We start from the raw sequence: 114044 nt of genomic DNA on the forward strand, positions 1-114044 counted from the left end.
GGCGGTACGCGGCGGTGCGGGCCACCTACCGGCAGACCATCGCCTCACTCGCCCGGGCCACGGAGATCGCCGGGTACACCCCGGCCGGGCACGCCCGGCGGGTCGCCGTGCTCAGCCGCGCGGTGGGCCGGGAGATGGGCCTCGCCGAACCGGAGCTGACCGTGCTGGAGTACGCGGCGCTGATGCACGACATCGGCCAGCTGAGCCTGGTCGACCCCGTGCCGGGTGGTGCGACGGCCGGGCTCCCGGCGGCCGAACAGCGCCGGATCGCCTTGCTCGGCGGCGCGGTCGTACGGCGGACCGGCGTGGACGGCGAGGTCGCCGTGGTGGTGGAGCGGCAGGCGGATCCGTACTGTGAACAGCCGGTGGGGGCGCGGATCGTACGGGCCGTGAACGCATACGAGGAGAAGACCCGGGAAGCAGGGCCGTCGGGGCCGCTCAGGGCCCTGGAGGAACTGCGGCTGGGGACGGCCCGGGACTATCACCCGGAGGTGGTGGAAACGCTCGCGAGGGTACTGTCGAGAGACTGTCTGACCCTGCCCGAGGTGGGGTAACCCATGGGTAATGAGCGGCCCTCCATCCGGTCGTGGTTGGATGCGAGGGAGAGGGTGTACCGGGGGCGACGGCCAGCCCACTCCGACGGAACTGGCAGGCGGGAACCGTAACTGGCAGGCGGGAATCGTGAGGATCTTCGGCAAGGGACGGCATCGGCCCTCCGCCTCTTGGCGGCAGGCCACCGATCGTGCGTTCACGCTGATCGGCGACGGTCGGTACGAGGACGCGGGCGCGCTGTTGACACGTGCCGCGGACCTGGAGCCGTGGCTGTCCGAGTCCTGGTTCAATCTCGCGCTGCTGCACAAGTTCCGGCACGACTGGGAGCAGGCGCGGGCGGCGGGTCTCCGGGCCGTCGCGCTGCTCGACCGGGAGACCGGGGCGCCCGACTGGTGGAACGTGGGCATCGCCGCGACCGCCCTCCAGGACTGGCCGCTGGCCCGCCGGGCCTGGCAGGCCTACGGGCTGCGGGTGCCCGGTGGCGCGTCCCGGCCGAGGCCGGGAGGTGCCGGGGACACCGGCGAACCGGTGGGCATGGACCTCGGCAGCGCGGCCGTGCGGCTCTCGCCGGAGGGTGAGGCCGAGGTCGTGTGGGGGCGGCGGCTCGACCCCGCCCGGATCGAGGTGCTGTCCATCCCACTGCCGTCGTCCGGGCGGCGCTGGGGCGAGGTCGTCCTGCACGACGGGGTGCCGCACGGCGAGCGGACCACGGCCGTGGGGCACGCGTATCCGGTGTTCGACGAGATCGAGTTGTGGGCGCCGTCGCCCGTGCCGACCTGGGTGGTGCTGCTGGAGGCGGCGACCGAGGCGGACCGGGACGCGCTGGAGCGGCTCGCGGCGGACGCGGGGTTCGCGGCGGAGGACTGGTCGTCGTCGGTGCGGTTGCTGTGCCGGCTGTGCTCGGAGTCGCGGATGCCGTCGGACGAGGGTGACGGGGAGCATCTCGATCCGCACGATCACAGCGAGCCGGGGCATCCCGGGCCGCTGGGGCATGTGACGGACGGGCAGTTGTGGGCGCCGGAGCGGGAGTGCGGGGTGGCCGCGCCGGCCTCGCTGGTCCGGGGGTTGCTGGACGGGTGGGTGGCCGACAGTCCGGATTCCCGGGACTGGCGGGATCTGGAAGAGGTCTGCTAGGGGGCGTGCGGTTGGTTCTCGGCCGCGGGTTCGTGGTGGTCGCTCGCGCAGTTCCCCGCGCCCCTGACGGGGCGCTCCTCACGGGGCGCCCCCCTGAACGGCGCGATCCCCGTACCCTGTATCAGCATCACAACCCCCTGTTTTTCTAGGAAGGCGTACGTCTGTCATGGCCCAGCAGGACACCGATCAGCAGCACGTGGGCGTGCTCCCCGTCGACGACGAGGGGTTCGTCGTCGACACGGAGGACTGCGAGGAGCGCGAGCAGGCGTACCGGGAGCGCGGCACGTCGCTGCCGATCACCGTGGTCGGGAACCCGGTGCTGCACAAGGAGTGCAAGGACGTCACCGAGTTCGGCGACGAGCTGGCGAAGCTGGTGGACGACATGTTCGCCAGCCAGCGCACGGCGGAGGGCGTGGGCCTCGCCGCGAACCAGGTCGGCGTGGATCTGAAGGTGTTCGTGTACGACTGCCCGGACGACGAGGGCAAGCGGCACACCGGCGTGATCTGCAACCCCAAGCTGGTCGAACTGCCCGCCGAGGCACGCCGGTTGGACGACAGCAACGAGGGCTGTCTGTCGGTGCCGACCGCGTACATGCCGCTCGCCCGCCCCGACTACGCCGAGGTCACCGGGCAGGACGAGAAGGGCAACCCGATCAAGGTGCGCGGCACCGGCTACTTCGCGCGCTGCCTGCAGCACGAGACCGATCACCTGTACGGCTACCTGTACATCGACCGGCTCTCCAAGCGTGACCGCAAGGACGCGCTGCGGCAGATGGCGGAGAACGAGCCCCGCTACCCCGTGGTCGCCAACGACTGAGCCGGAGGCCGGGGGCGGCCCCGCCCCGGTGCTCAGGCCGCCGCCTCCGGGCCACGGAAAGTCCGGCGGTAGGTCTGCGGGGTCGTGCCGAGCGACCGTACGAACTGATGGCGCAGGGCGGCGGCGGTGCCGAAGCCGGTGCGCCAGGCGATCGCGTCCACCGTCTCGTCCGTCGCCTCCAGCAACCGCTGGGCCAGCAGCACCCGTTGACGCAGGATCCAGCGGTACGGCGTGGTCCCGGTCTCCTGCTGGAAGCGGCGGGCGAACGTCCGCGGGGACATGTGCGCCCGGGCGGCGAGCTGCTCGACGGTGACCTCCTCGTCGAGGTGCTGCTCCATCCACACGAGCACCTCCCCGACCGTGTCGCACTGCGAACGGGGCAGCGGGCGCTCGATGTACTGGGCCTGGCCGCCGTCGCGGTGCGGCGGGACCACCATCCGCCGGGCGATCTTGTTGGCGACCTCCGGGCCCTGCTCCTTGCGGACGATGTGCAGACAGGCGTCGATACCGGCCGCCGTACCCGCCGAGGTGATCACCGGGTCCGCGTCCACGTACAGCACGTCCGGCTCGACCATCGCCCGCGGATACTGCCGGGCCAGCTCCTCGGCGTGCCGCCAGTGCACCGCGCACGGCCGCCCGTCCAGCAGTCCGGCCGCGCCGAGCACGAACACGCCCGAGCAGACGCTCAGCACCCGGGCGCCCCGGTCGGCGGCCCGGCGCAGCGCGTCCAGCAGCTCGGCCGGGTAGATCCGGTGCACAAAGCTGTCGCCCGCCGGTACGACCACCAGGTCGGCCTCTTCGAGCCGGTCCAGGCCGTAGGACGTGGAGACGGTGAACCCGGCGTGCGTCCGCAGGGTCGGGCCCTCCGCCGACGCGACCGCGAAGTCGTACACCGGCAGGCCCTCGTCGCTGCGGTCGAGTCCGAAGACCTCGCAGACGACGCCCAGTTCGAAGGGATGCACGCCTTCCATGAGGATGGCGGCCACGTTTTTCAGCATGCTGCCAGTGTGCCTCGGAAGTGGCAGTAATTCGAGGGGGTGCGGCAGTCCTGCCACTGTTTGTCAGGAGTGTTCGGCGCGACAGTGGTGTCCATGGATACGACACAGCTGCAAGGACTCATCGGAACACTGGCCGTCCTCGGACTGCTCGCCCTGGTCGTACTGCCCGCGATCATCGGCGTCGTGCACGACTGGCGCGTCGACCGGCAGATCGAGAGGGCCACGAAGGAGCGGCGGGCCTCGCACCGCATCGCCCGCGCCGTCTGATCGCATACCTGTACGACAGTGATCGGCCCTCTGTGTAGCCTCTCCTCGACCCAAGGGGAGGATCATGAGACACAGAACGCGCCCCGCACACGGCCGGACCCTGGCCGTGGCGGGCGGGGCGGCGGCGCTGGTGCTGCTGGCGGCGGCGGGTGCCCACGCCGAGGGCAAGGGGGACGTCCGCGTCACCAGGACGGTCGTCAACGGCGGCAAGAACGTCATCATCGGGACGTCGAAGACCATCAGGTACCCGGTCGCCGTCACCGTCAAGGACGACTCGGGTGCCAAGAAGATCACAGATCTCAGCACGTTCAACCGGTCCAACGGCTACGGCTTCACGACCTGGGACGGCGACTCCAGCTGCAAGAAGCAGAGCTCGACGACCTCGGTCTGCACGGGAACGATGACGGTCGACCCGGGCTGGATCGCCGACAGCGACGACATCGACTCCAACCGCGTCGCCGGAGTCTGGCAGGTCAACGCCACGGTCAAGGCGAACGACGGCGACTACTGGATTTCCGACAACATCGCCCGATACAAGGTCAAGCGCGCCTCGGTCCTCACCACGGTGATCGCGCCCGAGAAGGTCGCCAAGGGCACGAAGGTCACCGTCGGAGGCAAGCTGACCCGGGCCAACTGGGAGACCCGCAAGTACGGCGGGTTCACCGGGCAGTCGGTCCAGCTGCGGTTCAAGAAGAAGGGCGCCGCCCGCTACACCACCGTCAGGACGGTGAAGACGGGCAGCGCCGGGAAGCTCGGCGCCAAGGCGACCGTCACGGCGGCCGGCAGCTGGCGCTGGTACTTCCCCGGCACGACGACGACCGCGAGGGTCACGTCGGCCGGGGACGCCGTCACCTTGAAGTAGCGCGGCTCAGAAGTCCTCGTCCAGGTCGACGGTGCCCTCCACCGCGACCTGGTACGCGGACGGCCGCCGCTCGAAGAAGTTGGTCAGCTCCTGGACGCCCTGCAGCTCCATGAAGGAGAACGGGTTCTCCGAGCCGTAGACCGGGGCGAAGCCGAGGCGGGTGAGGCGCTGGTCGGCCACACACTCCAGGTACTGCCGCATCGACTCGGTGTTCATGCCCGGCAGACCCTCACCGCACAGATCGCGGCCGAACTGCAGCTCGGCCTCGACGGCCTCCTTGAGCATGTCCGTGACCTGCTGCTGGAGCAGCTCGTCGAACAGCTCCGGCTCCTCCTTGCGGACGGTGTCGACCACCTCGAAGGCGAACGACATGTGCATCGTCTCGTCGCGGAACACCCAGTTGGTGCCCGTCGCCAGGCCGTGCAGCAGACCCCGGCTGCGGAACCAGTAGACGTACGCGAAGGCGCCGTAGAAGAACAGGCCCTCGATGCAGGCGGCGAAGCAGATCAGGTTGAGCAGGAAGCGACGGCGGTCCGCCTGGGTCTCCAGACGGTCCAGCTTCTCCACCGAGTCCATCCACTTGAAGCAGAACTCCGCCTTCTCGCGGATGGAGGGGATGCTCTCCACCGCCGCGAAGGCCGCCGCCCGGTCCTCCGGATCGGGGAGATAGGTGTCCAGCAGCGTCAGATAGAACTGGACGTGGACGGCCTCCTCGAAGAGCTGGCGGCTCAGATAGAGCCGTGCCTCGGGGGAGTTGATGTGCTTGTAGAGGGTCAGCACGAGGTTGTTCGCCACGATCGAGTCGCCCGTCGCGAAGAATGCGACCAGCCGGCCGATCATGTGCTGCTCGCCCTCGGAGAGCTTCGCCAGGTCGGCGACGTCCGAGTGGAGGTCGACCTCCTCGACGGTCCAGGTGTTCTTGATGGCGTCCCGGTAGCGCTCGTAGAAGTCCGGGTAGCGCATGGGGCGGAGAGTCAGCTCGAAGCCGGGGTCGAGCAGGTTCTGATCAGTCATCACAGTCGGCGCGAAGCGCCGTCCTCCAGAGGTGGTGGTCGGGTGGCGGGTGGGAATTACTGGCAGGCCTCGCACGACTCGGGGTTTTCCAGGGAGCAGGCGACGGCATCCGGGTCGGCCGCCTGCTGTACGGGGATGGTCTTCTCGGGCTGCTGCGCCTGGGTCTGGCCCTGGGCGGCGCGGGCGATCCGGGTCGCCGGGCGCGAGCGCAGGTAGTACGTGGTCTTCAGGCCCGACTTCCAGGCGTAGGCGTACATCGAGGAGAGCTTGCCGATGGTCGGCGTCTCCAGGAAGAGGTTCAGCGACTGCGACTGGTCCAGATACGGGGTGCGGGCGGCGGCCATGTCGATCAGACCGCGCTGCGGGATCTCCCAGGCCGTGCGGTACAGATCGCGGACGTCCTGCGGCACCCAGGTGAAGCCCTGGACCGAGCCGTTGGACTCGCGCAGCGCCTCCCGGGTCTGCGCGTCCCACACACCGAGCTTCTTCAACTCGGCCACCAGGTACGAGTTGACCTGGAGGAACTCACCGGACAGTGTCTCGCGCTTGAACAGGTTGGACACCTGCGGCTCGATGCACTCGTACACACCGGCGATCGAGGCGATGGTGGCCGTCGGCGCGATGGCGAGGAGCAGGGAGTTCCGCAGGCCCGTGGCCGCGACGCGCTCGCGCAGGGACGCCCAGCGCTCCGGCCAGGTCGGCTCGACGCCGTAGTGGTCGGGGTGCAGCACACCACGGGCCGTACGGGTCTTCTCCCAGGCCGGCAGCGGGCCGTTGCGCTCGGCGAGGTCGGCCGAGGCCTCGTACGCGGCGAGCATGATCCGCTCGGCGATCCGCGTGGACAGCGCCTTCGCCTCGGGGGAGTCGAACGGCAGGCGCAGCTGGAAGAAGACGTCCTGCAGACCCATCGCGCCGAGGCCGACCGGCCGCCACCTGGCGTTGGAGCGGCCCGCCTGCTCGGTCGGGTAGAAGTTGATGTCGACGACGCGGTCGAGGAAGGTGACGGCGGTGCGGACGGTCTCGTCCAGCCGCTCCCAGTCCAGGTCGCCCGTCGCCGGGTCGACGAACGCGCCCAGGTTCACCGAGCCCAGGTTGCAGACGGCGGTCTCCCCGTCGTCCGTGACCTCCAGGATCTCCGTGCAGAGGTTGGAGGAGTGGACGACATGGCCCGGCTCGGCCGTCTGGTTGGCCGTGCGGTTGGCCGCGTCCTTGAAGGTCATCCAGCCGTTGCCGGTCTGCGCGAGGGTGCGCATCATGCGGCCGTACAGATCACGGGCCGGGATGGTCTTCCGCGCCAGGCCGGCCGCCTCCGCCTTGCGGTAGGCCGCCTCGAACTCCTCGCCCCACAGGTCGACCAGCTCGGGCACATCGGCCGGGGAGAACAGCGACCACTTCTCGTCGGCGTTCACCCGGCGCATGAACTCGTCCGGGATCCAGTGCGCCAGGTTCAGGTTGTGCGTACGCCGGGCGTCCTCACCGGTGTTGTCGCGCAGCTCCAGGAACTCCTCGATGTCGGAGTGCCAGGTTTCCAGGTAGACCGCGGCCGCGCCCTTGCGCCGGCCGCCCTGGTTCACGGCGGCGACCGAGGCGTCCAGCGTCTTGAGGAACGGCACGATGCCGTTGGAGTGCCCGTTGGTGCCCCGGATCAGCGAACCGCGCGAGCGGATGCGGGAGTACGACAGACCGATGCCGCCGGCGTGCTTCGAGAGGCGGGCCACCTGGTGGTAGCGGTCGTAGATGGAGTCCAGCTCGTCGAGCGGGGAGTCGAGGAGGTAGCAGGACGACATCTGGGGGTGGCGGGTACCGGAGTTGAAGAGCGTGGGGGACGAGGGGAGGTAGTCGAGGCGGCTCATCAGCCGGTAGAGCGCGGCGACCTCGTCCAGGGCCCGCGGGGTGTCGTTCTCGGCGAGGCCGGCGGCTACCCGCAGCATGAAGTGCTGGGGCGTCTCGATGACCTTGCGGGTGATCGGGTGCCGGAGCAGATAGCGGCTGTGCAGCGTGCGCAGGCCGAAGTAGCCGAAGCGGTCGTCGCCCGCCCGGTCGATCATGGCGTCGAGTCGCCCGGCGTGCACGCGCGTGAACTCCGCCGTGCGGTCGGCGACCAGGCCCTCCCGGTGGCCCACCGCGACGGACTCGGTGAACGTCGTGACGCCCTGCGAGGCGGCCTCGGCGCGGATGCCGACGGCAAGCAGCCGGGCGGCCAGCTTCGAGTAGGCGGGGTCCTCGGAGATGAGGCCCGCGGCCGCCTCCGTGGCCAGCTCGCGCAGCTCCGACTCGTCGGCCCGAGCCGACCGGCCGCGCAGGGCGGCGGCGGCGACCCGGCCGGGGTCGGCGTCGGGGAGGTCGGCGGTCAGCTCGGTCAGGGTCCGCAGCAACGCGGTACCGGGACCGTCGGTCTCCGTCGCCGGAGTGGCGGAAGCCAGGTCGGCTGAAACCGGGTCGGCTGGCGCGATGGTCACGTGGGGCTCTCCCTCGCTCGGCAAGGGGCCTTGCGGAGGGCAGGCGGCTGCACACGAGCGCACGGGGGCGTCGCGTCCACCGGCCCATTCCACGAGGCCCGGACGTCAGGCACCCGGACCGGACGGCCGGGCGCGCTGTCGGCAGGTGTTCGGACTGAACATGCGTGCGCGAATGGAGACGTACACACGCGAGTACACCGTTGCGGGACAGTTCCGGATTCGCACCGGATTCCCCTGCGGCGACAGCGAGCATGAGCATACATCTAGTGCCGGGTCGCGGTGTCACCCCCACATGTTGTGTCGCTGTCGACTTCGCAGGGTGTCAGAGCGTCAACTCATAGGTGATCAGAGTGAGGTCGAGGAGGTCGGGAAGGGGGTTCCAGTCGCGCTCCGGTGTGCGGGTGAAGCCCAGGCGTTCGTAGATGCGGTGGGCCGCGTGCATGCTCCGCTGGGTCGACAGCACGAGGCGGGCGCAGCCCTCCACGGTCCGGGCGCGCTCCACACAGGCGCGCACGAGGGCCTCGCCGACACCCCGCCCGCGTGCTTCGGCGGCGACCGCGAGCATCCGTATCTCGGCCTCTCCCGGACGGGCGATGTCGGCCATGGGGCCGCCCGCCGGGACGAAGGTCACACCGCCGAGCACCCGGTCGTCCGCGAGGGCCACCAGGACGTCGGCCGCGGCGGCCCGCTTCGCCACGTCCCGCAGCTCACCGAGGTACGCGTCGCTCTCCCCGAAGTCCAGCAGTCCGTCGCCGAGGTAGGCCTGTGCGGTGATCTCGCCGAGGGTGGTGTACTCGTCGGCGAGCGCCCGCCTGATCGTGATGTCCATGCGTCGCAGTTTGCACGAGCGGGGGATCTGCGCGGCTCGGGTTTTCCACAGGGGGCGTCGTTCGTGTGACGATCGGACTGGGTTCTGATCCGAGGCCGGACCCGGGCCCGGACCGGGAGGGGTCGGGCTGGGGCGGGTCGGGATGGCTCAGGTCGCCGCTGGCCACCGCGGCAGCGTCGCCACGAAGTCCTTGCTGAAGTCGCGGGTGCCCGGGCCGAGGGCGACCCGGCCGGTGGCGCGGAGGCGGGCGGTCAGGGCGGGGGACTCGGAGTAGTAGACGCGCCGGGCGGCGGACGGGACGAACACGGTCTGCCCGCGCGTGAGTTCGCTTCCGCATTCCACGACGACCGCCCCGTCGGCCGCCTCGACGAACGCCTCGTCGCCGCAGACCCCCACGGCCAGCGGATCGTGCAGCGGACAGGTGCCGTCGCCGCCGTGGCGGGTGTAGGCCTCCATGTAGGTGCGCATCAGCCGGGCGGCGAGGGCCGTACCCGGGCCCGCGGCCTCCAGCGCGGCGAGGTCGGCGGGGCGGAACAGCCAGCGGTGCGAGGCGTCCAGGTCGACCATGGTGAACGGGATGCCCGAGGAGAGCACCACCTCGGCGGCGTCCGGGTCCGCCCAGATGTTGAACTCGGCGACGGGCGTGAAGTTGCCCGGGACCTGGGCGGCGCCGCCCATGAACACGAACCTGCGGACACGGCGGGCGAAGCCGGGGTCCTCCAGGAGGGCGATCGCCACGTTCGTGAGGGGGCCGGTGGCGCAAACGGTCAGCTCGCCCTCGTGTTCCCGGGAGAGCCGGAGCAGGGCCTGCGCGGAGGACTCCGTGAGGTGCGGGGCGGTCGAGTCGGGGAGGGTCTCGTGGCCGAGGCCTGCCGGGCCGTGGAAGGCGGAGGCCTCTCGGTAGGGGAGGCGGGAGAGGGGGCGGCCGGCGCCCCGGTGGACCGGGACGTCGGTGTCCATGCGGAGGGCTCTGGACAGGGCGCGGGCGTTGGCGTACGTCGCCTCGGCGGGGAGGTTGCCGCCGACGGATGTGTACGCCTTGAGGTCCCACAGGCCGGTTCCCAGGAGGTACTGGAGGGCTACGGCGTCGTCTATACCGGGGTCGCTGTCGAGGACGATCGGTGCGCGAGCGGTCACGGATTCAGCGTAGCCGGGTGTTTTTCGCCCCCGCCGCCCCTACCCGTCCCATCCCCAGGGGCTGCGCCCCTTCGACCCCCTTCTTTTCGCGCTCCGCGCGGGGGTGGGTGGGGACGTGCGGGTTCGGTGGGGCTTCTCGCGTAGTTCCCCGCGCCCCTGAAAGAGGCCCGCGGCCCTTTCGGGGCGAAAAGCAGGGGGCGCAGCCCCTGCTTTTCAGTGGCGCGGGGAACTGTGCGACCAGCCCCCACCCACCCGCACCCGACAACACACCCCGGCGGCGAAAGGCGGAGCCTAGTGGCTCGTCCCCGCTGTTGCCGGAGGCAGTTCCACCTGGACGCCCGCGTCGCCCGCGTCGGCCGTGTAGTCCTCGGGGCTGGTCTCGTCGATGCCGTCGGGGGCCTTGGCGGCGCGCAGGACGACGGTGAGGACGACGGTGACCACGACGTTGAGGACGAAGGCCGTCAGGCCGATGTAGCCGATCTCGCCGATGCCCGGGATCTCGGCGGAGGAGCCGCCGAAGTGCTTCTGGGTCGGCGAGGCCACCCCGTACGCGGCGATCGTCCCGTACAGCATGCCGACCGCCCAGCCGGCGAGAAGCGCCCAGCGGTGGCACCAGCGGGTGAACAGGCCGCCTACCAGGGCCGGGAAGGTCTGGAGGATCCAGATGCCGCCCAGCAGTTGGAAGTTGATGGCGACCGTCTTGTCCATGGTGAGGACGAAGGCCAGCGCGCCCACCTTCACCAGCAGGGACACCAGCTTGGAGACCTTGGTCTCCTGCGCGGGCGTGGCGTCAGGCCTGATGAAGTCCTTGTAGATGTTGCGGGTGAAGAGGTTCGCCGCCGCGATGGACATGATCGCCGCGGGCACCAGCGCGCCGATGCCGATGGCCGCGAAGGCGACGCCCGCGAACCAGTCCGGGAACATCGTCTCGAACAGCTGAGGGATCGCCAACTGGCCGTTCTGCACCTGGATCCCGGCCGCGATCGCCATGAAGCCCAGCAGCGCCAGCAGGCCCAGCATGAGGGAGTACAGCGGGAGGATCGTGGTGTTGCGGCGGATGACCTCGCGGCTCTTCGACGACAGCGTCGCCGTGATCGAGTGCGGGTACATGAAGAGCGCCAGCGCCGAGCCGAGGGCCAGCGTCGCGTACGTCCACTGGTTGGCGTCACCGGGGACGAGGGAGCCGCGCGGCTTGTCCGTCGCCGGGTTGGTCTGGCTGTACGCCTCGCCCGCCTTGGCGAAGATGTCGTCGAAACCGCCGAGCTTGATCGGGATGTAGATGATCGCCACCGCGATGACGATGTAGATCAGGGTGTCCTTCACGAACGCGATCAGCGCGGGGGCCCGGAGGCCGGAGGAGTAGGTGTAGGCCGCCAGGACACCGAAGGCGATCAGCAGCGGCAGGTCCTTGATGAACCAGTTGGTGTCCTCACCGCCGCCCACGCCCATCACGTCCAGCACGGCCTGGATGCCGACCAGTTGGAGGGCGATGTAGGGCATCGTCGCCAGGATGCCGGTCAGGGCGACCGCCAGCGACAGGCCCTTGGAGCCGAACCGGCCGCGGACGAAGTCCGAGGTCGTCACATAGCCGTGCTTGTGGGAGACCGACCACAGACGGGGCAGGAAGGTGAAGATCAGCGGGTAGACCAGGATCGTGTACGGCACCGCGAAGAAGCCGGCCGCGCCCGCCGCGTAGATCGCCGCCGGTACGGCCACGAAGGTGTACGCCGTGTAGAGGTCGCCGCCGAGCAGGAACCAGGTGACCCAGGTGCCGAACGACCGGCCGCCCAGGCCCCATTCGTCGAGGCTGTGCTCGTTCTCGGCCTTGCGCCAGCGTGCCGCGAGGAAGCCCATGACCGTGACGGCCAGGAAGAAGAAGATGAAGACGGCGAGTGCCACGCCGTTCACGCCGTCCTTCACTTCGTGACACCCCCGCCCTGTGTCTCGGACCCCTGCGTCCCGGCCCCCTGCGTCTCGGACCTGCGGGCGCGCTGGTCGCGCTGCCACAGGACGTACGCGGTGGCGGTCAGCGCCGTGGAGAGGAGCACCCAGGCCATCTGGTACCAGTAGAAGAAGGGGATGCCGATGAACGCCGGGTCCGTCTTGGCGTACGAGCCGACCCAGAGCATCGCCACGAACGGGGCGATCAGACACAGGGCGATGACCACCCTGACAGGTGTCACCGCCGGTCTCATGGGTGGTGACACTTCAGGTGTTTCTGACATGTCCCTGTTCCGTCCCCTCGCTGATCACCTGGTCGACGCGCAGGAATGTAAGGGACGCGATCCGCCGCACGGAACCCCCTGTCCGGATATCGGATGCGGAGGTTCTGTGTTCGAGACGACGACGGTGCGGACGTTCGCGGTACGCACAGCGGGGCCTCCCGTGTCCATGCGGCGACGCAAGGACCGTAGAACAGGCGCGGCGGTCGCGCTACACCGCGTGCACCACCTGTTACTCGCCCCGCTCGCCCCGGGAGGGACCCGACCGGCTCAGTCCTGGGGGCGCTTGAGGCGGGCCACGAACTTGTAGCGGTCGCCCCGGTAGACGGACCGCACCCATTCCACCGGCTGTCCGTCCATGTCCAGCGAGTGGCGGGAGAGCATCAGCATCGGCAGACCCACGTCCGTGCCCAGCAGACCGGCCTCGCGCGGGGTGGCCAGCGAGGTCTCGATGGTCTCCTCGGCCTCGGCGAGCCGGACGTCGTACACCTCGGCGAGCGCGGTGTAGAGGGAGGTGTACTTGACCAGGGACCTGCGCAGGGCCGGGAAGCGCTTGGCGCTCAGATGGGTCGTCTCGATGGCCATCGGCTCGCCGTTGGCCATCCGGAGGCGCTCGATCCGCAGTACGCGGCCGCCGGCGGTGATGTCGAGCTGTCCGGCGAGGGTGTCGTCGGCCGTGATGTACCCGATGTCCAGCAGCTGCGAGGTGGGTTCGAGACCCTGGGCGCGCATGTCCTCGGTGTACGAGGTGAGTTGCAGTGCCTGGGAGACCTTGGGCTTGGCGACGAACGTGCCCTTGCCCTGGATGCGCTCCAGCCGCCCCTCGACCACCAGCTCCTGGAGCGCCTGGCGCACGGTGGTGCGCGAGGTGTCGAACTCGGAGGCCAGGGTGCGCTCGGGCGGCACGGGCGTGCCGGGCGGCAGCGTCTCGGTCATGTCGAGCAGGTGCTTCTTCAGGCGGTAGTACTTGGGCACGCGTGCGGTACGGACGGTCGCCCCGTTCTCGTTCTCCGCACTGCTGACGTCGGTGCTCATGCTCCGCCTTCCCGGCTCCTCGTGGCGTGATCCCTCTGTATACCTTCGCAGGCTCCGCTGGTCTAGTCCACGGAGGGGTCTCCGCTGGTCTACTCCACGAGGCCGCAGTGGTCTACCCGAAGAGTGTGGCTCAAGCGCGCGGTTTTCGCTGGCTTATTACATAAAGGTTCTTGCATATGTAGGTCGCATAACGGCTGGTGGGAGCCGGTTCGCACCCTCTTGACACACCGAATGGTCTGAGCCAAGCTCCGCCTACTGGTCTACACCATTGGTCCAGGTCCTGGCCCCAGGGGCGGTACGTCTGTCACCGCGGGGAGCAGGGGGGTTTGTGGCATCCCTGAGCAATGGCATCCCTGAGGAGGGTGGCGTGAAGAGGAAGCTGACGATCGCGGTCTGTATCGCGGGCATGATGGTCTCCGTCGCGGCGTGCGGTGGCGGTGGCGGGAGCAAGAGCTCGGACACGGGGGCCGACACCAAGGAGCTGACGGTCTGGCTCACGGTCGACGCGCAGAACAACTGGCCGGAACTGGTCAAGGCCGCCGACAAGGCGATCGAGAAGAAGCACCCCGGTATCACCATCACGCACGAGTACTACGGCTGGCCCGACAAGAACGCCAAGCTCGACGCCGTCCTCGCCACCGACAAGGCCCCCGACGTGGTCGAGATGGGCAACACGGAGATGCTCGCCTACATGGTGAAGGGCGCCTTCGCCCCCCTCGACGCGGCGAAGTTCGACAACGCCGACGCCTGGCTGGACGGCCTCAAGGCCTCCGTCACCTACGAGGGCAAGACCTACGGCGTCCCGTACTACGCCGGTGGCCGCGTCGCCAACTGGCGCAAGGACGTCTTCGCCGACGCGGGCGTCAAGTCCGCGCCGAAGACCTACGCCGAACTGACCGCCGCTCTCGACAAGGTCCAGAAGGAGCAGGGCGACAAGTTCAGCGCCTGGTACCAGCCCACCCGCGACTGGTACGCGGCCATGTCCTTCGTCTACGACGCCGGCGGCTCCATAGCCGTGGAGTCCGGCGGCACGTGGAAGGCCAACCTCTCCTCGCCCGAGTCCGTCAAGGGGCTCACCGAGTTCAAGAACGTCGTCGACAAGTACATGCACGGCGACAAGACGAAGGACGAGTCCGACCGGTACATCGTCTACGGCCAGGGCAAGTCCGGCATGATCTTCGCCCCCGCCTGGGAGGGCGCGACCGCCGCGGCCAAGGAGAACGACAAGACCGGCAAGCTCGCCGGCAACGTCGAGAACTTCGTGCTCCCCGGCCCGTCCGGCAAGAACATGCCCGTCTTCCTCGGCGGCAGCGACCTCGCCGTCCCGGTGAAGTCCGACGCGCAGACCGTCGCCGCCGAGTGGATCAACGCCTTCACCGGGCCCTCGGGCCAGAAGGGTCTGATCGAGAAGGGCAACCTGCCCAACAACAAGACCGACCTCGCCACCCTGAAGGACGACCCGGCGACGGCCGTTCCCGCCACGGCGGCCGAGTCCAACTGGTTCGTGCCGATGGCGCCCGGCTGGGGCCAGGTCGAGAAGGCGCAGATCCTCCAGACGATGCTGCAGTCCATCGGCACCGGGAAGCAGTCGGTGGAGGAGGCCGCGAAGACGGCGGACGCCGAGATCGACAAGGTCATCAACAACGAGTGACGGTGACCCACCGGTCGGGCCCGGCCGTGACGGCCGGGCCCACCCGGGTGCCGTCGCCGTGGTCGGCCGGTGGGTGATTGACGAAAGTTGCCGCGATGGGGTGTCGGGTTCGGTGCCGGTGCGTCGTGGCTGGTCGCGCAGTTCCCCGCGTCCCTTCGGGGGCGCTGCTGCCGGCCCCTCCTTCAGCTGCTTAGGAGTGCGCGATGAGTGCCGCAGACACGACTGCCCCCGCGAAGGTGCCGCCCGCGCGGCCGGCGCCGCCGCCGAACCCGCCGGTGGCTACCGCGAGTTCGGCCAAACGTCCGGCAGGCGGGGCCGCCGTCCCCTGGGCGCTGCTGGCTCCCTGCCTCGTGATCCTCGCCGTCGTCCTCGGCTATCCGCTGGTCCGTCTCGTCACGCTCTCCTTCCAGGAGTTCGGGCAGTCCCAGCTGTGGGGGTTCAAGCCCGCCGAGTCGGTCGGCTTCGACAACTTCGCCAAGGTGCTGGGCGACGGCGAGTTCTGGACGGTCGTCGTCCGGACCATCGTCTTCGCCGTCGCCTGCGTCGTCTTCACGATGGTCATCGGCATGGCGATCGCCCTGCTGCTCCAACGGGTCTCCGGCTGGGTGAAGACGCTCGTCAACATCGCGCTCGTGGCGAGCTGGGGCATGCCGATCATCGTGGCCACCACCGTCTTCAAGTGGCTCTTCGACTCCGACTACGGCATCTTCAACGCACTGCTCAGCAAGCTCCCCGGCGTCGACATGATCGGCCACAACTGGTTCGCCAGCGGCCCCGAGGGCCTGGCCGTCATCACGCTCCTGGTGGTGTGGGGCGCGGTGCCGTTCGTCGTGATCACCCTCAGCGCCGGACTCACCCAGGTCCCCAAGGAACTGGAGGAGGCCGCCCGCCTCGACGGAGCCGGCGCGTGGGGTGTCTTCCGCTACGTCACCCTGCCCATCCTCAAGCCGATCATCGTGATGCTCACGACCCTCTCCGTCATCTGGGACATGGGCGTCTTCCCGCAGGTGTTCGTGATGCGCAACGGCCACCCCGAGGCCGAGTTCCAGCTGCTCACCACCTACTCGTACGACAAGGCGTTCGTGGTCAACGACTACGCGCAGGGCTCGGCGATCGCCCTGCTCACCGTGTTGCTGCTGCTCGGTGTGATCGGCGTCTACATGCGTCAGATGCTGAAGATCGGAGAGGTCGAATGAGTTGCGCCACCGCCTCGGGCCCCCGCAAGTCCAAGCTCGGCTGGAACCTCCTCGGTCTGTTCGTCTTCGTCACGGCCGGCTTCCCCGTCTACTGGATGCTCAACACGGCGTTCAAACCGGCGAAGGACGCCATCGACCCGGACCCGAGCCTGCTGCCGACCTCGATCACCTTCTCCAACTTCGGCCGGGCGCTGGACATCGCCGACTTCTGGGGTCCGGTCGGCCGCAGCCTCATCGTGTCCCTGACCGTGGTCGTGATCGGCATCGTCGTCGGCATGCTGGCCGCCCTCGCCATCTCCCGCTTCGCCTTCCGCGGCCGCAAGGTGGTCATCGTCGGCATCCTGGCGGTGCAGATGGTCCCGCTGGTCGCGATGATCATCCCGGTCTTCCTGCTGCTGAACGACCTCGGCCAGTACGACCGCCTCAGCGGCCTGATCCTCACCTATCTGACGTTCATCCTCCCGTTCACGGTGTGGACCCTGCGCGGCTTCATCGTCAACATCCCGCGCGAACTGGAGGAGGCGGCCATGGTCGACGGCTGCTCCCGCACCACCGCCTTCATCCGTGTGGTCTTCCCGCTGCTCGCGCCGGGCATGGTGGCGACCTCCGTCTACGGCTTCATCCAGGCGTGGAACGAATACCTGTACGCCCTGATGCTGATGAGCCAGCAGAACCAGACCGCGACCGTCTGGCTGGGCAACTTCACCACCAAACACGGCACCGAATACGCCCCGATGATGGCCGGCTCCACCCTGATGGCCGTGCCGATCGTGGTCCTCTTCCTCCTCGTCCAGCGCAAGATGGCCGCGGGCCTCACCGCGGGCGCCGTGAAGGGATAAGCAACCCTGATGTCACCGACGACATTCGCCACCGGCTCGCCCGGTTCCCCTTCCGGTTCCGGGCGGGACGGCCTCGCGCGGGACGCGCTGACGGTCCTGCAGCCCGGCTTCACCGGAACCACCGCCCCCGACTGGCTGCTCCGTCGCCTCGGCGAGGGCCTCGCCTCCGTCGGCCTCTTCGGCCGCAACATCGTCTCGCCCGGACAACTGGCCGCCCTCACCGCACAGTTGCGGGCCGAGCACGAGGACGTCCTGGTCGCGATCGACGAGGAGGGCGGTGACGTCACCCGCCTGGAGGTCCGCACCGGCTCCTCCTTCCCGGGCAACCACGCCCTGGGCGCGGTCGACGACGTGGACCTGACCAGGGAGGTCGCCCACGCCCTGGGCCGCCGCCTCGCGGAGTGCGGCGTCAACCTCAACTGGGCCCCGTCGGCCGACGTGAACGCCAACCCGTCCAACCCGGTCATCGGGGTCCGCTCCTTCGGCGCCGATCCCGCCCTGGTCGCCCGGCACACCGCGGCCTATGTCGCCGGCCTCCAGGCCGCGGGCGTCGCCGCCTGCACCAAGCACTTCCCGGGCCACGGCGACACCGCCGTCGACTCCCATCACTCCCTGCCCCGCATCGACGCGGACCGCGCGCTCGTGGACGTTCGCGACCTGGCCCCCTTCCGGGCCGCCATCGCCGCCGGCTCGCACGCGATCATGAGCGCCCACATCCTGGTCCCGGCCCTGGACCCCGACCTCCCGGCGACGTTGTCCCGCGGCGTCCTCACGGACCTGCTCCGCGGCGAGCTGGGCTACGACGGCCTCATCGTCACCGACGGCATGGAGATGCAGGCCATCGCCGGCACCTACGGCATCGAACACGGCAGCGTCCTCGCGCTCGCCGCCGGTGCCGACGCCATCTGCGTCGGCGGCGGCCTCGCCGACGAGGACACCGTCCTGCGGCTCCGCGACGCCCTCGTCACCGCCGTCCGCACCGGCGACCTCCCGGAGGAACGCCTGGCGGACGCGGCGCGGCGGGTCCGGGAACTGGCGAAGTGGACGCGGTCGGCGGCCGGGGGAGCGCCCGCCGGTGCCGGGGAGACCGGCGGTGCTGGAGACGTCGACGGTGGCGTCGGCCTGGTGGCCGCCCGCCGCGCCCTGACGGCCACCTTCGCCGTGCCCTACGAGCCGCCCACCCAGCCCCTCTACGTCGCGGCCTTCACCCCGGTGGCGAACATCGCCGTCGGCGACGAGACCCCCTGGGGCGTCGGCGCGGAGCTGGCCCGTCTCCTCCCCGGCACCGAGACCGGCACCTTCGCCGGCGACAGCGCCGGTGCCTCCGCCCTGGCGGTCGCCGGGACCCGCCGTATCGTCGCCGTCGTCCGCGACGAACACCGCCACCCCTGGATGACCACCGCCCTGGACACCCTCCTCGGCATCCGCCCCGACACGATCGTCGTGGAGATGGGCATCCCCCAGTCCCCGCCCCGAGGCCCCCTCCACATCGCGACCCACGGCGCGGCCAGGGTCTGCGGCAGGGCGGCGGCGGAGGTCATCGCTGGGGTGCGGTAGAGGCCGCCCCGAACACACGCAGGCGCCACAGCCCTCCCTCGGGCTGTGGCGCCTGCGTGTGTTCGAACGACAGGTCCTAGATCCCCTGCCAGTCCGGCTTGTTCCCGAAGGTGTGCCGGAAGTAGTCCGCCAGCTTCAGCTTCGACGCGGCCCCCTCGTCCACCACGACCGTCGCGTGGGGGTGGAGCTGCAGTGCCGACGCCGGGCACACCGCCGCCACCGGCCCCTCCACGGTCGCGGCGACGGCGTCCGCCTTGCCCTCGCCGGTGGCGAGCAGGACCAGGTGGCGGGCCTCCAGGATGGTGCCGATGCCCTGGGTGATGACGTGGTGCGGCACCTGCTCGATGTCGCCGTCGAAGAACCGCGCGTTGTCGATCCGGGTCTGCTCGGTCAGCGTCTTGATCCGCGTCCGGGAGGCGAGCGACGAGCACGGTTCGTTGAACCCGATGTGCCCGTCGGTCCCTATGCCGAGCAGCTGCAGATCCACACCCCCCGCCTCGGCCAGCGCCCTGTCGTACGCCTGGCACGCCCCCGCGACGTCCTCCGCAGTCCCGTCGGGCCCCATGAACGCGTCCAGGCCGAGCCCCAAGGGCTCCAGCACCTCACGGCGCAGCACCGAGCGGTACGACTCGGGGTGCTCGGCGGGCAGCCCCACGTACTCGTCGAGCTGGGCGACCCGCGCCCGTGAGGCGTCCACGGCACCGGAGCGCACCTTCCGCGCCAGCGCGGTGTAGATGGGCAGCGGGGTCGACCCCGTGGCCACCCCGAGGAGGGCGTCGGGCCTGCCCCGGAGCAGCTGGGCCATCGCCTCGGCTATGAGCTCGCCACCCGCCTCGGCATCCGGAACGATGACAACTTCCACGCTGTGCCTGCCGATCTGGAAAGTAAGGACTCAAGAAGACTCGACCGGAACCCGCAGGGTCAAGGACTTCCCATGTGGTGTAGACCAATCTAGCAGGGGTGGCCCTTTCTCCCCAGGGGGTGAGCAGGCGTTCCGGCCCACCGCGGGGCCGAGTCGGGCTACCCTGCGAGTGAACCGTCCGTGGATGGCGGACAGGGGAACAACAACAAACATCCGCCAACGCATGGACACACGCAGTGGTCTAGTCAACAATGCGTGGTGGAGCATGTGATCGATCAGTGGCCCCGCCGCCGGAGATCACACGCGACGACAAGCCTCCGCCCTCCCCGCACAGGAAGGCGGACCGAGGACCCGGCGCTCTCTGCCCTGACTGCTCCGGATCCTCATCCTTCGGCCGACCGGGACCGCACACCCCACGGCCGATGTTGCTCCGGGCTGCGGTGCCGGGAGGGCTGAGGGTCCCTCTCAGGCGCCGCGGCCCGCGGGTGTTTCCGGGGCCCGGCGGATCGGTTCCCCGGCCCCGCGCCCGCCGCCTCGGGCGCCCGTACCGGCCATGCCCACCACTGTTTCCGGTCATGTTCGTACCGCCAGGTACGCTCGCACCTGTGCCCTCCATGAACGAACTCGTCCGCCAGCACACCGCTCTCAGCGACTCCGACCTGGAGTGGCTGCATCTGCTGGTGTCGGAGTGGCAGCTGCTGTCCGACCTCTCCTTCGCCGACCTGGTCCTGTGGGTCCCCACCCGCGACGGCACCCGCTATGTCTCCGTGGCCCAGATGCGCCCCAACACCGGCCCCACCTCGTACCAGGACGACATGGTCGGCCACCTGGTCCCGCGCGGCCGTCGCCCCCTGCTGGACGCCGCGCACGACGAGGGCCGCATCGTCCGCGAGGGCGACCCGGAGTGGCGTGAGGAGGTCCCCGTACGGGTCGAGTCCATCCCCGTGCGCAGGGAGGGACGCGTCCTCGGTGTCATCGCGCGCAACACCAATCTGCTGACCGTGCGCACCCCGAGCCGGCTGGAACTGACCTACCTCCAGAGCGCCTCCGACCTGGCCCAGATGATCGCCGCGGGCGCCTTCCCGTTCCCCGACCAGCAGGTTGACATGGATGCCTCGCCCCGCGTCGGCGACGGGCTGATCAGGCTCGACGCCGACGGCATCGTCCAGTACGCCTCCCCGAACGCCCTCTCCGCGTACCACCGACTCGGCCTCGCCGCCGACCTCGTGGGCTGCCATCTCGGCCGTACGACCGCCGAACTCGCCCCCTCCCGGGGCCCGGTGGACGAGGCGCTGGCCAAGGTGGCGAGCGGGTGGGCGCCGCGCGAGTTCGAGATCGAGTCCAGCGACGGGGTGATCCAGTTCCGTGCGATCCCCCTCAAGCCCAAGGGCCCGCGCATCGGTTCGCTCGTCCTGCTGCGGGACGTGACGGAACTGCGGCGCCGCGAGCGCGAGTTGATCACCAAGGACGCGACCATCCGGGAGATCCACCACCGGGTGAAGAACAACCTCCAGACCGTCGCCGCCCTGTTGCGTCTCCAGGCCCGGCGCATCGAGTCCGAGCGCGGCCGGGAGGCGCTCGAAGAGGCCGTACGACGGGTCGGATCGATCGCGATCGTGCATGAGACGCTGTCCCAGAATCTGGACGAGCGGGTGGAGTTCGACGAGATCGCCGACCGGGTGCTCGCCATGGTCGCCGAGATCTCACCGGGCAAGGTGACCGGCCGGCGCACCGGACGCTTCGGCATCCTGGACGCGGAGGTCGCGACCCCGCTCTCCATGGTCCTCACCGAGATCCTGCAGAACGCCCTCGAACACGGGTTCCGCGAGGGCGACACCGGCACCGTCGAGGTCTCGGCCGTGCGCGGCGGCACCACCAAGGAGACCCGTCTCCTCGTCACCGTGCAGGACGACGGCGTGGGCCTGCCCGAGGGCTTCGACCCGCACCGCTCCGGCAACCTCGGTCTGCAGATCGTACGGACGCTGGTGGAGGGGGAGTTGGGCGGCACCTTCGACATGGTCCCGGCTCCGGAGCGGGGCACCCAGGTCATCCTGGACCTCCCGGTGCGCGCCCAGAAGTAGCCGCGCCACGGCGGCCGTAGCACCCGCCGGCCCATGTTCGTCGTACCGGAGACAGCACCGAGCCCCGGACCATCATGTGGTCCGGGGCTCGGGCTCGTGGCTGGTTAAGCGCACCGGGGGCACTGCGCGCTGCGGCTCGGGGGCGGGAGAAGCGCACTCGCTGTGCGCGCCGCCAAGCTCAGGCTATTGCTGGGTGGGATGTCAGGCGGATGCCTGACGGGCCCGGTTGCGGGCGGCGCGGCGCTTCATGGCGCGGCGCTCGTCCTCGCTGAGACCACCCCAGACGCCGGAGTCCTGGCCGGACTCAAGCGCCCACTGCAGACACTGCTCGATAACCGGGCAGCGACGGCAGACAGCCTTGGCTTCCTCGATCTGCAGCAGCGCAGGACCGGTGTTGCCGATGGGGAAGAAGAGCTCGGGGTCTTCCTCGCGGCAAACGGCGTTGTGACGCCAGTCCATGGCTGCTACCTCTCCTTGGTATTACATGCTCGTTGCTTGTGAATGTGAACGCTTTCACGAATCCCTCAACAAGTGAAGGGCCGATCACCAGACGGACTGGTGTGGTCCTGTGGATTGAGGAGGGGTTCTGGCGCTTGCTTGAGCCGGTGTTGCGGGCTGTCCCGAGCGCCACGTAGAGACTCGCAAACCTCAGCGGCGGATACAACCCCTTCCGGAAAGTTTTTTTTGATTCCTCGGTGTCGACTGTGTCACAGCCGTACTTCCATGGGGTGGACCCTGGCCTAAACGTTCGAGTGGAAGGACTTTTGCCCGTTCCGCTCACACAATCACACGCAGTGCCCGGCGTACGCCTGTGAACGTCACGCTCGTACGCAGTCCGAGGTGGTCGCCGTCCATCTGGAGGGGGAGGGGGACCTTCGAATGCAAGGTGAAGTCGGTCAGATCGTGCAGGGTGGTGGCGTGCTTGCCCTGGGGTCCGCGCTCGGGGGACGAAGTGAGCAACTGTGTGCCATATCGGGCGAGTGCGGGCGTCGACATGCGGCTGAGGCCGAGCACATCGAGGCCTTTATCGAACGAGGCCTTAGGCGACGCGTACACCGGGCGATTACCCAGAAACGTCCACGGGGACGTGTTGCAGACTATGGACAGCACAAGATCGGAAATCGGTTCCTCGCCGGCCCGCTCCAAAGAGATCGTGCCGAGTCTGCGATGGGGCTCTTCCAGAAACTGCCGGAAAGCCTGACGCAGGTAAAGAGCGTGTGTGGATTTCCGTCCGCGTTCCCGCTGTTGCTCGACGCGGCCGATCACCCCCGCGTCGAATCCGAGGCCGGCGCAGAACGTGAACCAGCGGGACGGCACCGCCTCGTCCTCCGTGCCCGGGGTGCCCGAGGCCATGCCCAGGCCGACCGTGCGCTCCCGGCTCTCGCGTAGGGCGTCGAGCAGGACGCCGGTCGCCTCCACGGCGTCGTTGGGCAGCCCCAGGGCGCGTGCGAAGACATTGGTGGAGCCACCGGGGACCACGGCGAGACGGGGGAGGCGGTCGGGGTCCGGGCCGTGGTGCAGCAGGCCGTTGACGACCTCGTTGACCGTGCCGTCGCCGCCGAGGGCCACGACCAGTTCGATGTCGCCCTTGCCCTCCGCGGCCTGCCGGGCGAGGTCCCGCGCGTGGCCTCTGTACTCGGTGGTGACGGCCTCCAGCTTCATCTCGCTGGCGAGGGCGTGGATCAGCACATCGCGCGTCCGTGCGCTTGTGGTGGTTGCCGCCGGATTGACCACGAGAAGTGCACGCATGGGTTGCAGCGTACCTACTGGGTGGTACCCGGCCCATACCGAGGTGCGGATCAAGGGGGAGATCAGGTAGTGACGATGAGCACGTGGGGCGTGAGCAGCCGGGGAGTGCGGGCGCGTGAGGGCGGTGCACGGCCGCGCACAGGGGCCGGAGCGCGCCACGGGCCGAGGGCTACCCTTCAGGGGTGAGCCCAGAGCAGACCCCCACCCCGGACACCTCCGACGCCGAGCCCCGCCCCGGGCGGCTGACCGCCGCGGCCGCGCTGGCCGCGCTGGAGGGGGTGGCCCTGCTGGTGGGCGGCGGGGCCATGCTCGTCCTCGGCCTCACCGGCGACCCGGACGACCTCAGCACCGGCGTCACCGGCGGCATCACCCTCGTCGCGCTGGCCCTGCTGCCGCTGATCGCCGCGCGCGGACTGCTGCTGCGGCGCGGCTGGAGCCGGGGGCCCGCCGTCATCACCCAGGTCATGGCGCTGCCGGTGGCCTACAACCTGCTGCGCGCCGACAGCGTGGCGATCCCGGCGGGCATCGTGCTGGCCGTGGTCGCCGTCACGGCGCTGGTCCTGCTGCTCAGTCCCACGACGACCCGGGCCCTCGGAATCCAGGGGCCGGGCCGGGCGGAGGAGACCAAGGGGTAGCCGTGCCGGAGCGGTCACCCGCACCGACCGTCGGCCTCCCCTTCGCCCACTTCTCGCCCGTTCCTCGCCCGCTCCCTGCCCACTTCTTGCCTACTCCTCGACGAGGAGCTTCTCCCGCAGCTGCGCCAGGGTCCTCGCCAGCAGCCGGGAGACGTGCATCTGGGAGATGCCGACCTCCTGGGCGATCTGTGACTGGGTCATGTTGCCGAAGAAGCGCAGCAGCAGGATCCGCTTCTCGCGGGGCGGCAGGTCCTCCAGCAGCGGCTTGAGGGACTCCCGGTACTCGACGCCCTCCAGTGCCTCGTCCTCGGCACCGAGGGTGTCCGCGACGGCGGGGGACTCGTCGTCGGTGTCGGGGACGTCCAGGGACAGCGTGGAGTACGCGTTGGCCGACTCCAGGCCCTCCAGGACCTCCTCCTCCGAGATGGCCAGCTTCTCGGCCAGCTCGTGCACCGTCGGGGAGCGGCCGTGCTGCTGGGACAGCTCGGCCGTGGCCGTGGTCAGCGCCAGCCGCAGCTCCTGCAGCCTGCGCGGCACCCGCACCGCCCAGCCCTTGTCGCGGAAGTGCCGCTTGATCTCGCCGACGACCGTCGGGGTCGCGTACGTGGAGAACTCCACGCCGCGGTCCGGGTCGAAGCGGTCCACCGACTTGATCAGACCGATGGTGGCGACCTGGGTCAGGTCGTCCAGCGGCTCACCGCGGTTGCGGAACCGGCGTGCGAGGTGCTCCACGAGCGGCAGATGCATCCGGACCAGCCGGTTGCGCAGCTCCGCGTACTCCGTGCTGCCCTCCGGCAGGGCCCGCAGCTCCACGAACAGGGCGCGCGCCCCGCTGCGGTCCTGAGGGTCGTGCCGTGTGCTGCGCACGCTCTGCGCGTGCTGCGCGCCCGCCTCGTCGTGTCGCTCGTGCTCGCTCATAGTCCCGCCCGCCGTCACCGTTCCCCCAGCTCCCGACTGTGCTCCAGCGGGGGAGGCCCCAGTCCGCCCTCGTGAGGACGTGGTGCTCCGGAGGGTGCCCTCCGGATCCCGTCGCCCGTCGGACGGCGCGCCGGGTTCCTCGTCGTCGGCCGGTGCCGCCCATCGAGACGCCCCGGCCGCCGAGGACTCGTCCTCCGGGTGCGGCCGGGCCTGCTCGGGGATGCCGTCGACGCCGTCCGTCAGATGCGCCGGTCCACTCGGACCGCCGTCGTCCTCCGCGGGAAGTCCCCGTGTGCCGCGCTCTTCGTCCCGCACCGGCCCGTCCCCGTTCCTCACGCCGGCCCGGGTCCCGCGCCGCGCTGTTTGTAGAGGCTGATCGAAACGGTTTTGTCGTCGGCCACCGCGGAGGAGACCTTGCCCGCCAGGGCCGACAGCACGGTCCAGGCGAAGGTGTCACGCGCGGGGGCGTGGCCGTCCGTGGTGGGGGCCGAGACCGTGACCTCCAGAGAATCGTCGACCAGACGGAAGACACAGCTGAGCACCGAGCCGGGCACGGCCTGCTGAAGCAGGATCGCGCAGGCCTCGTCGACCGCGATGCGCAGGTCCTCGATCTCGTCGAGGGTGAAGTCCAAACGGGCCGCGAGGCCGGCCGTCGCCGTACGCAGCACCGACAGGTAGGCACCCGCGGCCGGCAGCCGGACTTCCACGAAGTCCTGGGTCCCGGGCTCGCCTGCGATCTGGGACACCCTCACCTCCAAGGTGGTACAAGCTCTTTCGGGGGCCCAGGGGTCGCCCCCCGGGGTAACGCGCTACGTGGTTCAGCGGTGACGCTATCGCGCTACCGAGCGCCGTGTCCTCGGGGTCCTGGGGACCCCACCCCATGCTGTCACTCATAGTAAGCCTATGAATACGCTCGGTGGCTAGAGGTTTGCGGGCCTCAAATAGGAAGAGCGCGCGCCGGATTGACGTACCCAGGCGTCGGACTGCCGAACCTTGTCACACGAGTACCTCGACGTATCGCGGGGTGACATGGTTCCGTCGTGCGACGCCTCGGTCACGGGTGCCATACGCGTACGAATTCCGCCGGACCGGGTCCGTCGTACGAGGTCCGTCATACGAGTACATGGTCGACGAAGCACCAGCGCCAGGTCTCGCCCGCTTCGAACGTACGCATGATGGGATGGCCGCTCTCCTTGTGGTGCTCGGTCGCGTGCCGCATGGGCGAGGAGTCGCAGCAGCCCACGTGCCCGCACTCCAGGCACATCCGGAGCTGCACCGGATGGCTCCCGGCGGCCAGGCACTCCGGGCAGGTGTCGGTCAGCGGATCGGGCGCGGGGTGCGGCAGCGCGTCCGCGTGCGTGCACTGTTTCATGATTGCCAGGTTACGACGGGCGCGCGGAACCCCGCGCGGAAACGAAGGCGGCGGAAGCGATGCACTTTTTGCCCTTGCTGTTGCTGGTCGCAGGGAGCGCGACGGTCGCCGGTGCCGCCCGGCGTACGCCGGTGCCCGCCCCGCTGCTGCTGGTCGCCGTGGGGCTCGTGGTGTCGTATCTGCCCGGAGTGCCGCACTACGAGCTGGACCCCGAGATCGTCCTGCCGCTGATCCTGCCCCCGCTGCTGTACACGGCCGCCAGTGACAGTTCCTACCTCGATCTGCGGGCCCAACTGCGGCCCGTGGCGCTGCTGTCGGTCGGCTATGTGCTCTTCGCGACCCTGGTGGTCGGCTGGGCCGCCTATCTGATCGTGCCGGGGATGCCGCTGACCGCCGCCCTGGTGCTCGGCGCGGTGGTGGCGCCGCCGGACGCGGTCGCGGCCACCGCGGTGGCCCGGAGGGTGGGGCTGCCGTCACGGATCACCACGATCCTCCAGGGCGAGTCCCTGGTGAACGACGCGACCGCGATCACCGCCTACCGGGTCGCCCTCGCGGCCACCATCGGCGAGGGCGCGAGCTGGACCGGCGGGGTCGTCGAGTTCCTGGTGGCGGCGGTCGGCGGTGTCCTCGTGGGTCTGCTGCTGATGGTGCCGATCCACTGGCTGCGCACCCACCTGAAGGAAGCGCTGCTGCAGAACACCCTCTCCCTGCTGATCCCGTTCGTGGCCTACGGGCTCGCCGAGTGGGTGCACGCCTCCGGGGTGCTCGCCGTGGTCGTCGTCGGCCTGTACCTCGGCTACCGCAACTGGCAGGTCGACTTCGCCACCCGCCTCCAGGAGGAGGCCGTCTGGAAGATGGTCGCCTTCCTGCTGGAGTCGGCCGTGTTCGCCCTCATCGGGCTCCAGCTGCCGGTCGTTCTCGAAGGCCTAGGCGAGTACGAGGGGGTCAGCGCCACCTGGTACGCCGTGGCCGTCTTCCTCGTCGTGGTCGCGACCCGGTTCGTGTGGGTCTATCCGGCGACCTTCCTGCCCCGGATCATGTCGCGACGCATCCGGGAACGGGAGGACAACCCCACCTGGAAGGCGCCCTTCGTCATCTCCTGGGCCGGAATGCGCGGAGTCGTCTCGCTGGCCATCGCCTTCTCGATCCCGCTCACCGTGCACGGCGGGGACGACTTCCCCGCGCGGAACCTGATCCTCTTCCTGACCTTCACCACGGTCATCGGGACCCTCGTCATCCAAGGGCTGACCCTGCCGCCCCTGATCCGGGTCCTGAAGCTGCCCGGACGCGACCAGCAGGCCGAGACCCTCGCCGAGGCCAACGCCCAGGCCCAGGCGTCCCGGGTCGCCGAGGCCCGCCTCGACGAACTCCTCGCGAACGAGAGCAACGAACTGCCCCCGCCGCTCGTCGACCGCCTCCGCACGGTCCTGGAACGGCGCCGCAACGCCGTCTGGGAGCGGCTCGGCGCGGTCAACCCGGTGACCGGCGAGAGCGTCGACGACACCTACAGCAGACTCTCCCGGGAGATGATCGGCGCCGAACGAGCGGTCTTCGTGAGGCTGCGGGACGCCCGGTACATCGACGACGAGATGCTCCGCACGCTGCTGCGCCGGCTGGACCTGGAGGAGGCGGCGGTCTACCGGGAGGCGTCCTAGGCCGTGGGCACGGCCTAGGACGTGTCCGCAAAGTCCCGTCGTCCGTCCGGAGGGCGGGTCCCGCGGCGTCTGGTGCGTGCGCTCGGCGTGCCGGGCGGAAGTCCTCGTACTGGATGTACTCGGGTTTTCGCCCGGTGCGGTGGTGGGGGTCCCTCCCGCTCGGGCGCAGCCGGGAGTGGGGGAGCGTGCCAGGCGTCGCGGGGCAGGCGGGACTTTGCGGACACGCCCTAGGACGGTACCGGTCGGTTCCCGGGTGTCCGCTCCGGGAACGGGCGGCCCGTGATCACGGCGGCGACCGTCGTCCCGCGTGGGAAGGCGCCCTCCGCTGCCAGGGTGGTGAGTCCGTAGAGCGACTTGGCGACATAGAGACGTTCCACGGGCAGGTCGTGGCGGGTCTCGAAGTCGTCGGCGAAGACGTCCAGTTCGGGAGCGGTACGGGCGTAGCCGCCGAAGTGGAAGCGGTCGTCGAGCCGCCAGTCGCCGCGCGGTCCGCCGAACGCCCTGTTCTGGAGCGCGCGTATCTCCTCTTCGAGGAAGCCGCCCTTGAGAACCGGAATCCCGAGGGCGTACTGGTCGGGGGCGAGGCCGGCGGCCAGACCGGCGAGGGTGCCGCCGGTGCCGCAGGCGAGGGCCACGACATCGGCCCGCCCGCGCAACTCCACGCCGAGTTCCTGACAGCCGCGCACGGCGAGGGAGTTGCTGCCGCCCTCGGGGACGACGTATGCGTCACCGGCGTCGGCGGCGCGGAGGACGGCGGCCAGCGTGGCCGGGTCGGACTTGTGGCGATACGTCGATCTGTCGATGAAGCGCAGCCGCATGCCGTCCGCCGCGCAGCGGGCCAGGGAGGGGTTGAGGGGACGGTCGGCCAGCTCCTGACCGCGCACCACACCGATGGTGGGCAGCCCCAGGAGACGGCCCGCGGCGGCGGTCGCGCGCAGATGGTTCGAGTAGGCACCGCCGAAGGTGAGCAGGGGCCGGCCGGCCGCCGCACGCAGATTCGGGGCCAGCTTGCGCCACTTGTTGCCGACGATCCCCGGGTGGATCAGATCGTCCCGCTTGAGGAGCAGCCGGACACCCTGGCGGGCGAAGCGCTCGTCCACGATCTCCTGGAGCGGGGACGGAAGCCTCGGCCGCAGGGCGGTCGTGGGGTCGGGGGCGGAGGGCTGGCCGGTCACCTGCCCATTGTCGGACACGTGACCGGCCGGCGTCGGGACCGGGCGGCTATTTCAGGCGGTCCCGTACGCGGTTTCGCATCGAGGACATGGTGAAGCCCCGGGGGTCGACCTTGCCGGGCTGCCATTCGAGATGGCCGATGACGGACCGCTGGTTCCAGCCGTGGTGGCGGCAGACCGCGGCGGACACCCGTTCGATGGCGTCGAGCTGGGCCTTCGGCCACGGGTCCTGGCCGTCGCCGAGGTTCTCGCACTCGAAGCCGTAGAAGTGGCGGTTGCCGTCGGTGTTGGACTCGTTGTCCGGCGGGAGCCCCTTCTCGGCGATCACGGCCCGCAGGACGTCGTCGTCGCCGAGCCCGGCGTGGTTGGCGCGGCCGTAGCCGACGAGGTGGACCCGGCCGTCCTTGGTGATGACACCGTGGCACAACGGGCCGGGCAGACCCGAGTACCCGTCACGGCAGATGCGTACGGTGCGTTCGCTGCCGGAGGTGACGGTGTGGTGGATCATCACCCCGTGCACGGGCCCCCACGGGCCCACGTGATTGCGGTTGTGATGCTCCCAGTCGCCGACCTCGACGACCCGGACGCCCTCGTTCCTGAGGACGGTGAGAAACCTGCCCGCGGACATGGGTGGGGCCATGACCGACTCCTTCGTGCCGTGCGACGGCCGCTGGTCGTGGCCGCCTCGTACGCAGGCTTGTACCCCTGACTCCCCACAGGAGCCAGTCGGCGCTGGGCCGTACGAGTCGATCCGGTCAAGATTCGACGAGAGGCACAAGTGCGCGGCGGAATACGGCGGGTGGGTACGCATGGTCGACAAAGTCCCCTGATATGCCCAGTCTTCTAAGATCCATTCCCGCTCTTTCGGGTAATAGCATCGGCACGCTCCGTGATGCAAGGCTGGATCGCGAGATCGGTGACCGCGATATCAGTGCACACCCGGAGGGGAAATCCGTATGTCGGTAGGCGAAGAGGTTCGCTCTCAGCAGGACAGGCCGCAGCAGAGTCTCGGTACGGCCGCTGCCCGGAACCTGGCCACCACCACGAAGTCCACGCCCCAGATGCAGGAGATCAGCTCGCGCTGGCTGCTGCGCACCCTGCCCTGGGTGAATGTGCAGGGCGGCACGTACCGGGTCAACAGGCGGCTCACCTACGCGGTCGGCGACGGCCGCGTCACCTTTGTGAAGACGGGCGACCGGGTCGCCGTCATCCCCGCGGAGCTGGGCGAACTGCCGGCCCTGCGGACTTACGAGGACATCGACGTGCTGGGCGAGCTGGCGCAGCGGTGCGAGCAGCGGGAGTTCGCGCCCGGTGCCGTGCTGGCCGAATTCGGCAGCCAGGCGGACGAGGTGTTCCTGCTCGCCCACGGCAAGGTCGAGAAGATCGGCACCGGCCCCTACGGCGACGACGCGGTCCTCGGCGTGCTGGCCGACGGGGCCTATTTCGGCGAGCAGGCGCTCCTCGATTCCGAGGCCATCTGGGAGTACACGGCCCGCGCGGTCACCGCGTGCACGGTGCTCGTCCTGCCGCGCCAGGCCGTCGAACAGCTCGCGGAGCGCGCCGAGACCCTGAGGGAGCACCTCCAGGAGCAGCGCGCGATCCCGTCGCAGCGCACCAACAAGTACGGCGAGAAGGAGATCGACCTCGCCGCCGGCCACAGCGGCGAGCCGGACATCCCGCACACCTTCGTCGACTACGAGGCCGCGCCGCGCGAGTACGAACTCAGCGTGGCCCAGACCGTCCTGCGCATCCACACGCGCGTGGCCGACCTCTACAACCAGCCGATGAACCAGACCGAGCAGCAGATCAGGCTCACGGTCGAGGCGTTGAAGGAGCGCCAGGAGCACGAGCTGGTCAACAACCGGGAGTTCGGCCTCCTCCACAACTGCGAGTACGACCAGCGGCTCCAGCCGCACGACGGTGTGCCCAGCCCGGACGACCTGGACGAACTGCTCTCCCGTCGCCGGGGCACCAAGATGCTCCTCGCCCACCCGCGCGCGATCTCCGCGTTCGGCCGCGAGCTGAACAAGCGCGGGCTGGTCCCCGAGACCATCGACATCGCCGGGAACCGCATCCCCACCTGGCGCGGTGTGCCGATCTACCCGTGCAACAAGATCCCGGTGACCGAGGCCAGGACGACGTCGATCATCGCCCTGCGTACCGGCGAGGAGGACCAGGGCGTCATCGGTCTGCGGGCCGCGAGCATCCCGGACGAGATCGAGCCCAGCCTGTCCGTCCGTTTCATGGGCATCAACGAACAGGCGATCATCAAGTACCTCGTGACGGCCTACTACTCGGCCGCGGTCCTGGTCCCCGACGCGCTCGGCGTTCTGGAGAACGTCGAGATCGGCCGCTGGCGGTGACCTTGTCCGACCGGTTGCCGTGCACCCGTCCGTCAGGGCGGGTGCACCCCGGCGGTGCGGGCCCGTCGGAGGACGGGGACGAGGGCGGGCATCGGTCCGGAGCTCCCGATGCGGATACGGAGGGATCGGGTGGGCCGGCGGGGTCGTTACCCCCTGCCGCCGACCGGGGGCCGGCCCGTCGGGCGGGTGGGGCGAGCCCCTTGGACGGGCAGGAGGCGGCGGGGATCCTGGAGCAGGCCCGGGTGTCCGTCGACCCCGAGATGCGGCGTGCCGTCGAGTCGTTGCCCGGTTCGTTGCGCCGGGTCGCGCGCTACCACTTCGGCTGGGAGGACGCGGACGGCGCCCCGGCCGCGGGCAACGCGGGCAAGGCGATACGCCCGGCGCTGGTCCTGGCCGCCGTCGGCGCGCTCGGGGGGCGCGAGGCCGTCGCCGTACGGGCCGCGGCCGCGGTGGAGTTGGTGCACAACTTCACGTTGCTGCACGACGACGTGATGGACCGGGACACCACCCGCAGACACCGGGCCACCGCGTGGACCGTGTTCGGTGTCCCCGACGCGATCCTCGCCGGGGACGCGTTGCAGGCCCTCGCCCAGCGGCTGCTCGCCGAGGACCCGCATCCGGCGTCGGCCGCGGCCTCGGCACGGCTCGCGTCCTGTGTCGTCGAGCTGTGCGCGGGCCAGCAGACGGACACCGAGATGGAGGGCCGCGGTCCCGAGGAGGTCACCCTCGACGAGGTGCTCGCCATGGCCGAGGCGAAGACGGGCGCGCTGCTCGGCTGCGCCTGTGCGGTGGGGGCGTTGTACGCGGGCGCCGGCGCGGAGGACGTCGAGGCCCTCGACGCGTTCGGGCGGGAGGCGGGGCTCGCCTTCCAGCTCATCGACGACGTGATCGGCATCTGGGGAGACCCGGGCCGCACCGGCAAGCCGGCCGGAGCGGATCTCATGGTCCGCAAGAAGTCCCTCCCGGTGGTCGCCGCCCTCGCCTCCGGCACTCCGGAGGCCGCGGAACTCGCCGAGCTGTACGGCATGCCCTACGCCGAGGGAGATCTGGAGCGTACGGCGCTGGCCGTGGAGCGGGCCGGTGGCCGTGACTGGGCTCAGGTCCAGGCGGCCGACCGTATGGCCCGGGCCGTACACGAACTGTCGCGTGCCGTTCCCGATCCGGAGTCGGCCGGGGGACTGTTGGCGCTGGCCGAGTTCGTGACGCGCCGCAGCAGTTGACAGGGCGCGGCAGCCGGGGCGACGCGACAGTCGAGGCGGAAGCCGTGGTCGAGGTGGGTGCGTGTCGGTTGATGCTCCCGAGGCGGTGGTGCCGGGTGGACCTGACCCCGCGCGGTGCCGGTGCCTTCGGGTGGTCGGTGGGTCCCGCACATCCCCACGGTGTGCGGGGCCCGCCGGGTTCCTGACCGTCCGGGCTCCCTGAGCCTCGGTTCTGAATCCCTGAATCCCTGAATCCCTGAATCTCTTGTTCTCTTGCAACCACTACAGATGAAGTACTATAACTGACGTGGTTGAGGGAGCGGCTCGGACGCCGCTCGCTGTCGGACGAGGAAAAGAGACCGGTTTGCGCAAGCTCACGTACCTCATCGCCTGTTCGATCGACGGCTTCATCGGGGACCAGGACGGTGACGCGTCGTACATGTACCCGTACGTGGTCGGGGACTTCGCCGAGTACCTCAGCGCGGAGCACCCGGACACCACCCCGGCCCATGTCCGGCGCCTCGTCGGCACCGACGGTCTGCCGAACAAGGAGTACGACACGATCATCCAGGGCCGCGCCAGCTACGACGTGGCACTGAAGGAGGGCATCACCAGCCCGTACTCCCATCTGCGCGAGTACGTCGCCTCGCGCACGCTGAAGGAGTCGCCCGACCCGAACGTCGAGATCATCTCGGAGGACCTGGTCGGCAGGGTCCGCGCGCTCAAGGCGGAGGACGGCGGCCTCGGCATCTACCTGTGCGGTGGCTCCGTCGTCGCGGGCGAGCTGATCGACGAGATCGACGAGCTGGTCATCAAGACGTACCCGGTCGTGCAGGGCTCCGGCATGCCGATGTTCGGCGCCGGTTTCACCCTCCACGAGTTCACGCTCGACGAGGTGCGCGGCTTCGACAACGGGGTGGTGGTGCGGCGGTACAGCAGGAAGCGCTGATTGCCGGTGCACGGCGGGGGGCGGCCCGACCCCGGCGGTCATACCCTGAGGACATGGGCATCGACGAGCAAGTCTGCCCGGTCTGCGGACAGCCTGTGGCCACGGTCGTACGGCGGCACAAGACGTTCGGCGCGTGGGTACCCGTATGGAGTCCGGGTCCGTGCAGGAATCATGAGTGTGCGGTGTATGTCGGCGAGGCCGATGCGGCCGATGCGGCCGATGACGCCGTCGAGGTCGGTGGGGGCGCTGGGGGCGACGAGGCCGACGGGGTGAGGAGCGAAGGGTAGGGCGGGTCGCGGACCGAGCTGTGGGTTCTTCCGGGCCGTGTTCGTCCGCGCCGTGTTCGTCCGGTCCGGAGAAGTACTCGGGGAAACATCCCGTGGGTGTGTCGAGAAGCGCAGGGCGGCTCCGACGTCTCCTGTGAGAGCCGCCCGACCCGGGTGGTTCGAACCGAGGAAGGCGAAGGAGCGGACTCATGAAGTACCTGGTGATGGTCCTGGGCACCCAGTCGGACTACGAGGGCATGCGTGGCAAGGCCTCCGAGCACTCCCCGGCCTGGACGCCGGAGCAGCTGCAGGCCATGTACGCCCATATGGGAGCGATCAACGACGACCTCGCGGAGACCGGGGAGATCATCGACGGCCAGGGGCTGGCGGAGCCGGCCCGGACCCGGCTCGTCACGGCCGACGCCGACGGCAAGCCGGTGATCACGGACGGGCCGTACCCGGAGACCAAGGAGCTGCTGGCGGGCTACTGGCTCCTGGACTGCGCGAGCCTGGACCGGGTCACGGAGATCGCGGCCCGTGTCGCGCGGTGCCCCGGCCCCGAGGGGCTCACGGAGTACCCGGTGGTGATCCGGCCGGTGCTGGACGGCGCGGGGGACATCTGAGGCGCCACGGGGCGGCCGGACACCGAGCGGGGTCCCGCGTGGAGCGCCGAGCGGAGCGCCGCGTGGAGCCCCGTGGGAGGCTCCGAGAGGTTCGGTGGGGCGGATGAGCGAGGTCGAGGGCCTGTTGCGGGAGTGCGCGCCGCAGGTCCTCGGCGCGCTGGTGCGGCGGTACGGGCACTTCTCCGCCGCCGAGGACGCAGTGCAGGAGGCACTGCTCGCGGCGGCCGGGCAGTGGCCGTCGCGCGGGGTGCCGGACAATCCGCGCGGGTGGCTGGTCAAGGTGGCCTCGCGGCGGCTGACGGACACGTTGCGCAGTGAGGAGGCGCGGCGGCTGCGGGAGGAGAGGGCGGCGGCGCTGACACCGCGGGACGCGTTCGTGACGCCGGAGCCGGGGGTGGACCGGGCGCCGAACGAGGACGACGCCCTGACCCTGCTCTTCCTGTGCTGCCACCCCGCGCTGTCGGTGCCCGCGCAGATCGCGCTGACGCTGCGGGCGGTCGGTGGGCTGACCACGGCCGAGATCGCGCGGGCGTGTCTGGTGCCCGAGCCGACGATGGCCCAGCGGATCAGCCGGGCCAAGCAGAAGGTGCGCGGGGTGCGGTTCGGGCGGCCCGACAACTGGGAGGAACGCCTGCCCGCCGTGCTGCAGGTCCTGTATCTCGTGTTCAACGAGGGATACACGGCCACGTCAGGACCGCGTCTGCGGCGGGCCGATCTGGCGGCCGAGGCGATCCGGTTGACGCGGACCGTGCGGCGGCTGCTGCCCGAGGACCGTGAGGTGGCCGGGCTGCTGGCGCTGATGCTCCTCACCGACGCGCGGCGGGCCGCTCGCACGGACGCGCGGGGTGAGCTGGTGCCGCTCGACGAACAGGACCGGGGGCTGTGGGACAGGGCGGCCGTGGAGGAGGGGGTCGCGCTGGTGACCTGGGCGCTGTCGGGGGCGACGGGGAGTGCGGGGCCGTATCAGGTGCGGGCGGCGATCGCCGCGGTGCACGACGAGGCGGACTCGTACGACGTCACGGACTGGCGGGAGATTCTCGGGCTTTACGACGTGCTGGTGGAACTGGTTCCGGGGCCGGTCGAGCGGCTCAGCCGGGTGGTCGCGCTGGCCATGGTGCGGGGGCCGCGGGCCGGGCTCGCCGCGTTGGCGGCGCTCGGGGAGGACGCGGTCCCGATCGGGCATCGGGTGGAGGCGGTCCGGGGGCATCTGCTGGAGCGGGCGGGGGAGGTGGGGGCCGCGCGGGTCGCGTACGAGTCGGCGGCCTGGCGGACGCTGAGTCTTCCGGAGCGGAGGTATCTGCTGGCGCGGGCGGCTCGGCTCACGGGGGAGGCGGAGGGGGAGCGGGGGGACGGGTAGTGCGGCTGGGGGTTTCGCTGCCGGTTCCGTCCGGTGCCTTCGCGTGGTGGGTGGGTCGGAGGCGTGCCGGGGGGTGTCCGTCCTCGGAACGGCGCGGAATCGGTTGGCTGGGAAGTTCGAGGGGGTGACGCGCCAACCGCTGCGGGCGGACACCCCCGACACGCCCCCTTCTCGCCGTACTCGGGTTTCCGGGCGTCAGTTCGTCCTGGGTGGTAGTCCGCCTGTCTCCGGGGATCTGGCGGTGAGGCAGTAGGTGCCGCCCGACGGGTCTCGCAGCACCGTCCAGTGTGAGTGGTGGGCCAGGACGGTGGCGCCCAGGGATTCGTGGTGGGTGCGGGTGGCCTCGATGTCGGTGCAGGCGAGGTCGAGGTGGGCGGAGGCGGGGCGCGGGGTGTCGAGGCGCTGGAGGAGGATACGGACGGGGAGCGGGGCCGGTGGGCGCAGGAAGTGGAACTCCGGGCGCGAGCCCGGGTGGGAGTCCCATCCCGACAGGGCCGCCCAGAACGCCACCTCGCGCTCGAAGGCCGCGGGTGCCGTGTCCAGGCAGACCTGGTCGAGCCGGCTGCCGTCGACCACCGGTGGTCGTCCGGACTCCCCGTGCCAGGGCACCGCGCAGAACAGGTGGCCGGCGGGTGAGTGCAGCACGGCCCAGCCCTCGTGCGGGGCGACCACCTCGGCGCCGAGCCGGACCGCCCGGTCGACGAGCGCGGGGACGTTCTCGACGGCGAGGTCCAGGTGGGCGCCGCCGTCACCGGACATGACACCCTGTGCCTTCACACACGCGTCGCCCGTCGACGGGAGCAGGGTCACGAACTCGGCCCGGTCACCGCGCGGTTCGGACAGCCTCGTCGCCGTGACCGCCGTCCAGAAGGCGCAGGCGCGTGGGAACCCGGCCACCGGCCGGTCGATGAAGGCGTACACCCATCGGATCGCCCCGCTCGCTCCGTCCACGGTGCCACCTCTCTCGCACGCCCCTCCCTCGTGGCTGGACGGCTTGTACGATCTCCCGCCGTCCTGCCTCACGCAACGCGATATCTAGTCCCGGCGCTGCATGAAGCGCAGCATGTTGCCCGCCGGGTCGCGGAAGGCGCAGTCGCGGACGCCGTAGGGCTGGTCCATGGGCTCCTGGAGGACATCGGCTCCGGAGGCCTCGACGCGGGCGTAGAGGGCGTCGCAGTCGGTGGTGGTGAAGTTGACCCCGCGCAGGACGCCCTTGGCGAGGAGGGTGGCGATGGTCTCGCGGTCGGCGGGGGAGATGTCGGGGTCGGCGGCGGGGGGCTCCAGGACGATCTCGACGTCCGGCTGGAGCGGGGATCCCACGGTGACCCAGCGCATGCCCTCGAAGCCCACGTCGCCGCGGACCTCCATGCCCAGTACGTCCCGGTAGAAGGCGAGCGCCTTGTCGTGGTCGTCCACGGCGAGGAAGCACTGGGCGAGCTTCACGTCGGCGGCGGCGGGCGGTCTGCTTGCTTCGTTCTCGGCCATGCCCTCACGCTAGGACGCTTCGCCCGGCTCCGCCGTGCGTATGCGATGTCGGGTCGGGCGGGTCAGGCGCTTCGCCACGCAGGCGGGGATCGCCGCGCTCTCCTCGTGCGAGCGTGCCCGGTACGCGCTCGGTGTCTCGCCGACCAGCTCGGTGAAGCGGGAGCTGAACGAACCCAGCGACGTACACCCCACCGCGATGCACACCTCGGTCACCGTCAGGTCGCCCCGGCGCAGCAGGGCCTTGGCGCGCTCTATCCGGCGGGTCATGAGATAGCCGTACGGGGTCTCGCCGAAGGTCGCGCGGAAGCTGCGCTGGAAGTGTCCGGGGGACATCAGCGCGGTGCGGGCGAGGGCGGTCACGTCCAGCGGCTCGGCGTACTCGCGGTCCATGCGGTCCCGCGCCCGCCGCAGCCGCACCAGATCGTCCCGGTTCATGACCACAGCATCGCACCGGCCACTGACAACGGGCCAGGCGCGGGCCGGCCCCCGTGGTCAGCCCTTCACCGCCGAGCTGGCCACTCCCTGGACGAACCAGCGCTGGAAGAAGGCGAAGACGATCAGGACCGGGAGGACCAGGAGGACACCGAAGGCGAGGATCTGGCCCCAGTCCGGCGGCTGCTGGCCCTGGAAGACGCTCATCTCCAGGGGGAGGGGGCGGACCGAGGGGTCGGAGACCATGAGCACCGGCCACAGGAACGAACCCCACTGGGTGAGGAAGGTCAGGATGGCGACCGAGGCGAACGCCGGCTTCGACATCGGGACGATGATCGCGAAGAAGGTGCGCCAGGGGCCCGCGCCGTCCAGCCGGGCCGCCTCCTCGATGCTCGGCGGGATCGAGCGGAAGAACGTGTGGAACTGGTAGACCGAGAACGCGTTGGCGATGAACGGGAGCGCCTGGATGAAGAGCGTGTTCCGCTGGTCGTTGAACAGGTAGAACAGCGGCACGGCCACCGACTCGAACGGGACCAGCATCAGCAGCAGGACCAGGGTGAACACGGCTTCCCGGCCCCGCCACTTCAGGCGCGAGAGCCCGTACGCCGCCATCGAGTTGACGAACAGGCCCCCGGTGACGACCACGAACGCCAGCAGCAGCGAGACGCCCATGAACTGCCAGAAGTAGCCCGTGCTGTCGGAGTTCAGGCTGTCCAGGACCGCGGCGTAGTTGTCGAAGGAGAGATGGGTGGGGAGGAAACCGGACAGGCCGTTCAGGACCTCGTCGGACGGCTTGAGGCTGCCGAGGAGGAGATAGAGGACGGGGAGCGCGAAGACGAACGCCAGGACGGAGAGGACGGCGTAGTCGAGTACGCGGCGCAGTGATGTGCGGGGTGGGCCGGTCGTCGTGCCGGTCGTGGGGACGGTCCGGCCGGTCGTGAGCGTGCTCATGGGGTCAGTCCTCGTTGTCGGGCCGGACGACGCGGCGCTGGATCAGGGTCAGGGCGACGACGATCAGGAAGAAGACGACGGTGATCGCGGACGCCTGGCCGATGTTGTTCTGGTCGAAGGCGGTGGTGACGGCCTGGTACATCACCGTGCGGGCGGCGTCCTCGTCGAGCCCTCCGCCCTTGACCAGGACGTACACCTGGTCGAAGACCCGGAAGGAGAGCACCGAGGTCAGCAGGGCGACGAAGACGAGGGTGCCCCGGATGCCGGGCAGGGTGACGTGGCGGAACTGCTGCCAGCGGGAGGCGCGGTCCAGTTCGGCGGCCTCGTACAGCTCGCCCGGTATCTGCTGGAGTCCGGCGAGCAGGATGACCATCTGGAAGCCCACGCCCTGCCAGACGGAGAGGACGATGACCGAGGCCATCGCGGTCAGGCCGTCGCCGAGCCAGTCGAAGGCGCCCCAGTTGCCGAGACTCACCGCGTCCAGCGCGGAGTTGAGCATGCCCTGGTCGCTGCGGGCGAGGATCAGCCGCCAGATCACGGCGACCAGCGCCATCGGGAAGACGACCGGCATGAAGAAGAGGGAGCGGAACAGGCCGATCGCCTTGAGCTTGCGGTTCAGCAGGATCGCGAGGCCGAGCGCGAGGCCGGTCTGCAGCGGTACGACGACCACGGCGAAGGTCAGGTTGTTGAGCAGCGCCCGCAGGAACGGGCCGGACAGGTCGGGGTCGGTGAACAGCCGGCGGTACTGCTCGATCCCGAAGAAGGTGGGCTCCAGCGGGGAGCCGAGGCGCACGTTGTAGAAGGAGAGCACCACGGCGTAGCAGAAGGGGATGCCGACGAAGGCGATCAGTCCGGCGACGGCGGGGGCCGCCATCAGCGGCCCGTGCAGCCGGTCGCGGTTCCGACGGGACGGCCGCCGGGCCGGGGCGCCGGGGGGTGGGGCCTGCTTCCGGCCTGGTGCCGCCGCGGGCACGGGTTCCACGGTTGTCACGGGGTCCTCTTTCCGGCGGGGCGGGCGGGCAGCGGATGCGCGCCCGCCCCGACAGCTGGGTTCGACGGGTCCGGGAGAGCGCGTCCCTACGGGATCTCGTATCCGGCGTTGTCCGAGAAGTCCCGGTCGATGGCGCGGGCGGCCTCGGACAGGGCGTCCTTCGGGTCCGCGCCGCCGTAGACCGAGTTGACGGCCTCGCTGAACTTCGCGGTCACCACGGGGTATCCGGCGGTCACCGGGCGGGTGACGGCGACACAGGACGTGCCGATCTCGCTGTCACCGCAGGGCTTGGCGAGCTGGTCGGCGAAGAGCTGGAGCGGGCCGCCCTCCTTGTACAGCGCACTCGCGGCGAGCGCGGACTTGGTGGCGGGCGGGGCGCCGTTGGCCTTCGTCATCGCGCCGACGTTGGTGTCGTCGAGGAGGAAGTCCAGGAAGGCGCCCGCGGCCTTGCCGTTCTTGCTGTCGGCGCCGACGCCCCACGCCCACGAGCCCTGGCCGGTCTTCGGGCCGTCGCCGAAGTCGGGCAGCGGCAGCACCACCAGGTCGTCGCCGAGCGCCTCGCTGTAGGCGGGGTACATCCAGTGCCCGACCCAGCTCAGCGCGACCCGGCCCTTGGCGAAGGCGTTGCCGTCGGTGTTGGGGTCGGTGTACGCCTTCCAGGACTGGAAGGTCTTCATGGCCGACACCACGGCCGGGGTGTCGAGGGCGCCCTCCGCCTTGCCGTCCTTGAGCAGCGCGCCGCCGGCCGACCAGACGATCGGGGCGAAGCCGTAGGTGCCCCACTCGTTGGCATAGCCGGAACCTTCCTGCAGGTCGACGACCTTGCCGTCCGGGTCCTTCGCCTTCAGCGCCTTGAGCGCCGCGTCGAACTGGTCCGCCGTCCAGGCGTCGTCCACGCCCTTCGGATACGTCACCCCGGCCGCGTCCAGCAGCTTCTTGCTGCCGTACATACCGAGCCCGGAGTCGAACATGCCCAGGCCGTAGTGCTTGCCGTCGATCTCGCCCTGCGCCTTGCTCGCGTCGGTGGCGTTGTCGAGGGTCTGGGCGGAGACGTAGTCGTCGATCGGGGCGAGCTTCTTGTTGTAGACGAAGTTCGCCATGGTCGGGCCGTCGAACTCCAGTACGTCCGGCAGCTTGTCGGGAGCCGTCGCCGTGATCGTCTTGGTGTAGTCGGTCTCCGGTATCAGCTTCAGCTCGACCTTGATCTTGTCCTGCGAGGAGTTGAACGACTTCACCGCGCCCTGTAGCGCCTCCGACTCGCTCTTCTGCCCCTGGTGGGCCCAGACGCTGATCGTCCCCTCACCGCTGCCGGCCTCGGCGGAGGTGTCGCCCCCGCCGCCCCCGCCGCAGGCGGCCAGCGCCGCGAGGGGGAGGGCCAGGGCCAGTCCCGTACGGGCCGTGCGGCGGAACCTTCGGCTGGTCGGGCTGGTGTTCGGGTTCATGGTGTGTGCCTCCGTGCGGGACGAGGGTGCGAGGTGCGGGGCTTTCCGCAGTGAGCGCGTGGGGCGCCGTGGTCGGGCGGGGCGGTGCGGGCGCTGTGGTCACGGGGGGTGTGTGGACGGGGAGTTGCTACCCGTCCGGGCGTGCGGGCAGTGGCGGTCACTGCGGGCCGCGCGGGCGCGGCGGGGCCGTCGTCTCGCGCAGGACGAGCCGGATGGGCATCTGCACATGGCCGGGCTGGTCGGCGTCCGGCTCGTCCAGCTGCCGCAGCAGCAGCCGGGCGGCCTCCGCGCCCTGCCCGGCGACCGGCTGGGCGACGGTGGTCAGCCCCACCACATCGGCGAGTTCGTGGTCGTCGAAGCCGACCACGGACACGTCGTCCGGCACCCGCAGCCGGTGCCGGCGCAGCGCGCGCAGGGCGCCCATCGCCATCTCGTCGGACTGGGCGAACACGGCCGTCGGCGGCCGGGACGCGGCCAGCAGCTCGGTCATCGCCCGCTCGCCGCCGTCGACCGTGTAGTCGCCGTCCGCCACCAGCGCCGGGTCCGGCTCGATCCCGGCCTCGGCGAGGACGTGCAGATAGGCGGCGCGCCGGTCCAGGGGCGTGGTCCAGTGCAGCGGACCGCTGGCCCCGGAGACCATGCCGATCCGGCGGTGCCCGAGGTTCACCAGATGCCGTACGGCGCTCTCCGCGCCCGCCCGGTCGTCGATGCCGACCACGGTGAAGCCGGGCCGGGGGCCGCCGACCGTCGAGGCCAGCGGCACCCCGAGCGAGCGCAGGGCGGCCGACTCGTCCTCGTCCGGGATGAGCAGCGACAGCACCGCGTCGACCCGCTTGCGCACCGGCAGCTTGGTGAAGAACCGCTTCCGCGCCTCGGGTGAGCCCAGGTTGTAGAGCAGCACGTCGTACCCGGCGGCGCTGAACACCTGCTCGGCGGCGTCCAGCACGGTGCCGAAGAACCAGCGGCCGATGTACGGGGCGACGACGCCGATCGTGTAGGTGCGCCCACTGGCCAGGCTGGACGCCGAGCGGGAGGCCGTATAGCCGAGTTGTGCGGCGACCGCCGCGATCTGTGCGCGCACCTCGTCCGAGACGCCGGTCCGGCCGCGCAGCGCGCGGGACACGGTGGACGCCGAGACCCCGGCGGCGCGGGCGACATCGGTGATGCTGACCGTCACGGCGGTTTCCTCCTCGGTTTCACGTCGATGTGGTCGGTGAGTGACGTGACCGTAAACCCGGCCTCCTTGTTGCGCAAGCGTTTGCGTTCAGTTTTACTTGCGCTGATTCTCAAGCGAGACCTTCCGCATACATGGTCAGCGCACGCGTTTGGGCGCTACGAGCCGACAGGAACCACTGCGCATGCGATACGCCCCGCCCGGCCTCTGCGTGAACGACTTCGCCCTGCTCCGCGACGACGACGGCACCTACACCGTGCTGCATCTCCAGGGCCCCTGGACCGCCGAGTTCGACCATCTGCGGATGGAGACCTCCTACGGCCGGGCCACCTCGGCCGACCTGGTCGACTGGCGGCCCGCGGGCACCGCCTTCGGCAACGGCCTGCCCGGCCGCTTCGACCAGCAGGCGGTCTGGACGATGCACCCCTTCCGCCACGGCACCGGCATGGCGATGGCCTACACGGGCGTGAGCGGGCTGACCCCGCAAGGGTGGCCGCTGCAGTCCGTGGGCCTCGCCCACTCCGACCGCACGGACGGCACGGGCTGGCGGCGCCACGGCACGACGCCCGTGGTGGAGGCGGACCCCCGCTGGTACCGCACCGCCGACCGCATGGGCTGGCGCGACCCCTTCGTCGTACGCGACGACGAGACGGACGGCTGGGCGATGGTGATCTGCGCGGCCGACGCCTCGCTCCCGGTCGAGGTCAGTGGCTGCGTGGCCTGGGCCACCTCCCCGGACCTCGAACACTGGACGGTCCACCCGCCGTTGATCTCCCCGGGCGACGTGGACGAGCTGGAGTGCCCGGTCCTGGAACGCCTCGACGACGGCACCTGGCTCCTCCTCGGCTCCGTCGGCGCCACCCGGGGCTTCGAGGCATGGACGGCCCCGCGGCTGCGCGGCCCCTGGACCCGGCGGGGCCCACTCGGCCCCACCGGGGCGTACGCCCCGCGCGTCATAGCCGCCCCGGACGGCTCCCGGGTCGTCCTGCACACCACCCCCCGCCGGGTCGGCCTGACCGACTCCGGCGAGCACTGCCGCGGCATGCTCGCCCAGCCCAAGTCCCTGGTCGTCGCCGCCGATTCACCACCCCACCTGGCCTGGTGGCCGGGCCTGGACGCCTGGCTCGGCGAGGAGACACGGGCCCCGGCCGCGCACGCGGTCGGCGACATCGACGTCTCCGGCGGCCCTGTGGACATCACCCTCCGCACGGTCGCGGCCGGCTCCGGCGACCCCGCCCTCACCCTCACCTGCGACGGCAAGAACCTCCACGTCACGGGCGGCTCCGGCACCCCGCTCGCCGAGACGGTCCTCCCCGGACCGCCCACGTCCCTGCGCGTCCTGACGATCGGCGAATACGTGGAGGTCTACGCGGACGGCGTCTTCGTCCTGACCGCCCTCTCCTACACCGGCCACTGCGCCCCCTGGACGGCAACCAGCCGGGACCGCACCCGAACCGTCCCCGTCCGCCCCCTCCGCCTCCCCGACCCCACCCGCGACGACGCCTCGGCGATCTGGCCGGGGCCGTACCCGGGTGGGGCGGCGAGTCGCGGGCCGCGGGTGGCGGAGTCCCTCTACAGCAGGCGCGGCGGGGCGTAGACCCGGTTCCAGGACGGGTCGCTGTAGGCGATCATCATGCGCATCTGGTTGTTCCACCGGTACCCCACCGGCACCATCAGGGCGATCAGGGCCACTCCCCACCATCGTGGTGCCCAGGCCGCGGCGATCGGCAGCAGGATCAGCAGCGCCGTGCACGTCGGCCCACTGTGACCGGTTCGGGCGGCAAGCGCCTCGGTGACTTGCCAGCGCCGGACGGGGTAGGTGGCAGCGGCCTGGGCCACGCCCGCTCCGCCGAGTACGGCCGCGAGGAAGAGCCGGAGGCCGGCCCAGCGGTCCACGAGCAGGGTGAGCAGAATCGGCACCGCGGCGCAGGACGACACCAGGCCGGCGCTGAGCAGCTGCTTCACCCAGATCCGCATGAGCGGCTGGATCGTGGCCTCCGTATGCCGCAGGACCTCACTGGCCGCCCGGCAGGTGGGCGGCAGCGCCAAGGCCACCGAGACGACCGTGACACCCACCGCCGCGAGTGCGAGGGGCACGGGCGCCGCGGCGGCGACGGCGCCGGCCGCGAGGGCGCAGACGGTGAGCAGCACCGCCGGACGCGTTCCCGGGAGTTCCCGCACATGCTCGCGTACCGTTCGTGGCATCCGCAGCCCGGTCAGGAGAGTGAGCAGCGCGGCCAGCACCTGGAGCCCCGCCACGACGGCACGGGGAAGCTGGCTCCAGCCGTGGACGTGTTCCGCCGCCACCGCCAGGGCACTGAAACCGGCGGCCCACAGCAGGCCGCCCTGGACCCGGGTGATCCGCCGCGCCCAGGTGCTCTCCATACCGAACGTGGCGAACTCCATGACCGACGCATCGCCCCTGGCCGCCTGTTCGAAGAGCGGAAACGCCTGTACGTCCAGCGGCGCGCCGCTGCGCAGCAGTCCGAGGACGGCCTGCAGGCCGGAGTCGTCGGGGTGCAGACGCAGCGCCTCCGCACAGAGTTCCTTCGCCCGGCCGGACTCTTTCACCGCCGCCAGGCCCAGCGTTGCCGCGAGCGCCGACCCCGGTTCCTCGACGCCGCCCCGTCGCAGGAACTGTTCGGCGTCGTCCTTGGTCTGCTGACGCTGTTCGGGGGTGGCGAAACCCTGTTGTTCGACGGTCATGCCGGTGACGAGGGTCCGAAGCGCCCATCCCTGGGGGAGTTCCGGAGCCAGCGCGAGCGCGCGCTGGACATCGGCGCCGGCGAGTTCGTACTGCTGCAGGGCCAGCAGGGCGTACGCCCGCGTCAGCAGGACCAGGGGATTCTCGGGATCCGCCGCGCAGGCGGCCGAGGCGGCTTTGTACGCCTCGGCCTGGCGACCCGTGTTCAGCAGGATCGTCGCCTTCATACCCAGCGCCATGGGGTCGCGCGGGTCGCGGGCGAGCATGTCGGTGATGATGCGCAGTGCCTGCTTGTGCTTGCCGGTCGAGGTGAGCATGACGGCCTTGTGAAGTTCCGGGTCGTACGACATCAGCGCTTCCTGCCGGCGCGTCCGAGGTAGTCGGCCAACTCGTCGTACGCGTGGTCCTGGTTGGAGAACTTGATGACGCTCCTGGCCGACTCGAACCATTCGCCGGTCGAGGGCTTGACCTCGCGCAGTGCCGCGGTGAAATCGGCCGTGCCGATGGGCCGGATGCCGGTCGCCGTGAGCGAGTCGGCCATCGCAGACTCCACGGCGCTCTGGCAGAGGTGGACCAGGTCGGCGCCCGAGTAGCCGGCCGTCCTGGCGACCAGCTGGTTCACGTCCACCGTGCCCACCGGTTTGCCGTCCAGCGCGCGGTGGATGATCGCCGCCCGCGCCGGTTCGTCCGGCGGTGCGACGAAGAGCATGCGGTCCAGGCGTCCCGGCCTGCGCAGTGCCGAGTCCACGTCCCACGGCTGATTCGTGGCACCCAGCACGAAGACCCCGTCGTTGTCGCTGTTGACCGAGTCCATCTCGGTGAGCAGCTGGGCCACCACATTGCGCATCCCGCTGAAGTGCATACGCGTGCGTCGTCCGCCGAGGGCGTCCATCTCGTCGATGAAGAGCACACACGGCCGGTTCCGTCGGGCCGTGACGAACATGGACCGGATGTTCCGCTCCGAGTTCCCCATCCACATGTCGAGCGTGTCCGCCAGCGTCACGGAGAGGAAACCGGCGCCCAGCTCACCAGCGAGCGCTCGGGCGATGAAGGTCTTGCCGCAGCCCGGCGGGCCGTAGAGCAGCAGACCGCCGCGGAGTCGGTGGCCGAACGTCTTGGCGATCTCCAGATTCCGGGCGGGCCCCAGAAAGGTCAGTTCCAGGCGTTGCTTGACGGTCGCCATGCCGGCGACATCGGCCAGTCGTACCGCTTCCCGACGGATCTCCAGAAGACCGTCCGGCGGGTCGGAAGCCCGTCGCGCCGCCTCCGGGCCGACGACCGGCTGCCGCTCGGGCGACGGCCCGGCCCCCGACCCGGACGGCGGAGACAGGGGAGCCGAGGGAGATTGCGGTGACGGCGGTGACGGCGGTGGCGACAGCGGTGACGGTGGGACGGACGTCTGGTCCAACAGGAGTTGCCGCATCAGGCGCTGTGCCTCCGCGGAGCCCGGTGCGCTCTGCAGCACCGTCGCGACCTCCGCCAGCGCTTGTTCCCTGCGCCCCTCGGCGGCGAGCAGCGAGGCGAGTCCGAGGCGGAGCGCGGAGTTGTGCGGATCGGCGGTCAGCTGCTGTCGGAGCTGCTCGCTCAGCGGGGCGTTGCTGTCGGACACCGGGGCGGTCTCCTGCTCATCGGGGTGGCGGGTGGGCTCTCGGCGACCACGACTGATCCGTTCCTCCAGTACGGGCAGGATGCGGTCCAGGGCCTCGCCGGCGTCAGGATCGGTGGTGCGAAGGATGTCCGACTCGGTGCGCAACTCGGCCAACGCGGTCTGGTACGGGGCTCCGACGGCGGCGCTCCACTGGACCGTGTTCGCCAGCGCCTCCACCAGCGGCAGGCGGTAGGTCCCGGGCTCCAGCCGGACCAGTTCGCGCCGCAGTCCCGCGGCTTCGCGGGCGGCCTCGGCCGCGGCGGCGAGCCGGCCGGCCGCGGCGAGCACGGAGCCGTGGGTGAAGAGTGCCTTGGCCAGGAGCGGTTTGCAGACCACCGGACTCTCCGGCAGCCGGTCGCGCCAGATGCCCACGGCCCGGTCCGCCGAGACGAGTGCCTCCTCGGTCCGCCCGGCCTCCGAGAGGTGCTCGGCGAGGTGCCGCAGCGAGAACGCCAACGACGGCAGATGGAGTTCGGGGGCGACCAGCGCGCGGCGCTCCCAGTAGGCCACCTCCTCGCGCTCCAGGCCCAGCGCCTCCTCCTCGCGGCCGACCGCCCTCAGCACCACGGCGACCTGGGCCAGGGCCGGGGCGAGTACGGGATCGGCCAGGTCGGTGTGTGCGTCGGCCGCCCGGCGGACCAGGGCGAGGAGCCGGTCGCCTTCGGAGAGCGCCTCGTCCGTCCTGCCCGAGTGCAGGAGAAAGCCCACGATCTTCACTCGGGCCATCAGATGGAGCAGCAGATACTTGGGGTCGGCCGTGGTGATGTCGTCCGCGCCCGCCCGCTCGAACAGGTCGGCCTGTTCCCGGGTGACGCGCAGTGCCTCGTCATGGTGCCCGGCATCGGCCAGCTTGTTCGAGTAGTTGGCGAACACGGTGATCATGCGGGAGAAGGCGGTCTCGGCCCCGGACCGGTACAGCAGCAGCGCCCCTTCGAGCGCCTCCTGATACACACCGAGCGCCTCCTCCGTGCGGCCCGCGTCGCTCAGTCGGTCGCTGTATCGCTCGACGGCGTGCAAGTAGTCGGGCAGATGGCCCGGATGGTCCTGGAGCAGCCGGTCGTACCGGTGTACCAGCGTCTCGTACGCCTCCAGGGCGACCCGGGCGAGTGCCGGGCTGACGGGCGGAATGGCGTCGGCAACCTGCCGCAGCTCGTCCAGGGGCAGCAGCTCGCGGTCGATCACCTCCACGACCGCGTCGGTCAGCGCACCGGGGTGCTCGCTGCGCGGTACGACCCGCACCGCGTGCCTGGTGAGACCGGGCTCCTCGACCAGCGCGCCGCTCAGCAGGTCGGCGGCTTCCGGTCGGTGCGCCGAAGCACGGCCCAGGACCGTGAAGGCGTGCTCCAGCTGGGGGTCCGACGCCTCCCTCAGCAGGGCGGTGAGCAGTTCCGGTTCCGCCCGCAAGACCCCCACCGCGAAGTGCTCGGCCAGCCGGTCGGGTTGCAGCGGACTCCAGGGGCCGCCGCTGTCCGGTTCCCCCGGATACAGGTGGCGCAGCAGGGAGCCGACCCGCAACCGCACATCGTGGGACCGGTCGTGGAGTCCCGGAACGCGTGCCAGCAGGGCGCGTGCCTCGGCCTCGTCCGCCGAGGGGCAGAGCACCATGCCGGTCACCGCACTGTCCAGGATCTCCTCGCGCAGGGTCAGCCGGTGCTCGTCCGCGGCCCTGCGCCAGTACCGGCGTTCGTGGCGCAGCAGGGTGTCCCAGACGGATTCGTCACGGGGGGCGTCCACGGCGTCGGGCCCCTGCTGCAACAGAGCCACGAGCGCCGCGGCGTGCAGCGCGAGCACCGAGGTGTCGTGGGCACCAGGTTGCGTACCGGGCTGGGTACGGGGCTGGGCACCGGGCATCGTGGCGTCGGGGGCCGACGGGGAAGCGGGGTCGGCGGTGCGGGCCGGGGACGCGGGACCGGCGGAGGCCACCAGGGGACCGGGATCAGCGGAGGGCATGCCCGGGACCAGGGCGAGAGCCTGTGCCAGATCGCCGATCGCCGCCCGGTAGGCGCGCGTCCGGTCCGCCGGGGCCACCACCAGGGGCCCGAGCCGCAGCGGCTGCCCGGCGGGTACGGGAAACCGTTCGGTCAGCCGCTGCCACCACTCACCGCCCGACCGCGCGAGCAGCAGCAGCCGGACGGGGTGCCGCCCTTGATAGCCGGTGAGCACCTCGATGAGGCGGGCGAGTTGGGGCCCGCGGGTCTCGGCGTAGTCGATGACCAGCAGGAGCGGCTCGACGGTGGTGACCGCGTGGCGCAGTGCCTCGTCGGGCGCCGAGGCACGGACCGTGCCCGCGGTCCAGCCGCGGGCACGTAACTCGGCCGCGAACTGGAGCGCGAGCCGGGTCTTGCCTTCGCCACCGCGGGCGGAGACGAGCCGCATGGAGAAGCCGTCGCCGGCACACCAGTCGCGTAACTCCGCCAGTTCGCGCTCGCGCCCGCGGAAACGGACCGCCAACGCGTCCGCACGCAGCAGGGAGCCCGGCGACGGCTGCGGCGGCGTGGTGGAGACCGCGCCGAAGACGGGGGCGAACTCGACGGACTCCAACTCCGGCGGGGCGCTGCCGGTGACGCGACTCCAGGCTCGGGCGAAGCTCTCGTCACCCGTGACCGAGCTGACCGGTTCCACGACCAGTCGCGCGCCGCCGAACGCCGCGCGGTCCTCCACCACGACCCCGATGACCATGCCTGCGCTGAGGACCGCGGCGCCCGACATTCCCGGCCACCCGGAGGGGGCCGCGCCGCTTCCGGCGGTCAGCTGATGGCGGTCGCTGATCACGGCGGTGGCCGGGTTGATGGTTCCGGTGAGGTGTTCGCTGTCGCCCCAGCCGTCGGGGTGCACCTGGGCACGCGGGAACCCGACCGCTTCGCAGGGGATCTCCGGGGTGGAGGTGGTCAACCGCCCCAGCCGAGCCGCTCGCCGCGACCACGTACCGTCCGTGATCTCCAGCAGGGCGAGATCACGGGAGGCGCTCGTCCACACCGTGCGACAGCGAAGCTTTCCGTTGCTCCTCAGAGGGCGTACGACCACCTCCGACCCGCCCCGGCCGGCGCGCTCCACCACATGCTTCGCGGTGAGGATCAGCCGTGGGCCGACGAGGAAGCCGGAGCCGGTGGCTCCACCGCCCGAGGGGGTGGCGACCGCCACCTCCGCGGCCCAGTCCGCGATCACGACCCGTCGGCCCCGGGGCGGTCCACCAGTCCTCGTCCCCGGTCGGACACCTGAAGGGGCTGGCCGTCGCGGCCGTCCCTGGGGGTGAGCACGACCCGCACGGTGTGGGCCGTGCCGCCGGTCCGGCGGAGGTCGGCCCCGGTCTCCAGGACCCAGAACTTGGCCTTGCCCTGGACCCCGGCGTCCCAGGCGGCCTCCACCACGAACTCCACCTCGACGGGCCCGACGTCGAACACCACCTCGTGGTCGGCACGGCGACGGCGCAGAGCGGTCAACTCCTCCCGCACACCCTCGATGGCCTCGCCCAACTCCATACGCCTGTCTGCCATGTGACTCCCCCCGTCCGCCCCACTACGTTCCGCATCACGGTAGCGAATCCCCACGGCCCCGCGAACCGCCCCTGAACACGACCGCACCCGGCCCGTCACACCGCCGTTCGGGACGGCGGCATACGGACCGGGTGCGGGCGAGAGAGGCCGGGTCAGGCCTTCTTGGTCTCCTAGTAACAGGCCGGGTCGGTGACCTGCGGGGATCTCCCCTATGGGGCGCTGACCTGGCCTTTTGCTGATGGCTGGCGATGGGGTGCGACGGTCATGAGTGGGTGTCTTGCGGACTGGGTGCGGACTAGTGCTGCAACGGTGCTTGCCGTGACTGCTGGCCAGTTCGGTCGGGTGGTCTGGTTACGGGGAGACATTGCTGATGTCAGGTTGTGGGCGCGTGAATACCTGCACGGTGGCCCGGCGACGCGACTCCTCATGACGGAAAACGCTTTTCCCTGGTCGGCGCCTTCTGGCAGGGTGTGGCGCGTGACAGGCGAGGGCGATGCCAGCAGTGACGACGAGGCGTGGGCGATGGAATTCATCGACCGGCTGAACCGAGGCACACAGGAGGCGCATGAGCGTCGCGACGCGCTCGCGGTAGCGGTCGACGAAATAGCGCACGGATTCACGCAGTTGGGCCTCAAGCCTTGGAAAATGAGGCGAAAGAGCCCGGCGCGAGAGGACATGAAGGCCCCCGATGTCCTGCTCGGTGACCGCGCCGAATCAGTCGCAACGATTCTCAGGTATGAATCAGCGGTCAATATCCTTAGCGCCGCCGATCAGCTTCGGGGCTTCGCCGTCCTGCTTCGCGCAGAGGCATCGCTCATGGGCGCGGTCTCGGTCGCGCGCGGCATCTTCGAGGCGTGCCTGTGGGCCACAGCGGTAATCGACCCGACCATCACCACTGACGAGCGTCTGCAACGCGCCCTGACGCGTCGCCTCGCACGACTCTCGGCAGGTATCCGTCTCAAGAACATGCTCGGCGACGGCGTCAATGATGCCGACCAGTTCATCGAAGTCGACGGCGACGTCGATGACCAGCACGGGTCCAACCGTGATCCTGCGAAGGACATCGACGACATCGTGAGTTACGCCAAGGACCGGGGTTGGCCCGTGAAGAAGAGCCGCCGCGCCTCCGAGATCACGCCCCTTTCGATTGACTGGCTCAGCGAGAATCTTGAGCGCCGAATCGGCATCGAGGGGTACGCCTGGACGAGCGGGTCGTCGATGGCGCACGGAGAGCATGCCCCCGACACGGCATCGTGGGTTGAGCTGTCCCAAGATCTCGGTACGGCTCCGGCGTGGTTGATCCAATTGTGGTCGACCGGCGCTTGGGCGGGACCGCGTCTCTTCCTTGCAACGCTCGCCAACTACACAGGGAGGGCGAGCCTAGGCCGCGAGTATCAGCGATTCGAGGGGTTGTTCTGGAACACGGGCGGTAGGAGCTAGGGGCTTGCAGATCATTTGCACGAACCGCTCATGCACCACGTCCGGTCCACGCGCCCACAACCTGACGTCAGCAAGGGCTCCATCCATAACCAGACCAACGACCGAACTGTCCAGCACTCAGAACAGACACCGTTGCGGTACTAGGCAGGGATTGATGCGGCATATCGCTGCACGGTTGACGACGCACCGCTACGGTGAGCCGTGCGGTCACTGATAGCACGATGCCACCGAGGAATACATGAACGAGTCTGTTGCCCCGGACGCTGCTGCTCGGTCCGAGGGCGAGGCGGCGTCTGGACCCGCTGGTGCTCCCCACAATGCGACCGCCGGTGGCGCCACCGCCGCAGCCGGCGAAAGCGAGCGAGGATCGAGCACCTACGCGACGGGCGGCGGCGGCGTTTCGTTCGCACATCGCGTCGCGGCTGTCTATCTCGCTGACATGTTGACCGGTGTGCGACGGGCGGAGGCATCTGAGCTGCCGGTCAGGAGGGTGTCGTTCCAAACTGGTCCGGCGCATCCTGTAGATGACCTTCTTGTTGATTGCGGCGATGAGTCAGGCGAGGTCACCCTTGCCGTGGCATGCCGCGCAACGCCGGACTTCGTCCCGAGCCATGACGAGACGGTGAAGCTCGTCGGGTCGCTGCTTTCCGAAGTCGGAAGGTTCGACACAGACACTCACCAGGTCGCCGTCGCAACCGCCGGCCGGTCCAATCAGTGGGACCACCTCGCAACGCTCTGCGATATCGCGCGGGCCCATGCGGACCCGGAGTCATTCCAAGCATCCATGGACGTCGATGGCCGCTGGTCGAAGCCGGTGCGTGAGCGGCAGAAGCATTTGCTGAAGATGGTCGAGAAGGTCATCGAAGACGGCACGCTACCGCAAGAGGTCCTGCGGTTGGCGTGGCGGCTGCTTGGTCGGCTGCGCATCCTCAATTTTGCGGTCCAGAGCCCGGACGAAGGTGACCGCGCGGCGGTCGCAACGTTGCTGGACGGCGTGGCCTCAGCTGCCATCGATGGAGCGGTGGTCCGGAACCAGCTTGAGGTCGAGGCAACCCGCTACGACGCGACGGGCGCAGTGGTGGACCTCAAGGTGCTTCGCCGTGACATTCACGTGCTCTTGGACTCGGCCGCGACTCGAAGCCGGCACGCGTGGTCGGTGCTCGCTGAGCAACGCAAGCTGGCTGTTGCCCGTGTGCGGACCACGATCGGTGATGAGGCGTCTGGCGGGCCGGTCGAGATCTCGCTCGCCGACCGCCGCGAGCAACTCACTGGGGCCCTGAGCGAGGCAGGTACTCGTATTTCGGCACTGTTGGTATCCGGTGAGTCGGGCATCGGTAAGAGCGCGCTGACGCTGTCGGCTGTCGCAGAGTTGGAAGCCGCAGACCCCACCGGGTTCCAGGGCGTGGTGGTGAACTTCCGCGGCTTGCCGCAGTCGAGCTTGGAGCTGCGAGCTGCGCTCGGGATGTCGCTGGAGGACGTGCTTGCGGAGACATCGGCACCGTCTCGGGTCCTAGTCATCGATGCGGCCGATGCTGCTCTGGAGCGGTCTGCTGGCCTGTTGAGTGACCTGGTGCTGGCAGCGGCTGCGGCGGGTGTTGGGCTCGTTGCGGTGACATCTGACGTGGCACTGGGTTTCGTGCGGGAGCAGGTGGAGCTGGGGTTCTCGAAGTCCATTTCGTCTTTTGAGATGCGACCGTTGGGCGATGAGGACATATCTATCGTCTCAGACCACTTTCCGCTTTTGCGTACGGTTCTGCGAGACCTGCCCGTGAACTCGCTGCTGAGAAGGCCCGTTGTACTGGACCTTCTGGCTCGAACCGGGGCGGAGCCAGATAGCTCACTGGGTGAGTGGGAGTGCCTTGATCTGGTGTGGAGCAGGATTGTACGGGGCGACGGGCGGCCCGGTGTCGGCTCGGCGGAGGCACGCGAACAGACACTGCTCGCGGTAGCCGCAGAGACCATGAAGCTGCCCAAGGACCGTCGACCTGGCGCAGGCGTCGATGCCGCAGCGGTCGACGCGCTGCGTCGGGATCATCTGCTCGCGCCACCGAGCCGGTATCGGAACCAGCCGGACTTTGCACATGACGAAGTCCGACGGTACGCGACCGCAATTCTTCTCGTCCGTGGTCAGAGCCCCGCCGAGTTGCTGCAGGCAGCGGGAGCGCCCCGGTGGGCGCTGTCGGCCACCACTCTTGCGTGCGAGGGACTACTGAAAGCACCGGACGCTCGGCCCGTCCGGAAGTTCATCGAACTGTGCTCGCAGTTTGAGGTGTTCGCGGCAGCACGCGGACCCCGGTGGAGTGATGTTCCGGTGGAGGCGGTTCTGGCGACTCCATACGCGTACGAATGCCTGAAGTCAGCGTGCATGGATCAGTCGGTCGGCCTGGTGCTCGGCGACGTGGTTCGAGTTGTTCAGCAGCGGTATAAGGTCAACGGACTGGTCGACCGTCTAGTCACCAATTCCGTTGTGCAGTTCCTCCTTGATGATGAAAAGCCGTGGGACGTGTCGAAGGAGTCGTTTGAACTGCTCGCGGACTGGATGCAAGCCCTGTCCCTAGCGGACGTTCCGGCTGGCAACGAACTACGAATCCGACTTCGGGACCGTCTTCTTGCCTACTGGAACTCGTTCCCTCTACGCAAGACCAGCGGGGAAACGCCGTCTGGGGGGACGTCGCAGCGTCGGCGACGCCGACGCGAGCTGGATTACCACCTGACGAAGGAAGCGTTCGTCGAAACTGTGGCCCTGCTCGGTCCGGACATCGATGATGCCGTCGAAAGGTGCCTTCGAGTTGTTGCGGAAAATGCGCCAGCGTTCCTGGCTCCGGCTGTGGACTCGCCGTTTAGCGCCCGAGCCTTGGCGCAGAAGGACCCGGAGCTATTGGCGACGTTGATGGCGGCCTACTACATCGACGACGAGCCAAGCTGGCACCGAGATGAGGGTGTCCGGAGGCATCAGGGCCGGTGGACCGGTGTCGGACCACCGTTCTTCCAGTACTACTTCGGCGGGTTCTGGCAACTGTTTCAGACAGCGCCGTTGCCGACCTCGGCGCGGGTTTTGAACAGCATCCTGAACAGCGGTGCGCGGTCACGCGTAGCGACGCTGTCGCGGCCTAGTCCGCCTTACGCGTTGACTGATCCCTTTGATGACGGGGACGAGGGTGCTGATAGTGAGACAGAGAACGGAGAGGTTGAAGAGCGCGGTGCGGTCCTGAACCTTGACGGTACTGCTCGCTTGTATGTCGGCGACAGCCACGTGTGGAGCTGGTACCGGGGCACGTCGGTGGGCCCGTACTCTGCTATGAGCGGACTCCAGGCGATGGAACGCCTTGCCGACGCGGGGTTGAGCCGGGGTGCCTCACCGAGGGTGGTTGTCGAGGCCCTCTTGAACGGCTGCGAGAACCTGGCGGTTCCAGGGATGCTATTCGGTCTGCTGGTGCGCCACATTGAGAAGGTCGGCACCGAACTCGACCTTTTTCTCGCCGAACCTGTCGTATGGGAGTTGGAGTTTGGCCGCAGGACGAGTGAGTACGTAGGGCTGCGTGCAGCAACCGAGGGGCTCGCAAACCTTGAACGTCGCCAGTGGACACCGCGTGAGGTAGCCATGTGGCTGATGGTGCACGGCGGGCAGGAGCGTGCCCAGGCTTTGAAGAAGGTTGCCGACAAGCTTGTCGAGAACGGCGACCGGCTGGGCATTAGCCAGGAGCGTACGAAGAACTGGGCCGCCAGCCTGGACCCGGAGCAATATCGAGTTAAGCAGCATGGCGATCAGGTCTACATCGAGGTCGAATCACCACTTGAGCTGCAAGCCGTGCAAGAAGCGCACGCGGCTCACCAGGAGGTCGTGCAGACTAGCCTGCGGCTGCAGAATCGGTACTGGGGCTCGGCCAAGCATGACGCGGAGTACGTGCTGCCCTCGTCGGAGGAGATCGCTGCGGACCTGGCGGCAGGACGTGCCTTGGTCGAAGCCGATGAAGAACTGATGCCGAATCGGCCTGTGGACGCCGTTGCCCATGTCGTTCGAGCAGCGATCGAACGAGCCGCCGCTGGTGATATGGAGGCGCTGGGCAACGAAGAGCAGTTCGTAACTGAGTTCGTCATCGGCATCGCATTGTTGTTCCGGGAGGCCGAGGATCAACGTCAAGAGGATCAGTTCTTCGATCTTGGTGCCGATCGAGCCGTGGCTCAAGCCTTGCCGGCGTTTCTCACACCCGCACTGGCAGCGCCGCTGGAAGCGGTTGGCGTCTCGACCGAAGATGTTGCCGAGGCTGGTCTTGCGATGGCAGGCAAGGCGTCCTTGGAGACTCGGCTGTACCTGGCGCGTGGATGCGATGTCGTCTGGAGGTCCCCATGCCACCTCGACCCTTGCATCCACCGGACCGCGTTGAACTGGTTGCTTGAGAGTGCCCGTGGCGCAGAAATCGGTCCGTGGGACCAGCACGGTCAGCGACGGTCGAATGTCCTGATTGCCGGCGACGTTGCCGAACGCCTCCAAGCGCTATCGGGTGACTCCGTTGACATCGCGGTTCTGGATGCAGCCATTCGCGGACTTGGGGCAGCCGCGTCGACGGGCCACTGTTGCACCGACGACGCAGCCACGCTCCTCGCCGCGTTTCTCGACGTCGAGCGACGCGCCATGGTTGCGCAGGAGAAGCAGGGATGGACCGCGGACGACCGCGGGACGCACAGCCTGGTCGCCGCACGGGCTCTGCTCGAAGGCTTCGCGAAGAGCGGTGATGCCGGACCGGCGCTCGAACACCTCGACGTCCTTCGCGCAGACGCAGGGCTGATGTCGAATTTTCTCCACGGTCTTGCCGCGACAGGTGCAGAGAACGAACGCTTGGCTGAAGCTGCCCGAGGTGTCTGGCCGTCGTTGCTGCGCCATGCCATTGGCTACCTGAATGACGACTCGAGTCCCTACCGTGACCATCATTGGGGCGACTGGGCTGCCGCTGCCCTGCTGCCGGACCCTCTTCCGTGGACGCAGGGCTTGTACAACGAGGTCGTTGGTGAGCCCGTCGACTGGGTCCGCGCTGAGGACCTCGTTGCGTCAATCGACGATTGGCTGCCGATCGCTCGCGGGGAGGCCAAGTCCGTCGATGCGCTCATCGGCATCTTGCGGAAGCTCTCGGAGGAAGTGCAGGCTACCCGTGGCGTGCATTGGGTTTCCGACTTCTGCATTCAAGATGGACGTGTCACGGTCAAGCAGTCGTGGCTCTCGAACAGCTGGCTCAAGGAAATTCGCAGGCCGGCCGAGGAACTCGGCAAATTGGACGAGTGGCAGATGCTCGTCGACTCGTTGGTCGTCGCTGGAAATGAGGGGCTGGCGCCTTACAGCAGGTGATGCCTCAGGGGCTGCGCGACGTCTCTTGAGACTTCCGGAAAGCGGCATTGTCGGTTCGCTGATGGAGACTCTGTTCTTACGGGTACGGAAATTCCTGGGCTGGGTGCAGGAAACTACGGCGACCTGTGGGCTGAGGAAACCTGCCCCGACGAGTACAACTTGGCAGTCTGGCCGGTACCCCGGCCCCCTGCGGGGGACGGGGTACTTCTCGTATGCTCCGGCGCATGCGACGCACCTTCATACTGCTCGCCCTCGCCGCTCTCCCGCTGGCCGGCTGCACGACCGAGGAGGACAAAGCCGCGAGGTACTGGGACGGGTACCGGTTCGGTGAGCAGATGGCGACGGACTACGCGAAGCGTGTCCTCGACACCAACTTCACGTACTGCACGACCGGCGGGGAGGTGGCCGCCCGGCAGGACATGTGCACCCGCCCCGGCGGCCCCGACACCCGGTACCCCGCCTCCGTGGGACAGCGGGAGTGCGCAGAATCGCTCCCTAGCGGCCTGGATGGCGACGAGCGCGACGCATGGAACAAGGGCTGCATCACCGGCATGGCTCTCGATGTGCCGGACGTCGTGACGTACGGGGCCGATCCTCAAAAGTGAGCCTCAGGGCAGCCTTGTTGGCTGGCTGGATCGGGTGCCGGACGGCTGCGGCAGGGCGTCTCCTGTTGGCTCTTCTTGCCAGGCGTTCCGGAGACGTTCGTCCATTTCAGCCGTCAGTTCAGTCAGCCGCGCGTACAGCACCTGTTCTTGCTCGGACAGGCTTCCGGACTTCATCCTCGCCAGCAACTCTTCAGTCGCATCGGACAAAACGCCCCGGCAGGTCTGAGCCGCCTCGTTGAATCCGCGATCGTACACACTGAAGTAACAGGCGCGTGCGGTCTCCTCGACCCCCTCCTCGACCGCCTCTCGTACCGCGTAGCCGATCTTGTGCAACATCTGCTGGCCCCTCGACATGCTGCCCCTCCCCTTCCCCGTACTCGACACCGAGTTGCTGAAGGTACCGCCCGGCTAGCCCAGTTGGCGATCACGACCGCTTGCGCTGCCTCCCACCTTGCGAAAGCCCGAACTGATGATCAGCGGTACGTTCGATTTCGATGGCCAGAGCCCCCAGGGCTTCCTTCTTGGGCGGGTAGATGGCTCGGATGTTGTTGAGTTGCTGTTCGCGAGTAGCGGTTGGATTGATGTTGGCCGGTCCCTCGCCGTCGAGCAGGGCTTCGAAATTGGCGTATTCGGTCACCCGCTTGACGTTCACCTTGCAGGTTTCGTCCGTGCCCTTGACGCGGAAGCAGATGATGTCGCCTGCACCGAGATCGGTGAGGTGCGGGTATTTCACCCGCACCTCGATGGTCTTGGTGCCTGCTGCGACGAGGTCGAAGTACTGGCGGTAGAGGTTGAGTTCGTGGACGCGGGCGGTGGTGTCGGTCATGGGGCGGGAACGCTCCTGGTGGCTGGTGCGGTCATCATGCGGCCGATCTCGGCGGCCGAGTACGCGCGGAAGAAGTGGCGGGGGTCGGACAGCAAGGTATCGGTCATGGCCAGCAGTTGCTCGGAGTACTCCACGACGGTGCCGGGCCACTGTCGGGTGTCGAGCATCCAGTCGTCCGCACCCATGGGCAGGGCTGCGCGGCCCTCGCGGATCAGCGACTTGGACAGCTTGGCGCCGGTGTCGGTGACGACCTGCGGGCAGAACAGGCGGGCAGGCATCTGGGCGCGGGTGAGGCCGACCGATTGGAGGGCTTCGTCGACGAGGTGGGAGCCGAAGACCCAGTCGCCGCCCTTGACCATGACGTGCAGCGTTCCGTGGGGGTTGGACACGGAGAGTTCCTTAACCGCATTGCGGTACAGGGTGGCCAGGTCGAGGTAGGCGCCTCCGGTTGGCGTGATGGTCGCCCGGTAGGGGCCGTAGTGGAGGCAGACGGCAGCGACTTGCGCGGTCTCGCGGTCGGTGAGGTGGACTCGGGTGCGTTCGGCGTGTTTCTCGGCCCAGCCGCAGTCGGGGTGAGGGCAGGGGACGCGCAGGTGTGGTGTGCCGGTGGAGGGGGCGAGCCACCAACGGGCGGCGTCGAGGCGGGGCAGGAGGCGGAGCCATGTGCGGCGGAAGTGCTCGCCGGCCTGCTGCTGGCTGTAGGTCTCGATCCGGTGAGGGATGCCCAGGCACCGAGAGAGCGCGGTGAACAGGGGTTGGTAGAGGGCATTGACGAGGTCCGTCAGGGCCCCGTGGCCGAGGGCCTGGGCGTAGGCGCGTTGGTATCGGTGACCGCTGACCGGGTCGGTGGTCAGTTCGTAGGGGGCGTTGTCGAGGGCGCTGAAGAGAACCTCGGTGGGGATGCTGAAGCGGTCGCGGAGGCGGGCGGCCATGGCGAAGGCCAGGGACTGCACGAGTGAGGTGCCGATGTGGGGGGCGCCGTTGATCTGGGTGCCGACGACCAGCACGATCCGCTCCGGTGGGGTGGCCAGGATGCGTGGAGTCAGGACGTCCTCCGCGTGGTGTAGGGCGTTGGCGAGGACGGTGTTCGGTGAGACGGGGTGGGTCGTCACGGGATGTCCCCCTGAGGTGGGTTGGGGTTCATTCGGTTCGGGTGTGACCGAAGAGGAGGCGCTGGCGGAGCGTGGCGCTGTCCAGGTAGGTGTCGATTTCCGCAGGGGCGGCGCTGCGGGAGAGTGGGTCGAGGCCGAGGACGATGGCCGCCGGGGTTCCTTGGCCGAGCAGCAGAGTCCAGGGGCGGCCGGTGGGGATGCGTTTGCGGTAGGGGGTGCCGTCGAAGCGCAGGGCCACTTCAGCCGGGGCGATCAGACGAAGGCGTGGCCCGATGTCCGGCGGGGGTGTGGTGGCGGGGCCGAGGTGTAGAGCTTCGGCAACGGCGCGAATGCCTTGCTCGATGACGGCCGGCCTCTCGTAACAGCTGCGGGGCGGTTGGGGCACCAGAAGGAGGCAGCACAGAGTGGCGCCGGTCGGAGTGGTGTCCAACCACGTTGTGGTGGCCAGGGAGGCGATCAGTCCGGCGGAAGGCGTGAAGGACTCGGTGCGGGCAGGCGTCAGCATGTGGGCACCGCGCTGTGGTGGAAGGCGGCCCAGACGCACTTGCCGGGGCCCTCGCGTTTTTCCACGCCCCAGTGGTCGGCGACGGCAGAGACCAGCAGGAGGCCGCGGCCGTCGTCGGTGGTGCTCCGTGGCTCCTGCTTGGTGGGTGTGCCGTTGCCGCCGTCGTGCACCTCGATGCGCAGCACGGTGGCGTGCAGTTCGACGCGTAGGAGGACCTGACCGCCTGCAGGAGCTCCGTGCAGGACGGCGTTGGTGGCGAGTTCGGAGGTGCACAGGCGGATGTCGTCGAGGCGTTCGGTCCGGCCCCATTGGGTAAGGGTCTCGGCGACGAAGGAGCGGGCAGCGCCTGGGGTGGTCCGGCGTCGGTCGAAGAGCATCGATGCGTGCTCGACGGCGCCGTCGAGGGCTTGTTCCGGTGCGAGGGTGTCCGGCTCGCCGGGCAGTGTGCTGGGCATGGCCAACAGCCAACCGCCGTCGCTCGTTTGGGTCGGGAGCCAGCGTGGGGGCCAGGCGGGGGGCCACTATGGGGGCCAGAGTTCGCATGCTCCTGGGAGATGGGATGGGCGACACGGGGATCGGCACGTTGCTCATCCGGCTGCGCACTGGGCGTGGTTGGACCCAGCAGCAGGTGGCCGACGAATACAACGCCCTGGAGGGGCGGGCCGCCAAGACCGGTAAGGAGATTGGGCGTTACGAGCGCGAGGCGCGCATCCCGGTCCCGTACACCCGCAGGTATCTGGCGCAGGTGTTCGGCATCGACATCGGAGTGCTCGACCGTGCTGTGGCGGTCAGTAAGGGCCGCCAGGGTGGAGACAAGGCTGCGGAGACCGTTCCGGCGCGGCCTGTGGTGCCATCGCGATCAGGTGCTATGTCGGCGGCGGACGCGGTGATGTCGGCGGACTTCGCCCGGTTCATCGCGCAGCGCAACGCAGATGAGTTCGTCGTCGAGCAGTTGGAGGCAGATGTTGCTCGGCTCGCTCGCGCCTACGTCAGTCATCCGCTGATGGAGCTGTACATCGAGATCAAGCGGCTGCGGGACGGGGCGTTCGAGCTGCTGCGCGGACGCCAGCATCCCCGGCAGACTGCTGACCTGTACGTCGCGGCCTCACGGTTGTGTGGGCTGTCGGCGCACGTCTGCTTGGACCTGGGCGACTACGACTCCGCTGCCACTCACGCTCGTACTGCTCGGGCGTGTGCGGAGGCAGCCGGGCACGAGGGGATGCTGGCCTGGGTACGGGCCGTGGAGTCCCTGATCGCCTACTGGACGGGGCGGTACGAGCAGGCGGCGCGGCTGGCGCAGGCCGGCCGCCACCACCGGGCTCCCGGCAGCATCGGAGCCCGGTTGGCGAGCCTGGAGGCGCGTGCGCTGGCCATAGCCGGAGACCGGGTGGGCGCGGTGGCCGCCCTTGCGGATGCCGAGCGCTCCCGCGAGGCAATGCCCGGCCATGACGAGGTGCCGGGCATCTTCGCCTTCCCGGCCGCCAAGCAGTTCGCGTACGCGGGCACGAGCCACTTGGCCGTGGGCGGGAGGGAGCATGTCCAGCAGGCCATCGTCAGCGCGGACAGTGCGATCCGGCTCTACCGCAGTGCCGAGGACGATGATCAGTCGGTCGGCGACCTGCTCGCCGCCCATGTCGATCTTGCCCGCGGTCACCTGCTCCTGGGCGACCTGGACGGCGCCGAGGCGATGCTCGGATTCGTCCTCGACTCCCCGCCCGAGCGCATGTCGGCCAGCATCGTGCGTCGGCTCACCGCTCTGGGCCGGGAGCTGGGAGGGCCGCAGTACGGTGGAGCCGCGCACGCCGCGCACCTAAGCGAACGACTCCAGCACACGGCCGTCCTCGCGGCCTCACCCGCCGCCCATCCACCGGAGCTGCCGACGTGACCGAACTGTCTGCCGCACACGACGCCGCCGTCACCGACCGGAGCCGCCTTGCCGGAAGCGCCTACAACGGCGACCGGGATCTGGCTGCCCGCCAGTCGCTCTACCAGTGGCAGACACCCCGTTACGACCTGCCTGGCATCGTCGCCGAACAGCTGAGCGGCGTACGCGGGCGCGTAGTCGATGTCGGCTGCGGCAACGGTAAGTTCATCCAGCGGCTTCGCGACGATCGGCCCGAGCTGGCCCTGCTCGGACTGGACATCGCCCCCGGCATCCTCGCCAGCGTGCCCGGCCCGGTCGCCGTGGCGGATGCCACCCGCCTGCCTTTGGCCACGGCGAGCATCGACGCGGCTCTGGCGCTGCACATGCTCTACCACGTCCCGGACATCCCGCAGGCGGTCAGGGAGTTGGCTCGTGTCGTGGCTCGTGACGGGGCGGTGATCGTCTCCACCAACAGCGACCGGGACAAGGCCGAACTCGACGACCTGTGGCAGCGGGCTGCGGGCGACGTCCTCGGTACCGGACGCGGCCCGGCCCGCATCTCGCTCAGCGCCCGCTTCTCCCTGGAGAAGGCCCCGGCCTTCCTGGGCGAGGAGTTCGGCCGCGTAGAGACGATCGAACTGCCCGGCACCATCACGGTCCAGGACCCCAAGCCGGTCATCGCGCACATGGCCTCTTACCGGGCTTGGGCGGACCAGCACGACGTGCCTTTCGGGGCCACGATCGAGCGGGCCCGCTCGATCCTCGTCGATCACATTGCCCGGCATGGGGCCTTCGAGGTCACGTGCCTGGGCGGCATCCTCATCTGCCGTCGCTGACAGCCGACTTGGCTATCGCCGTCGGGCGCGTTCCGTAAGCCGTTCGCTCGCCGGCGTGGGTGTGGTCTGTGGTGCGGGCGTCACGGGTGCGGTCATGCGGGTGCTCAGCCTGCGAGCCGCCTGAGCACGCCTGTTCGGCTGCACGGCGATGCGCCAATTGAGGACCTCGGCGGGGCGATCGGCGGTGTCGAGTTCTCGGCGCGCGGCGACTTCGGCCAAGAGGCGTCGGGGGTTGTGGCCGGCGGTCTCGGCGCGGGCGAGGGTCGTGGTCAGGGCCGGCCAGGCGGGATCGGCGAGGACGCGGTCGGCGTGGTCGGGGAGGACTGCACGCAGATCCTGCTCGAAGCGGCTGACGGTTGTGGCGCGCGGTGCGCGACGGGCGAGATCCGCCAAGACCGGCTGGGCGGCCTGCTGGTAACCGGCCTGCAGGTGGAGGAAGGCTTCTTCGGCCGCTGCGGCTTGCTGCTCGTGGCCGCGCTGCTCATGCCACTTGGCGGCCGCCCGCGCCACGTGGAGCGCAGCGAAGATCAGGGCGATGGCGAGTCCGCCCGGATCGTGTGTGGCGTAGGCGAGTTCCTTGGCGGCTTCCCGTAGGGCGGTGGCGGCCTGGTGATCGGCTCGGATCGCCGAGCGGCGGGCCCGGTTGAACGCCATTGCCGCGGCTTGCAGTTCGGCCCGGTGTCCGCCCTTGGCGGCGAGGGCCAGGTTGTGGAGGGTGTCGCCGAAAGCATCCAGATGTCCCAGGGCCATGGCGTCGTCGCCCGAGTCGAGGGCGGTGTGGGCGTCGCGGACGGCGGTCTCGGCGCGGTGCCACGGTTCGGCTGGGTCTACCGCCTGCTCGGGGCGGTCGGCCAGATCCTGGGTGGGAAGGCGTTCGCAGAGGCGGTTGTAGGACAGGTCGGGAGCGAGCCGTGAGCCGCCGTACCAGACCGGCTCACCTTGGGTGGTGTCGTTGGGAGCAGCCAGGCTGTAGCCGGTCACCTCGCCGGTCTCGGGGCCTATGCGTGGCCTGACCTGGATGCCGAGGGAGCGCAGCACGGTGAAGTACTCGTCGATGCTGCGTACGGCGGCGGCGACCGCGTACGCCTGCTGGCGCAGCCACTCCCGCGCGGTCTCATCCCGGCCCTGGCGTTCCGCCTTCGCCCGCTCGGCGCCGGTCGGGGTACGCGGGGCGGTGAGGTCACCGGACTTCAGGCGGCGCAGCCCGAACTCGGCCTCGATCTTTCGGCATTCGCGCTGTGCCCGCCAGCCGTCCCGGTTCGTACGAGGGCGGCGGCCGTCGGCTCGGACGCTGGTGGCCATGATGTGGATGTGGTCGTCGGCGTGCCGGACCGCGATCCAGCGGCACGCCTGGTCGTCTCCCTCGGGGGCGATGCCCGTGGCGGCTACGACGCGGCGGGCAACCTCGGCCCACTCAGCGTCGGTGAGGTAGCGGTCGCCGGGCGCAGTGCGCACCGGGCAGTGCCACACATGCTGTGGTGGCTGCTTTCCGCCGAGTTCTCGGGTGCGCAGGTCGACGTGGTGGTCCAGGCGTCGGGCGAGCTGGGTGTAGGTGGCGGAGGGGGCGCGGCCAGGGTCGGGGGCGCCGGCCAAGTCCCAGGCGGCCACGATGTGGGGGTCGGTGTGTTCGTCGCGTCGCCCCTGGCCGAAGAGGTAGTTGATCAGGCCGAGCGTGCTGGCGCCGGTGGAGACGTCAGGAACCATGACCAACCCCTTCCGCCAGGAGCCGGTCCATCAGTGCGTAACTGGCCTGGGCGGCCTGCTCAATGCGTTCGAGGACGGCCTCGGCGCGCTCGGGTATCGCGCCGGAGTGGATGGCTGCCGCGACCTGGTTGAGGTTGGTGCCGATCCGGTTCAGCGCTTTGGTGTGCGCTTCGATGGCCTCCACCAGCGGGCGGATGGGGTCGTCCTCCGGGCTGCCGACCATGCCCGCCTTGCCGAGCGCGACGGCGAGGGCGGCGTCGCCGACGAAGCCGGCGAACTTCTGGTGGCGCCGCCTGGCCTCGGCATCGATGAGGCGGACCGCGGTCGGGGTGAAGCGGATCTTCTTCTCCTGGTCGCGTTTCTCGGTGGTGCGCTTGCGGTTCATCCGCGCGGGCAGCGCGGGAGCGTCGGGCTCACGCCACGAGGGCTGCTCAACGGCGGCGGGCGGTCGACGGGCAGACGGCTTGGCATGTGGGGTGACGGAGTCGGTGGCGGGCTGCTCGGCGCTGTCGGCGGCAGACGCGGTGCGGGGCTCGTTCACCCCCTCGTCAGGCTCGGGCGCCCGCTGGCGCCCGGCCCCCTCTCCCGCCGCCACCCCAGGGGCGGAGGTAAGCGCGGACGAAGCCCCGTTAGGGGCTCGTTCGCTCCAGCTTGCTGCTGTTCGTCGGTCCCGGTTGAACCAACCCCAGCGGCGGGGAGAAGGGGGGTTCGTGTCGTTCGCACTGTCCATGTTGGTGCTCCGGTGCAGCGAGGGATGGGGCTGTGTCACGTCCGTCGCATCCGTCGCACGCCTGGTCAGCACAGGTACGGACACGCGGGCAGGTACGGAGAACTCCGTCCCGGCGACAGAGTCCGTCCCCGCGCTGACCTGCGCGGGGACGGATGCGACGAAGTGATACGGACCCCGGTGGGATCAGAGAGCGCGCTTGGGTCCGGCGGGTCCACCGGGCGGGCCGACAGGCAACGTCCCAGCCGGGGCGGCGGGCAGCCTGCCCTGCGCTACGCGAGCAGGAAAAGCGCCGTATTCGGACTCGGGCGCCGCCTCGACGAGGTCGGGGCAGTTGCGGGCCCAGGCGTCCAGGAAGCGGTTGCGCATGTATGCCTTGGCCTGCCTGCCCTTGTCGAACCGGTAGTTGGCTGGGCTGATGTTGAAGTCCCGCAGCAGGTTGCTCAGGTGGTACGCGTTCAGCCCTTTGGTGCCGTGCTCCGCCCACGGGGCCTCGGCGTCCTGGAGCAGAGCAGCGACCAGATCCTGGGTGGACAGGGCCTCGGGGTTCTCCGCCTGCGCGAAGATGCGGTGGATGTCGCGCAGGAGCCGCGTCTTCAGGCTGCTCTGCTCGTCCTGGGCCGCCTCGTGGCGGGTCATGGCCAGGCAGGCGGCACGAGCCTGGGCGGGCCACTGGCCGCCGGCCAGGTCGGCAGTGATGACCAGCGGCTCCCAGGTGTCCGCCGCCCGGTCCTCCACCGGCATGTGCGGCACCATGCGGGCTGCCTGCCCACGCAGCGGACCCAGCCATGCGGTCAGCCGGTCACGTAGCGCGTTGAGTTCTGGCACCGAGTACCGAGAGCGGAAAGGGGTGACCCGTTCGCCCGGCTTGCGCTTCTGCATCCGCAGAACGACCGCCCGGTCCATGACCGTGTCCGGCAGGTCGCCGATCCCCGCGATGGCGGCCATGGCGAAGGTCGGGAACGGGGTCGGTTTGTGATCCGGACCGGAGATCCGCCAGGCGGGCCGGTTGCGCTGGTGGCCGGCATTCAGCAGGCCGCGCAGGATCTCGCTGTCGCCGCTCGCCTTGGGGCTGAAGATGGTGTCCGCCTCGTCCACCAACATGGTGGGCGGGTTCTTGCCGATGATCCGGAAGATGACCGCCGGAGAAGTGTTCACCGTCATCATCGGCTGGTGCACGGTCTCGTGGAGCACGTCCAGAACCCGGGACTTGCCGCACCCCTTCGTTGGACTCACCACCGCCAGACGCGGCGCGTGCTGCAGAGCCGTCTGGATGTGCGTGGCCGCCACCCACAGGGTGACCGCGGTCAGCGCCTCCTCGCTGGGCAGCACCACGTACTTGCCGATCGCTGCCCGCAATTCGTCCAGCAGCGCGACCCCGTCAGCAGTTACCTGCGCCCGCGCGCCCTCATGGGCGCCGTTGTCTGCCTTGCCATCGACGGGTGCGATCTCGTGCTGCTCGGCCTCCACGGGATTGTCGGTCCCGGGTGAGAGACGAGGACCGACGCCCCGGTCCCCATTGCGGTCCCCTGGTGCAACTCCCGCGTCTCGGGGACCGGTCCCCGTTGCCACGCTGCTGGCCTGCACGTTTCCAGCGGATGTGGATATGGGGACCGCGGCTTGCGGTGACAGGGGACCGGGTGCGTCGCGGGGACGGTCCCCCGGCATCGCATCAGCGGAGTCCTGGTCCCGGCGGCGCCAGGGGGTGCCCCCGCCGGGGACCGCTGTCGTGGGCCAGGCGGCGGGGGATGTGTTCGTCGTGGTGGGGGACATAGAGTCCTCCATAGACGTTCCTCTCCGGTGAGGGGCAGGACAGGCAACGTCCCACCCCTCACCAGCTCGTACGTTCAGGGATGGGCGATCGGCAGGGGAATCTCCGGCCCTCGGCGTTGGCGCGCCGGGGGCCGTTTCTGTGTCCGGAGCCTCCGGCGGCTCAAGAGGCCAGACCCCACTCGTCTCGGCCCTCGATCAGCGCCCGCTCGTAGCGCAGCAGCTCGGCCTCGGGGTACAGCACCCGCTTGCCGATCTTGATGCCGCGCGGGCCCTTCTCGATCTGGCGCCAGTAGCGGACGGTGCTCTCCGCTGTTCGGTAGCGCTCGGCTACCTCGGCGGTTGTCAGGTATCGCATGCATTCCCAATCGACTAGGCGGCAATCCGGTCTGCATAATTTGTACTCGACGATCGCCGGTTAACCAAATCGGCAAGTGTGTGTTTCAATTGGGAAAGTGATGGTCATGATGGAGGTCCGATGGCAGGCGACAAGGTCGACGGCGGTGAGGTGCCGCTGCTCTACAGCGAAGGCAACATCGCCGCGCGGGTGGCGCTGGAGCGCGAGGTCAGGGGGTGGAGCACTACCGAGTTGGCAGATCGGGTGTCCAAGGCCGGCGTCAAGATGAACCAGACCGCGGTCTGGCGCATCGAGAACGGCACCCCGCGCCGCCGTATCAACGTCGACGAAGCCCTCGCCTTCGCCCGCGTCTTCGAGCTGCCCCTCGAAGAGCTGATGTCCCCGCCGCTGGAAGGGCTGGACCTCGACAGCAGACGGCTCGTACAGGAAGCCGTCGAGGCGTACTACGAGACGCGCGATGCCGAGGACCGCCTGCACCACGCCGTCGTCGGCATCGCCGAGCACATCCAGGCCCACCCCGACAGCTCACGGGCCATTCACGAGCAGTGCCTTCGCCTCATGGGCGATGAGCGCGACGCCCGCACCCTCACCGAGCACATCGAGGGCGGCGGCTACCACCGATAACCAACCCAAGGGAGAAGCCACTTGGCGAACATCCAAGAGCGCCCCAACGGCAAATGGCGGGCCCGGTACCGAGACCTCGACGGCAAGGAGCACGCCCGCCACTTCGACCGCAAACTCGACGCCCAGCGCTGGATCGACGAGGTCACGGCCAGCATCGTGACCGGCCAGTACGTCGACCCGCAGGCCGGACGAATCACGTTCGAAAAGTACGCGAAGAAGTGGGAGGAGTCGCTCATCGCGAGCGAGGCGGGCGAGCGGATCACCGACAACGCGCTCCGGCTCCACCTCGTCCCGGCGCTTGGCTCCCGCGCGATGGCGGCGATACGCCGCAACGACCTCCAGGTGCTCTTCAAGAGCCTGTCCGAGCTGCTCGGCCCCGGCAGTGTGCGCAACATCTACGACGTCCTCGTACGCCTCATGACGGCGGCCGTGGAGGACAAGGTCATCGAGTCCAGCCCCTGCCGCCGGATTACCCTTCCGCCCATGCAGGACGAGGAGGTCACGCCGCCCACGGTCACGCAGGTCGAGGCCATGGCCCGCGTAATGCCGCCGTACATCCGCGCGGCGATCGTCACGCTCGCCGGATCAGGCTTGCGAATAGGCGAGTTGCTCGGCCTCAAGGTGTCGGACGTCGACTTCAAGGCCGGCACTGTTCGCGTCGAGCGCCAGCGCCTCCAGTCCGGGAAGATCGGCCCGCCGAAGACCGCCAAGTCCCGACGCACCGTCCCGGTCGGCGAGGTGGTCACCGACGCCCTCCTTGCGCACCTCGCCGCACGCCCCTCCAAGGAGTGGCTGTTCACGATGGAGGAGGGAGAGCCGCTCAACTACCGCCGCTGGAAGACGGAGTGGAACTGCGCTCGCAGGACGCTCCAAGCAGCGGAGAACGAGGCAGCCGAGCGCGAGGGCCGCAAGCCCGTCGAGCTGCCGCACATGGTGACCCACGACCTGCGCCACTTCTACGCCTCCGCCCTCATCGCCGGCGGAGCGAGCGTCAAGCAGGTCCAGCTGGTCCTCGGCCACGCGTCCGCCGTCATCACGCTGGGGATCTACGCGCACCTGTGGCCGGGCGAAGAAGACCGCACCCGGACCGTCATGGACGCCGTGCTCGGCGGCATGCGGACCGGGTGCGGACCGGTTGACCTGGCGACCAAGGAAATCGCAGGTCACATGGCGTGATCAAAGATCAAGCCTTCTTGGTCTCCCAGAAGATCTTGTCGATCTGGGCGATGTAGTCGAGCGCCTTCTGACCCGTGGCCGGGTCGGTGGACGCCTTGGCGGCCGAGAGGGCCTTGAGGGCGTCGTTGACCAGCTGGTGCAGCTCCGGGTACTTCTCGAAGTGCGGGGGCTTGAAGTAGTCGCTCCAGAGGACCGACACGTGGTGCTTGGCCAGTTCGGCGCGCTGCTCCTTGATGACGGTGGCGCGAGCCTGGAAGTGAGGGTCGTCGTTGGCGGCCATCTTGTCCTGCACGGCCTTCACCGACTCCGCCTCGATGCGGGCCTGGGCCGGGTCGTACACGCCGCAGGGCAGGTCGCAGTGGGCGCTGACCTTGACCTTGGGGGCAAACAGGCGGGAAAGCATGGAGCATTCCTTCCTCGTGATCGTCTTCTCAGGTGGGACATTACTCCCTGCGAGAGAGGTTTTCGCGAGTGCCCCCATGGGCTTAGGACAAAAGTCCGGGGTCAGACTGGGACCGGTGGAGCACCGGAGAGGAACGGACCGGGGAGGTGCCGGGTGATGCCGGAGCCGTCGCAGGAGAGCGGGCCTGGGAGTGAGGCGGGGAGCGAGCGGGGGAGGGCTCTCCTGCCCTTCGGGGTGGCCGAGGTCACGGGGCCCTCGATGGTTCCCACGCTGCGCCACGGGGACCAGTTGCTCGTCCACTACGGGGCCCGTCTCGGGGTCGGTGACGTGCTAGTGCTGCGCCATCCCTTCCAGCAGGACCTGCTCGTCGTGAAGCGGATCGCCGAGCGGCGCGAGGGCGGCTGGTGGGTGCTCGGGGACAACGCGTACGCGGGTGGGGACAGCACGGACTACGGGGTCGTCCCCGACGAACTGGTGCTGGGGAAGGTGCGGTTCCGGTACCGGCCCCGGCCCCGGCCCCGGCCCGCGGACGGTCAGCGGTCGCCGTTCGCGCTCGCCCGCTGGGCGCTCTCGGCCGCCAGGCCCGTGTTCGGCGACCGGTCCGCCTCCAGGCGCTTGCGGGCCCGGTAGGCGGCCACGTTGGCGCGGGTCGCGCAGCGGTCCGAACAGTAGCGCCGGGAGCGGTTGGTGGAGGTGTCGAGGTAGGCGTTGCGGCACGGCGCCGCCTCGCACAGGCCGAGCCGGTCCACGCCGTACTCGGTGAGGTGGAAGGCGAGGCCCATCGCGGCGATGGCGGCATAGCCCGCCGTCGCGTTGGAGGGGTGGTCCGCCAGATGCATGTGCCACAGCGGGCGGCCGTCGTCGTCCCGGAAGTCGTGCCCGGAGATCTGCGGACTCACCGGGAACTCCAGCAGCAGCGAGTTCAGCAGGTCCACGGCGAGGGTCTCGTCGCCGCCGTCCGCCGCCTCGAAGACCGAGCGCAGCCGGGACCGCACCGACCGGAACCGGGTGACATCGGCGTCCGTCGCCCGCCGGGCCGCCTGCCGGCTGGGTCCGAAGAGATCACGGACCGCCTCGACCGAGGTGAGCGCGTCCTTGCCCCGAGCCGGTTCCTCGGTGTTCACGAGGCGTACGGCATAGTCCGAGTAATGGGCCAGTTCCACTTGTAGTCCTTACGAGGGCGCTCTATTGTCGTGATGCGGTGTAGGTAATGGCTGCTCGTGCTTACAGGGTATTACGCGGTAGCGGGAAGTACGGGAGCGCGCGGTACACGGACGAAGGGGACCCCATGACCACCACGACCGGGACCGACTGGCACGCCTGGCAGGAGAGCTGGGACCGGCAGCAGGAGATGTACCTGCCGGACCGCGAGGAGCGGTTCCGGGTGATGCTCGACATGGTCGAGGCCTTCACCGGCCCCGAGCCCCGTGTCCTCGACCTCGCCTGCGGTACGGGTTCCATCACGTCCAGACTGCTCGCGCGGTTCCCGCAGGCCGTCAGCACCGGCGTGGACCTCGACCCCGCGCTGCTCACCATCGCCGAGGGCACGTTCGCGGGCGACCCGCGGGTCAGCCTCGTCACCGCCGACCTCACCGACCCCGCCTGGACGACCCGGCTGCCGTACGACACGTACGACGCCGTCCTGACGGCCACCGCCCTGCACTGGCTGCACAGCGAACCCCTCGCCGCCCTCTACGGTCAGGTCGCGGAACTCGTCCGCGACGGCGGTGTCTTCATGAACGCGGACCACATGATCGACGAGTCGACGCCCCGGATCAACGCGGCGGAGCGCGCCCACCGTCACACGGGTATGGAACAGGCCAAGGCGGCCGGTGTTCCCGACTGGGCCGAATGGTGGCAGCTCGCGGCCGAGGACCCGGTGCTCGCCGCGCCGACGGCCCGGCGTTTCGAGATCTACGGCGAGCACGCGGAGGGCGACACCCCCTCCGTCGACTGGCATGTCCGCGTCCTGCGCGAGAAGGGCTTCGCCGAGGCCCGCCCGGTGTGGTGCTCGCCCTCCGACTCGCTGGTGCTGGCCGTGAGGTAGGCCCCGGCCCGACGTGCGCCGCCGCATGACCGAGGGGCGGTACGGAAACCCGTACCGCCCCTCGGCCCGTCGCGCTACCGCTCTACAGCACCTTGGAGAGGAACGACTGGGTCCGCTCCTCCTGCGGGTTGGTCAGCACGTCACGGGGGTTGCCGGACTCGACCACCACACCGCCGTCCATGAAGACCAGGCTGTCGCCGACCTCGCGGGCGAAGCCCATCTCATGGGTGACGACGACCATCGTCATCCCGGACTCGGCCAGGTCGCGCATGACGTCGAGGACGTCGCCGACCAGCTCCGGGTCGAGCGCCGAGGTCGGCTCGTCGAAGAGCATCAGCTTCGGCTCCATGGCCAGCGCCCGGGCGATGGCCACCCGCTGCTGCTGGCCGCCGGAGAGCTGGGACGGGTAGTTGCCCGACTTGTCGCCGAGACCGACGCGCTCCAGCAGCTCATGGGCGCGCTCGCGGGCCTGGGTCCGGCTGACGCCCTTGACCTGGATCGGCGCCTCCATGACGTTCTCCGCGGCCGTCATGTGCGGGAACAGGTTGAAGCGCTGGAACACCATGCCGATGTCACGGCGCTTGAGGGCGACCTCGCTGTCCTTCAGCTCGTACAGCTTGTCGCCCTTCTGGCGGTAGCCGACCAGCTCGCCGTCGACGTACAGCCGTCCGGCGTTGATCTTCTCCAGGTGGTTGATGCACCGGAGGAAGGTCGACTTGCCGGAGCCGGACGGGCCGATGAGGCAGAACACCTCGCCCGTCTGGACCTCCAGATCGATGCCCTTGAGGACCTCGACGGGGCCGAACGACTTGTGGATGCCCTCGGCCTTCACCATGGCGGTCATGCCGAGACTCCCTTCGGGCGGCGCACCGGCAGCACCGCCGTCTTCAGACGCTGGATCGGTGTCGGCGGCAGGGACCGCGAGGACCCCTTCGCGTAGTGCCGCTCCAGGTAGTACTGGCCGACGCTGAAGATGCTGGTCAGGATCAGGTACCAGGCGGCGGCGAGGAACAGCATCTCCACCGTGGAGCCGGAGCCCTGGCCGATGTCCTGGGCCGCCTTGAGCAGATCCACGTACTGCACGGTCGAGACGAGCGACGTGGTCTTCAGCATGTTGATGACCTCGTTGCCCGTGGGCGGCACGATCACGCGCATCGCCTGCGGGATGACGATCCGGCGGAGCGTCTTGGAGTGGCTCATACCGAGCGCGTGCGACGCCTCGGTCTGGCCCTCGTCGACCGACAGCAGACCGGCGCGGCAGATCTCCGCCATGTACGCGGCCTCGTTGAGACCGAGGCCGAGCAGCGCCGTCAGCAACGGCGTCATGAAGGACGACCAGTAGTCCTTGTAGATCGGACCGAGGTTGATGTACTCGAAGACCAGTCCGAGGTTGAACCAGACGAAGAGCTGGACCAGGACCGGGGTGCCGCGGAAGAACCAGATGTAGAACCAGGCGACGGACGACGTCACCGGGTTCTTGGACAGCCGCATCACGGCGAGCAGGATGCCGCCGACGATGCCGATCACCATGGACAGCACGGTGAGCAGCAGGGTGTTCAGGACGCCCTCGATGATGCGGTCGTCGAAGAAGTAGTCGGGGACCGCGCCCCAGTTGATCTTCTTCGCCTGCGCGAACGCGTAGACGATCGAGCCGAGGAGGGCGAGTGCGATGGCCGCGGACACATAGCGCCCCGGGTGCCGGACCGGAACGGCCTTGAGGGCCTCCGGGCCGGCGGGGGGCGTGTCCGAGGGACCGTCCGTCTTGCTGACGTCAACAGTCACGGGTGGAGCCTTTCAGGAACGAGCAGAACCGAGCCGGGATCAGCCGGGGATCAGGTGCCACCGTTGATCTTGGCCTCGGTGATCGCGCCGTCCTCGACGCCCCACTTCTTGATGATCTTCTCGTACTCGCCGTTGTCGATGATCGCCTGCACGGCGGCCTGCAGCGCGTCCCGCAGCTCGGTGTTGTCCTTGGCGACGGCGATGCCGTACGGGCCGGCCTCGACCTGGTCGCCGACGATCTCGAAGTAGTCGCCGCCGCCCGAGGTCTTCACCGAGTACGCGGCCACCGGGTAGTCGGCGGAGACGACGTCCGCGCCCTTGGAGCGCATCCGGGTCTCGGCCTCGGGGTTGGTGGCGAAGTCCTCGATCTTGAGGGCCTTCTTCTTGTCGTCCTTGCACTTGGTCGCCTGCTCCTTGGCGAGGTCGTGCGAGAACGTGTTGCGCTGCACCGCGATCGTCTTGCCGCAGAGGTCGTCCCAGGTCTTGATGCCCTGGTCGTCGCCCTTGTTGGTGTACAGCGAGACACCCGCGGTGAAGTAGTCGACGAAGTCGACGCCGGCGCCGACCTTCTTGCCGGTGTCGGCGTCGATGCCCTCCTGGCGGTCCTTGGTGTCGGTCATGGCCGACATCGCGATGTCGTACCGCTTGGCCGCGAGGCCACCGATGAGGGTGTCGAAGGTGGCGTTCTGGAACTTGAAGTCCACGCCGAGCTGCTTGCCCATGGCGTTGGCGATGTCGATGTCGATGCCGACGACCTTGCCGGAGGAGTCCTTGTACTCCACGGGGGCGTACGCGATGTCCGAGCCGACGTTGAGCACGCCCTTGTCCCGGACGGCCGCGGGCAGCTTGTCGGCCAGCGGGGCCGCGCTGGTGGAGGCCTCGTCGGAACCGTTGTCCTTGCTCTTGGTCTGGTCACCGCAGCCGGTGAGCAGCAGGGCGCCCGCGACCGCGATCGCTCCGACCGCGGCTGTACGGGAACGCAGGCCGGTCGTACGACGGGTGGTGCTTGCGGTCATGGTGGGTTCCTCCGGCGGGGGTGGTGTGGAGTTGCCGACAGGTCGACGATTAACACGCGTCTTCGAGTGTGGCGACCTCGTGTGATTACGGCATCTTGCCATTCGGGCATGTGCAATCAGATGACCAGCCATGTCAAAATCGGATAACGGGTCACCCCCCGAATGACTCATGAACCGCCGTGGACCAGGTGATCACGCCGGATGCTGTGCGGGAATCCCGCCTTCCGGCCGGAAGATCTTCGGCGCATCTCAGGATGCGGTCGGCCGCGAACTCCGCGCACGTGGCCGTACGGGACTTGTCGCCCCATACCCCGACTTGTCCGGCCATCCGTCGAAGAGTCGAACCATCCATGATCGTCTTCAAATGACCTTCGAGTTGTGACCTTCGAGGTATGAAGACGTATGGACTCGTCCTCGGCGCCGTCCGTCCGGTAAGAAGGTTCCTTACACCCCTCATCCGGGGCCCAGGGCGCGTGTGCGGCGCGCCCGTCGCGTCTGAGCCCTCAGGCGTCGCCGTACGTATCGGTTGACCTGGGCCTTACGCGGTGCCCGCCCGCTCCCGAACCGGAAGCGGTCACCCTCAAACCATGAAGACCTAAGGGGTACACAAAGTGGCAGCGGAGATTGTCAATCCTCGCACCGACAGCGGCGACGGCAGTACGGGTCAGGAAGGCGGCGGGGAGCCCCTCAATTCCCTGGACTCCTTCGACCCCGCCTTCGCCCTGCACCGCGGCGGCAAGATGGCCGTGCAGGCCACCGTGCCGATCCGGGACAAGGACGACCTGTCCCTCGCCTACACGCCCGGCGTCGCGCGGGTGTGCACCGCGATCGCCGAGCAGCCCGACCTGGTCAACGACTACACGTGGAAGTCGTCGGTCGTCGCCGTCGTGACGGACGGTACGGCGGTCCTGGGGCTCGGTGACATCGGCCCCGAGGCCTCGCTCCCCGTCATGGAGGGCAAGGCGATCCTCTTCAAGCAGTTCGGCGGCGTCGACGCGGTGCCGATCGCGCTCGCCTGCACGGACGTCGACGAGATCATCGAGACCGTGGTCCGCCTCGCGCCCTCCTTCGGCGGCGTGAACCTGGAGGACATCTCCGCGCCCCGCTGCTTCGAGATCGAGAAGCGGCTGCAGGACGCGCTCGACATCCCGGTCTTCCACGACGACCAGCACGGTACGGCGGTCGTGACGCTGGCGGCGCTGCGGAACGCCGCGCGGCTGACCGGGCGGGGGCTGGGCGATCTGCGCGCGGTGATCTCCGGTGCCGGTGCGGCGGGTGTCGCCATCGCCAAGATGCTGCTGGAGGCCGGGCTCGGCGATGTCGCCGTCGCCGACCGCAAGGGCATCGTCTCGGTGGACCGTGAGGACCTCACGCCGGTCAAGCGGGAGCTGGCCGAGCTGACCAACCGGGCCGGGCTGACGGGGTCCCTGGAGGACGCGCTCGTGGGCGCGGACGTCTTCATCGGTGTCTCCGGCGGTACGGTGCCGGAGGAGGCGGTGGCCTCCATGGCCGAGAACGCGTTCGTGTTCGCCATGGCCAACCCGAACCCCGAGGTGCACCCGGATGTCGCCCACAAGTACGCGGCGGTCGTCGCGACCGGGCGGTCGGACTACCCGAACCAGATCAACAACGTGCTGGCGTTCCCCGGGATCTTCGCGGGGGCGCTTCAGGTGCGGGCCTCTCGGATCACCGAGGGGATGAAGATCGCGGCGGCGGAGGCGCTGGCGGCGGTCGTCGGGGACGATCTGGCTGCGGACTATGTCATTCCGTCGCCGTTCGACGAGCGGGTCGCTCCGGCTGTGACCGCGGCGGTGGCTGCGGCGGCTCGGGCGGAGGGTGTGGCCCGGCGTTGAGTGCGGGGGGTGGTGCGGGGTGGGTTTTTCGCCCCCGCCGCCCCTACCCGTCCCATCCCTTCAAGGGGCTGCGCCCCTTTGACCCCCAGGCGTCCGTCCGGTGGGGGTTCTCGCGCAGTTCCCCGCGCCCCTGAAAGGGGCCTGCGGCCCTTTCGGGGCGAAGAGCATGGGGCGCGGGGAACTGCGCGAGCGCCCACGACGTACCCGCACCCGCCCGCGAACCCCGCACCCCCGAGCTGTTGGGCGGGACGGGACGCGTGTCACAGCGGTGGTCGGTTCCATCGGTCCCGGCGTCCCCCTATGGTCAGGCGCATGTTCGCTGCCTATGCCGCCCGCATCGACCGTGACCGACCGCTCGACGGACTGGAGTTGGGCGACCGCCCGGCCCCGGAGCCGAGGCCCGGGTGGACCACCGTCAAGGTGAGGGCCGCCTCGCTGAACCACCACGACCTCTGGTCCCTGCGCGGCGTCGGCCTCGCGGAGGACAAGCTGCCGATGATCCTCGGCTGTGACGCCGCCGGCGTCGACGAGGACGGCAACGAGGTCGTCCTGCACTCGGTGATCGGCCAGACCGGCCACGGCGTCGGTCCGAAAGAGCCCCGCTCGATCCTCACCGAGCGCTACCAGGGCACCTTCGCCGAACTCGTCTCCGTCCCCACCTGGAACGTCCTCCCCAAGCCCGCGGAACTCTCCTTCGCGGAGGCCGCCTGTCTGCCCACCGCCTGGCTCACGGCCTACCGCATGCTCTTCACCAACGCCGGTGTGCGCCCCGGGGACTCCGTCCTCGTCCAGGGCGCCGGCGGCGGTGTCGCCACCGCCGCGATCGTGCTGGGCAAGGCGGCCGGCCTGCGGGTCTTCGCCACCAGCCGCGACGAGGCCAAGCGCAAGCGGGCCGTGGAACTGGGCGCGGTGGAGGCGCTGGAGCCGGGGGCACGGCTGCCGCAGCGCGTGGACGCGGTCATCGAGACCGTCGGCGCCGCCACCTGGTCCCACTCGGTGAAGTCGCTGCGGCCCGGCGGCAGCCTCGTCATCTCGGGCGCCACCAGCGGCGACCGCCCCTCCCACGCCGAACTGACCCGCATCTTCTTCCTCGAACTCAAGGTCGTCGGCTCGACCATGGGCACCAAGGACGAGCTGGAGGATCTTCTCTCCTTCTGCGCCGCGACCGGTGTCCGTCCCGTCATCGACGAGGTACTGCCCCTCGACCGCGCCCGCGAGGGCTTCGAACGCCTCGCGGCCGGCGACCAGTTCGGCAAGATCGTGCTCACCAGCCCCTGACGGGTTTCGCTCTCTCGCTCTCTCGCCATGACGACGGCCGGCCCGGACCTCCGGGCCGGCCGTCGTCATGTCAACCAGAGTTGACGTGGTCGCCCGCGTCAACGTAGGTTGACATCATGACCGAAGCAACGGATCTCGCCGAGCGCGCGGGCGATCGCGACCCCCGGATCGGACTGCGGGCCGTCGCCGCGCTGCGGAGGCTGCTGGAGCAGCTGGAGTCGGTGCAGGTGCGCAGTGCGCGCAATCAGGGCTGGTCGTGGCAGGAGATCGCCGCGGAACTCGGCGTCAGCAGGCAGGCCGTGCACAAGAAGTACGGGAGGCATTGATGTTCGAACGGTTTACGAAGGACGCCCGCGCCGTGGTTGTGGGAGCGGTGGACCACGCCGAGCGCGCCCATGCCGGGGAGGTCACCGAGGAGCATCTCCTGCTCTCCCTGCTGGACCGCGAGGCCGGCCGCGCGTCGTTCGCCCTGGCCGCGCTGGGGCTCGCCGAGACGGATCGCCGGACCTCCGTGCGGCGGGGTCTCGCCGAGGCACGCCGCCGGGGTGGCCTCTCCCGCGCCGACATGGACGCCCTCTCGGGCCTCGGTATCGACCTCTCCGAGATCGTCTCCCGCGTCGAAGAGGCCCACGGGGCGGGGGTGTTGGAGCCGGGCGGGTCCCGTGGGCGGAGTGGCTGGGGGCGTCTCTCCGGTCACCGGCCCTTCACCCGTGACGCCAAGGATGTACTCACCCGCTCCCTCCGCACCGCCCACGCCCACCGCGACCGTCACATCGGCGACGAGCATCTTCTGCTCGCCCTCACCATCCGCCCCGGTGTCCCGGCCGAGGTTCTCGCCGACCACGGGGTGACGTACGAGGCGCTGGAGCGGGTTCTTTATGGCGTGGGGGAGGCCAAGGCGGGGTGACTTGGGAGAACCTGCGTCTGCTTGGGGCGGGTTGGGGGTGGGGGTGATGTGCGTTGCGGGGTGTTCGTTCGTCGTGGCTTGTCGCGCAGTTCCTCGCGCCCCTCTGGGGCAGGGGTAGGGGCTGCGCCCCTTGCCGCCTGCCCCCGGAGGGCGCAGCCCCTCTATCCCTTTGGTGTTCGCAGGGTCACCCCGATGTGCGCCGCCGCCGTCGACAGATGGCGGCGGGCGTCTCGGAGTTGGTCCTCGGTCACGCCGTGGTCGCGGGCCGCGTCGCGGATGTCGTCGCGGAAGCGGTCCAGGAGGCGGTCGAGGTCGCGGGCCGGGTCGCCCGTGGGGGTCTCGTGCGCCCAGGCGGGTTCGTAGGCGGCGGGGAACTCCTCGGGGGTGGTCGAGTACTCGGGCTCCCCCGAGCCGGTGTGTGTTCCGGCCCTGTCCCTACCCGCGCCCGGCCGCCCGAAGCCGAAGTCCTTGCCGAACTCCTTCCCGAAGTCCTTGCCGTACTCGCCGAACTCCTTGGCCAGTTCGGTCAGGCCCTCGCGGACGCCCGTCGGCCAGTCGCCCCGGGTGAAGTGGTCCTGGACGTGGTCCTGGACCCGCTTGGCGATGCGCTGCAGCTCCTCCTGGGCCTGGGTGCGGGCGTGCTCCTGGGCCTCCTTGGCCTGGCGGCGGGCGCGCTGGGCCTCCTCGCGGGCGCGGCGGCTCTCGTCCTTGGCGCGGCGGGCCTGTTCCTTCCACTCCTGCTTGACGCGGCGCATCTCCTCCTTCGCGGCGCGCCAGGACTCGTGGTCGGCGTACGCCCCGAACTCCCCGAGCGGGCCATGCTCGCCCTCGCCTGCCCCGCCGCCCTTGCGCGCCTCGGAGGCCGCCGCCCGCATCTCGCGGCGCAGGTCGCCCGCGGCGCCCCGGACATCGGCCCGGATCTCGGCGGCCAGCTCCGCCACCGACTCGCGGATCTCCAGCTCCAGATCGGCCAGCTCACCGCTGCGGTCGGCCAGTTCGGCGCGGCCCGCGTCGGTGATCGCGTACACCTTGCGGCCGCCCTCGGTGGTGTGGGTGACCAGGCCCTCGGCCTCCAGCTTGGCCAGGCGGGGGTAGACGGTGCCGGCCGAGGGTGCGTACAGGCCCTGGAAGCGCTCCTCCAGCAGGCGGATCACCTCGTAACCATGGCGTGGCGCCTCGTCCAGCAGCTTCAGCAGATACAGCCGCAGGCGTCCGTGGGCGAAGACGGGAGGCATGTCAGAGCACCTTCTTGTCGATCGTGCGGTCGGCCGCGGACTCGGCCTCGGCCGGGGTGTCACTGTCGCTGTCGGTCCCGGTGGCGGTCGAGCCGTCGATCGGGGCGGTGCTCGGGATGTCACCAGGGCCGTCGGAAGGATTGTCGGTCATGGTCCCGGGGCGGGCGGTGGGCGCGGGGGTCGGCGGAGCGCCTGGCGGGGCCTCGGGCGCACGCTCCGTCGCGCTCCCGCTCCTGCTCCCGCTCTTGCTCGCGCCTGGCGGCTCGCCCGCCTCCCCGTCCCACGACGGTGTGTCCTCCGCCGGGGGCCTGCGGAGGAGGGCGATGGAGCCGGAGACGGTGGTGGCCTTGAGGCGGCCGTTGCCCGTGCCGAGGCGGCCGGTGACCTTGTGGGCGCCCCAGGGGCCGCTGACGCGGAGGTCCTCGAAGGCGTTGGAGATGGTGCCGCCGGCGGTCTGGGCCTCGACCTCGGCGTCGGTCGGGTGGGGGAGGCGCAGGGCGATCTCGCCGGAGACGCTGGTGAGGCCGATGTCGGTGGGGCCGCCCGTCGGGTCGAGGTCGAGGATGATGGAGCCGCTCACCGAGTCGGCCTTCACGGTGGGGCAGGAGCCCTCCACGACGGTCAGGTCGCCGGAGACGGAGCTGAGCCGGAGGTCGCCCGTGAGGGCCTGTGCCTCCACATTGCCCGAGACCGTGGTGGCGCGCACCGGGCCCGACAGGCCGACCAGGGTGGTGTCTCCCGAGATGCCCTTCACCTCCGTACGCCCGCCCAGTCCGGACACGACGGCCGTGGCGCCGACCACGCCCACCTCGACACGGGTGCCCGTCGGGACGGCGAGGGACACCAGGACGCTGCGCCGCCAGCCCTTGCGGTCGAGCCACTTCAGGAAGCCCTTCCAGGGCAGATCGTCGTAGGCCACGGTCAGGGTGCCGTCCTTCTGGGTCACCGTCAGGGGCGGGCCCTCGACGTCCGACACCTCCAGACGGGCGGCAGCCTCGTCGGTGCCCACCACGTTCACCGTGCCGTTGACGACCCGCACGTGCAGTGCCGTCACCGGTTCGTCGAACGTGAGCTTCCGCGGCTCGGCGACGGACCACTCGGACATGTGCCGACCTCCTCCATACCCGCAATACGCGCAATATCGCGTCTTCCGTATTCACGATATATCGCGGTCACGGAAAGTCAATACACCCGTTCTGGTGATTCCGTAGGGAAATATGCGGGCAAATCGCCCTAGCGTGGGGGCATGTCGACGGAACGCTCCCAGGGATCCCGTGCCCCGCGGCCCACGCCCGCCCCCGGCGCGCTGCTGCTCTGCCGGGCGGACCCGGACTCCGTCGCCCCTGTCGCGCAACTGCTCCGGGAACGCATGCTGCTCACCTCGGCCGGCCGGGAGTGGACCGCGCTCGTGCCCGAGGGAAAGCCGTGGCTGCTGGGCGGCGAGCCCGTCGACCGGGTCCTCACCGGCTGGGCGACCGCCCTGGCCGTCGGCGTCCCCTGGCCCGTGCTCGCCCTCTGGTGGGACGCCGACCGCGGGGGCTACACCCTCGCCGCGGGCTTCCGCCGCACCGTCGGCTACGTCTGGCTGGCGAACGGCACCCCGGTCGGCGAGGACGAGGCGATGCGCACCTTCGCCGCCCGGCTCGGCCTGGACCCGGTCCTCGACACCCAGTCCCTGGACGACCTCACGCGACCCGACCCGGCGGCGGATGTCCGCTCCCGGCTGCTGGGCCTCCTCGCCGTCCTCACCCGAGCCGGAGTGACCCTCCCCGCCGGGCTCACCCCGGGGGAGCCCGCGGACCGCCTCCGGGAGGTGGCCCGCGTCCAGCCCGGCGTGCAGCGCATCGAGTGGACCGGCTGGCGCGGGGCGGTCCGCACGGAACTCGACGCCCTCGAACGCGGACGTCTCGGCCCCTGGCTCCCCTGGGCCGGCACCCCCAGGGCCCGTGCCCTGGCCACCGCCCAGCTCGTCGCGGGCCTGCCCGTCACCGCCTGGGGCCTGTACCGCCGCAGCCCCGGCTGGCTCGCCGCGGGCGGCCTGCTGGTCGCGCACGGCGCCCTCGGCCTGCTCTACGACCTGGCCCACCCGCGCGACTGACCGCCGGGCTCCGCCGCGACGGCGGCACCGAGATCCGTGCCTCGGCGCAGGTCCGGCCGGAGGGCCGGGCACGGGACGGAAGCCAGGGGCCCGTGGACGGAAGTCGTGCGCCCGTGGACGAAAGGCGGATGTCCGGCAGTCGGCGATTTCCCTACGGTCGACGGACCGATGACGACCCGGCCTCCCGACCGCCACGCAGAGGACCCTCATGCCCGCATCGTCCAAGCCTGCCGCACCGCCGCGGCCCCGGCACCGCTGGGCGGCCGTGGCCGGCCTGCTGGTACCTCGGTGAACTCATCGATCAGTACGACGCGGAGGGCGTGCACGGCTGCTCGGCAAGGCCGGGTTCGGGGTCGTGGCGGTGACCGGCGACGGCGCGTACAGACCCAAGGAGGCCTTCCGCGAGGTCGCGCGGCGCTACGGCGGCGGCCCGGACGTAGCGCGATGACCGAGCGAGGCGGAGCCGGCTACTCGTCCTCGTCCTCGTCGTCCAGCCGCGCCAGCCAGGTCGCCAGCCGCTCCACCGGAACCTCGAAGTCCGGGTTCAGATCCACGAACGTCCGCAGCTGCTCGGCCAGCCACTCGAAGGTGACCTCCTCCTCGCCACGCCGCTTCTCCAGTTCCTCGATGCCACGGTCCGTGAAGTACATGGGTCAAGGATAAGTGCGCGGAAACGGCCGGGCCGCACCCCCTGGAGAGGGGATGCGGCCCGGCCGCGTACCGTCTTCGGGCGCTGTTACGCCTCGAACACCTCACGCACCAGCTGCTCCTGCTCGGCCTGGTGGCGCTTGGCCGAGCCGACCGCCGGCGAGGAGCCGTGCGGGCGGGAGATACGGCGCAGGCGCTCGCCGTGCGGGACGTCCGCGCCGACCGCGAGGTCGAGGTGGTCGATCAGGTTGAGCGCGATGAACGGCCAGGCACCCTGGTTCGCCGGCTCCTCCTGGGTCCAGAGGTACTTCTCGGCGTTCGGGTACTTGTTGACCTCCGCCTGGACCTCGGCACCCGGCAGCGGGTAGAGGCGCTCGATGCGGATGATCGCCGTGTCCGTGATGCCGCGCTTCTGACGCTCGGCCTCCAGGTCGTAGTAGACCTTGCCGGCGCAGAAGACGACCTTCTTGACCGCGTTCGGGTCGACCGAGCTGTCGCCGATGACCGGGCGGAACTCACCGCTCGTGAACTCCTCCGCCTTCGACGCGGCGGCCTTCAGGCGCAGCATCGACTTCGGGGTGAAGACGACCAGCGGCTTGTGGTGCGGGTTGTGCACCTGCCACCGCAGGAGGTGGAAGTAGTTCGACGGCGAGGTCGGCATCGCGACCGTCATGTTGTTCTGCGCGCACATCTGCAGGAAGCGCTCCGGGCGGGCGGACGAGTGGTCCGGGCCCTGGCCCTCGTAGCCGTGCGGGAGGAGCAGGGTGACGCCGGAGGTCTGGCTCCACTTCTGCTCCGCCGACGAGATGAACTCGTCCACGACCGTCTGGGCGCCGTTGACGAAGTCGCCGAACTGGGCCTCCCACAGCACCAGGGACTCGGGACGGGCCAGCGAGTAGCCGTACTCGAAGCCCATCGCCGCGTACTCGGAGAGCAGGGAGTTGTAGACGTTCAGCCGCGCCTGGTCCTCGGAGAGGTACATCAGCGGCGTGAACTCCTCGCCCGTCTCACGGTCGATGATCACCGCGTGACGCTGGCCGAAGGTGCCGCGCTGCGAGTCCTGACCGGCGAGGCGGACCGGGGTGCCCTCCAGCAGGAGGGAGCCGATCGCGAGGGTCTCGCCCATGCCCCAGTCGATGGTGCCGTCCTCGACCATGCCCGCCCGGCGCTGCAGCTGCGGCAGCAGACGGGGGTGGGCGGTGATGTGGTCCGGGACGTTGACCTGGGACTCGGCGATGCGCTTGACGGTCTCCGCGGTGATCGCGGTGTTCACCGCGACCGGGAAGCCGTCCTGCGGGGCCTCGGCGTCGGCGGCCGTCGCCGGCTGCGCGATGGCCTCGCGGACCTCCGTGAAGACCTTCTCCAGCTGGCCCTGGAAGTCCTGCAGCGCCTGCTCGGCCTCTTCCAGGGTGATGTCGCCGCGACCGATGAGGGACTCGGTGTAGAGCTTGCGCACCGAGCGCTTCTTGTCGATCAGGTCGTACATCAGCGGCTGGGTGAAGGCCGGGTTGTCCGACTCGTTGTGACCGCGGCGGCGGTAGCAGATGAGGTCGATCACCACGTCCTTGTTGAACGCCTGGCGGAACTCGAAGGCCAGCCGCGCGATGCGGACGACGGCCTCGGGGTCGTCGCCGTTCACATGGAAGATCGGGGCCTCGATCATGCGGGCCACGTCGGTGGCGTACATCGAGGAACGCGACGACTCGGGAGCCGCCGTGAAGCCGACCTGGTTGTTGATGACGATGTGGACCGTGCCGCCGGTGCGGTAACCCCGCAGCTGCGACATGTTCAGGGTCTCGGCCACCACGCCCTGGCCCGCGAAGGCCGCGTCGCCGTGCAGGGCCACCGGCAGGACGGTGAAGTCCGTGCCGCCCTTGTTGATGATGTCCTGCTTGGCGCGCGCGACGCCCTCCAGGACCGGGTCGACCGCCTCCAGGTGCGAGGGGTTCGCGACCAGGCTGACCTTGATCTGCTCGCCGTCGAGGCCGGTGAAGGTGCCCTCGGCGCCCAGGTGGTACTTCACGTCGCCGGAGCCGTGCATCGACTTCGGGTCGAGGTTGCCCTCGAACTCGCGGAAGATCTGCGCGTACGACTTGCCGACGATGTTGGCGAGGACGTTCAGCCGGCCGCGGTGGGCCATGCCGATGACGACCTCGTCGAGACGGGACTCCGCCGCCGAGTCGATGACCGCGTCGAGCAGCGGGATGACGGACTCGCCGCCCTCCAGGCTGAAGCGCTTCTGGCCGACGTACTTCGTCTGCAGGAAGGTCTCGAAGGCCTCCGCCGCGTTCAGCCGGCGCAGGATCCGCAGCTGCTCCTCGCGCTCCGGCTTGCTGTGCGGGCGCTCGATGCGGTCCTGGATCCAGCGGCGCTGCTTCGGGTCCTGGATGTGCATGAACTCGACGCCGGTGGTGCGGCAGTACGAGTCGCGCAGGACGCCGAGGATGTCGCGGAGCTTCATCAGGGACTTGCCGGAGAAGCCGCCGACGGCGAACTCGCGCTCCAGGTCCCACAGGGTGAGCCCGTGCTCGGTGATGTCCAGGTCGGGGTGCTTGCGCTGGCGGTACTCCAGCGGGTCGGTGTCGGCCATGACATGGCCGCGGACCCGGTAGGAGTGGATCAGCTCGAAGACCCGTGCGGCCTTGGTGACGTCGTCGTCGTGGCTGGCGTCGATGTCCTTGAGCCAGCGGACCGGCTCGTAGGGGATGCGCAGGGCCTCGAAGATGTCGTCGTAGAACCCGCCCTCGCCGAGCAGGTAGTTGGCGACGATCCGCAGGAACTCGCCCGAGGCGGCGCCCTGGATGACCCGGTGGTCGTACGTCGAGGTCAGCGTCATGACCTTCGAGATGCCCAGCTTGTTCAGGGTGTCCTGGGAGGTGCCCTGGAACTCGGCCGGGTAGTCCATGGAGCCGACGCCCATGATGACCGACTGACCGGGCATCAGACGCGGGACCGAGTGGACGGTGCCGAGGCCGCCGGGGTTGGTCAGGGAGACCGTGACACCGGTGAAGTCGTCCATCGTCAGCTTGCCGTCGCGGGCGCGGCGGACGATGTCCTCGTAGGCCTGCCAGAACTCGAAGAAGTTCAGCGTCTCGGCCTTCTTGATGCCCGCGACGACCAGCTGGCGGTCGCCGTTGGGCTTCACCAGGTCGATGGCGAGGCCGAAGTTGACGTGCGGCGGCTTGACGAGGGTGGGCTTCCCGTCCTTCTCCGCGTAGTGCCAGTTCATCGACGGCATCGTCTTGATGGCCTGCACCATCGCGTAGCCGATCAGGTGCGTGAAGGAGATCTTCCCGCCCCGGGCGCGCTTCAGGTGGTTGTTGATGACGATGCGGTTGTCGAACAGCAGCTTCACCGGGACCGCGCGCACGGACGTGGCCGTGGGCAGCTCCAGCGAGGCGTTCATGTTCTTCGCGACCGCGGCGGCGGGGCCGCGCAGCGTGATGAACTCCGGGCCCTCGGCGGTGGCGGCGGCGGGCGCGGCCTGCTTCGCAGGGGCGGCGGCGACCGGCTTGGCCGGTGCCGGCGCGGCGGCCGCGGGCTTCGCGGGGGCCGGGGCCGGAGCGGCCGCGGCGGGCTTCGGCGCAGCCGGGGCGGGGGCGGCCTTGGCGGCGGGTGCGGCCTGGGCCGGGGCGGCGGGGGCCGCCGGTGTGGTGGTCGCTGCGGCCCCCGCGGCCGCAGTGCTCGCCGGAGCCGTGGCGGCAGGTGCGCCTGGCTTGTAGTCGGCGAAGAAGTCCCACCAGGCTCGGTCCACCGAGTTCGGGTCCTGGAGGTACTGCTGATAGATCTCGTCGACGAGCCACTCGTTCGGACCGAAGGCCGCAGCGGGGTTCTTACCCGCTTGGTCTGCGTCGGTCGAGATGCTCGAGTTACTGGGGGACTGTGGCGACACGGCGGCAACCGCCCTCTTCCGCTTCACAAGGTGATGGACAGCGGGAATCAAGGCTACGCCCCTGTGGCCGTGAAGGTCAGGCCGAGTCCGCTCTTCGTCGCGTAAGTCACATTGGAAAGCGTGTTTCGGGGGTGGAAATGGCGGGAAACAAGCGTGGTTCCGGTCCGGAAGGGGGGTGAGGGGTGCGGGCCGGGCATGCGTCGGGTGGGGCCTGCGGGTATGTGTACGCGGCCCTCTGCCCGAACGCACCTGATCACGCGTGTCCGGCTGGGCGGATCGGGCGTGGATCTTGTGGCTCCGGTTCGAACTTTACGTCAACTTGGCAGAGATGTAAGCCCCGGGAGAATGAGCGATATTCGGCAATGGTGGGGGGATTCAGCCAGGGGTGATGTGGGTATCCCGGGCCGGCGCTCCTAGAAGGTCGCCGTTCCCTGGGGACGTGAGGGGGCGCCGGGGAGGACGACCTGGATGCGGCAGCCCTTGGGCGACTCGGCCACGCCGATACGGCCGCCGTGGAGGTCCACCGCCCAGCGGGCGATGGCGAGGCCGAGGCCGGTGCCGCCGTCGCTGCCGGGGCCGTGGGGGGAGCTGACGGCGCCGCGGTTGAAGCGTTCGAAGACGCGGTGCCACTCGGACTCGGGGATGCCGGGGCCCTCGTCCAGGACCTCCAGTTCCAGTGACTCCGGGGCGGGACCCCGCCGGGCCTTCACCGTGACACGGCCGTGGGCCGGGCTGTGCTTGACCGCGTTGTCGATGAGGTTGGCGACGACCTGGTGGATGCGTTCCGGGTCGGCGTTGGCCGTCAGCTCCGGCGGGTGCACGTCCAGGTGGAGGTGGACGTCGGTGCGGGTGTGCTTGCCGGAGTCCGAGGCGACGCCGCCGCGCGCGGAGGCGACCATCTGGGCCTCCTTGAGGACGCCCGAGAGATACGGCCACACCTCGAAACGGCGGCGGCGCAGCGGGACCACGCCGTTGTCGAGGCGGGACAGGTCCAGCAGCGTCTCGACCAGGCGGCCCAGGCGTTCCGTCTGCTTCAGGGCGGTGCGCATCGTCTCGGGGTCGGCCTGGGTGACACCGTCGACGATGTTCTCCAGGACCGCGCGCAGGCCGGCGATGGGCGTGCGCAGCTCGTGCGAGACGTTCGCCACCAGCTCCTTGCGCTGGCGGTCCTGGGCCTCCAGCTCGTCGGCCATGAGATTGATCGTGTGGGCGAGGTCGCCCAGCTCGTCCCGCCGGTTCTCGCTGACCCGGCGGGTGTAGTCGCCGCGCGAGATGGAGCGGGCGACCGCGTTCATCTCGTCCAGGGGGGCGGTGAGTGAATGCGCCACGAACTGCGTTATCAGGAGTGTGGCGATCATCGAGAACACCGTGATGAAGCGGAGCTCCGTCTTGGTGTGCACGGCGATCATCGACAGACCGGTCGTGATCAGGACCGAGATGACGACGAGCGCGCCGAGCTTCGTCTTGATCGAGAAGGGGCGCACACCGCCGAGCGGGCCCGCGCCCTTCCGCGGCTGCGCGCCACCGGGAATCCGGTTCCGGGACCTCGGGTCACCGACTCCGCTCATCACGCCACCAGCCCCCTGTGCCTACGTACCGACGTACCTGCGCGCCCGTGTGTCCGCTGCGCACGCGGTGCGGGCACGGGGTCAGGGATTGGGGGTCTCCAGGGCGTACCCCACACCGTGCACCGTGCGGATCCGCTCCGCGCCGATCTTCCGCCGCAGCGCCTTGATGTGGCTGTCCACGGTCCGCGTCCCGGACGCGTCCGCCCAGTCCCACACCTCGGCGAGCAGCTGCTCGCGCGAGAGTACGGCACGCGGGGTGTTCGCGAGACATACCAGCAGGTCGAACTCGGTGGGCGTGAGGTGCACGTCCTCGCTGCGGACCCGGACCCGGCGCTGCGCGTGGTCGATCTCCAGCTCGCCGAGGCGCAGGATGCCCGAGCGGGGGGTGGTGGCGGCCAGCGCGGCGCGCTCCACCCGGCGGAGCAGGACGTGCACACGGGCGGCCAGCTCCCGCATGGAGAACGGCTTGGTCATGTAGTCGTCGGCGCCGACGCCGAGGCCGACCAGCATGTCCGTCTCGTCGTCCCGGGCGGTGAGCATCAGCACGGGGACGGGCCGCTGGGCCTGGACGCGCCTGCACACCTCCAGACCGTCGAAGCCGGGCAGCATGATGTCGAGGATCAGCAGGTCGGGCTGCCAGGCCTCCGCGGTGTCCACCGCGGCCGGGCCGTCGGACGCGGTCTGCACGACGAAACCCTCGGCGCGCAGGCGGGCCGCGATGGCGTCGACGATCGTCGGGTCGTCCTCGACCACGAGCACCCGGCGCTGTGCGCCCGGCGTCGCCGTGGTGTTGCTGTGGGTGGTGTGTGTCTGCTCCATCGCCCGCCCCTGTGTTGCTTTCCGGAATCCGTGGGGTGATCCCTTGACTACGCATGGCTGCGCATGACTGCGATTGACGCTTGAATGATCGGCGTCAGGCAAGCAGGGTACGGGCAGTCACCGCACCAGGGCTATCCAGGTCGGATCGCGAGGTGCACCACGTCCGGAACTCCTCGGGCAACCGGGATCTCTTCGGTACGCACCTGCTGGAACCCGGCATTCCCCAAGGTTTCCTCGAATTCCGCAGATGGCCGGGCCGACCAGACGGCAAGCACCCCACCAGGTCTCAACGCCCTTGCGCAGCTTGCCAGTCCGGCGGGCGCGTAGAGGCTGTCGTTGGCCTCGGAGACGGTCCAGTCCGGGCCGTTGTCGATGTCCAGGCAGAGCGCGTCGAACGTGGCGGATGTCTCATTGACGTACTTGACGAGATCGGCTTCGACGATCTCCGTACGGGGGTCCGCGAGTGCTTCGGCGGACACCTCGGACAGCGGTCCGGCGCGGTGCCAGTCGATGACGGAGGGTTCGCGTTCGACAACTGTGATCGGACCCCAGCGCGGATCCGCGGCGGCGTGCGCCAGCGAGAAGCCGACGCCCAGACCCCCGATGAGCACATGTGGCCGAGAACGGCCGTCCAGGGCGTCGAGGGCGGCGTCGACCAGCAGCCGTTCCGAGCGGCCGTCCGAGGTGTCCATCAGGAAGCATCCGTTGGCGATGATCTGCAGCAGTTCCCCGTGCCGCCGCAGCACCACTTCGCCGTAGGGGCCCTCGCGTCGGTCGATGACTTCGGGTTCGTCGGTGATGGGCATCCGCCCATCCTCGCGCGCCGGGGACGCGGGGGCGGCCGAATTACGTCGCGGGGCGCGGGACTTCAGAGGGTCAGGCCGTGGCCGTAGGGGAAGAGGGGGTCGGCCGTGTCGTTGGGGACGTCCGGGCGGGACGCCTCCACCGCCGCCATGGAACGCGGGAGTTCGAAGGGCAGCCGGCCCTCCGCGCGGGCCCGGCCGAAGGCCACGTCGAGCAGGGCCGCGTCCGAGGCGCCGTAGTCGGCGACGAGCGCGGCGGCCCGCGCGGCGATCTCCGGGAGCACGGCGGGCCGTTCCAGGTTGACGCAGACCAGTGTGGGCACGGCCGCCAGCAGCGCGAGGATCTCCCGCAGCCGCTCCTCGCCGAAGGCCAGCGACCCGGAGTGGAAGAACGACTCGAAGAAGCCGGGCCGCTCCTCGTACGGCGTCCGCAGCCGCAGGACGGCCACGTCCGCGTCCGCCGGATCGGCCACGACATTGCCGTACCGGGACGCCGTCTGCGCGCCCACGCCCTCGACGTACAGGTTCGGCCGGTCGGTGAGCGGGAGCAGGGAGCGGTTGGTGAGGACGGTGAGCGAGCGGCGCTGGGCGGTCTCGCCGAGGGTGGTGAACTCGGCGGCGCCCACGGTCTCCTCGGCGCGGTCCGGGTCGGCGTAGCGCCGCTCGAAGAGGCCGAGGACGAACTTCTCGCGCAGCAGCCGGCGTACGGAGGTGTCGATCCGTTCCTCGGCGATCCGGCCGGAGCGGACCAGTTCGACGATCACCTCGGGGCACTGCTCGCCGCCGAACTGGTCGGCGCCCGCGGCCAGGGCCTTGGCGGCGCGCTCGGCGACGGTGAGATGTTCGACGCCCCAGGCACGGGCCTGGTGCAGCTCGCCGCCGATGGGGGCGTCGGTGAGCAGGCCCCAGTCGGTGCAGACGACGCCGTCGAAGCCGAGGCGTTCGCGCAGCAGACCGGTGAGGACGTCCCGGTTGAAGCCGAAGCCGACCTCCTCCCAGCCGTCCACGCCGATCGGCTGTCCGTAGTACGGCATCAGCTGTGAGCAGCCGGCCTCGATCGCCGCCCGGAAGGGCGCGAGGTGGTACTCGCTCATGCCGCCGGGATAGATCTGCTCCTTGCCGTGCGGGAAGTGCGGGTCCTCACCGCCCTGTTGCGGGCCGCCGCCGGGGAAGTGCTTGACCATGGCGGCCACCGAGCGCGGGCCGAGCCGGGGCCCCTGGAGACCGCGGACGTACGCCCGGACCAGGGCGCTCGTCACCTCGGCGGACGAGCCGAAGGTGCCGGACTGACGGGACCAGCGGGGCTCGGTGGCGAGGTCGATCTGCGGGTGCAGGGCGACCCGGAAACCGACGGCGAGGTACTCGCGGCGGACCGTGTCGGCGAACCGCTCCACCAGCTCCGGTTCGCCGATCGCGGCCAGACCCAGGGGTTCGGGCCAGGCCGAGAAGGCGCCGGAGCCGAAGGAGGCGCCCGGGTGGTCGGTGAAGGCGTGGCGCGGGTCGGTGGAGAGGGTGACCGGGATGCCCAGCCGGGTGTCCGCCGCGAGCGCCTGGAGCCGGTTGACCCACTCGGCCGTCTCCCGGACCCCGTACCGGCCCACGAGGTTGAAGTGGGTCAGACGGCCGTCCGCGACCAGGTCCGTGGTGCCGTGCCGGAGGAACGGTCCGTCGCCCGTCTCGGCCAGTGACCCGTCGGGGTTCATGGTGAGCATCGCGTGGAAGAGCTGGCCCGCCTTCTCCGCGAGGGTCATCCGGGCCAGGAGGTCCTCCACGCGTTCGTCGACGGGGCGGTGCGGGTCGCGGTACGGGAGCATGCGATTCCTTGTACGAGGGCTCGGGCGGCGCTACTTGACCGAGCGGACGAACTGGACGGCGAGGGCGCCCGCGATCGAGGCGAGCGCGCCGAACAGGAACAGCGCGCTGTAGTTGGCGCCGGTGCCGCCGATGGCCAGCAGGCCCGGGGCGATGATCGGGACGAGGGACTGGGGGAGGGCGTTGCCGATGTTGAGGACGCCCATGTCCTTGGCGGACTCCTGCGGATCGGGCAGCACGGCGGCGGCCAGCGCCATGTCGACCGAGAGATAGAGCCCCTCGGCGAAGCCGAAGACGACCATGGCGAGGAGATACGTCCCGAAGGTGTGGGCGGTGGCCATCAGCGCGAGCCCGGCCGCCATCCCGAGCGAGGAGCCGAGGACGTACGGCTTGCGGCGGCCTGAGCGGTCGGAGAGCTGGCCGCCCGCGATCGAGCCGACGACGGTCGCGGCGACCATGACGAGCATGCCGACGAAGAACCTGTCGGCGACCTCGGTGCCGTCGTAGCCCATGCGGTCCATCAGGAAGTAGACGGAGTAGCTGGTCACACAGGCGGCGCCGGTGAAGACCAGGAAGCGGCCGACGAAGTTCCACATGAAGTCGGGGTGCCGGCGCGGGTTCACCCAGAAGCTGCGCAGGAACTCCTTGAGGCTGTACGGCTCGAACGCGCCGGTGCGCGCCGGGCGGTCGCGGTCCTTGACGACCACGCTCAGGAAGCCGACCGAGGCCAGGCCGATCAGCCCGGGCACGAGGAACGCGAGGAAGAGCGAGCCGCTGAAGAGCTGGGCGAGTCCCGCCCCTGCCACCAGGGACAGCGACAGCGTCATGCCGACGATGCCGGAGACCCGGGCCCGCTGCCGGTCCGGTACCAGGTCCGGTACGCACGAGGTCAGCGCGGCGAGGGTGGCGTTGATACCGAGCTGCGCCACCGCCCAGCCGAGCATCAGGGTGAGCACGCTGCCGCCGAGGGCGACGATCAGGAGACCCGCCAGACCGGTGACCATGCCGCCGAGCAGCCAGGGCCGCCGCCGGCCGAATCGGCTGGTCGTACGGTCGGACAGGGCGCCGAAGACCGGGTTGGCGAGCATCGCGAGCAGGGCGCCGACGGAGAGCACCCGGCCGAGGGCCGCGCCCCGGCTCGCCTCCGGGACGATCTGGTTCACACGCAGGGCGAGGGTGACGACGACCGGGGTGAGGACCGCGAGATAGGTGCCGAACTGGGCCAGGGCCAGACCGAGGACGAGTCGGGCGGGGGCGTTCTCGATCTGCCGGGGGAGGTCGGGGGACCCGGGGGGTCGAAGGGACTGCGGTGGCTGAGGGGACTGTGGGGGCTGAGGGGACTGCGAGGGTCGTGGGGTCGCCTTGCCGAGCGGGACGGCGTCCGGGGTGACGGCCATGGGCTCTCCTGGGGGACGAGGGCGGCTTCGCTGCCGCGCAGGCCCGTTCAGGGAAGCAGCAAAACCGAGTGGGTACTAGGTTTGCTGCAAGTGGCCACAATCACGCGGCACATGGCTTGAAAGAAGAGGTCGTTGACTCGTGTAACCGCCGGTCCGCGAGGGCGGTTCGAGGCCGTGCGACGGGGGCTGGGGCTGCCCTAGGGCCTGTCTTCAAATTCCCGCCTGCCCCGCGACGCCATGCACGCTCCCCCACTCTCGGCTTCGCTCGAGCGGGAGGTACCCCCACCGCCGCACCGGGCCCTGACCCGAGTACGTCCAGTACGCGGGTCAGGGCCCGGCACGCCAAGAGCACGCTCCCCCAGTCTCGGCTTCGCTCGACCGGGAGGTACCCCCACGACGCCGCGGGGCCGCCCTTCGGGCGACGACGGGAATTTGAAGACAGGCCCTAGGGTGGCGGACATGGTGCGAAACCGGAGGCCGCAGGGGTCCGGCACGCGTGGCTCGTACGCCGTCGGGGACGAGCGGCGCCTGCGCATTCTCGAAGCGGCCGTCGAGCACTTCGCCCAGCGGGGTTTCCACGCCTCCTCCCTGGCACGGATCGCCGACGATGTCGGCATCACCCAGGGCGGGCTGCTGCACCACTTCCGCAGCAAGGAGGATCTGCTCGTCCAGGTGCTGGAGCGCATGGACGAGTCCGACCGGGAGCGGTTCTTCTCCAAGGAGTTCGATTCGGCGGCCCAGATGTTCGCCGCGCTCGTGCGGCTCGCCGAGTACAACAGCGCGCGGCCGGGCCGCACCCGGATGTTCAACGTCCTGGCCGCCGAGGCGGGCGACCCCGGTCATCCCGCCCACACGTACTTCGTCAAGCGGTACGCCGAGGTCGTGGACACCGTGGCGGGAGTGCTGCGGCGCGGGGTGGACGCCGGTGAACTGCGGGCCGGCACGGATGTCGTGGCCGTCGCGCAGGAACTGGCGGCGGTGATGGACGGGCTGCAGATCCAGTGGGTGCTGGACCCGAAGGGGTTCGACATGGCGGGGCGGTTCCGGGCGTATACGGAGCGGGTGGCCCGGGAGATCGGGGCGGACGCGGCCTAGGGCCTGTCTTCACATTCCCGTCGTCGCCCGAAGGGCGGCCCCGCGGCGTCGTGGGGGTACCTCCCGGTCGAGCGAAGCCGAGACTGGGGGAGCGTGCTCTCGGCGTGCCGGGCCCTGACCCGCGTACTGGACGTACTCGGGTCAGGGCCCGGTGCGGCGGTGGGGGTACCTCCCGCTCGAGCGAAGCCGAGAGTGGGGGAGCGTGCATGGCGTCGCGGGGCAGGCGGGAATGTGAAGACAGGCCCTAGGGCCCTTCTGACGGATCTTCGCGGCGTCGGAGATCCACCAGAAGGGCCTAGGGGCACCGGCGGCTGTCGAGTTGCTGTGAATCGTGGCGCGGGTGGCGGGGGTCACAGACAAGGGACCGGCGAGGCGTCGAAGGTGGGGTGAACCGGAAGGAGCGCCTCACCTTGGACGCCGCCGAGACCGACGCTGTTGGGACCGACGCTGCCGAGACAGACGTCGCCGGGACCGACGCTGCCGGGACCGGCGCCTCCGGGACCGCGACCGCCGCGCGACCCTTCCTCGACGGCATCCCTCGGCAGGCGGGTGCGGTGCCGGCCGAAGTGGCGCGACGCGAGGACGAGCCCGAGGGCGAGCCCGCGGGGCTCGAAGAACGCGTGCCCGCCCCGCGCACGCGCCCCCCGCTCCCGCGCCCTTGGCGGCTGCTCCCCACGCCCACCGGTACGCCCTTCACCTTCTTCTACGCCGCCGTCCTGCTGGGCACCTCGCTGGTCGCCGCGCACGCCGATCCGGCGCTGGTGCACGCGCTGCACCAGGGCTCCAGCACGGACGTGGCGCACCTGGTCCGGACCCCGGTGCTGGTGCTGTTCGCCAGCGCGCTGTGGGTCGCGGGCGGGGTCGGATCCCCGTACGCCCTCGGTTTCGTGCTGGTGCTGACCGCGCTGGAACGCCGGGTCGGCGGGTGGCGCACGGCCGCGGTCTTCCTGCTGGGCCATGTCCTCGCCACCCTCGCGACCGAGGTCCCGGTGGGCTTCGCCGTCCTGGCGGGCCGTCTCCCCGACAGTTCCCTCCACCGTCTCGACTACGGCATCAGCTTCGGGGTGGCGGCGAGTGTGGGCGCGTTGGCGGGGCTGCTGTCGCCGTGGCTGCGGTGGCCGATCCTGCTGTGCTTCGGCGGCATGCTGGTGGACGACCTGTTCGCGTACGCGGACCCGATGACGAACTGGGGGCATCTGATGTCCCTGGCCATCGAGGTGGCGACCTGGCCGGTGGTGCGGAGTTGGCGGCGGGCGCGGCAGGCCGGGCCGGTGGGCCCCGGGGCGGGGACGGGGCGGGCTCAGGCCGTCACGACCGTCGCGTAGCCGCCGCCCGCGCCCAGCGCGTCCAGCGGGCCGTGGAGGCGAGGCGGCCGGAGCGGAGCACGGTGACGTCGTCGCACGGGTCGAGCCCGGCCGTCGGCTCGTCGAGCAGGAGCAGTGTGGGCGCATCGACGATGGCCTGCGCGATGCCCACCCGCTGTTTCATCCCGCCGGAGAGGGTACGGAGCCTGTGCCCCAGCCGGTCGCCCCGGTCGACGGCCTCCGCCGCCCTGGTGACCGCCTCCGCGATCCGCCCGCCCGGCATCGCGCGCAGCCACGCCGCGTACGCCAGGAACTCGCGGACCGTGCAGCCGCGGAGCACATCGATGGATTCACCGCGTGAGGTTGCGCAGGTGGCGGCGTCGTACCGGCGGGGAGGTGCGCCGGTGGCACGAGCGGCGCTCGTGCGCCGGTCGGGGGTGCGTGGAGGGCGCGTGAGGGGCGCGTACGGCGGTGCGCGCCGACCGGTGCTCCGGATCGGCGGCGCTGTTCCGTGCGCCCGGGTCACGGCCGCCCGTCGCCCGCCCGCCCCGTGAACCTCGCACTCGTCAGCGGCGCTTCCACCCTCCACCCCAGTGCCTCGTACAGCGCCCGCCCGTCCGGTGTGCCGGCCAGGACCCCGGTCTCCGCGCCCTGGGTGAGGGCGGAGCGGGTGAGGGTGTGGAGGACGGTGGTGGCGAGGCCGCGGCGGCGGTGGTCCGGGGACGTCTCTATCTGGTCGACGACGGCGGTCGCCCCGGTGGGGGCGATCTGGCCGCGGGCGGCGAAGGAGCCGTCGGGCGCGGCGATCATCACCCGGGTCACCCCACCGGTCGACCAGGTGCGCAGCCGGTAGCCGTCGGGGAGGGGGCGGGACGTGGCCGCGGGGGTCCCGTGCGTCCTCAGCCGGGTCGTCATCAGGCAGCCCGGCTCGGGGTCCACCCACCAGCCCTCGCCGAGCCAGGGCGTCACCCTCGACGGCTCCGCGAAGACCTTGAGCCAGACCGCGGCCCCGGTGACGGCGTCCGCGACCTTACGGACCGCCGCCTCCGTCACCTCCTCGTTCGTCGCCCCGAGGACGTGGCGGGTGACGTGGTGGGCCATGCCCATGTCGATCGTGCAGCCCCACGGCTCGGCCACCGGCGGCGCCGCACCACGCGAGACCACCCATCCGTCGACCCAGGCCCGCACGATTCCGTCCACCACGACCTCCGTGTGTGTAGGTGAGTAAGTAGGTAAGCAATCAGTCGGTAATAGGTGATGTTGGAAAGAGAGTATTACTCATGGTGGAGCGGGCGGGTGTGACCGTCGGTCTCCGGGGTGCGTGATCGCCCACAGCGAACGGGCCGCCCCTCGGGGAACATTCCTCGGCTCATGTGCATTGAGTCGGCATAGCTCAACTTGACTGCCTAGGGAGAGATCATGGCATCGACGTCCGCACCGCTCACCCTGCCCGTGCTGCCGCTCGACGAGGAGGTCGTGCTGCCGGGAATGGTGGTGCCGTTGGACCTCAATGACACAGATGTACGGGCCGCGGTGGAGGCCGCGCAGGCGGCGGCCCGGGCCGAGCCCGGGAAGCCGAAGGTGCTGCTGGTGCCGCGGATCGACGGGGCGTACGTGAGCACGGGTGTGCTCGGGACCGTCGAGCAGGTCGGACGGCTGGCGGACGGCGACCCCGGCGCGCTCATCCGCGCCCTCGGGCGGGTGCGGATCGGGGCCGGGACCACCGGGCCCGGCGCCGCCCTGTGGGTCGAGGGGACGCGGGCCGACGACAGCGTGCCGGAGCCGCTGCCCGGACAGGTGGCCGAACTCGTCAAGGAGTACAAGGCACTTGCCACCAGCTGGCTGCGCAAGCGCGGCGCCTGGCAGGTCGTGGACCGGGTGCAGGCGATCGACGACGTCTCCGCGCTCGCCGACAACTCCGGGTACTCGCCCTTCCTCACCGTCGAGCAGAAGATCCAGCTCCTGGAGACCGCCGACCCGATCGCCCGGCTGAAGCTCGCCACCCAGCAGCTGCGCGACCACCTCGCCGAGCAGGACGTCGCCGAGACCATCGCCAAGGACGTCCAGGAGGGCGTCGAGAAGCAGCAGCGCGAGTTCCTGCTGCGGCGTCAGCTCGAAGCCGTCCGCAAGGAGCTGCGCGAGCTGAACGGCGAACAGGACGGCGAGGAGTCCGACGACTACCGGGCCCGCGTCGAGGCCGCCGACCTGCCGGAGACGGTCCGGGAGGCCGCCCTCAAGGAGGTCGACAAGCTGGAGCGGTCCAGCGACCAGTCCCCCGAGGGCGGCTGGATCCGGACCTGGCTCGACACCGTGCTCGAACTTCCCTGGAACGAGCGAACCGATGACACTGGCGCGTACGACATCCGGGGCGCCCAGCGGGTGCTCGACGCCGAGCACGCCGGTCTGGAGGACGTGAAGGAGCGCATCACCGAGTACCTCGCCGTGCGCAAGCGGCGCGCGGACCGGGGGCTGGGTGTCGTCGGCGGGCGGCGCGGCGGTGCCGTGCTCGCCCTCGTCGGGCCGCCCGGTGTCGGCAAGACCAGCCTCGGCGAGTCCGTGGCGCACGCGATGGGCAGGAAGTTCGTCCGGGTCGCGCTCGGCGGTGTGCGCGACGAGGCGGAGATCCGCGGGCACCGGCGTACGTACGTCGGGGCGCTCCCCGGACGGATCGTCCGCGCCATCAAGGAGGCCGGGTCCATGAACCCCGTCGTCCTGCTCGACGAGATCGACAAGGTCGGCTCCGACTTCCGGGGCGACCCGGCCGCCGCGCTGCTCGAAGTCCTCGACCCCGCGCAGAACCACACCTTCCGGGACCACTACCTGGAGGTGGAACTCGACCTGAGCGACGTCGTCTTCCTCGCCACGGCCAATGTGCTGGAGGCCATCCCCGAGGCCCTGCTCGACCGGATGGAGCTCGTCCGGCTGGACGGGTACACCGAGGACGAGAAGGTCGTCATCGCCCGGGACCATCTGCTGCCCCGTCAGCTGGAGCGGGCCGGGCTCGGCGCCGACGAGGTCGTCCTCGACGAGGGCGCGCTGCGCAAGCTGGCCGGCGAGTACACCCGCGAGGCGGGCGTGCGGAACCTGGAACGGTCCGTGGCGCGGCTGCTGCGCAAGGTCGCGGCCCAGCACGAACTGGGGCGGCGGGAGCTGCCGTTCACCGTCACCGAGGGGGAGCTGCGCGGGCTCATCGGGCGCCCGCACCACGTACCCGAGTCGGCCCAGGACCCGGCGGAGCGGCGGACGGCGGTGCCGGGTGTCGCGACCGGGCTCGCGGTCACCGGCGCGGGTGGTGACGTGCTGTACGTCGAGGCGTCGCTCGCCGACCCGGAGACGGGCGCGGCGGGGCTGACCCTCACCGGCCAGCTGGGCGACGTGATGAAGGAGTCCGCGCAGATCGCGCTCTCCTTCCTGCGCTCGCACGGCGCGGAGCTGGAGCTGCCCGTCGCCGACCTCAAGGACCGGGGTGTGCACATCCACTTCCCGGCGGGCGCGGTCCCCAAGGACGGCCCGAGCGCCGGCGTCACCATGACGACGGCCCTCGCCTCGCTGCTGTCCGGGCGGCTGGTCCGTACGGACGTGGCGATGACCGGTGAGGTCTCGCTGACCGGGCGGGTGCTGCCCATCGGCGGCGTCAAGCAGAAGCTGCTCGCGGCGCATCGGGCCGGTGTCACCACCGTCGTCATCCCCAAGCGGAACGAGGCCGACCTCGACGACGTCCCCGCGGAGGTGCTGGACAAGCTCGACGTCCACGCCGTGACGGATGTCCGGCAGGTGCTGGAGCTGGCGCTCGCGCCGGCGGAGACGGCGGTGCCGGCGGCGGCGTGACGGGGTGAGGTGGGGGGTGTCCGGGGTGCGTGCCGGGTGCGGGTGCGTGGGGCTTCTCGCGCAGTTCCCCGCGCCCCTGAAGAGCAGGGGCTGCGCCCCGTGCTTTTCAGGCCCGCAGGGGCCTGTTGCTTTCAGGGGCGCGGGGAACTGCGCGACCAGCCCCCACCGGACCCGCGGGCGCCCTGGACCCTGTCCGCCCCCCACCTGCGAAATACTGACCCGCAGGTACCCGCAACAGGAATCAGGAGCCCCCACGTGCAGGACGAAGGCGGAATCGGCGACGGCGAAGGCGGCGGTGTCGGCGCCGATCTGCCGGTGAGCGGGATGGACCAGGCGTACCTCGCGCTGGAGCGGGAGCTGACGGTCCTGTTGCGGCGGGCCCGCGCCAAGTCCGGGGAGATGGCCCGCGCCGTCCACCCCGACCTGGAGTCCGCCGCCTACGGCCTCCTCGCCCGCCTCGACGAGGCCGGCCGCCTGCGCGCCACCGAACTCGCCGCCTTCATCGGTGTCGGCAAGGCCACCATGTCCCGTCAGCTCCGCGCCCTGGAGCACCTCGGACTCATCGCCCGCGAACCCGACCCCGCCGACGGCCGCGCCTGGCTCGTCCACCTCACGGACGAGGGCCGCGCCCGTTTCCGCGCGGTCCGCGACGCCCGCCGGGGAGCGTACGTACGCCAGCTCGCCGGCTGGGACCGCGACGAGGTGGCCGAGCTGGCCCGGCTGCTGCTCCAGCTCAACCGCGGCGTGGAGAGCTGACTACCACTCGGCGAACACCGCGCTCGCGTCGTCGTGCCTCTTGGCACGGCCCAGGAACACGCGGTCCGTGTCGGTGGCTTCGAGCTCCCGCACCCGCCGCACCAGCCCCCGGGTCCCCGTCTTGCGGGTGAAGGCGAGGAGGTCGGCCCAGTCGCCCTCCCGGAACATCTCCGTCCAGCGGCTCGCGCCGTCCGTCAACGCGAGCAGTGCGCGGACCTCCTCGCGGGGGAGGGTTCCCGTCACCGCCCGCGCGGCCACGGCGGGATCCGCGGCGGCCGTCCAGAAGCCGCCCTCCTTGTTGCGCAGGACCGAGTCGACGTGCGCGGCCGTGGCCAGGGCCGCGCGGGGGAGCCGGGAGAGACGGTCGTCCAGGACGGCCGTCACCGTGTTGTCCGGCCGCTCGAACAGCAGGGCCGAGTCCGACAACACCAGGTACTCCACGGCCGTCCGGGACCAGCGGGCGACAACCACCGTGGCCTGTGGGGTTCGTGGGTGAGAAAGGTCACAGGTTTGGACGTGCGCCCCGGCGGTACGGGAAATGGCCTGTGAGAGCACGTCGGACAACGGCGAATCCCGCTCCGAAACGGACAGTTCGGTCAGGGAGCCGCCGAGGCGGGAAGTGAACCATGCGACCGAATGTCGACAGCCGTGGCCCCCGGGCGGCGGGGTCACCCCGTCGAGGACGACCAGGGCGCCGCCCTGTCCCCCCGCGGGCAGGGCCACCGCCGCGAAGTCCTCGTTGGGGTGGAAGGGGTTGCCGGGCTCCGAGACGAGTTCCGTGCGCATTCGGCCAGTCTGCACGAGCCCTCCACAAGATCAGTGAAAGGCCGACAATGGTCGCCGTACGACCCGGACCCTCCAGACAGGGCGCCGGGTTTGGCATGGAATGATCGTGAGCGGTGAAGCGCGGCGGCGAATACTGTCAAAGCGCGTCGCCGACGTCCAACCGGCCCGCAGTACGGGGCATCGGCACGAGCCGGAGGAACTTGCCCGCCAACTCCCCGGCGATGTTCACTCCTTCGGGTGGCGGGACTGTTGATGCGGGACCGTCGCCCACCGGCACTGGGAGGGTCGGGAGCCGTACCGGGGGGACGGCTGTGCACGACATACGACTAGCGACCGACGGCTTTCGACCGGTCGACGGATCGTCACCCCGGCCCATGGGTACACGAGTCAGGAATGCGAGCACCGGTGCAGAAGACGCGGCCTCGGCGCGCAGGCAAGAAGGCAGCTTCGAAGGCCTCGGCGGCCTCCTCGAACCAGCAGGGGACGGCACAGGCCGAGGCCCCCGCCGTCGGCACCGGGCGGAAGGCGCACGTACGCAACCGGCTCATCGTGGCCGTGGCCGTGGTCGCCGCCGCCATAGCGGGCGCCGGGTCACCCTCGATCCTCGCCGCCTCGGAGCAACTGCACGACACCCAGAGCCTGGTCACCCTCGCCGGGCAGACCCAGGAAGCGCTCACGCTGGCGCACGCGCTGGCGGACGAACGCGACGAGGTCACCGCGTACATCGCCGCCGGGCGGCCCAAGTCGGCCGAGCCCAGCAGGCAGCGCGGCGAACGCGTCGACACCCAGGTCAGGGAACTGAGCGCGGACACCGACACCTCCGCCGGGCTGCGCGAGGACATCGAGTCCATCGCCGGCGTCCGGGAGGCCGCGCTCTCCGGGAAGAGCACCGCGCTCGAGGCGCACACGGCGTACACCGCCGTCGTCACCGAACTCCACGCCCTGGCCGAGGAACTCGCCGCCGAACTGCCCCCGCGCGCGGGCGGCGGCGCCTACGCCCTCGCCGAACTCGACACCGCCGTCCAGCAGGCCGCCGCCGCCCGGGGCCTGCTCGTCGCCGCGCTCAGCGTCCCGACGACCACACAGACGGTCATCGACCCCACCACCGGGCTGCCCACCACCACGACCGGCGCCTCGGCCGCCGACGCCAAGCAGCGCGACGCGCTCACCGCCGTCGCGCAGCAGGCCCGGGTCCGCTCCGACGCGGCCCTCTCCCACTTCCGCGAGACCGCGCCCGCCGCCGGCCGCTCCTCGTACGACGCCACGGTCACCGGCCCCGAGGCCGACAGCGCCGAGAAGTACCTGGCGGCCCTCACCGACCAGCCCACGCTCTCCGCGAACGAGGCGGGCACCAGCGCCAAGAAGGTGGGCGCGGCGCTCTCCGCCCGTGTGGAGCTGATGCGCGGCGCCGAGTCCTCGCTCTACGACCGGCGCACCAAGGACCTCGCCCAGCTCCGCGACGAGGACGTCACCGCGCTGGAGATCCGGATCGCCGTCCTCGGCGCCCTGATGCTCCTCGCCGTCGGTGTCGCCACCGGCATGGCCCGCTCCCTCACCCGCCCGCTCGCGGTGCTGCGCATCGGCTCCGCCCGCGTGGCCGGCGACCCGGCGACCGAGGAACCGGTCAAGTTCACCGGCCGCAACGACGAGTTCGCCCAGGTCGTGCGCTCCGTCAACGCGCTCCACGCGCACGCCCTCGCGCTGCACGAGCGACTCGCGCCCCTGGAGGGCGACCGCAAGCACCTCATCGGCCAGCGCCAGACCATGGCCGACGACCGCGACCGGCTGCGCGCCGAACTCGCCGCGGCCACGGCGCATCTGACGAAGGTCCAGCACAGCGTCCACGCCACCTTCGTCAACCTGGCGCTGCGCACCCTCGGCCTCGTCGAACGGCAGCTCGCCGTCATCGAGTCCCTGGAGGAGCGCGAGCAGGACCCGGACCGGCTCGCCACCCTCTTCAAGCTCGACCACTTCGCGACCGTCATGCGCCGCCACAGTGAGAACCTCCTCGTCCTGGCCGGCCACGAGCACATCCAGCACCACGCCGGAGCCGTCCCGCTCGTGGACGTCGTCCGCGCCGCGGTCAGCGAGATCGAGCGCTACGAACGCGTCCGCATCGCCGCGCTGCCGCCGGCCGCGCACGTCGCCGGGTTCGCCGCCGACGACCTCAGCCATCTGCTGGCCGAACTGATGGAGAACGGCACCTCGTTCTCGCCGCCGGAGATGTCCGTCGAGGTCTCCGGCTGGCTGATGGAGAACGGCGAGATCACCCTCTCCGTCCAGGACGGCGGCATCGGCGTCGCCCCCGACCGCCTCGCCCGGCTCAACGCCCGCCTCACCGACTTCGACCCCGAGGCGCCCTACGAGCAGGAGGACGGCGAGGGACTCGGCCTCGGCCTGTACGTCGTCGCCCGCCTCGCCCACCGGCTCGGCACCCCGGTCCGGCTCCAGCGGCACGACTCGGGCGGCACCGCCGCGGTCGTCGTCCTGCCCAAGGCACTGCTGGCCCCCACGCCCGCCGTGCCCGTGGGCACCCCGGTCTCGCTCACGCCCGCGCTCACTCTGCCGGGCGCCGACGCCGAGGCCAACTCGAACGTCCTGCCCGGCCGTTCCGTCGCCGTCCGTGAGCCGGAAGGCGACGGCGACCCGCTCATCGAGGCGGCCGAGCGGGCACTGCTGGCGCGGGAGGCCGTGGGGACGGCCGCCGACGCCGCCGACTTCGCCGACACGGCGGAGGCCACCGGGACCGTCGTACCGGAAGACGACGGACCCGGGGCCGGATCCGGGAGCGGGACCGAGTCCGTGTCCGAGACGACGATGGAGCTCTTCGCTCCGGTGGCCCCGGGGAAGGGCGCCGACGAGGATGTCGCCGACGAGGACGAGGAGCCGTGGGCGGGCGAGGACCCGTACACGGACGAACCCGAAGCCCATGAGCGGGCCGCCGACGAGGAAGGCAACGCGGGGCGCGCGGCGGAGGCGCCGCGGGCCGGCACGGAGGGGCGACGGGGCGAGGAGACCCCGCGCCTGACCGACAAGGGCCTGCCCAAGCGCACGCCCAGGATCACCGAGCCCACGCCCATGCCCCCGAGGCCCAGGGCCGGGGGCGTGAACGCCGAGGAACTGCGCCGTAGGCTCGGCGGGTTCCACCAGGGGGCCAGCCAGGGGCGCCGCGACGTCGAGGCGGAGATCGCCGAGCAGTCGGGCGAGACACGGATGCCCCTGGAGCATCAGCACGTGGCACATGAGTACCGGACAGAGGCAGTTGACACCACGGGGGGCACTTCCGAGGAGGAAAGCAGTTGACCGCGCCCATTACCTTCGGACTGAGCAGTGAAGCCCGCAACCTGCACTGGCTCCTGACCAACCTCGTCGAGGAGGTGCCGGGGCTGCTGTCGGTCGCGGTGGTCTCCTCCGACGGCCTGCTGCTGCTCTCCTCCGACCCCGGCAGAATCGCCGAGGCCCGTCAGGTCCGGGACGAACGGCCGCAGGGCCCCCGGGGCTCCGCCGCCGACCTGGCCACCATCGTCTCCGGCATCGGCAGCCTCACCATCGGTGCCGCCAAGCTGATGGAGTTCGGCGGGGTCAAGCAGACGATGGTCGCGATGGACCACGGCAGCCTCTTCGTGATGTCGATCAGCGACGGCTCGCTGCTCGGGGTGCACGGCTCACCGGACTGCGACATGAGCGTGGTCGCGTACCACATGGCGCTCTTTGTCGGCCGCGCCGGCCATGTCCTCACCCCGGAGCTCCGCAGCGAACTGCGCAAGTCCCTGGAGGCCGAGTCGCAGAAGGAGACCGAGGCCGCCGGGAGCCGTCGATGAACGGCCCGCGGCAGCACCGGGCCCGCGCCCCCGAGCCCGGCCCGGCCAAGCGGCCCGCCGGGCCGAAGGGCACGAAGTCCGCGAAGACGGTCAAGGGCACGGGAGGCGCGAAGGGCGCGGGCGCGAAGGGCGCCAAGAAGCTCCCGGTGCGCGGCGGCGACCGCAAACTCGCCCGCGTACGCCCCTACTCGCTCACCGGCGGCCGGACCCGCTTCGGCCACGTCCTGCATGTGGAGACCTTCGTCGCCGTACTCGAAGCCCCGGCGGAGCGGCCGGAGTTGGTTGGGGGTACCGCCCACATGTTCAATAGTGGGGGAGGTTCACTCAACACCAAGGTGATGCCCGAGATGCGGGCCATCGTCGAACTCTGCCGCCGTATGCGGACGGTGGCGGAGATCGCCGCGCTGCTGAAGATGCCGCTCGGTGTGGTCCGCGTCCTCCTCAGCGATCTCGCGGACCAGGGAAAGATCCGTGTGTACGGAACAGGTCACGGACCGGGACAGCCGGACCGCGCTCTGCTGGAAAGGGTGCTGAGTGGACTCCGCCGTCTCTGACGCCGCCTCGGCCGGCGTCACCCCCGACGCCTCGGCCGGCGTCACCCCGGGCGTCAAGGACGACGCCCTCCGCGTCCATGTCGACGCGCACGCCCCGCGTCTCGACGCCGCCGCGCACGGCGCGGACGTGGACCCCGCCCCGCCCGGGGCGGAGCCCGAGGAGGAGCTGAAACCCTGGCAGGCCGATCTCAGCCGGGCCCCCATCGCCACGAAGATCGTGGTGGCGGGCGGCTTCGGCGTCGGCAAGACCACGTTCGTCGGCGCGGTCTCCGAGATCACCCCGCTGCGCACCGAGGCCCTGATGACCGAGGCCAGCGCCGGCACCGACGACCTGTCGGCGACCCCGGACAAGCTGACCACCACCGTGGCCATGGACTACGGCCGCATCACCCTCGACGACGACCTCGTCCTCTACCTGTTCGGCACGCCCGGCCAGGAGCGGTTCTGGTTCATGTGGGACGACATGGTGCGCGGTGCGATAGGCGCGGTCGTCCTCGCCGACACCCGCCGCCTCGGCGACTGCTTCCCCGCGCTCGACTACTTCGAGAGCTGCGGACTGCCGTACATCGTCGCGGTCAACGCCTTCGACGGCAGTGTGCGGTACGACCCGGACGACGTCCGGGACGCGCTGACCGTGCCCGCACATGTACCTGTCATGATCATGGACGCACGCAAGCGGGCCTCCGCGATGGAGACCCTGCTGGCCCTCTGCGGCCACGCGATATCCCTCAGCCCCGAGTAGTCCCTCCTCCGGTCCCTCCCAGCGGGACGGAGGAAGGTGACACGGGACGCCACGGACGAACCAGGAGACCTGTCCGGATGCGGAAGATTCTCGTCGTCGGAGCCGGCCAGTCCGGGCTGCACCTGGCCCTCGGCCTCCAGTCGCACGGGTACGAGGTCACCCTGATGTCCAATCGGACCCCGGACGAGATACGCGCCGGCCGGATCATGTCCACCCAGTGCATGTTCGACTCGGCGCTGCGCCACGAGCGCGACCTCGACCTGAACTTCTGGGAGTCCCAGGCCCCGAGGATCGAGGGCGTCGGCGTCTCCGTCGCCGGGCCCGACGGCGGGCGCGCCGTCGACTGGGTCGGCCGGCTGCGCGGCTATGCCCAGGCCGTGGACCAGCGGGTGAAGATGGCCGGCTGGCTGGAGACCTTCGCCCGGCGCGGCGGCCAGCTGGTCGTCCACGGCGCCGCGGTCTCCGACCTCGACTGGTTCTCCCGCGTCTACGATCTCGTGCTCGTCACCGCGGGCAAGGGCGAACTGGTGCGGATGTTCCCCCGGGACGCCGCCCGCTCACCCCACACCGAACCGCAGCGCGCCCTCGCCGCCGTCTACGTCCACGGGCTGGGCCCGCGCCCCGAGCACCCGGAGTTCGACGCGGCCCGCTGCAACCTGGTGCCCGGCCTCGGCGAACTCATCGTCCAGCCGGTCCTGACCACCTCCGGCCGCGCGGACGCGCTCTTCTGGCTGGGCCTGCCCGGCGGACCGCTCGACGCGTTCGACGGCGTCCGGGGCGCCGACGAGCAGCTCGCGCTGACCCTGGACCTCATGAGGCGGTACGTCCCCTGGGAGTACGCGCGCACCGCGGGCGTCGAGGTGACGGACCCGGGGGCGGCGCTGACCGGCCGCTACACGCCGGTCGTGCGCGACCCCGTCGGCCGGCTGCCCGGCGGCGGGCCGGTGCTGGGCGCCGGGGACGTCGTCGTGGCCAACGACCCGCTCACCGGGCAGGGATCGAACTCCGCGACCAAGTGCGCGGCCGTCTATCTCGCCGCGATCCTCGACCACGGGGACGCGGAGTTCGACGAGGCGTGGATGCGGCGGACGTTCGAACGGTTCTGGCGGATCGCGGGGCCGGTCACCAAGTGGACCAACACGATGCTGGCTCCGCCGGCCGGGCATGTGCTGGAGCTGGTCGGGGCGGCGGAGGGGCTGCCGGTGGTGGCGGATCGTTTTGCCAATGGGTTCGACGATCCGGCGGACTTCGAGAGTTATTTCTATGAGGCGGAGAAGACGCGGGCGTATCTCGCGGAGGTTGCGGGGGGTTGAGGGCGGGGCGCGCCTATCGGGGTGGGGGTGCGGGTTCTTCGGCGGGTGCGGGTGCGTGGGGCTTCTCGCGCAGTTCCCCGCGCCCCTGAGCAGCCGGGGGCTTCGGGAGGCCGGGGTCGGGAGTCTCCTCGGCCTTCCGCACGGCGGTCAGCTGGTCCGGGGTCAGGGCGGCGAGGAGTTCCTCGATCTCGTCCAGGCGGTCGGAGGCGGTGTCGTGGTGGCGCCTGTGCTGTTCGGCGAGGGTGAGCTGGCGGTCCAGGGCGGCGCGGGCCCGGCGGGCGAGGGTGTCGGTGTCGTGTGCGCTGCCGGTCAGGCGCTCGATCGTCTCGGCGCGTTCCTGGGCGACCTGCCCGATCACATGCCCCTGCTCCAGCGCCCGGTGCGGGTCACGGGCCATCAGCAGCCGGACGTACGGGGAGAGCGCGATGCTGCTGCTCTGGTACTGCTGCCGGGCCAGACGGCCGGCCGCGCCCCGGCTGTCGTGCAGGGAGAGCCGGGCCGCCGCGAGGCGCTGGTCGAGCCGGGTCACCTCGGCCCGCTGCCTCGTGAGCGCGTCGCCGGTCGCGGTGTACGCCTCCTCGGCCTCCTCGGCCTCGCGGTACAGCCGCCGGAGGTCGCCGAGGAGACCGGCCACCGAGCGGGCGCCCGGATCCGGTGCGGCCAGGGCGGAGGGCGTGCCGATGAGGGCGCCGGCCGTGAGGGCCGTGACCGTCGCCGTACCGACCAGGCGCAGAAGCCTTCCTGACACGTCATCACCTCCGGTGCGGAGATGGGCCGTCCACCTCGCACCGGCAGATTGGGGGGCGTGCGGGGCGGGCGCGCGCCGGGTGGACCGTTCGGCGCCGGAGTGTCACTCGTCGGTGGGGCGCGGGCCCTCGGGCGGCGTGGCGGATCGCCCGCGTGGGGCGCCGGGCCTGGACCACGGCCACTTCGGGCGGCGGCTCGGGTCCGCGTCCGGGGCGTACTCGTACTTCCACAACTGGTGCAGCAGACCGCCCCGGCCGGCGTCGACCCGGCGGTAGACGAGGACGGCCGGGGGGCCGCCGGCCGCGTCGGGCACCGGGACCCGGTACGTCTTCGGGGGGTGCCCGGTGATGCCGAGCAGCACGGGCAGGACGCGCCCGTCGAGGGGGCCACCCACGAAGGGGGTGTCTTGGCTCTTCACCGGACCAGTGTCACAGCCGTCGGCCCACCGGTGTCACAGCAGGTGACCGGCGTCGCCGACCACGGGCAGGACGCGGCGGGCCAGGGCGGCGACGGCGCCGTCCGGGGTCTCGACGGTGAGGGCGTGCCGTACGACGGCGGCGGTCTGCGGGTCGCGTCCGGCGGTGGCCGTGAGACAGGCGATGAACTGCTCGACGAGCCAGTCGCGCAGCTCGCCGACGTCCGGCCGCTTGCCCTCGTCGAGCCAGATCAGCGAGGCGGCCTCCACGGAGGTGATCCACATCCGGACGGTCATCCGCAGCGGCAGGCCCGGCTCGGCCACGTCGATGTGGCGCAGGATGTGGTCGGCGGCGGCGCGCCGCACCCCGTCCACGATGGCCGTCGCCCGGGACGTCTCCACGACGCTGCCGCCCTGGAGGAGGGCGCTGAAACCGGTGTCGTGCGTGTCGACGAAGGCCAGATACCGGTCGAGGGCGCGGGCCAGGCGGCTGGTGAGGGGGCCCTCGGCGGGCTCGTCGAAGCAGTGCTCCAGCTCCTCGGCGGCCGAGCGCAGGGCCGCCTCGTAGAGCTGCTGCTTGCCGCCGGGGAAGTAGCGGTACACGAGGGGGCGCGAGACGCCGGCCGCCTCCGCCACGTCGTCGAGCGACACGTCCTCGGGCGCGTGGTGCGCGAACAGCTCCAGCGCGGCGTCCAGCAACTGGCTGCGCCGCTCTTCCACGCTCAGACGGCGGTACGCACGGGTGGGGGCCTCGGACGTCATACCCGCAGGGTAGTCGGGGGCGCGCTCACGGGGTGGGGGGTGCGGGTTCGTGGGCGGGTGCGGGCCGGTGGGGCTTCTCGCGCAGTTCCCCGCGCCCCTGAGAAGCAGGGGCCGCGCCCCGTGCTTTCTTCAGCCCGCAGGGGCCTGGTCTTTCAGGGGCGCGGGGAACTGCGCGACCAGCCCCCACCGGAGCCGCATCCGCCCACGAACCCGCACCCACCTACGCCAGCAACCCCGAAGACCTCCACATCCGCCGCCCCACACCCCGCAGCACCCCGATGTCGTCCAGGAAGTCGGTCAACCGCTTCGCGCCCGTCTGCATGACCTCCCGCCGGTGCCCGCTCGCCCGCACCTGGGCGACGGCGACCCGCTGGTCGAGGCCGATGTTCGAGTAGACCTCGGGGTTGACGAACGCGACGGCGAAGACGCGGGCGAACTCGCCGGAGGTGACCCGGGTGAAGCTCCGGGACAGCCGGGGAGCGGTCACCATCTGGCGGCGCAGCTCCTCACGGGCGTACCGCACGTGCCGGGCCTCCTCGACCACATGGATACGGGTGACTCCCCGGACGAGCGGCTGGACCCGCTCGTCGGGGAAGGTCAGCCGCTGCATCCAGTCGAGGATCTCCTCGCCGAGGAGCGTCGCGGTGAAGGAACCGGGGGTCGTGGAGACCGTCTTGAAGAGGCGGCCCATGTTCTGGTGCAGCCGGCTCACCGGGTAGTACGGGGTGTCCCCCTTGCTGATCAGCCGGGCGAACATCTTCGAGTGCCGGCACTCGTCCTCGATCTCGGTGAGCGCGTAGCGCACGTGCGCGCTGGTCGCGGCCTTGTCGTAGATGTGCCGCACGAGCAGCTGCATGAGGATGATCTCGAACCAGATGCCGAGGGAGGCCAGCGCCGCCGCCTCGTGCCGGGACAGGGCGATCCGCTGCTCCTCGGACATCTTCCGCCACAGCGGTGTCCCGTAGAGGGAGACCAGCTCCGGCGGCCAGTACCACTTCCCCTCCTCGAAGGGGGCGTCCCAGTCCAGCTCCTTGTCCGGGTCGAAGGAGTGCTTCGCGGAGGACACGAGCAGCCGTTCGGCCACCTGTTCGCGGTCTTTGAGGAGTCCGAGCGCGTCGCGCAGGACCTCCGCCTCCGACACGGGATTCGTCGAGTGCGCGGAGTTCACCGAGGTCACCGTAGTCATGCCGTCGCAGCTCCTCGTACGGGATTTCAGGGAGTCACCGGGGTGCGTTACCAGCGGTCACCGCTTATGAGACTACTTGTCAGCAAGGCCGTCAATCCTTTGGGCACCACTTGTGTGGAGTACCGTGCTGGCGTGTCCATGCCTCCACCGCCCCAGCAGCCAGGCCCTTACGGTCAACAGCCGTACGGTCAGCAGCCCCAGGGCCAGCCCGGTCCGTACGGTCAGCAGCCCCAGGGCCAGCCCGGTCCGTACGGTCAGCCGTATCCGCAGCAGCCGCCGCAGCCCCAGCCGTACGGGCAGCAGCCGTACCCGCCGCAGCAGCAGCCGCACGGTGGGCCGCCCCACCCCGGCGGATGGCAGCCCGCGCCGCCGCCGAAGAGCCGGGTGGGGCTGATCCTCGGGATCGTCGGCGGGGTCGTCGCTCTCGCGGTGGTCGGCGCCGTGGGCCTGTGGGTCGTGGGGACACAGAGCACGAGCGGATTCCCGGAGGCCGAGTACCGGCTCGTGCTGCCCGACACCGTGCTGGACGGTGAGTACAAGCTGGCCCAGGATCTCTCCGACACCACCGGGAAGCAGGTGGAGAAGGAGGCGGACGGCGCCTTCGACGCCCGTGACGTCACCGCCGCCGTCGCGCAGTACGCGCCCCAGGAGGACGGGGCGCAGGGTGCGTTGATCGTCTCGGGCATGTACGGGCGGTTCAAGAACACCGACGCCGCCCGCGACAACATGCTCAAGGGCGCGGCCGGGGTCGACACGATCACGGTGGCCGTGCCGCCCGAGGACTACACCCCGGACGGCTCGGACGTCACCATCAGCTGTCAGGTCGTCACCCAGGACCAGGCCGGCAGCGAGGTCACCTACCCGATGTGCGCCTGGGCCGACGGCAACACCGGGGCGTCCGTCGCCGAACTGAGCACGGCGAGCGTCGGGCAGGACCCCGAGAAGGTGGACGTGGAGGCCTTCGCGAAGCGCACCCTCCAGGTCCGCGACGAGATACGGAAGCCGATCAGCTGACGGCGGAGGTGTCCGGCGCGACGGGCGCCGCGCCCGCTTCGGGCCCTGCCTCCGCCGGTCCGGCGGGCCCCGCCGGACCCGCCGGGTACGACGTACGCAGGGTGAACGCGTACGGGGCCGGGCCGTGGGCCCGGAGGTGGAGGATCCGTTCCTCCGCCTCGGCGACGGTGGGCCGGTGCCCGGCCGGGACCCACCACAGGGCGGTCGCCGCCTCCGCCAGCCGCTCGAACCACTCCCGCCTGCGGGACAGCAGCTCCCGGTGCTGCCCCTGGTACATGAAGGCGGTCAGGGCGTCGGTGTCCCGCCACACCGACATGTTGATGATCAGCCACTCGTCACCGAGGACGGGGATGTCGGTCGCGTTGCCGGAGTCGCTCTGCAGGCGCCAGACGAAGCCGTTCGCGCGGTCCGCGACCGCGTTCACCGGGTCCAGGGCGTCGACGAAGTCCTTCAACTGCGGGGAGTCCAACGGGGCTTTGAGGCGGGCGATGTTGACCTGGGCGAGTTCGTACGTGGCGGGAGTCATGGCCGAACGGTAGGCCGGGCGGGTCCGGAGGTGACAGTGCTCATCTCGGCCGGTGGTCATGGTCCGCAAGGCGCGCGCCGGTGGGGGCGGGCCGCGCAGTTCCCCGCGCCCCTGACGGGGCGGGGCCCGGAAGCCCTCAGTACCGCCCCAGCACCGCCCTCATCACCTCCCTCGCGATGGGTGCCGCGTCACCGCCCCCGCTGATGTCCCCCCGTACGGCCTCCGCGTCCTCCACCACCACCGCCACGGCCACCTCGGGCTCGACCGCGCCGTCGGACTGGGCCCAGCCGATGAACCAGGCGAAGGGGGTGCCGGAGTTGCCGATGCCGTGCTGGGCGGTGCCGGTCTTGCCGCCGACGGTGGCGTGGCGCAGGGCGGCGTTGGCGCCGGTGCCGTCCTCCACGACGCCTCGCATGAGGTCGCGCAGCCGCCGCGCGGTGGTCGGGTTCATGGCCCGGCGCAGGGGGTGCGCGCCGGAGCCGGCCACCGGGCGGCCGCTCGCCGTGGTGGTGCGTTCGACGAGATACGGTGACCGCACCGAGCCCCCGTTGGCGACGGCCGCCGTGACCAGCGCCATCTGCAGGGGCGTGGCCCGGGTGTCGTACTGGCCGATGGAGGAGAGCGCCAGCTGCGCCCGGTCCATCTCGGTGTCGAAGCTGCTGGGCGCGACCGAGAAGGGGATGCGCAGACCGGGGTCGTTGAAGCCGAAGGCGCGGGCCGAGTCCGTCATGGCGCCGAGCCCGACGTCCACGCCCAGCCTGGCGAAGACCGTGTTGCAGGACCACTCGAAGGCGTAGCGCAGCGAGGCGTTCTCGCAGCCGTCGACCTCGTTGGACAGGGATGTCCTGGTGCCCGGCAGGGTGTACGGGTCGGGGGAGCGGGTCGGGGCGTCGAGGTCCGTCACCACCCCGGCGTCCAGCGCGGCGGCGGCCGTCACCACCTTGAACGTCGAACCCGGCGGATAGGTCTGCCGCACCGCCCGGTTGAGCATCGGCCTGCCCGCGTCCCCGTTCAGCCGCGCCCACGCCTCGGTCGCCGCGCGCCCGTTGCCGGAGAGCACTCCGGGGTCGTACGACGGCCGGGAGACCAGGGCCAGGACGCGCCCGGTGGCCGGTTCGAGCGCGGCGACCGCGCCCCGGCGGGCGCCGAGCCCCAGATAGGCCGCGCGCTGGGCCGCGTCCCGGAGCGTGGTGACGACCTGGCCGCCGGCGTTGCGGTCGCGGGTGAGGTCGTTCCACAGGGGGAGGAACGACAGCAGCGGGTCGCTGCCGTCCAGGAGCGGGTCCTGCGCGTGCTCCAGGAACGTCGTCCCGTACTCCTGAGAGGCGAAGCCGGTGACCGGCGCGTACAACGGGCCGTCGCGGTAGGTCCGTTCGTAGCGGAGCTGCTCCCCGGTGTCCTTCGAGCCGGTGACCGGGCGCCCCTCGACCACGATGTCCCCGCGCGGCTGGCCCCAACGGGCGATCACCTGGCGGCGGTTGGCGGGACTGTCGTCGTAGGCCCGGGACTGGACGACCTGGACGCGGGTGGCGTTGACGAGCAGGGCGAGCAGCAGCAGGGCGCAGAGGGCGGCGGCGCGCCGGATGTACTTCGTCATACGCCCCGACCCTCCCGGCCGCTCCCCGACTCCGCCGCCCCGCCGCTCTCCTCCCGCTGCCCCTCCTGGCCGGGATCGGCGAGCGGTGGCCCAGTATCGGCGAGCGGTGGCCCGGGATCGTACTGCCGTCTCGCGGAGTCGCTCATCCGCATCAGCAGCGCCACGATGATCCAGTTGGTGACGACGGAGGAGCCGCCCTGGGCCAGGAACGGCATCGCCATACCCGTGAGGGGGATGAGGCCGGTGACCCCGCCCGCGATGACGAAGACCTGGAGGGCGACGATCGAGGCGAGCCCCGTGGCCAGCAGCCGGCCGAAGGGGTCGCGCAGGGCGAGGCCCGTGCGGAAGCCGCGCTCCACCAGCAGGGCGTAGAGCAGGAAGATCGCGGCGAGTCCGGCGAGCCCCAGCTCCTCGCCCGCCGTGGCCAGGATGAAGTCCGACTTGGCGGCGAAGCCGATCAGCACGGAGTGGCCGAGGCCCAGACCCGTGCCGAGCAGCCCGCCGGCCGCGAACGCGAAGAGGGACTGGGCGAGTTGGCCCGCACCCTGGCCCGCCTCGATCGACGCGAACGGATGCAGCCAGTCCTCGACCCGGCTGTGCACATGCGGTTCGAGCCGGCCGACGGCCACCGCGCCCACACATGCCAGCAGCAGCCCCACCGCGATCCAGCCGGTGCGGCCGGTGGCCACGTACAGCATGATCACGAACAGGCCGAAGAACAGCAGCGAGGTGCCCAGGTCCCGTTCCAGGACCAGGACACCGACGCTCAGCAGCCAGATGGTGACGATCGGGCCGAGGACGCGTCCGGTGGGCAGTTGGAGGCGCGTGAAGCGCCAGACCTGGCGCCCGGCGTACGCCAGCGCGTTGCGGTTCGCCGCGAGATAGCCGGCGAAGAACACCGCGAGCAGCACCTTCGCGAACTCGCCCGGCTGGAGCGAGAACCCCGCGATCCGCACCCAGATCCGGGCCCCGTTGACCGGCGGGAACAGGATCGGCAGCGCCAGCAGGGCCAGCGCCGCGACCACCGACACGTACGCGTACCGCCGCAGCACCCGGTGGTC

At 70.4% G+C, this 114044-nt stretch carries 103 protein-coding genes and 1 riboswitch (2 of these 104 cut by a window edge); of the genes, 43 read left to right on the forward strand and 60 right to left on the reverse strand.

Annotated elements, in window-relative coordinates; translation table 11 throughout:
- The 3 genes from J8M51_RS18865 to def form a co-directional block, all read left to right on the forward strand.
- Positions 1 to 554, forward strand: the 3' portion of a protein-coding gene (locus J8M51_RS18865) for an HD-GYP domain-containing protein (RefSeq protein ID WP_398856430.1). 676 nt of this gene lie to the left of the window's left edge; 554 of the gene's 1230 nt are visible here — the last part of the coding sequence; its start codon lies off the left edge, out of view; it ends in the stop codon at positions 552 to 554.
- Between the two features lie 127 nt (positions 555 to 681).
- On the forward strand, positions 682 to 1686 hold the full coding sequence (locus J8M51_RS18870; protein ID WP_216589631.1) for a tetratricopeptide repeat protein: 1005 nt from the start codon (positions 682 to 684) through the stop codon (positions 1684 to 1686).
- Positions 1687 to 1852: 166 nt separating this feature from the next.
- On the forward strand, positions 1853 to 2503 hold the full coding sequence (gene def / locus J8M51_RS18875) for a peptide deformylase (RefSeq protein WP_059079162.1): 651 nt from the start codon (positions 1853 to 1855) through the stop codon (positions 2501 to 2503).
- A gap of 32 nt (positions 2504 to 2535) precedes the next feature.
- On the opposite strand, the gene J8M51_RS18880 is transcribed toward def, so the two are convergent.
- Entirely contained in the window at positions 2536 to 3501 is a 966-nt protein-coding gene (locus tag J8M51_RS18880) for a GlxA family transcriptional regulator (protein WP_086760732.1), read from the reverse strand.
- 93 nt (positions 3502 to 3594) lie between these two features.
- On the opposite strand from J8M51_RS18880, the gene J8M51_RS18885 reads away from it, so the two are divergent.
- Together J8M51_RS18885 and J8M51_RS18890 are read left to right on the forward strand one after the other, a co-directional pair.
- A complete protein-coding gene (locus J8M51_RS18885; protein ID WP_179203345.1) occupies positions 3595 to 3768 on the forward strand; it encodes a hypothetical protein in 174 nt (57 codons plus the stop codon).
- Positions 3769 to 3832: 64 nt separating this feature from the next.
- A complete protein-coding gene (locus tag J8M51_RS18890) occupies positions 3833 to 4630 on the forward strand; it encodes a hypothetical protein (RefSeq protein WP_179203346.1) in 798 nt (265 codons plus the stop codon).
- A gap of 6 nt (positions 4631 to 4636) precedes the next feature.
- Here the strand turns inward: J8M51_RS18890 and J8M51_RS18895 are convergent, their stop codons facing one another.
- The 7 genes from J8M51_RS18895 to J8M51_RS18925 all read right to left on the reverse strand — a co-directional run bounded on the left by J8M51_RS18895 (position 4637) and on the right by J8M51_RS18925 (position 13326).
- Complete coding sequence (locus J8M51_RS18895; protein WP_086760738.1) at positions 4637 to 5644, reverse strand: ribonucleotide-diphosphate reductase subunit beta; 1008 nt, start codon at positions 5642 to 5644, stop codon at positions 4637 to 4639.
- Between the two features lie 56 nt (positions 5645 to 5700).
- Positions 5701 to 8103 carry a ribonucleoside-diphosphate reductase subunit alpha gene (locus tag J8M51_RS18900; RefSeq protein ID WP_086760740.1) on the reverse strand — a complete coding sequence of 801 codons (2403 nt, stop codon included), beginning with the start codon at positions 8101 to 8103 and terminating at the stop codon, positions 5701 to 5703.
- 123 nt (positions 8104 to 8226) lie between these two features.
- A riboswitch (cobalamin riboswitch) is annotated at positions 8227 to 8362 on the reverse strand.
- A gap of 63 nt (positions 8363 to 8425) precedes the next feature.
- A complete protein-coding gene (locus J8M51_RS18905) occupies positions 8426 to 8932 on the reverse strand; it encodes a GNAT family N-acetyltransferase (protein WP_086760742.1) in 507 nt (168 codons plus the stop codon).
- 147 nt (positions 8933 to 9079) lie between these two features.
- On the reverse strand, positions 9080 to 10069 hold the full coding sequence (locus tag J8M51_RS18910) for a nucleoside hydrolase (RefSeq protein ID WP_267299322.1): 990 nt from the start codon (positions 10067 to 10069) through the stop codon (positions 9080 to 9082).
- A 291-nt stretch (positions 10070 to 10360) separates the two neighbouring features.
- A complete protein-coding gene (mctP, locus tag J8M51_RS18915) occupies positions 10361 to 11989 on the reverse strand; it encodes a monocarboxylate uptake permease MctP (protein WP_086763843.1) in 1629 nt (542 codons plus the stop codon).
- Positions 11986 to 12294, reverse strand: coding sequence for a DUF3311 domain-containing protein (locus J8M51_RS18920; protein WP_086763845.1), 309 nt, complete (start codon positions 12292 to 12294; stop codon positions 11986 to 11988). Before J8M51_RS18920 ends, mctP begins: the two co-directional genes overlap by 4 nt.
- A gap of 267 nt (positions 12295 to 12561) precedes the next feature.
- Entirely contained in the window at positions 12562 to 13326 is a 765-nt protein-coding gene (locus J8M51_RS18925; RefSeq protein WP_086763847.1) for a GntR family transcriptional regulator, read from the reverse strand.
- A gap of 367 nt (positions 13327 to 13693) precedes the next feature.
- Between J8M51_RS18925 and J8M51_RS18930 the strand changes: the two genes are divergently transcribed.
- From J8M51_RS18930 to J8M51_RS18945, 4 genes are all read left to right on the forward strand, one after another.
- The gene (locus J8M51_RS18930; RefSeq protein ID WP_086763849.1) at positions 13694 to 14977 is read left to right on the forward strand and encodes an extracellular solute-binding protein; all 1284 of its coding nucleotides are present in this window, start codon (positions 13694 to 13696) and stop codon (positions 14975 to 14977) included.
- Between the two features lie 203 nt (positions 14978 to 15180).
- Complete coding sequence (locus tag J8M51_RS18935) at positions 15181 to 16173, forward strand: carbohydrate ABC transporter permease (RefSeq protein WP_086763851.1); 993 nt, start codon at positions 15181 to 15183, stop codon at positions 16171 to 16173.
- Positions 16170 to 17012, forward strand: coding sequence for a carbohydrate ABC transporter permease (locus J8M51_RS18940; RefSeq protein ID WP_086763853.1), 843 nt, complete (start codon positions 16170 to 16172; stop codon positions 17010 to 17012). The genes J8M51_RS18935 and J8M51_RS18940 overlap by 4 nt, the downstream gene beginning before the upstream one ends.
- Positions 17013 to 17021: 9 nt before the next feature.
- Complete coding sequence (locus tag J8M51_RS18945; RefSeq protein WP_086763855.1) at positions 17022 to 18569, forward strand: glycoside hydrolase family 3 protein; 1548 nt, start codon at positions 17022 to 17024, stop codon at positions 18567 to 18569.
- A 76-nt stretch (positions 18570 to 18645) separates the two neighbouring features.
- On the opposite strand, the gene nagB is transcribed toward J8M51_RS18945, so the two are convergent.
- Entirely contained in the window at positions 18646 to 19431 is a 786-nt protein-coding gene (nagB, locus tag J8M51_RS18950) for a glucosamine-6-phosphate deaminase (protein WP_086758376.1), read from the reverse strand.
- Between the two features lie 614 nt (positions 19432 to 20045).
- Between nagB and J8M51_RS18955 the strand changes: the two genes are divergently transcribed.
- Complete coding sequence (locus tag J8M51_RS18955; protein WP_179203224.1) at positions 20046 to 21512, forward strand: sensor histidine kinase; 1467 nt, start codon at positions 20046 to 20048, stop codon at positions 21510 to 21512.
- Between the two features lie 201 nt (positions 21513 to 21713).
- Here the strand turns inward: J8M51_RS18955 and J8M51_RS18960 are convergent, their stop codons facing one another.
- Both J8M51_RS18960 and J8M51_RS18965 read right to left on the reverse strand, forming a co-directional pair.
- Complete coding sequence (locus J8M51_RS18960) at positions 21714 to 21971, reverse strand: WhiB family transcriptional regulator (RefSeq protein ID WP_003992873.1); 258 nt, start codon at positions 21969 to 21971, stop codon at positions 21714 to 21716.
- A gap of 318 nt (positions 21972 to 22289) precedes the next feature.
- Complete coding sequence (locus J8M51_RS18965) at positions 22290 to 23261, reverse strand: diacylglycerol/lipid kinase family protein (protein WP_086758372.1); 972 nt, start codon at positions 23259 to 23261, stop codon at positions 22290 to 22292.
- Positions 23262 to 23443: 182 nt separating this feature from the next.
- Here J8M51_RS18965 and J8M51_RS18970 point away from each other — a divergent pair, with 182 nt between their 5' ends.
- Positions 23444 to 23896, forward strand: a complete 453-nt coding sequence (locus tag J8M51_RS18970; protein WP_086758370.1) for a hypothetical protein — start codon at positions 23444 to 23446, stop codon at positions 23894 to 23896.
- Between the two features lie 90 nt (positions 23897 to 23986).
- On the opposite strand, the gene J8M51_RS18975 is transcribed toward J8M51_RS18970, so the two are convergent.
- The 3 genes from J8M51_RS18975 to J8M51_RS18985 form a co-directional block, all read right to left on the reverse strand.
- Positions 23987 to 25150, reverse strand: a complete 1164-nt coding sequence (locus J8M51_RS18975) for an RNA polymerase sigma factor SigF (RefSeq protein WP_086758369.1) — start codon at positions 25148 to 25150, stop codon at positions 23987 to 23989.
- Positions 25147 to 25560, reverse strand: a complete 414-nt coding sequence (locus J8M51_RS18980; protein ID WP_037695150.1) for an ATP-binding protein — start codon at positions 25558 to 25560, stop codon at positions 25147 to 25149. The genes J8M51_RS18975 and J8M51_RS18980 overlap by 4 nt, the downstream gene beginning before the upstream one ends.
- Positions 25561 to 25925: 365 nt before the next feature.
- Entirely contained in the window at positions 25926 to 26186 is a 261-nt protein-coding gene (locus J8M51_RS18985) for a UBP-type zinc finger domain-containing protein (protein WP_086758367.1), read from the reverse strand.
- Between the two features lie 59 nt (positions 26187 to 26245).
- On the opposite strand from J8M51_RS18985, the gene J8M51_RS18990 reads away from it, so the two are divergent.
- Positions 26246 to 27841, forward strand: a complete 1596-nt coding sequence (locus J8M51_RS18990) for a Na+/H+ antiporter (protein WP_086758365.1) — start codon at positions 26246 to 26248, stop codon at positions 27839 to 27841.
- A 227-nt stretch (positions 27842 to 28068) separates the two neighbouring features.
- Here the strand turns inward: J8M51_RS18990 and J8M51_RS18995 are convergent, their stop codons facing one another.
- Together J8M51_RS18995 and J8M51_RS19000 are read right to left on the reverse strand one after the other, a co-directional pair.
- On the reverse strand, positions 28069 to 29016 hold the full coding sequence (locus tag J8M51_RS18995) for a 1-aminocyclopropane-1-carboxylate deaminase/D-cysteine desulfhydrase (RefSeq protein WP_267299323.1): 948 nt from the start codon (positions 29014 to 29016) through the stop codon (positions 28069 to 28071).
- Between the two features lie 46 nt (positions 29017 to 29062).
- Positions 29063 to 29653: an N-acetylmuramoyl-L-alanine amidase gene (locus J8M51_RS19000; protein ID WP_216589642.1), complete on the reverse strand. Its 591-nt coding sequence runs from the start codon at positions 29651 to 29653 to the stop codon at positions 29063 to 29065.
- A gap of 316 nt (positions 29654 to 29969) precedes the next feature.
- On the opposite strand from J8M51_RS19000, the gene J8M51_RS19005 reads away from it, so the two are divergent.
- The 6 genes from J8M51_RS19005 to J8M51_RS19030 all read left to right on the forward strand — a co-directional run bounded on the left by J8M51_RS19005 (position 29970) and on the right by J8M51_RS19030 (position 35770).
- Positions 29970 to 31376 carry a family 2B encapsulin nanocompartment shell protein gene (locus J8M51_RS19005; protein WP_086759713.1) on the forward strand — a complete coding sequence of 469 codons (1407 nt, stop codon included), beginning with the start codon at positions 29970 to 29972 and terminating at the stop codon, positions 31374 to 31376.
- 41 nt (positions 31377 to 31417) lie between these two features.
- Positions 31418 to 32596, forward strand: a complete 1179-nt coding sequence (locus J8M51_RS19010; RefSeq protein WP_398856440.1) for a family 2 encapsulin nanocompartment cargo protein polyprenyl transferase — start codon at positions 31418 to 31420, stop codon at positions 32594 to 32596.
- Between the two features lie 343 nt (positions 32597 to 32939).
- Positions 32940 to 33524, forward strand: coding sequence for a dihydrofolate reductase family protein (locus J8M51_RS19015; RefSeq protein ID WP_086764064.1), 585 nt, complete (start codon positions 32940 to 32942; stop codon positions 33522 to 33524).
- A gap of 53 nt (positions 33525 to 33577) precedes the next feature.
- Positions 33578 to 33811: a hypothetical protein gene (locus J8M51_RS19020; protein ID WP_086764066.1), complete on the forward strand. Its 234-nt coding sequence runs from the start codon at positions 33578 to 33580 to the stop codon at positions 33809 to 33811.
- Between the two features lie 188 nt (positions 33812 to 33999).
- Complete coding sequence (locus J8M51_RS19025) at positions 34000 to 34413, forward strand: YciI family protein (protein WP_086764068.1); 414 nt, start codon at positions 34000 to 34002, stop codon at positions 34411 to 34413.
- Between the two features lie 103 nt (positions 34414 to 34516).
- Positions 34517 to 35770, forward strand: coding sequence for an RNA polymerase sigma factor (locus J8M51_RS19030; protein ID WP_267299324.1), 1254 nt, complete (start codon positions 34517 to 34519; stop codon positions 35768 to 35770).
- 195 nt (positions 35771 to 35965) lie between these two features.
- On the opposite strand, the gene J8M51_RS19035 is transcribed toward J8M51_RS19030, so the two are convergent.
- The 7 genes from J8M51_RS19035 to J8M51_RS19065 form a co-directional block, all read right to left on the reverse strand.
- A complete protein-coding gene (locus J8M51_RS19035; RefSeq protein WP_267299325.1) occupies positions 35966 to 36721 on the reverse strand; it encodes a VOC family protein in 756 nt (251 codons plus the stop codon).
- A gap of 84 nt (positions 36722 to 36805) precedes the next feature.
- Positions 36806 to 37255: a VOC family protein gene (locus J8M51_RS19040; protein WP_086762682.1), complete on the reverse strand. Its 450-nt coding sequence runs from the start codon at positions 37253 to 37255 to the stop codon at positions 36806 to 36808.
- A gap of 9 nt (positions 37256 to 37264) precedes the next feature.
- Positions 37265 to 37690, reverse strand: coding sequence for a helix-turn-helix transcriptional regulator (locus J8M51_RS19045; protein ID WP_086762686.1), 426 nt, complete (start codon positions 37688 to 37690; stop codon positions 37265 to 37267).
- 57 nt (positions 37691 to 37747) lie between these two features.
- The gene (locus J8M51_RS19050; protein ID WP_086762679.1) at positions 37748 to 38638 is read right to left on the reverse strand and encodes a carbohydrate ABC transporter permease; all 891 of its coding nucleotides are present in this window, start codon (positions 38636 to 38638) and stop codon (positions 37748 to 37750) included.
- A 4-nt stretch (positions 38639 to 38642) separates the two neighbouring features.
- Positions 38643 to 39629 (reverse strand): carbohydrate ABC transporter permease, encoded by a 987-nt coding sequence (locus J8M51_RS19055; RefSeq protein WP_086762676.1) that lies wholly within the window; start codon positions 39627 to 39629, stop codon positions 38643 to 38645.
- An 86-nt stretch (positions 39630 to 39715) separates the two neighbouring features.
- Positions 39716 to 41071, reverse strand: a complete 1356-nt coding sequence (locus J8M51_RS19060; protein WP_086762674.1) for an ABC transporter substrate-binding protein — start codon at positions 41069 to 41071, stop codon at positions 39716 to 39718.
- 157 nt (positions 41072 to 41228) lie between these two features.
- The gene (locus tag J8M51_RS19065) at positions 41229 to 42248 is read right to left on the reverse strand and encodes a LacI family DNA-binding transcriptional regulator (RefSeq protein ID WP_086762672.1); all 1020 of its coding nucleotides are present in this window, start codon (positions 42246 to 42248) and stop codon (positions 41229 to 41231) included.
- Positions 42249 to 42429: 181 nt separating this feature from the next.
- Between J8M51_RS19065 and J8M51_RS19070 the strand changes: the two genes are divergently transcribed.
- Complete coding sequence (locus J8M51_RS19070; RefSeq protein ID WP_267299326.1) at positions 42430 to 43842, forward strand: glycoside hydrolase family protein; 1413 nt, start codon at positions 42430 to 42432, stop codon at positions 43840 to 43842.
- Here the strand turns inward: J8M51_RS19070 and J8M51_RS19075 are convergent.
- From J8M51_RS19075 to J8M51_RS19090, 3 genes are read right to left on the reverse strand one after another with little or no spacing between them, the layout of a single operon-like run.
- Positions 43818 to 45299: a tetratricopeptide repeat protein gene (locus tag J8M51_RS19075; RefSeq protein ID WP_267299327.1), complete on the reverse strand. Its 1482-nt coding sequence runs from the start codon at positions 45297 to 45299 to the stop codon at positions 43818 to 43820. The genes J8M51_RS19070 and J8M51_RS19075 overlap by 25 nt on opposite strands.
- Complete coding sequence (locus J8M51_RS46125) at positions 45299 to 49762, reverse strand: tetratricopeptide repeat protein (protein ID WP_179203117.1); 4464 nt, start codon at positions 49760 to 49762, stop codon at positions 45299 to 45301. Before J8M51_RS46125 ends, J8M51_RS19075 begins: the two co-directional genes overlap by 1 nt.
- Positions 49759 to 50091: a trypco2 family protein gene (locus tag J8M51_RS19090; protein ID WP_143673195.1), complete on the reverse strand. Its 333-nt coding sequence runs from the start codon at positions 50089 to 50091 to the stop codon at positions 49759 to 49761. The genes J8M51_RS46125 and J8M51_RS19090 overlap by 4 nt, the downstream gene beginning before the upstream one ends.
- A 318-nt stretch (positions 50092 to 50409) precedes the next feature.
- On the opposite strand from J8M51_RS19090, the gene J8M51_RS19095 reads away from it, so the two are divergent.
- The 3 genes from J8M51_RS19095 to J8M51_RS19105 all read left to right on the forward strand — a co-directional run bounded on the left by J8M51_RS19095 (position 50410) and on the right by J8M51_RS19105 (position 57477).
- On the forward strand, positions 50410 to 51531 hold the full coding sequence (locus J8M51_RS19095) for a hypothetical protein (RefSeq protein WP_143673196.1): 1122 nt from the start codon (positions 50410 to 50412) through the stop codon (positions 51529 to 51531).
- 238 nt (positions 51532 to 51769) lie between these two features.
- A complete protein-coding gene (locus tag J8M51_RS19100) occupies positions 51770 to 56872 on the forward strand; it encodes a hypothetical protein (protein WP_218781445.1) in 5103 nt (1700 codons plus the stop codon).
- A 224-nt stretch (positions 56873 to 57096) separates the two neighbouring features.
- Entirely contained in the window at positions 57097 to 57477 is a 381-nt protein-coding gene (locus tag J8M51_RS19105) for a hypothetical protein (RefSeq protein ID WP_143673197.1), read from the forward strand.
- 3 nt (positions 57478 to 57480) lie between these two features.
- Here the strand turns inward: J8M51_RS19105 and J8M51_RS19110 are convergent, their stop codons facing one another.
- From J8M51_RS19110 to J8M51_RS19130, 5 genes are all read right to left on the reverse strand, one after another.
- Positions 57481 to 57813 carry a hypothetical protein gene (locus tag J8M51_RS19110; RefSeq protein WP_143673198.1) on the reverse strand — a complete coding sequence of 111 codons (333 nt, stop codon included), beginning with the start codon at positions 57811 to 57813 and terminating at the stop codon, positions 57481 to 57483.
- 88 nt (positions 57814 to 57901) lie between these two features.
- On the reverse strand, positions 57902 to 58303 hold the full coding sequence (locus J8M51_RS19115; RefSeq protein WP_086756095.1) for an ASCH domain-containing protein: 402 nt from the start codon (positions 58301 to 58303) through the stop codon (positions 57902 to 57904).
- On the reverse strand, positions 58300 to 59415 hold the full coding sequence (locus J8M51_RS19120) for a hypothetical protein (protein ID WP_086756096.1): 1116 nt from the start codon (positions 59413 to 59415) through the stop codon (positions 58300 to 58302). Before J8M51_RS19120 ends, J8M51_RS19115 begins: the two co-directional genes overlap by 4 nt.
- A 28-nt stretch (positions 59416 to 59443) precedes the next feature.
- Entirely contained in the window at positions 59444 to 59920 is a 477-nt protein-coding gene (locus J8M51_RS19125; RefSeq protein ID WP_086756098.1) for a hypothetical protein, read from the reverse strand.
- Positions 59914 to 60375, reverse strand: coding sequence for an ATP-binding protein (locus tag J8M51_RS19130; protein ID WP_267299328.1), 462 nt, complete (start codon positions 60373 to 60375; stop codon positions 59914 to 59916). Before J8M51_RS19130 ends, J8M51_RS19125 begins: the two co-directional genes overlap by 7 nt.
- 104 nt (positions 60376 to 60479) lie before the next feature.
- On the opposite strand from J8M51_RS19130, the gene J8M51_RS19135 reads away from it, so the two are divergent.
- Together J8M51_RS19135 and J8M51_RS19140 are read left to right on the forward strand one after the other, a co-directional pair.
- Positions 60480 to 61805: a helix-turn-helix transcriptional regulator gene (locus J8M51_RS19135; RefSeq protein WP_086760325.1), complete on the forward strand. Its 1326-nt coding sequence runs from the start codon at positions 60480 to 60482 to the stop codon at positions 61803 to 61805.
- On the forward strand, positions 61802 to 62620 hold the full coding sequence (locus J8M51_RS19140; RefSeq protein WP_267299329.1) for a class I SAM-dependent methyltransferase: 819 nt from the start codon (positions 61802 to 61804) through the stop codon (positions 62618 to 62620). The genes J8M51_RS19135 and J8M51_RS19140 overlap by 4 nt, the downstream gene beginning before the upstream one ends.
- Positions 62621 to 62632: 12 nt before the next feature.
- Here the strand turns inward: J8M51_RS19140 and J8M51_RS19145 are convergent, their stop codons facing one another.
- The 4 genes from J8M51_RS19145 to J8M51_RS19160 form a co-directional block, all read right to left on the reverse strand.
- Entirely contained in the window at positions 62633 to 64324 is a 1692-nt protein-coding gene (locus tag J8M51_RS19145) for a relaxase/mobilization nuclease domain-containing protein (RefSeq protein WP_086757327.1), read from the reverse strand.
- The gene (locus tag J8M51_RS19150; protein WP_179203181.1) at positions 64314 to 64865 is read right to left on the reverse strand and encodes a MobC domain-containing protein; all 552 of its coding nucleotides are present in this window, start codon (positions 64863 to 64865) and stop codon (positions 64314 to 64316) included. The genes J8M51_RS19145 and J8M51_RS19150 overlap by 11 nt, the downstream gene beginning before the upstream one ends.
- 372 nt (positions 64866 to 65237) lie before the next feature.
- Positions 65238 to 66410 carry a DUF3631 domain-containing protein gene (locus J8M51_RS19155; RefSeq protein ID WP_086757360.1) on the reverse strand — a complete coding sequence of 391 codons (1173 nt, stop codon included), beginning with the start codon at positions 66408 to 66410 and terminating at the stop codon, positions 65238 to 65240.
- 574 nt (positions 66411 to 66984) lie between these two features.
- Positions 66985 to 67179, reverse strand: a complete 195-nt coding sequence (locus J8M51_RS19160) for a helix-turn-helix transcriptional regulator (RefSeq protein ID WP_019889361.1) — start codon at positions 67177 to 67179, stop codon at positions 66985 to 66987.
- Positions 67180 to 67299: 120 nt separating this feature from the next.
- Here J8M51_RS19160 and J8M51_RS19165 point away from each other — a divergent pair, with 120 nt between their 5' ends.
- Positions 67300 to 67803, forward strand: coding sequence for a helix-turn-helix transcriptional regulator (locus J8M51_RS19165; protein WP_086757331.1), 504 nt, complete (start codon positions 67300 to 67302; stop codon positions 67801 to 67803).
- Between the two features lie 21 nt (positions 67804 to 67824).
- Positions 67825 to 68979 carry a tyrosine-type recombinase/integrase gene (locus J8M51_RS19170; protein ID WP_086757333.1) on the forward strand — a complete coding sequence of 385 codons (1155 nt, stop codon included), beginning with the start codon at positions 67825 to 67827 and terminating at the stop codon, positions 68977 to 68979.
- A gap of 7 nt (positions 68980 to 68986) precedes the next feature.
- Here J8M51_RS19170 and sodN read toward each other — a convergent pair whose 3' ends face one another.
- Positions 68987 to 69382, reverse strand: coding sequence for a superoxide dismutase, Ni (sodN, locus tag J8M51_RS19175; RefSeq protein ID WP_005480378.1), 396 nt, complete (start codon positions 69380 to 69382; stop codon positions 68987 to 68989).
- Between the two features lie 156 nt (positions 69383 to 69538).
- Here sodN and sodX point away from each other — a divergent pair, with 156 nt between their 5' ends.
- Positions 69539 to 70012 carry a nickel-type superoxide dismutase maturation protease gene (gene sodX, locus J8M51_RS19180; RefSeq protein WP_086757362.1) on the forward strand — a complete coding sequence of 158 codons (474 nt, stop codon included), beginning with the start codon at positions 69539 to 69541 and terminating at the stop codon, positions 70010 to 70012.
- On the opposite strand, the gene J8M51_RS19185 is transcribed toward sodX, so the two are convergent.
- Positions 69916 to 70545: a CGNR zinc finger domain-containing protein gene (locus J8M51_RS19185; RefSeq protein WP_086757334.1), complete on the reverse strand. Its 630-nt coding sequence runs from the start codon at positions 70543 to 70545 to the stop codon at positions 69916 to 69918. The two genes, sodX and J8M51_RS19185, sit on opposite strands and share 97 nt — an antisense overlap.
- A gap of 125 nt (positions 70546 to 70670) precedes the next feature.
- Here J8M51_RS19185 and J8M51_RS19190 point away from each other — a divergent pair, with 125 nt between their 5' ends.
- A complete protein-coding gene (locus J8M51_RS19190; protein ID WP_086757335.1) occupies positions 70671 to 71429 on the forward strand; it encodes a class I SAM-dependent methyltransferase in 759 nt (252 codons plus the stop codon).
- A gap of 82 nt (positions 71430 to 71511) precedes the next feature.
- Here the strand turns inward: J8M51_RS19190 and J8M51_RS19195 are convergent, their stop codons facing one another.
- Genes J8M51_RS19195 through J8M51_RS19205 form a run of 3 tightly spaced genes read right to left on the reverse strand, consistent with a single transcriptional unit; the run spans position 71512 to position 74227 of the window.
- Positions 71512 to 72273 (reverse strand): amino acid ABC transporter ATP-binding protein, encoded by a 762-nt coding sequence (locus J8M51_RS19195; protein ID WP_086757336.1) that lies wholly within the window; start codon positions 72271 to 72273, stop codon positions 71512 to 71514.
- On the reverse strand, positions 72270 to 73211 hold the full coding sequence (locus J8M51_RS19200) for an amino acid ABC transporter permease (protein WP_086757337.1): 942 nt from the start codon (positions 73209 to 73211) through the stop codon (positions 72270 to 72272). Before J8M51_RS19200 ends, J8M51_RS19195 begins: the two co-directional genes overlap by 4 nt.
- Positions 73212 to 73261: 50 nt before the next feature.
- Positions 73262 to 74227: an ABC transporter substrate-binding protein gene (locus tag J8M51_RS19205; protein WP_086757339.1), complete on the reverse strand. Its 966-nt coding sequence runs from the start codon at positions 74225 to 74227 to the stop codon at positions 73262 to 73264.
- Between the two features lie 611 nt (positions 74228 to 74838).
- Here J8M51_RS19205 and J8M51_RS19210 point away from each other — a divergent pair.
- The 4 genes from J8M51_RS19210 to J8M51_RS19225 all read left to right on the forward strand — a co-directional run bounded on the left by J8M51_RS19210 (position 74839) and on the right by J8M51_RS19225 (position 78265).
- Positions 74839 to 76080 (forward strand): NAD(P)-dependent malic enzyme, encoded by a 1242-nt coding sequence (locus J8M51_RS19210; RefSeq protein WP_086757341.1) that lies wholly within the window; start codon positions 74839 to 74841, stop codon positions 76078 to 76080.
- A 312-nt stretch (positions 76081 to 76392) separates the two neighbouring features.
- Positions 76393 to 77358 (forward strand): zinc-binding dehydrogenase, encoded by a 966-nt coding sequence (locus tag J8M51_RS19215; protein WP_267299330.1) that lies wholly within the window; start codon positions 76393 to 76395, stop codon positions 77356 to 77358.
- Between the two features lie 116 nt (positions 77359 to 77474).
- Positions 77475 to 77684 (forward strand): helix-turn-helix domain-containing protein, encoded by a 210-nt coding sequence (locus J8M51_RS19220; protein ID WP_033525401.1) that lies wholly within the window; start codon positions 77475 to 77477, stop codon positions 77682 to 77684.
- Positions 77684 to 78265 (forward strand): Clp protease N-terminal domain-containing protein, encoded by a 582-nt coding sequence (locus J8M51_RS19225; protein ID WP_267299331.1) that lies wholly within the window; start codon positions 77684 to 77686, stop codon positions 78263 to 78265. The genes J8M51_RS19220 and J8M51_RS19225 overlap by 1 nt, the downstream gene beginning before the upstream one ends.
- Positions 78266 to 78426: 161 nt before the next feature.
- Here J8M51_RS19225 and J8M51_RS19230 read toward each other — a convergent pair whose 3' ends face one another.
- Complete coding sequence (locus tag J8M51_RS19230; protein ID WP_086759274.1) at positions 78427 to 79500, reverse strand: PadR family transcriptional regulator; 1074 nt, start codon at positions 79498 to 79500, stop codon at positions 78427 to 78429.
- A 1-nt stretch (position 79501) separates the two neighbouring features.
- A complete protein-coding gene (locus J8M51_RS19235; protein ID WP_086759272.1) occupies positions 79502 to 80605 on the reverse strand; it encodes a DUF4097 family beta strand repeat-containing protein in 1104 nt (367 codons plus the stop codon).
- A gap of 141 nt (positions 80606 to 80746) precedes the next feature.
- Here J8M51_RS19235 and J8M51_RS19240 point away from each other — a divergent pair, with 141 nt between their 5' ends.
- Positions 80747 to 81598 (forward strand): hypothetical protein, encoded by an 852-nt coding sequence (locus tag J8M51_RS19240; protein WP_086759271.1) that lies wholly within the window; start codon positions 80747 to 80749, stop codon positions 81596 to 81598.
- A 467-nt stretch (positions 81599 to 82065) separates the two neighbouring features.
- Here J8M51_RS19240 and J8M51_RS19245 read toward each other — a convergent pair whose 3' ends face one another.
- From J8M51_RS19245 to J8M51_RS19275, 7 genes are all read right to left on the reverse strand, one after another.
- On the reverse strand, positions 82066 to 82248 hold the full coding sequence (locus J8M51_RS19245) for a DUF6104 family protein (protein WP_003961784.1): 183 nt from the start codon (positions 82246 to 82248) through the stop codon (positions 82066 to 82068).
- An 86-nt stretch (positions 82249 to 82334) separates the two neighbouring features.
- The gene (locus J8M51_RS19250) at positions 82335 to 86138 is read right to left on the reverse strand and encodes a multifunctional oxoglutarate decarboxylase/oxoglutarate dehydrogenase thiamine pyrophosphate-binding subunit/dihydrolipoyllysine-residue succinyltransferase subunit (RefSeq protein WP_267299332.1); all 3804 of its coding nucleotides are present in this window, start codon (positions 86136 to 86138) and stop codon (positions 82335 to 82337) included.
- Between the two features lie 413 nt (positions 86139 to 86551).
- On the reverse strand, positions 86552 to 87706 hold the full coding sequence (locus J8M51_RS19255; protein WP_216591534.1) for a HAMP domain-containing sensor histidine kinase: 1155 nt from the start codon (positions 87704 to 87706) through the stop codon (positions 86552 to 86554).
- An 81-nt stretch (positions 87707 to 87787) separates the two neighbouring features.
- A complete protein-coding gene (locus tag J8M51_RS19260; RefSeq protein WP_086760898.1) occupies positions 87788 to 88525 on the reverse strand; it encodes a response regulator transcription factor in 738 nt (245 codons plus the stop codon).
- Positions 88526 to 88656: 131 nt separating this feature from the next.
- Positions 88657 to 89331: a spermine/spermidine synthase domain-containing protein gene (locus tag J8M51_RS19265; RefSeq protein ID WP_086760901.1), complete on the reverse strand. Its 675-nt coding sequence runs from the start codon at positions 89329 to 89331 to the stop codon at positions 88657 to 88659.
- Positions 89332 to 89393: 62 nt separating this feature from the next.
- Positions 89394 to 91142 carry a glycoside hydrolase family 3 protein gene (locus J8M51_RS19270; RefSeq protein ID WP_086760903.1) on the reverse strand — a complete coding sequence of 583 codons (1749 nt, stop codon included), beginning with the start codon at positions 91140 to 91142 and terminating at the stop codon, positions 89394 to 89396.
- A gap of 30 nt (positions 91143 to 91172) precedes the next feature.
- Positions 91173 to 92537 (reverse strand): MFS transporter, encoded by a 1365-nt coding sequence (locus J8M51_RS19275; RefSeq protein ID WP_267299333.1) that lies wholly within the window; start codon positions 92535 to 92537, stop codon positions 91173 to 91175.
- A gap of 459 nt (positions 92538 to 92996) precedes the next feature.
- Here J8M51_RS19275 and J8M51_RS19280 point away from each other — a divergent pair, with 459 nt between their 5' ends.
- Together J8M51_RS19280 and J8M51_RS19285 are read left to right on the forward strand one after the other, a co-directional pair.
- Entirely contained in the window at positions 92997 to 93632 is a 636-nt protein-coding gene (locus tag J8M51_RS19280) for a TetR/AcrR family transcriptional regulator (protein ID WP_216591531.1), read from the forward strand.
- Positions 93633 to 94042: 410 nt separating this feature from the next.
- On the forward strand, positions 94043 to 94957 hold the full coding sequence (locus tag J8M51_RS19285) for a rhomboid-like protein (protein ID WP_267299334.1): 915 nt from the start codon (positions 94043 to 94045) through the stop codon (positions 94955 to 94957).
- On the opposite strand, the gene J8M51_RS19290 is transcribed toward J8M51_RS19285, so the two are convergent.
- Together J8M51_RS19290 and J8M51_RS19295 are read right to left on the reverse strand one after the other, a co-directional pair.
- Positions 94941 to 95276 carry an ATP-binding cassette domain-containing protein gene (locus J8M51_RS19290; protein WP_398856459.1) on the reverse strand — a complete coding sequence of 112 codons (336 nt, stop codon included), beginning with the start codon at positions 95274 to 95276 and terminating at the stop codon, positions 94941 to 94943. The two genes, J8M51_RS19285 and J8M51_RS19290, sit on opposite strands and share 17 nt — an antisense overlap.
- A gap of 182 nt (positions 95277 to 95458) precedes the next feature.
- The gene (locus J8M51_RS19295; protein ID WP_086759610.1) at positions 95459 to 96136 is read right to left on the reverse strand and encodes a GNAT family N-acetyltransferase; all 678 of its coding nucleotides are present in this window, start codon (positions 96134 to 96136) and stop codon (positions 95459 to 95461) included.
- A 219-nt stretch (positions 96137 to 96355) separates the two neighbouring features.
- On the opposite strand from J8M51_RS19295, the gene lon reads away from it, so the two are divergent.
- Together lon and J8M51_RS19305 are read left to right on the forward strand one after the other, a co-directional pair.
- Positions 96356 to 98764 (forward strand): endopeptidase La, encoded by a 2409-nt coding sequence (lon, locus tag J8M51_RS19300; protein WP_086759612.1) that lies wholly within the window; start codon positions 96356 to 96358, stop codon positions 98762 to 98764.
- Positions 98765 to 99019: 255 nt separating this feature from the next.
- Positions 99020 to 99520, forward strand: a complete 501-nt coding sequence (locus tag J8M51_RS19305) for a MarR family winged helix-turn-helix transcriptional regulator (RefSeq protein WP_086759614.1) — start codon at positions 99020 to 99022, stop codon at positions 99518 to 99520.
- On the opposite strand, the gene J8M51_RS19310 is transcribed toward J8M51_RS19305, so the two are convergent.
- Positions 99521 to 100306, reverse strand: coding sequence for a protein phosphatase 2C domain-containing protein (locus J8M51_RS19310; RefSeq protein ID WP_086759616.1), 786 nt, complete (start codon positions 100304 to 100306; stop codon positions 99521 to 99523).
- A gap of 405 nt (positions 100307 to 100711) precedes the next feature.
- Here J8M51_RS19310 and J8M51_RS19315 point away from each other — a divergent pair, with 405 nt between their 5' ends.
- From J8M51_RS19315 to J8M51_RS19335, 5 genes are all read left to right on the forward strand, one after another.
- Positions 100712 to 103609, forward strand: coding sequence for a sensor histidine kinase (locus tag J8M51_RS19315; protein ID WP_086759619.1), 2898 nt, complete (start codon positions 100712 to 100714; stop codon positions 103607 to 103609).
- Positions 103606 to 104127 carry a roadblock/LC7 domain-containing protein gene (locus tag J8M51_RS19320; RefSeq protein WP_086759621.1) on the forward strand — a complete coding sequence of 174 codons (522 nt, stop codon included), beginning with the start codon at positions 103606 to 103608 and terminating at the stop codon, positions 104125 to 104127. Before J8M51_RS19315 ends, J8M51_RS19320 begins: the two co-directional genes overlap by 4 nt.
- Positions 104124 to 104681, forward strand: coding sequence for a DUF742 domain-containing protein (locus J8M51_RS19325; RefSeq protein ID WP_398856462.1), 558 nt, complete (start codon positions 104124 to 104126; stop codon positions 104679 to 104681). The genes J8M51_RS19320 and J8M51_RS19325 overlap by 4 nt, the downstream gene beginning before the upstream one ends.
- 127 nt (positions 104682 to 104808) lie before the next feature.
- Positions 104809 to 105423 (forward strand): GTP-binding protein, encoded by a 615-nt coding sequence (locus J8M51_RS19330; RefSeq protein WP_179203285.1) that lies wholly within the window; start codon positions 104809 to 104811, stop codon positions 105421 to 105423.
- Positions 105424 to 105500: 77 nt separating this feature from the next.
- Positions 105501 to 106736, forward strand: coding sequence for a styrene monooxygenase/indole monooxygenase family protein (locus J8M51_RS19335; protein WP_267299335.1), 1236 nt, complete (start codon positions 105501 to 105503; stop codon positions 106734 to 106736).
- A gap of 13 nt (positions 106737 to 106749) precedes the next feature.
- Here the strand turns inward: J8M51_RS19335 and J8M51_RS19340 are convergent, their stop codons facing one another.
- The 5 genes from J8M51_RS19340 to J8M51_RS46130 all read right to left on the reverse strand — a co-directional run bounded on the left by J8M51_RS19340 (position 106750) and on the right by J8M51_RS46130 (position 110191).
- Positions 106750 to 107484, reverse strand: coding sequence for a coiled-coil domain-containing protein (locus J8M51_RS19340; RefSeq protein WP_317852983.1), 735 nt, complete (start codon positions 107482 to 107484; stop codon positions 106750 to 106752).
- 102 nt (positions 107485 to 107586) lie between these two features.
- Complete coding sequence (locus J8M51_RS19345; protein WP_086763802.1) at positions 107587 to 107901, reverse strand: hypothetical protein; 315 nt, start codon at positions 107899 to 107901, stop codon at positions 107587 to 107589.
- A gap of 33 nt (positions 107902 to 107934) precedes the next feature.
- Positions 107935 to 108660 (reverse strand): TetR/AcrR family transcriptional regulator, encoded by a 726-nt coding sequence (locus J8M51_RS19350; RefSeq protein ID WP_086763804.1) that lies wholly within the window; start codon positions 108658 to 108660, stop codon positions 107935 to 107937.
- Positions 108661 to 108880: 220 nt separating this feature from the next.
- The gene (locus tag J8M51_RS19355; RefSeq protein ID WP_086761235.1) at positions 108881 to 109846 is read right to left on the reverse strand and encodes an AurF N-oxygenase family protein; all 966 of its coding nucleotides are present in this window, start codon (positions 109844 to 109846) and stop codon (positions 108881 to 108883) included.
- A 72-nt stretch (positions 109847 to 109918) separates the two neighbouring features.
- Positions 109919 to 110191: a hypothetical protein gene (locus tag J8M51_RS46130; RefSeq protein WP_143673373.1), complete on the reverse strand. Its 273-nt coding sequence runs from the start codon at positions 110189 to 110191 to the stop codon at positions 109919 to 109921.
- A 39-nt stretch (positions 110192 to 110230) separates the two neighbouring features.
- On the opposite strand from J8M51_RS46130, the gene J8M51_RS19360 reads away from it, so the two are divergent.
- Positions 110231 to 110860 (forward strand): hypothetical protein, encoded by a 630-nt coding sequence (locus J8M51_RS19360; protein WP_086761233.1) that lies wholly within the window; start codon positions 110231 to 110233, stop codon positions 110858 to 110860.
- On the opposite strand, the gene J8M51_RS19365 is transcribed toward J8M51_RS19360, so the two are convergent.
- The 3 genes from J8M51_RS19365 to J8M51_RS19375 form a co-directional block, all read right to left on the reverse strand.
- On the reverse strand, positions 110853 to 111386 hold the full coding sequence (locus J8M51_RS19365) for a DUF3291 domain-containing protein (RefSeq protein ID WP_086761231.1): 534 nt from the start codon (positions 111384 to 111386) through the stop codon (positions 110853 to 110855). The two genes, J8M51_RS19360 and J8M51_RS19365, sit on opposite strands and share 8 nt — an antisense overlap.
- Positions 111387 to 111522: 136 nt before the next feature.
- Positions 111523 to 112983, reverse strand: a complete 1461-nt coding sequence (locus J8M51_RS19370; RefSeq protein ID WP_216590787.1) for a penicillin-binding transpeptidase domain-containing protein — start codon at positions 112981 to 112983, stop codon at positions 111523 to 111525.
- On the reverse strand, positions 112980 to 114044 hold the 3' portion of the coding sequence (locus tag J8M51_RS19375; RefSeq protein ID WP_267299336.1) for an FtsW/RodA/SpoVE family cell cycle protein. It continues 420 nt past the right edge of the window; 1065 of the gene's 1485 nt are visible here — the last part of the coding sequence; its start codon lies beyond the right edge, outside the window — the gene reads right to left on this strand; its stop codon occupies positions 112980 to 112982. The genes J8M51_RS19370 and J8M51_RS19375 overlap by 4 nt, the downstream gene beginning before the upstream one ends.

This window comes from Streptomyces griseiscabiei, assembly GCF_020010925.1.
Taxonomy (GTDB): Bacteria; Actinomycetota; Actinomycetes; order Streptomycetales; family Streptomycetaceae; genus Streptomyces; species Streptomyces griseiscabiei.

Coding starts and splice junctions, on each gene's coding strand:
- J8M51_RS19135 (WP_086760325.1), top strand. CDS start 60,480: ATGGGCGACACGGGGATCGGCACGTTGCTCATCCGGCTGCGCACTGGG.
- J8M51_RS19245 (WP_003961784.1), bottom strand. CDS start 82,248: ATGTACTTCACGGACCGTGGCATCGAGGAACTGGAGAAGCGGCGTGGC.
- lon (WP_086759612.1), top strand. CDS start 96,356: ATGGCATCGACGTCCGCACCGCTCACCCTGCCCGTGCTGCCGCTCGAC.
- J8M51_RS18955 (WP_179203224.1), top strand. CDS start 20,046: ATGAACGAACTCGTCCGCCAGCACACCGCTCTCAGCGACTCCGACCTG.
- J8M51_RS19220 (WP_033525401.1), top strand. CDS start 77,475: ATGACCGAAGCAACGGATCTCGCCGAGCGCGCGGGCGATCGCGACCCC.
- J8M51_RS19125 (WP_086756098.1), bottom strand. CDS start 59,920: ATGCTGACGCCTGCCCGCACCGAGTCCTTCACGCCTTCCGCCGGACTG.
- J8M51_RS18885 (WP_179203345.1), top strand. CDS start 3,595: ATGGATACGACACAGCTGCAAGGACTCATCGGAACACTGGCCGTCCTC.
- J8M51_RS19075 (WP_267299327.1), bottom strand. CDS start 45,299: ATGTCGTACGACCCGGAACTTCACAAGGCCGTCATGCTCACCTCGACC.
- J8M51_RS19160 (WP_019889361.1), bottom strand. CDS start 67,179: ATGCGATACCTGACAACCGCCGAGGTAGCCGAGCGCTACCGAACAGCG.
- J8M51_RS19070 (WP_267299326.1), top strand. CDS start 42,430: ATGCGATACGCCCCGCCCGGCCTCTGCGTGAACGACTTCGCCCTGCTC.
- J8M51_RS19050 (WP_086762679.1), bottom strand. CDS start 38,638: ATGAGCACGCTCACGACCGGCCGGACCGTCCCCACGACCGGCACGACG.
- J8M51_RS18965 (WP_086758372.1), bottom strand. CDS start 23,261: ATGCGTGCACTTCTCGTGGTCAATCCGGCGGCAACCACCACAAGCGCA.
- J8M51_RS18940 (WP_086763853.1), top strand. CDS start 16,170: ATGAGTTGCGCCACCGCCTCGGGCCCCCGCAAGTCCAAGCTCGGCTGG.
- J8M51_RS19195 (WP_086757336.1), bottom strand. CDS start 72,273: ATGACCGCCATGGTGAAGGCCGAGGGCATCCACAAGTCGTTCGGCCCC.
- sodN (WP_005480378.1), bottom strand. CDS start 69,382: ATGCTTTCCCGCCTGTTTGCCCCCAAGGTCAAGGTCAGCGCCCACTGC.
- J8M51_RS19370 (WP_216590787.1), bottom strand. CDS start 112,983: ATGACGAAGTACATCCGGCGCGCCGCCGCCCTCTGCGCCCTGCTGCTG.
- J8M51_RS18960 (WP_003992873.1), bottom strand. CDS start 21,971: ATGGACTGGCGTCACAACGCCGTTTGCCGCGAGGAAGACCCCGAGCTC.
- J8M51_RS19205 (WP_086757339.1), bottom strand. CDS start 74,227: ATGACCGCAAGCACCACCCGTCGTACGACCGGCCTGCGTTCCCGTACA.
- J8M51_RS19145 (WP_086757327.1), bottom strand. CDS start 64,324: ATGGTTCCTGACGTCTCCACCGGCGCCAGCACGCTCGGCCTGATCAAC.
- J8M51_RS19255 (WP_216591534.1), bottom strand. CDS start 87,706: ATGAGCGGAGTCGGTGACCCGAGGTCCCGGAACCGGATTCCCGGTGGC.
- J8M51_RS19165 (WP_086757331.1), top strand. CDS start 67,300: ATGGCAGGCGACAAGGTCGACGGCGGTGAGGTGCCGCTGCTCTACAGC.
- J8M51_RS19280 (WP_216591531.1), top strand. CDS start 92,997: ATGGTGCGAAACCGGAGGCCGCAGGGGTCCGGCACGCGTGGCTCGTAC.
- J8M51_RS18945 (WP_086763855.1), top strand. CDS start 17,022: ATGTCACCGACGACATTCGCCACCGGCTCGCCCGGTTCCCCTTCCGGT.
- J8M51_RS19335 (WP_267299335.1), top strand. CDS start 105,501: ATGCGGAAGATTCTCGTCGTCGGAGCCGGCCAGTCCGGGCTGCACCTG.
- J8M51_RS19325 (WP_398856462.1), top strand. CDS start 104,124: ATGAACGGCCCGCGGCAGCACCGGGCCCGCGCCCCCGAGCCCGGCCCG.
- J8M51_RS18880 (WP_086760732.1), bottom strand. CDS start 3,501: ATGCTGAAAAACGTGGCCGCCATCCTCATGGAAGGCGTGCATCCCTTC.
- J8M51_RS19215 (WP_267299330.1), top strand. CDS start 76,393: ATGTTCGCTGCCTATGCCGCCCGCATCGACCGTGACCGACCGCTCGAC.
- J8M51_RS18925 (WP_086763847.1), bottom strand. CDS start 13,326: ATGAGCACCGACGTCAGCAGTGCGGAGAACGAGAACGGGGCGACCGTC.
- sodX (WP_086757362.1), top strand. CDS start 69,539: ATGCCGGAGCCGTCGCAGGAGAGCGGGCCTGGGAGTGAGGCGGGGAGC.
- J8M51_RS19130 (WP_267299328.1), bottom strand. CDS start 60,375: ATGCCCAGCACACTGCCCGGCGAGCCGGACACCCTCGCACCGGAACAA.
- J8M51_RS19190 (WP_086757335.1), top strand. CDS start 70,671: ATGACCACCACGACCGGGACCGACTGGCACGCCTGGCAGGAGAGCTGG.
- J8M51_RS19090 (WP_143673195.1), bottom strand. CDS start 50,091: ATGGCAGACAGGCGTATGGAGTTGGGCGAGGCCATCGAGGGTGTGCGG.
- J8M51_RS19225 (WP_267299331.1), top strand. CDS start 77,684: ATGTTCGAACGGTTTACGAAGGACGCCCGCGCCGTGGTTGTGGGAGCG.
- J8M51_RS19310 (WP_086759616.1), bottom strand. CDS start 100,306: ATGCGCACGGAACTCGTCTCGGAGCCCGGCAACCCCTTCCACCCCAAC.
- J8M51_RS19025 (WP_086764068.1), top strand. CDS start 34,000: ATGAAGTACCTGGTGATGGTCCTGGGCACCCAGTCGGACTACGAGGGC.
- J8M51_RS19045 (WP_086762686.1), bottom strand. CDS start 37,690: ATGAACCGGGACGATCTGGTGCGGCTGCGGCGGGCGCGGGACCGCATG.
- J8M51_RS19060 (WP_086762674.1), bottom strand. CDS start 41,071: ATGAACCCGAACACCAGCCCGACCAGCCGAAGGTTCCGCCGCACGGCC.
- J8M51_RS19235 (WP_086759272.1), bottom strand. CDS start 80,605: ATGTCCGAGTGGTCCGTCGCCGAGCCGCGGAAGCTCACGTTCGACGAA.
- J8M51_RS19365 (WP_086761231.1), bottom strand. CDS start 111,386: ATGACTCCCGCCACGTACGAACTCGCCCAGGTCAACATCGCCCGCCTC.
- J8M51_RS18920 (WP_086763845.1), bottom strand. CDS start 12,294: ATGTCAGAAACACCTGAAGTGTCACCACCCATGAGACCGGCGGTGACA.
- J8M51_RS18905 (WP_086760742.1), bottom strand. CDS start 8,932: ATGGACATCACGATCAGGCGGGCGCTCGCCGACGAGTACACCACCCTC.
- J8M51_RS19030 (WP_267299324.1), top strand. CDS start 34,517: ATGAGCGAGGTCGAGGGCCTGTTGCGGGAGTGCGCGCCGCAGGTCCTC.
- J8M51_RS18985 (WP_086758367.1), bottom strand. CDS start 26,186: ATGAAACAGTGCACGCACGCGGACGCGCTGCCGCACCCCGCGCCCGAT.
- J8M51_RS19240 (WP_086759271.1), top strand. CDS start 80,747: ATGTCGACGGAACGCTCCCAGGGATCCCGTGCCCCGCGGCCCACGCCC.
- J8M51_RS19000 (WP_216589642.1), bottom strand. CDS start 29,653: ATGGCCCCACCCATGTCCGCGGGCAGGTTTCTCACCGTCCTCAGGAAC.
- def (WP_059079162.1), top strand. CDS start 1,853: ATGGCCCAGCAGGACACCGATCAGCAGCACGTGGGCGTGCTCCCCGTC.
- J8M51_RS19005 (WP_086759713.1), top strand. CDS start 29,970: ATGTCGGTAGGCGAAGAGGTTCGCTCTCAGCAGGACAGGCCGCAGCAG.
- J8M51_RS19020 (WP_086764066.1), top strand. CDS start 33,578: ATGGGCATCGACGAGCAAGTCTGCCCGGTCTGCGGACAGCCTGTGGCC.
- J8M51_RS19230 (WP_086759274.1), bottom strand. CDS start 79,500: ATGCCTCCCGTCTTCGCCCACGGACGCCTGCGGCTGTATCTGCTGAAG.
- J8M51_RS18895 (WP_086760738.1), bottom strand. CDS start 5,644: ATGACTGATCAGAACCTGCTCGACCCCGGCTTCGAGCTGACTCTCCGC.
- J8M51_RS18935 (WP_086763851.1), top strand. CDS start 15,181: ATGAGTGCCGCAGACACGACTGCCCCCGCGAAGGTGCCGCCCGCGCGG.
- J8M51_RS19040 (WP_086762682.1), bottom strand. CDS start 37,255: ATGGCCGAGAACGAAGCAAGCAGACCGCCCGCCGCCGCCGACGTGAAG.
- J8M51_RS19265 (WP_086760901.1), bottom strand. CDS start 89,331: ATGCCCATCACCGACGAACCCGAAGTCATCGACCGACGCGAGGGCCCC.
- J8M51_RS18890 (WP_179203346.1), top strand. CDS start 3,833: ATGAGACACAGAACGCGCCCCGCACACGGCCGGACCCTGGCCGTGGCG.
- J8M51_RS19355 (WP_086761235.1), bottom strand. CDS start 109,846: ATGACTACGGTGACCTCGGTGAACTCCGCGCACTCGACGAATCCCGTG.
- J8M51_RS19350 (WP_086763804.1), bottom strand. CDS start 108,660: ATGACGTCCGAGGCCCCCACCCGTGCGTACCGCCGTCTGAGCGTGGAA.
- J8M51_RS19110 (WP_143673198.1), bottom strand. CDS start 57,813: ATGTTGCACAAGATCGGCTACGCGGTACGAGAGGCGGTCGAGGAGGGG.
- J8M51_RS19105 (WP_143673197.1), top strand. CDS start 57,097: ATGCGACGCACCTTCATACTGCTCGCCCTCGCCGCTCTCCCGCTGGCC.
- J8M51_RS19100 (WP_218781445.1), top strand. CDS start 51,770: ATGAACGAGTCTGTTGCCCCGGACGCTGCTGCTCGGTCCGAGGGCGAG.
- J8M51_RS18990 (WP_086758365.1), top strand. CDS start 26,246: ATGCACTTTTTGCCCTTGCTGTTGCTGGTCGCAGGGAGCGCGACGGTC.
- J8M51_RS19260 (WP_086760898.1), bottom strand. CDS start 88,525: ATGGAGCAGACACACACCACCCACAGCAACACCACGGCGACGCCGGGC.
- J8M51_RS19115 (WP_086756095.1), bottom strand. CDS start 58,303: ATGACCGACACCACCGCCCGCGTCCACGAACTCAACCTCTACCGCCAG.
- J8M51_RS19270 (WP_086760903.1), bottom strand. CDS start 91,142: ATGCTCCCGTACCGCGACCCGCACCGCCCCGTCGACGAACGCGTGGAG.
- J8M51_RS19275 (WP_267299333.1), bottom strand. CDS start 92,537: ATGGCCGTCACCCCGGACGCCGTCCCGCTCGGCAAGGCGACCCCACGA.